This is a genomic window from Pseudomonas sp. DR208, from assembly GCF_019823005.1.
Lineage (GTDB): Bacteria > Pseudomonadota > Gammaproteobacteria > Pseudomonadales > Pseudomonadaceae > Aquipseudomonas > Aquipseudomonas extremorientalis.
Genome location: NZ_CP081944.1, coordinates 2,851,723 through 2,963,289, shown reverse-complemented (window position 1 = coordinate 2,963,289; position 111,567 = coordinate 2,851,723). Strand labels below are relative to the sequence as shown.

Below are 111,567 nucleotides of genomic sequence, written 5' to 3'. Positions count from 1 at the left end.
ATATCGCGCTCCCACTCGCTGGCATCGTTGCCGCTGGCAGTGAGAATGTGCTCGCCCTTCAAGTACATCACCGACGCCTTCAGGCCCGGCACGCCAAGCGAGGCGAAGTCATAGGCGTATTGGGCAAAGGCCGTGCGTTCGCCGGCCTGGATGAAGGTCTGCACGGTACGGTCGGTGTAGAGGTACAGGCTGGAACCGCCCTCCCCTTTGTTGACCAGGCCGCCCTGGTTGAGTTGGGCGAAGTTGCTGTCATCCGAGACTTGCTGGTAACCGGCGGTGATCGCGTGCGGGCCCAGGGAGTAGATGAACGCTGCGCTCCAGGTGTTGTTGTCGATTTCACCCGTGCCGTTCTTGGTATAGCCGCCGAGCTTGTAGCCTTCGGCACGGCCGGCGACGCTGCTGTTCTTGCCGTCGGAGGTGGTCTTGAAGTAGCGCAGGTCAGTTTTCAATGAGCCGTAGTCGCCCAGGGGCAATACATGGATCAAACCGGCGAAGTGCTGTTGGTAATAGTCTTCGAGATTGGCGTAGTAGTACTGGACCAACAGGTCCTTGGTCACCTGGTAATCGGCACCGGCGTAGTTGAATTTATTGCTTTCCTGGGTGCCACCGGCCGCCGCCAGGCCGCTGCGGTCGCTGGAACCACGGCCGGTGGTATGCTGCAGTTGGCCGCCGATCAGGGTCAGGTTATCGATGTCCTTGCTGGTGATCTGCCCGCCTTCGAACGACTGCGGCAACAGGCGCCCGTCGTTGCTCACCAGGATCGGCAGGTTCGGGCGCAGGTAGCCGTAGCGCAGTTCGCTCTTGGCGAAACGCGCCTTGGCCGTCGCGCCGCCACGGGCCCAGGTGTCGGCGGCCTTGCCGTCGTCGGTGGGGATCATCGAACTGCCCACATGACGGCCGGCGCCACTGTCGAGGGTGACGCCGAGCATGCCCACGGCATCCAGGCCGAAGCCGACAGTGCCGTCGGTAAAGCCCGACTGGTAGTTGAGGATAAATGCCTGGCCCCACTCTTCGGTCTTCGACGGTGCGGCGGCGCCGTCACGGTTGTCGTTGTTGAAGTAGAAGTTGCGCAGGCTCAAGTTGGCTTTGCTGTCACTCAGAAAATCAGCCGAGGCCAGGGGGCTCAGGGCAATGCCCAGGCCGCCGGTCAATACGCTTAACACATGCAAAGTGGCTTTCATCACAACCTCAGTCAATTAATCCATGGGCGTCATAGAACGGATACGGCCCCGGGTACTCCCCGAACACGCCGTTGTGGCTGATCAAACCCTGCTGCACGTCCCAGCGATGCAACAGATAGCCCGCCGGCTCCAGGTTGAAATGCGCGGGCGCCGCTTCTTGCAAATCCAGCACGATCTGGTGGGAGGTGCCGGGGCACACACAACTCAGGCTGCCACCGAAACGCCGCTGCATCGGCCGGTGCAGATGGCCGCACAGCAAGCGCTCCACTTGCGGATGGCGGGCAACGACTTGCTCCAGGGCGCTGGCATTGATGAAGGGTTCGCGGTCCATGTGGCCGATGCCACTGATGAACGGCGGGTGATGCAGGATCAGCAGCGTCGGTGCATCCGGGCGCAACGCCAGTTGCTCGTCCAGCCAGTGCAATTGGCTATCGAGCAACTGGCCGCCGTGGCCGCCAGGAATGGTCGAGTCAAGGCCGATCAGGCGCAGTGGATGGTCGTCGACCACCCAGTCCAGCGGGCCCTCGGCCGACAACGGCAGATACGCGTGATCACGAAATGCTTCCAGTAACGGCCCACGGCTGTCGTGATTGCCCGGCACCAGGTAGCACGGCATGTGCAGGCGCGCGAGTTCGGGGTGCAGCACGGCGTATTCATCGGCGCGGCCGAAGTCCACCAGGTCACCGCTGATGACCACAATGTCGGGCCGTGGGTGGCTGGCGTTCAAGTGGTCGACGGCGCGGCGCAGTGCGCCTAACGTATCGACAACCCCGTAAGTGAGACGCTGGCCGGCTTTAAGGTGCAGGTCGCTGATCTGCGCGACGAGAAACGGACGATTCACGATAGAGTCTCAAGCATTCAGGGTGAACAACATGTGCGGCGCGATCGCCAGGGCAATCGGTGCGCCGACGGCGTACAGCTGGTTGTCGCTGCTGTCGACCAGCAGCGGTTGCGGGCCGCCCACATCCACCAGCAGGCGGCTTTGCGCGCCTTGGAAGAACTGCGCCAGCAGGTGGCCGTGCAAGTGCCCTTCGCTCTCCATCACCCTCAGGTGTTCGGGGCGGCAATAGACGGTGCTGGGCAGGTTGACGTCATGCCACGGCAACTCGCCGCCACAGACTTTCAAACCATGGGCCGATGGCTCGAGCACGGCAAAGGCATTGAGGTTGCCGACAAAGCCCGCGACGAAGGCATTGGCCGGTTTCTGGTAGATGTCACGCGGACTGGCCAATTGCGCGACACGTCCGTGCTCCATCACCAGGATGCGGTCGCCCAGGGCCATGGCTTCGCCCTGGTCGTGGGTGACGAACACCGAGGTGATGCCCAGGCCGCGCAGCAACTCATTCAGCTCGCTGCGCAGGCGTTCGCGCAGTTGCGCATCCAGGGCGGCCAGCGGTTCGTCCAGCAGCAACACTTTCGGGCGCGGCGCCAACGCACGCGCCAAGGCCACGCGCTGGCGCTGGCCGCCGGAGAGCTCATGGATGCTGCGTTTGCCGTGGTGCTGCAAGCCCACCAGTTCCAGCAACTCGTCGCAGCGCTGGTTACGCTCCACCACCGACATACCGCGAATCTTCAAGCCATAAACGATATTCCCGGCCACATCCAGGTTGGGAAACAGCGCGTAATTCTGGAACACCATGCCCACATCGCGGCGTTCGATGGGCAGGCGCGTCACGTCCTGGTCGCCGAACCACACCTGGCCCACATCCGGGCGTTCGAGGCCGGCGATCAGGCGCAAGGTGGTGGTTTTGCCACAGCCGGACGGACCGAGAATGGCCAGGGTTTCGCCGCCTTCGACGGTCAGGTTCAAGTCATGCACGGCCACAGTGCCGTCGGCGAACGCCTTGCGACAGCCTTGCAGGCGGATAGTGATAGCGGTCATCGACGCTCTCCACGGGACAAACGGGCACTGATGGCCTGCAGCGCAATCAACAGCGGCACGATCATCAGCAAAAAGATAAGGGTGTAGGCGCTGGCGATTTCCAGGCGCGCCGAGGCGTAGCTGTCGGCCAGGCCCACGGGCAAGGTCTTGGTCATCGGCGTGTGGAGCATCCAGGTCAGGTTGAATTCACCCAGGGACAAGGTCACCACCATCAGCACACCGGCCAGGATCCCGGCCCGGCAGTTGGGCACCACCACGCTGAAAAAGCGCTTGATCGGACCGGCCCCCAGGCTGGCCGCCGCTTCCTCCAGCACCGGCAGTTGCTGGCGCTGCATCACCGCCATCACCGGGCGTACCAGGAACGGCAGGGTGAACAGCACATGGCCGACCAGGATGAACAGCCAACTGCTGCGAAAACCGCCGAATTGGCCGTAGGTCAACAGCAACGCCAACGCACTGGCCAACCCCGGCATGGCCACCGGCAGCACCATCAACTCTTCAAAGGCGCGGCTGAAGCGGTTGTTCATGCGCACCAAGGCGTAGGCCGCCGGCACGCCAATCACGCAGACGCACACCGCGCAGGCCAGCGCCAGTTGCAGCGACAACCACACGGTGGGCGAATATGCCTGCCACACCTGCACCAGCCAATCGAAGGTCAAGCCACTGGACAGGCCGACGAAGAAATTGCGGGTCAGCCCGGCCAGCAGCGACATCAGCACCGGCACCAGCATGAAGGCGCACACCACCAGGGTGAACAGCAGTTGCAACACAAACAGTGATGAGCGCTTCACAGCACAGTCCCCGAATTTTTCACCAGCCGTCGCGTGAGCAGCAGCACGGCCCAGGTCACCGCGCCAAGCACCACCGACAGTGCGGCCGCCACGGCGAAGTTGGCGTAGTTGGTGAACACGTTGTAGATCGCCACCGGGGTGACGTTCAGGCGCGTGCCCAAGGTAAAGGCGGTGCCGAAGGCGCCCATGGAGGTGGCGAAACAGATCGCCCCGCAGGAGGCCAGCGCCGGCGCCAGGCCTGGCACGATCACATCGCACACCACTCGCCAATGCCCGGCGCCCAGGGAATGGGCGGCTTCTTCCAGGCTGCGGTCGAGGCTCTCGCATGCCGCCATTACCGTGAGGATCACCCGTGGGATCGAGAAATACAGGTAGCCCACGAACAGCCCCGCCAGCGAGTAGGCGAAGATCCAGCGCTCACCGGCCAATTGCAGGCCCAGTGAGGCGAGCAGGCCTTGACGGCCAGCCAGCAGAATCACCAGGAAACCCACCACCACGCCGGGAAACGCCAGGGGAAACGTGAGCAATGCCACCAGCGCCGAACGCCCGAAAAACTGCTGCCGGGCGAGGAACACCCCGCTGATGCCGCCGATCAGCAGCGCCACCAGTGTCACCACCACCGCCAGCAGCAGGGTTTGCCCAAGGCTGCCCAGGTACTGCGCACTGCTGAGCACCTGCCAGTAGCCGCTGCCATGGCTGTCGCGGCTCTCGGCGCCGAGCACCATCAGGTGCGCCAGCGGCAGCAGCCAGAACGCGAGCAGCACCGCAAAGGCCGGGGCCAGTGCCCAGGCTGCGTGTCTTGCCGATGCGGCCACTTACTTGACCTCGTTCAGGTAACGGGCGGCGAAGGCTTCCTGCACAGCGGCCATTTTTTCGTAGTCCACCACGCCGGCGCGGGCGTAGTCGCTGTCGGGCAGGAACTGTGCGGCCACCTCCACCGGCATCTTCATCGGCCGTACCGGACGCAGGTAGGCTTTGGCCCAGAGCGCCTGGCCTTCGTCCGACAGCACGAAGTCGAGGACCTTTTCTGCGTTGGCGCGGTGCGGCGCGTTGGCCACCAGGCTCATCACGTAGGGCACGCTGATGCTGCCTTCCTGGGGAATCACGAAGGCGACGTTGGCCTTGTCTTTGTAGCGCGCGCGATAGGCGTTGAAGTCGTAGTCCACCAGGATCGGCAACTCGCCGGACAGCACCCGCGCATAGGCGGTCTGCTTGGGCACGATGGGCGCGTTTTTCGCCAGTTTCTGGAAGTAGTCGATGGCCGGCGCGAAGTTGTCCAGGTCGCCGCCCATGGCGCGGTTGATCGCCACCGCCGACACGTAGCCAACGAAGGCACTGGACGGGTCGAGGTAACCGACCATGCCTTTGTATTCAGGCTTGAGCAGGTCGGCCCAGCTTTGCGGCACCGGCAGACCACCGAGCGCATCGACGTTGACCATGATGCCCAAGGTGCCGGAGTGGATCGCGAACCAATGGCCGGCCGGGTCTTTCAGCCCGGCGGGAATCTGCTCCCAGGCCTTGGGTTTGTAGGTGCCGACCACCTCGGCCTTTTGCGCCTGCAGGCCGAAGGTCACGCCGTAGTAAACGACGTCGGCCACCGGTGCGGCTTTCTCTGCCACCAACTGCGCCAGGGATTGGCCGGAGTTCTTGTTGTCCAAGGGCACTTGCACGCCGGTGCTGGCGGCGATGGCCTTGAGCTGGGTGGCCCAGTCGGCCCAGTCCGGCGGGCAGTTGTAGCAGATCGCGGTTTCGGCGGCCTGGGCCAGGCTGGCCACACCGCACAGCAGCACGGCGGCCAGTGTTTTACGGAATGCGCGCATCAGGGGTTTCCTCGTGGGGTTGAGTGCTTTCGCCCGGCCGGATATGGCAAGGCAGGCAATGGGACGTCGGGGCATGGCCGGCGATCTGCGCCAGCAGTTGGTCAATCACGGTGCTGGCCAGCAGCGCAATCGGCTGCACCACGCTGCACAGGGTCGGGTGCATCTGGGTGCCGAGGCTGATGCCATCGAAGCCCATCACCGAGAGTTGTTCGGGCACGTTCCAGGCGTTGCGGCGCAGTTCGGCGATCAGGCTGATGGCCAGGAAGTCGTTGGAACACAGCAGTGCGGTGGGTGCCTCCTCGCCTTGGAGGAATGGCGCGATGGCGGCGAATTCCGCCTGGGTGTGTGCCGGCATTTCGATGACCGGATGCGCTGGCAAACCGTATTCGCGCATCGCCTCGCAATACCCGGCGTAGCGCAGGCGCGCACGGTCCGACTGCAAGGCGGGACCGGCGACCATGCTGATGCGGCGGTGCCCCGCTTGCAGCAAATAACGCGTGGCCAAGGCCATGCCCGCGCGGTTGTCCACCGACACAGCGCTGTAGCTGGGGTTGCTGGGTTGGTGGTAGGCCAGCACAAACGGGGTTTTCTCTGTATTCAGGCTGCTGAGCACGACGTTGCTTTCAGCATCCGTGACCGTCAGCACCAGGCCGTCCACGCGCTGGCGCAACAACTCTTCCACCACAATGCTTTCGCGCTCGCTGTTGTAGTCGGTAGTCGCCAACAGCAGGCTGTAGCCGCGTGCACGTGCCGCGCGCTCCATGGCCTGGAACTGTTCGGCGAACACCGGGTTGAGCAGGTTGGGCACCACCACGCCGATCAACCGGGTGGTTTGCAGGCGCAATTGGCGGCCCAGCAGATTGGGCCGGAACCCCAACTCACGGGCGGCGGCGAACACCTGCTCACGGGTGGTCGGGCGCACCTGGTCGGGGGAGGCAAAAGTGCGGGCGGCGGTGGCGCGGGATACGCCGGCCAGCCGCGCGACGTCTTTCAGGTCAGTCATTGTCACTCGCTTGAGATCGATCTCATTGGCGAGGACAGTAGCGGCGGAATGTGGCAATTCGGCGTTAGGGTGATGACAGTTTGATGTCGGTGGACCCGATATACAGGGGCCAAACTGTCGGAGGGGGCTTGCCCCCGATGGCAGTGGATCAGTACTGGATTGGGTGGCTGATACACTGCCATCGGGGGCAAGCCCCCTCCCACATTGGATCGGTGCCCATCCATAGATGGTCATACTCGGAGGGTAGGGTCACAAACCGGACGCAGCAAAATCCGCCCACTAACCTTTCGATTCGATCCAAGTGCGGGCACAATGCGTGTCCTTTTTTGGCAGGCACCGCCGCAGGCTCTCAAAAATGATCAAAACGCCGTACTACCTCATCGATAAACAGAAGCTTCTGGTCAACATGCAGAAGATTGCTTACGTGCGCGAACAGTCCGGCGCCAAGGCCCTGCTGGCGCTCAAGTGCTTTGCCACCTGGTCGGTGTTCGACCTGATGCAGCAATACATGGACGGCACCACCTCGTCGTCGCTGTACGAGTTGAAGCTCGGCCGCCAGAAGTTCGAAGGTGAAGCCCACGCCTACAGCGTGGCCTGGGCCGACGATGAAATCGAAGAGATGCTGGATAACTGCGACAAAATCATCTTCAACTCCATCAGCCAACTGCAGCGCTTTGCCGAACGCAGCGAAGGCAAGACCCGCGGCCTGCGCGTCAACCCGCAGGTGAGCAGCTCCGACTACCTGCTGGCCGACCCGGCGCGTCCGTTCAGCCGCCTGGGCGAATGGGACCCGGTGAAGATCGAAGGTGTGATCGAGCAGATCTCTGGCTTCATGTTCCACAACAACTGCGAGAACGGCGACTTCAGCCTGTTCGACAAGATGCTCGGCGTCATCGAAGAACGCTTCGGCGCGCTGCTGCACAAGGTTGAGTGGGTCAGCCTCGGCGGCGGCATCCACTTCACCGGTGAAGACTATGCCGTGGACGCGTTCTGCGCCCGCCTGAAGGCATTCTCCGAGAAGTACGGCGTGCAGGTGTACCTGGAACCCGGCGAAGCGGCGATCACCAACAGCGCCTCGTTGGAAGTGACCGTGCTCGACACCCTCTACAACGGCAAGCACCTCGCCGTGGTCGACAGCTCCATCGAAGCCCACCTGCTGGACCTGCTGATCTACCGCCTCAACGCCAAGCTGGCACCAAGCGACGGTGAACACACCTACATGGTGTGCGGCAAATCCTGCCTGGCCGGAGACATCTTCGGCGAGTATCAATTTGATCGTCCGCTGGCCATCGGCGATCGGCTGTCGTTCATCGACACCGCAGGCTACACCATGGTCAAGAAAAACTGGTTCAACGGCCTGAAAATGCCGTCCATCGTAGTGAAACAACTCGACGGTACAGTCGAGATGGTTCGTGAATTTGGTTACGACGACTACCTGTCCAGCCTTTCGTAAGCTGGCGGATAAAGGAGAGATAAAGCAATTGAAAAAGAACGTTCTTATCATTGGTGCAGGAGGTGTCGCCAAGGTGGTGGCCCACAAGTGCGCGCAGCACAACGACGAACTCGGTCGTATTGCTATCGCGTCGCGCAACATCTCCAAATGCCAGGCCATCATCGACAGCGTCAAGGCCAAGGGTAGCCTCAAGGTACCCGCCGATATCCAAGCCTTCGCGCTGAACGCCCTGGACGTGGAAGCGACCAAGGCCCTGATCCGCGAGACCGACTCGCAGATCGTCATCAACGTCGGTTCCGCGTTCCTCAACATGTCGGTTTTGCGGGCCTGCATCGACACCGGCGTTGCATACCTCGACACCGCCATCCACGAAGAGCCGGGCAAGGTCTGCGAGACCCCGCCGTGGTACGGCAACTACGAATGGAACCACCTGGAAGAGTGCAAACAGAAGAACATCACCGCCATCCTTGGCGTGGGCTTCGACCCGGGTGTCGTCAACGCGTATGCCGCGCTGGCGCAGCAACAGCATTTCGACCGCATTGATTCGATCGACATCCTCGACGTCAATGCCGGCTCCCATGGCAAATATTTCGCCACCAACTTCGACCCGGAAATCAACTTCCGCGAGTTCACCGGACAGGTGTGGAGCTGGCAGAACAGCCAGTGGACCAGCAACACCATGTTCGAAGTCAAACGCACCGATGATCTGCCGGTTGTCGGTTCGCAGAACCTCTACCTCACCGGCCACGATGAAGTGCACTCGCTGTCGAAAAACCTCGACGTGCCCAACGTGCGTTTCTGGATGAGCTTCGGCGAACACTACATCAACGTGTTCACCGTGCTGAAAAACCTCGGCCTGCTTTCCGAAAAACCGGTCACCACCGCCGAAGGCCTGGAAGTCGTGCCGCTGAAACTGGTCAAGGCCGTGCTGCCCGACCCGTCTTCGCTGGCCCCCGGCTACACCGGCAAGACCTGCATCGGCGACCTGGTCAAGGGCACCAAGAACGGCCAGCCCCACGAGATATTCATCTACAACGTGGCGTGCCATGAAGAAGCCTTTGCCGAGACTGACAGCCAGGGCATCTCCTACACCGCAGGCGTGCCACCAGTGGCCGCTGCACTGCTGGTGGCCCGTGGCGAGTGGGATGTGAAGCACATGGCCAACGTCGAGGAACTGCCGGCCGAGCCGTTCCTGAAGGCGCTGGATGTGATGGGGTTGCCGACTCGGATCAAAGACGAGAACGGTGATCGGGCTTGGGATGCGATTGCCTGAATAGGCAGCTGCAAGTGGGAGGGGGCTTGCTCCCGATAGCGGTAGACCAGTCACACCTGTGTTGACTGAGACACTGCAATCGGGGGCAAGCCCCCTCCTACATTGGGTTTCAGGGTGTCTGTTATTCCAGGTTACGGGCCGAGTTGCTCAGTGCCCTTGAGCATTGCAGAAGCGCCGGCGCCAACTGTTTCTCTGCATCCGCCCGAGTCCAGCGGCTGGTCGGCGCCACCACATGCACCGCCGCCACCGGTCGACCATTGGCACCCAGCACGGGGGCGCCGATGGTCATGTCGCCCAGGAACAGCTCCTGGCCATTGACCGCATAGCCCTGCTCACGCACCTGCTGCAACGACGCCATGATTTCGTCGACTTCAGTCAGCGTCTGGCTGGTGTGGGCAATACGCTGACTGTTCTCGATCAACACCAGCGCTTCCTCCTGCGGCAACGCGCTCAAATACGCCCGCCCCGACGCCGTGCAGTACATCGGCACCCGCGAGCCGATCGGCATGTGCACCGGCACAAAGCCCGCGCTGACGAACCGTGCGATGTAGGTCATGTCGTAGCCCGCAGGCTCGGTGAGGCACGAGGTCTCGCCGGTCAGCCGGGTCAACTCCGACAGAAACGGATTCGCCACCTCGATCAACGAATGCGCATCCAGGTAACTGAAGCCCAACTCCAGCACCCGGGGTGTGAGTTGGTAATGCCGGGTGCGGGAGTGTTTCCGAAGGTAACCCAGGCTTTCGAGGGTAAACACCATGCGCTGGGCCGAGCTTTTGGTCATGCCGGCGGCCTCGGCCACCTCTGCAAGGCTCATGCTGCGGCGCTGTGCACTGAATGCCTTGAGCACCGACAGGCCTTTTTCCAGGGATTGGTTGTGCAGACTGTTGCGTTCTTCGGACATGGCGGACTCGCGGTCAGGTCGATCAGGCGTGGTGATATTTCTACCTCAAATCACAGAAATAGACCACTTAATATCGCATATCGATACGAACAGTTCATTTTGTCGATTTTCTATAGCGATATTCGATTTTAATCAATCGAAATGGCACAGAGCTTGCGATTTCATCGGCAGCCGCTTGCGGTACTGACTATCCGTTTTCCTTCTGGAGTAACCCGATGAACAGTCTTTCGCCCTTGTTTCGCCGCCTCGCCTTCGGTCTTTGCGCCACGCTGTGCGTCAGCGCGGTGCACGCAGAAAGTGCGTCCTCGTACAAAGTCGGTGCAACGGCCAGTGGTTCGCCGTTTACCTTCCTCGACATCAAGAGCAACAGCATCCAGGGCGTGATGGTCGATGTGGCCGAGGCCGTGGGCAAGGCCGGCGGTTTTACCAGCCAGATCGAGCAGACCAACTTCGCTGCGCTGATCCCCTCTCTCACCTCCGGCAAGTTGGATTTTATTTCCGCCGGCATGCTCGAGACCGAAGAGCGCACCAAGGTCGTCGACTTCAGCGCCCCGGTGTATGCCTACGGTGAAGGCCTGATCATCAACGCCGACGACAATACCGCCTACCCTGACCTGATGCCGCTGAAGGATCAGGTGGTCGGCGTACAGGCCGGCACCGTCTTCTATGACCAGTTGAACAAGCTCGGCATCTTCAAGGAAATCCGCACCTACGACTCCATCGGCGAGATGGTCCGCGACCTGTCCCTGGGCCGCATCAAGGCCGCCGTGGGTGACCAGCCGGTGGTCGCCTACCAGATCCGCCAGAAGCTGTTCAAAGGCGTGAAACTGGCGCCGGACTACAAGCCCACCAACGTCGGCCAGGTGTGCCTGGTGGTGCGCAAGGGTGACGCGCAAACCCTGGAGCGCCTGAACACCGCCATTGCCAGGATCAAGGCAGACGGCACCCTCGACAGCATTCTCAAGAAGTGGGGCCTCGATACCCAGGTGCGCCCATGAACCCGGCGGAGTTCCTGCAAAACGCCCAGGACTTTTTGCCGATTCTGCTGCAAGGCGCGTGGGTGACGATCCAGATCACCGTGCTGTCGTTCCTGCTCAGCAGTGCCATCGGCCTGGTGCTGGCGTTGCTCAAGCTGTCGCCGATCCGTGCACTGTCGTGGGCGGCGAGCACCATCATCAATGTGATCCGTGGGCTGCCGATCATCGTGCAGTTGTTCTACATCTACTTCGTGCTACCGGACATGGGCGTGCACCTCACCGCGTTCTACGCGGGCGTGATCGGCATGGGCATCGCCTACTCGGCGTACCAGGCCGAGAACTTCCGCACGGGCATCATTGCCGTCGAACAGGGCCAGCGTGAAGCCGCCGAAGCACTGGGCATGCGCTCGGCGCTGATGATGCGCCGGGTGATCATGCCGCAAGCGTTTCGCATCGCCCTGCCGCCGTACGGCAACACGTTGGTAATGATGCTCAAGGACTCGTCGCTGGTGTCCACCATCACCGTCGCGGAGATGACCCGCCAGGGCCAACTGATCGCCTCGTCGACCTTCCAGAACATGACCGTCTACACCCTGGTCGCCCTGCTCTACCTGCTGATGAGCCTGCCGCTGGTGTACGGCCTGCGCCGCATGGAACAACACCTGGGCCGGAGGAAAAAAGCATGATCGAGATTCGCCAACTGCAAAAACATTACGGCAGCCACCGCGTGCTGCACGGCGTAGACCTCGACGTGGCCAAGGGCGAAGTGGTGTGCCTGATCGGGCCGTCGGGCTCGGGCAAATCCACTTTGCTGCGCTGCATCAACGCGCTGGAAGCCTATGACGGCGGGCACATCAACGTGTTCGGCGAAACCGTGCAGCGCGGCAGCAAGAGCGTGCACGCCCTGCGCAGCCGCATGGGCATGGTGTTCCAGCGCTTCAACCTGTTCCCCCATCGCACCGTGCTGGAGAACGTGATGGAAGGCCCGGTGTACGTCAAAGGCGAGCCGCCCAGGCAGGCTCGCGAAGAAGCCCTGGTGCTGCTGGAAAAAGTCGGCCTGAGCGCCAAGGCCGAGGCCTACCCGGAGCAGCTCTCCGGCGGCCAGCAACAACGCGTGGCCATCGCCCGTGCCCTGGCGATGAAACCCGAAGCCATGCTGTTCGATGAACCCACCTCGGCCCTCGACCCTGAACTGGTCGGTGATGTGCTGGCGGTGATGCGCACCCTCGCCGATGAGGGCATGACCATGATCGTCGTCACTCACGAAATGGGCTTTGCACGGGAAGTGGCCGACCGCGTGTGCTTCCTGCATGGCGGCTACATCGTCGAAAGCGGGCCGGCCGAACAGGTGCTGGGCAACCCGCAGCATGCGCGGACCCAGGACTTCCTGCGGCGCGTGCTGCACCCCACCGGCAACACGCGGAGCCTGTCATGAAGACTTTGTGGTCAGCCACGGCTCCATCTGTCGTGCCGACGCCGGCCTTGAGCGAGTCGGTGAAGGTGGACGTGGCGATTGTCGGCGCGGGGTATACCGGCTTGTCGACGGCGCTGCATTTGGCCGAGCGCGGCGTCAGCGTGTGCGTACTGGAGGCCAACGAGCCGGGCTGGGGTGCGTCCGGACGCAACGGCGGACAGGTCAACCCGACGCTCAAATACGATCCGCAGCAACTGGTGCGGATGTACGGAGCGGAGCGCGCCGAACCGTTGATCTCGACTGTATCGAACTCGGCCGACCTGGTGTTCAAGCTGATCGAAAAACACGGCATCGATTGCGCGCCGGTACGCAAGGGCTGGATGCAGGTGTCGTACAGCGAAAAAGGCGTGGCCGGGTTGCACGCACGGGCAGATCAATGGGCCAGGCGCGGTGTACCGGTGCAGCGCCTGGATGCCGCAGCGGTGGCTTCGCGCATGGGCAGTGAGGCGTTTGCCGGTGGCTGGCTGGACGGTCGCGCCGGGGCGATTCAGCCGTTGGCGTATGCCCGTGGCTTGGTGGGTGCGGCGTTGGCGGCGGGTGTGCGGATCCATGGGCAAAGCGCGGTGACCGGGTTGCAGCGCCAGGGTTGCGGCTGGCAATTGCAGACGGCTGGCGGTGCGCAGGTCACGGCCGATCAAGTGGTGTTGGCCACCAACGGCTACAGCGGCAACCTGTGGCCGGGCATGGCGCAGAGCATCCTGGCGGCGAACAGTTTTATCGTCGCCACCAAACCCTTGAGCGGGCGAGCGGCGGACAGCATCTTGCCGGGGCAGGAAACCGTCTCCACCGCACAACGGCTGCTGCTGTACTTTCGCAAAGACAGCCATGGCCGCTTGCTGATGGGCGGACGCGGGCTGTTCAACGACCCCACGTCACCCACGGATTTCGCCCACCTGGAACGCTCGCTGGCACTGCTGTTTCCGCAATTGGGGCCACTGGAATTCGAGTATCGCTGGGCGGGCCGTATTGCGATCACGCGGGACTTCATGCCCCATGTGCACCAGCCCGCACCGGGGTTGACGTTGGCACTGGGCTGCAATGGCCGTGGCATCGCGCTGTGTACCAGCCTGGGGCAGCAATTGGCGGGGCGGTTGTGCGACAGCACGGCGGAGTTCGCCTATCCGGTAACACCGTTGCAGCGCTTGCCGATGCATGGGTTGCAGCGGTTTTACATTGGGGCGGGGGTGGCGTGGTATAGCTTGCTGGATCGGCTCAATTGGAGCTGAACAGAGCCCTCACTCACACCACTCCCCATGTGGGAGTGGGCTTGCCCGCGATGGCGATGTGTCAGCCACTGGATGTGTTGGCTGATGTACCGCCATCGCAGGCAAGCCAGCTCCCACACTGGTTCTCCTTTTCCGGGAGACCCTATTACACCCGTAAAGCGATCAATACTCTCAATCGCCAACGGCGATCGCTCCCATGAACGGGGCGCGCCCTCAAAACACCGACCACCCAATCCGCTCACTCAACAATTCCAACGCCTTCATCCCCGCCAGCGAGTTCCCCGCCGTATTCAACTCCGGCGACCACACGCACACTGTAAATTGCCCCGGCACCACCGCGACAATCCCGCCGCCCACCCCGCTCTTGCCCGGCAAGCCCACGCGATAGGCAAAATTGCCCGCTTCGTCGTACAGCCCGCTGGTGGCCATGATCGAGTTGACCTGCTTGGTCTGACGCGCCGTTAAAATCTGTTCGCCGCTGTGGGCACTCGTGCCTTCGTTGGCCAGGAAGCTGAATGCCTTGGCCAAGTCCAGGCAGCTCATCTGCAAGGCGCAGTAGTTGAAATAGCTGTGCAGCACCGCGTCCACGTCGTTGTGGAAGTTGCCAAAGGATTTCATCAGGTAGGCCATGGCGGCGTTGCGGGCACCGTGCTGGGCCTCGGATTCGGCGACGACGCTGTTGACCAGGATCTGCGGGTTGCCCGACAGGCGCCGGACGAAATCGCGCATCGACAAGATCGGCACGGCGAAGCGCGATTGGTTGATGTCGCAGATCACCAGCGCACCGGCGTTGATGAACGGATTACGCGGGCGGCCACGTTCGAACTCCAGCTGCACCATGGAGTTGAACGGCTGCCCGGAAGGCTCATGGCCCAGGCGTTCCCAGATGGTTTCGCCACCATGGTCGATGGCCTGCACCAGGCTGAACACCTTGGAAATGCTCTGCACCGAGAACAGCGTGTCGGCGTCACCGGCGCAATAGGCCGAGCCGTCGTTGCCATACACGGCGATGCCCAATTGGTTGGCAGGCACATCGGCCAATGCCGGGATGTAATCGGCGACTTTGCCGAGGCCGATCAGGGGGCGCACTTCGTCGAGGATCGACTCCAGCAGCGCCTGCATGTCTTGTCCAGTCATCTGTCTTTGAATCGGTGGTAAGCGGGGCGCGGAGGATACCTGAAACACGCAGGTCAAGCTTGATCAGGGGCGCTTCGCACCCCAACGCGGGACAAGCCCGCTCGCCACAGAGGGAGTGGGGACTCCCTCGCCGCAGCTCAATGTTGCGTGCGCTCAAAAGTGCGCCACATCCGACACCCGCTCATCCAGCACATCCCGCGCCAGTGCCCAGGCCCGGTCACGGGATTCCACCACCAGCAACGGATAACCCCAGGCCTTGCCGAACATCGCGGCAAACGGCTTGAGCGCCAGGCGCTGCGCGGCACTGGGCTCGACCTGGATCATGCCTTTGACGTAGGTATGCAGCGCCTGTTTGTTTTTCTTCATCCAGATCGACGCTTGCTTGCGCTCCTCATGGGAGTGTTCGTGATTGTTCTCGTCCACGGATTTTTCGTGCAGCAGCAGGAAGGGTTGCTGGCGGGCCAGCAGGCTTTCGAACACGGCGAAGGCATCCTCCGGCCCGCCTTCATTGGGCGCATCAAAGACGATTTTCACCACCGGGAATGTTGAACTGTCGAGTCGCATGGCCGAGCTCCTTGTTGAGAATTGATCTCACTATAGGTCTCAAGCCGCTGGACGGCATTGCACAGAATAGCCAGACTGTTTCGCAATTCAGCCAACCTGCGATCCCTTGTCATGAAACACCATCGCCTGGAAATGCACGATCCGTCACTGTCCAGAGACGCCGACGTATTCCCCCGCGCCGTAGTGGCCGTAGGGGCCACCGCCACGTCGGATACCTGGGAACATACCCAGCATGCCCATCGCAAAGGCCAACTGATGTACACCTTGCGCGGGGTCATCCATTGCGAGATTGAGGCCGGTATCTGGATCGTGCCGCCGCAATGCGCGCTGTGGATTCCCGGCGGAACGCCCCACGCGGCACGGGGGGCTGGCGCTGCGGAAGTCTATTGCCTGCTGATCGACCCCGATGCCGCCTGCGCCCTGCCCCGGCAATGCTGCACGCTGGCGGTGTCGGCCCTGCTGCATGAGCTGATCAGCAAGGCGGTGAGTTTCCCGCAACTGTATGACGATCACGGCGCCCAGGGCCGTTTGATCAGTACCTTGCTGGATGAATTGGCCGTCGCGCCTGTTGAAGCCCTGCACCTGCCCATGCCACAAGATCCGCGCCTGCGTCGCCTGGCCGACAGCCTGCTGGCTGAACCGGCGGACAAGTCCACCCTCGGTCAATGGGCGGTGCGCATCGGCATGAGCGAACGCAGCATGACGCGTCTGCTGCTGGGGGAACTGGGCCTGAGTTTTGGCCGTTGGCGCCGGCAGTTGCATGTAATCCTGTCGCTGCAACGCCTGGCCAGGGGTGAGAGCGTGCAACGCGTGGCCCTGGACCTGGGCTATGAGAACGCCAGCGGTTTTATCACCATGTTCCGCAAGACGGTAGGCCAGCCGCCGGCGCGTTACCTGGCGGACCGCGCCGGGGCGTTGAGCTCGCTGGCCCCGGCGACGATTGCGCTGAACTGAAGGGGCGGCTACCCGGATCTGCAGGCCTGCTCGCCACACAGTCAACTGTCCAGATCAGCCAAGCCCAAATGCTCACGCAACGTCGCCCCTTCATACGCGGTGCGGAACAGCCCCTTGCGCTGCAAATGCGGAATCACGCTCTCGACAAACTCCGTGAACGAACCCGGCAAATACCCCGGAGAGATCACAAACCCGTCGCAACCGCCCTGCTCGAACAGCTCGGCCAGTTGATCGGCAATCTGCGCGCCGGTACCCACCAATTGCGGCACGCGCACGCTGCTGGCAAAGATGCGCCCGAGTTGTTCCAGGGTGGTTTGCGGGCCTTGCATCAACAGCTTTTCCGCCGCAGCCGGGTGGATCAGCGACGACTGGGCGATCTCGGCCAGTGTCGCCGAAAGCGGGAATGGCGACAGGTCCACATTCAACTGCGAGGCCAGTGTCACCAGCCCCAGTTCCGGACGGGCCAGCGCATTGTGCCGATCGCGCTTGGCGCGGGCCTCGGCCTCGCTGCCCCCCATGAACGGCATCACCGCCGTCAGCACTTTGCAGCTGTCGGCGTCGCGCCCCTGCTGCACCACCTGGGCACGCACGTCATCGCGGAATGCACGCATGGCCGCCAAGTGCGGATGGATAGTGAAGATCGCCTCGGCCCAACGCGCACCGAAGCGCCGACCACGCCCGGAAGAACCAGCCTGGATCAGTACCGGTCGGCCCTGGGGCGTGCGCGGGATATTCAGCGGGCCTTCGACCCTGAACCACTCGCCCTGGTGCTGCACCGAACGGATCAATCCAGGGTCTGCCAGCACGCCGCTTTCGCGGTTCAGTTTAAGCGCGTCCTTGCCCCAGCTGTTCCACAGTTTCAGCGCAACTTCAACAAACTCATCGGCGCGGTCGTAGCGCAGGTCGTGCTCCAGGTGCTTGTCCTTGCCGAACAGGCGACCCTCGCTGTCGTTCATCGAGGTGACGATGTTCCACGCCGCGCGGCCCCTGGACAGGTGGTCGAGGGTGGCGAATTCACGGGCGATGTGCGCCGGTTCGTAATAGGTGGTGGACCGCGTTGCGCCCAGGCCCAGCCTGCTGGTCTTGCCGACCAGGTAAGACAGGATCGGCAACGGGTCCAGACGCGTGGCGTCCTGGGCGCCGTAGCGCAAGGCCAACTCGCGCGAGCCGCCCATCTGGTCGCCCACGGCCAGGCGGTCGGCGAAGAACAGGAAGTCGAACAGCCCCTCTTCCACCACCTTGGCGACCCGCGCGTAGTACTCCGGGTCGAGGTAATTGCCGACGGTTTCAGGATGGCGCCACACCGCGTGGCTGTGCACCACCGGCCCACTCAACAGGAACGCGGATAAATGGATCTGGCGGCTCATGGCTTGGGCGTCCACACGGTAATGGCGCTGACCTGCAACGGCTTGGGAATCAGCTTGGCGGCGTAATAGGTGTCGGCGATGCGCTGTTGCTCGGCGAGGTTGTCCAGCTTGACCGGGATGATGTCGTAGCTGCGGCGGCTATTGGCGCGCTCGACCGTGGCCGGGGCGATATTGCCCCACAGCGGGCCAAGGATGGCGGCGGCTTCCTTGGGATGGGCCTTCACCCATTGGCCGGTCTCGCGCAGGGTGTCGAAGGTCACCTGCAACACGTCCGGGTGGGCCTTGGCGAACGTCGTCGTCGCCAGATAGAAACGGTTGTAGTCGGCCAGGCCGTCCTTGCCGTCGGCGATTACACGCACATGGTGATCCAACTGTTGGGTGGCGAAGAACGGGTCCCAGATCACCCACGCGTCGACACTGCCATTAGCGAAGGCCGCGCCGCCATCCGGGGCTTCCAGGTAACGCGGGGTGATATCGGCCAGGGTCAGCCCGGCCTTTTTCAACGCCGAGATCAGCAGGTAGTTGCTGCCCGAGCCCTTGGACACGGCAACGGTCTTGCCCTTGAGGTCGGCGATGCTGTGGATCGGCGACGGGTCCTGAACGATGATCGCCTGGGCGCCCGGCGATGCGTTTTCCTGGGCGTAATAGGTCAGCGGTGCATCGGCGGCCTGGGTAAACAGCGCGAATGCGTCAGCCACATCGGCGTGCAGGTCGACGCTGCCGGCATTCAGCGAACTGAGCAGGCCGGTGCTGAATTCATGCCAGTTCACCGTGAATCCCAGGGGCTTGAGGCGCTGTTCCAACTGGCCATTTTGCTTGAGCAGGATCCACAGGGTGGATGAGCGCTGGTAGCTGATATCCAGGGTTTGCTCGGCCTGGGCCGCCGTGGCGGCGAACAGCAGGCTGGCGGCGACGATTAGTTTTTTGAACGTCATGGGAGGCCTTGGCGAGGAAGAAATGAAGGGCGCTGCTTATGCCAAAAAACCGCGTCAGGCCTGGCAATAAAGCTTGTTCGATTATATTAACGATGAGCAATGATGAAAGAATCTTATAATTCTATGGTTATGCCCAATTCATAGGCGGCAGGGAAAAGCGTCCTAAGCTCAGATCGAAAGAGTATTTAACGAATAGTTTTTAGAACTTTAAGCTCAGGCCTATTTCGTCACAGATCGAGCTCGCCATGTCCCTACGTCACCCCTTCGCCGCACTCCTCGGCTTGCTGGCTCTGTCCGTCGCCATCAGCGCGCAGGCCCAGGAAACCGTACGCATCGGTTACCAGAAGTCCTCGACCCTGATCACCTTGCTGAAAACCCAGGGCACCCTGGAAAAAGCCCTCAAGGCCGACAACATCGACGTGAGCTGGCACGAGTTCCCCAGCGGCCTGCCGCTGCTCGAAGCACTGAACGTGGGCAATGTGGATATCAGCGCCGACGTGGCCGACACCGTGCCGATCTTCGCCCAGGCGGCCCAGGCCAAACTCACCTATTTCGCCCAGGAAGCGCCCTCGCCCGCGGCCCAGGCCATCGTGGTACGCAAGGACTCGCCGATCCAGAACCTGGCGGACCTCAAGGGCAAGAAGATCGCCGTGACCAAGGCCGCTGGCACCCACTACTTGCTGATCGCCGCACTGGCCAAGGCGGGGCTGGCCTTTTCAGATATCGAACCGGCCTACCTGTCACCCGCCGACGGTCGCGCGGCGTTCGAGAACAACAAGGTGGACGCCTGGGTTACCTGGGAACCCTTCCTGACCAGCGTGCAGCGCCAATTGCCCACACGCACCCTGGCGGACGGCGCAGGGCTGGCCAGCTACAAGCGTTACTACCTGACCGGTACACCGTACGCCAAGGCGCACCCGGAAGTATTGAGGGTGGTGTACGAGCAGTTGGAAAAAGCCGGGCAGTGGGTGAAAACCCACCCCCAGGATGCGGCCAAGGTGCTGGGGCCGTTGTGGGGCAACCTGGATGTAGCGACGGTTGAAGCAGCCAATGCGCACCGCAGCTACCTGGTGCAACCGGTGACGCTCGATCAGTTGGGCGAACAGCAAAAAATCGCCGATGCGTTCTTCAAGGCGGGGTTATTGCCCAAGGCGGTGGATGCCAAGGATGTACAGACCTGGAAGCCTTGAGGGCGTAACAGGGAGTACTGCAACTGTGGCGAGCGGGCTTGCCCCGCGTTGGGTTGCGAAGCGACCCTGGAAGGAGGAATGCGGTGAGTCAGGCACTCTTCGGCCGCTGGTGTGGGGGCTGCTTCGCAGCCCGACGCGGGGCAAGCCCGCTCGCCACAGATTTGGATCACGATGGTCACAACAGTGTGCGGGCCAGGGCCTTTTTCCATTCGCTGTAACGCCCCGCCATCGCGGGATCATCCTGCGGCTCAAACCGCTCCCGCTGCCGCTCCAGCGCGCCCAGCGCTGCATCACTCGCCCACACCCCCGACGCCCTCCCCGCCAGGTGCGCCGCGCCCAGTGCCGAGACTTCGGGTGACAGGCTGCGCACCACCGGGCGTTGCAGCAGGTTGGCCAGGAACTGCATCAGCCAACGGTTGCGCGTCGCACCGCCGTCCACCCACAGCTCTTTCAACGGGCTGCCGATGTCCTGCTGCATGGCCTCGAACACATCGCGGATCTGATAACCGATGGACTCCAGCGACGCCCGCAGGATATGCGCACCAGAGGTGGCCTCGGTCAGCCCACAGATCAGGCCCCGTGCATCGGCCTTCCAGTGGGGCGCGCCCAGCCCGGACAACGCCGGCACGAAATACACGCCGCCGTTATCCGACAGTTGCGCCGCCTGTTCGGTGAGGGCATCGAGGGATTCCCCCGCCACCAGGCGCGAGGCCCACTGCACGGCGGCGCCCGTATGGACGATGTTGCCTTCCATGCCGAACGTCGGTTGACCACCGTCGTGCCAGGCCAGGGTGGTGGACAAGCCGTGAGTCGAGGCAATCGGGCCGCCCATGGGCGTCATCAACGACGACCCGGTGCCCAGTGTCGCTTTCACCAGCCCCGGCGCAAAGCCGCCCTGCCCGTACAGCGCAGCGTGGGAGTCGCCAATCATCGACATTACCGGGATGCCGGCGGGCAACCCGCCCGCCGCAACGGTTTCGGCAAAAAAGCCTGCACTGGGCTGGATGGGGGCCAATGCGGCCAATGGAATCTTGAACAGCGCCAGCAGCGCCGGGTCCCAGGCACAGGTGTGCAGGTTGAACAGTTGCGTGCGGGCGGCATTCGAGTAGTCGGTGGCGAACACCTGGCCGCCGCTGAGTTTCCACAGCAACCAGCTGTCCACCGTGCCCAGGCAGATATCACCGGCAGCGGCGCGTGCGTGGCCATCCTCAAGGTGGTCGAGAATCCAGCGGAACTTGCCGGCCGAGAACATCGGGTCCAAGGCCAACCCGGTTTTTTCCAGGATCAGCGCTTCATGCCCCTGCTCATGCAACTGGGCACACAACGCGGTGGAGCGCCGGCATTGCCAACTGATGCACGGCGACAGCGCTTCGCCGGTATGCCGGTCCCAGGCCACCACCGATTCTCGCTGGTTGCTGATGGCCAGCGCGGTGATCGGCCGGTCCACCTGGGCCAGGCACTCCTCAATGGCGGCCAGGGTGCTGTGCCAGATCAGCAGCGGGTCCTGCTCGGAAAACCCCGGCTGCGGATGGGTAATGCTCAGCGGCCGCGAGCCCCGCGCAATCACCTGTCCGCGCTCGTTGACCAGCACCGCCTTGGCGTTGCTGGTGCCTTCATCTATCGCCAGGATCAGCGGCGTATTGTCTGTCATCGCATTCACCGCAACCGAGTGGCAGCCGCCACAATCCCAGCCGCGTCGATGTTATGCAAGGCGCGGGTCGGTTCGCGAGCGCCGGCGGCGGCATATTCACCATCGCCGATGCCCAGGCGCACCAGGGCAATCCCCAGCCCGGCTTCGGCCAGCACTTCGGCCACCAGGCTGCCCACGCCACCGTTGATGTTGTGCTCTTCAACCGTGATGACCGCCCGCGTGCCACGCAGGGCGCTGAGCAACACGTCACGCTGCAATGGCCGGATCGACGACAGGTTGATCACCTGCGCCTGGATGCCCTGCTCCGCCAGCACCCGTGCCGCATCCAGCGCTTCATGCACCACCGAGCCCAGGGCGACGATGCTCACGTCCGCGCCCTGGCGCAGGATATCCACCTGCCCTGGGGCAAATTGATAGTCGCCCGTGTGCAGGTCCGGCAACGCTTTGCCGTCGAGCCGGATATACACCGGGCCGTGGTAGCGCAGCGCGTAGTCGACGATCTGCCGGCATTCAAGCGCGTCGGCCGGAGCAAAGATCTGCACGTTGCCAAAGCCGCGCATTACCGAAATATCGTCGAGGCTGTGGTGCGTGCTGGCCAACGGGCCGTAACTGGCACCGGCATTCAGGCCGAACATCTTCACGTTGGCCTGGTTGTAGCAGACGTCGACTTTGATCTGCTCATTGGCCCGCGAAATCAGGAATGGCGCTGCGTTGCAGGTCGCAGCGATCTTGCCGCCCAGGGCCAGGCCCGCCGCGACGCTGACCAGCGACTGCTCGGCAATGCCCACATTGATCAGACGCTCGGGAAAGCGCTGCACAAACGGCCCGATCTTGGCCGTGGAGGTGGAATCGCTGACCACCGGCACCACGTCCAGCCCGGCATCGACGGCGGCAATAAAGGCTTCCACCATGACGCTCGCCAGATGTTCACTCGCCATGATTCAACTCCTCCAGTGCCGCGTTGATTTCATCACCCTTGGGCACGCGGTGGTGCCATTCGGGACGGGCTTCGATAAACGACACGCCCTTGCCTTTGATGGTGTGGGCGATCAGCACCTGGGGCGCGCCGGTCTTGGCCTGCATGCTTTCCAGGGCTTCGATCAACTGGTCCGTATCGTTGCCGTCGCACTCGCTGACACGAAAACCGAAGGCCGCCCATTTCACGTCCAGCGGGTCCAGCGGCATGATGTCCGCCGTCAGGCCCGCCAGTTGCAGCTTGTTCTTGTCGACGATCACGAACAGGTTATCCAGGCCGTATTTGGCCGCCGCCATCGCCGCTTCCCAGTTGGAGCCTTCAGCCAATTCACCGTCGCCGGTCAGCACATAGATGCGTTTTTTGCTGCCGGACATCTTCGCCGCCAGCGCCAGCCCCACCGCCACCGGCAGGCCGTGGCCGAGGGCGCCGGTGTTCAGTTCGATGCCAGGGGTTTTCTGCCGCACCGGGTGACCCGGCAGGTGGGAGTTGAAGTGCTGGTAGGTGGGCAGCCAGTCGACGGGGATGTAGCCCGCCTGCGCCAGGCAGCAATACAAACCACCGACACCGTGGCCCTTGCTCTGGATATAGATATCGCGCTCAGGGTCTTCAGTGCGTTCCGGCCCGGTATTGAGAATGCGGAAATACAGGGTGGCAAGAATATCGGTTTCCGAGAGATCGGCCCCGGTGTGGCCGCCGGCCGGTGAGTCGGCATTCAGGCGGATCACATGGCGCCGGATCAGGCGGGCCTGTTCTTTGATCTGGTGGGCGTCGTACTGGAAGGCATTCATGCAGCGGCTCCTTTGAGGCTGACCACGCGGGGTAAAAGTGTGCAAAGCTGTATTTGAATATTTATTCAGCAGTGACAATATATTTCTATTTAGACGCCGAACGCTCGACAGGTCAAGTGAATGACCGGTGGAAAAATGAAATAAAACCTGGAAATGTCCCTCGGACAAACGGCCGAAATCCCACACGCGCGTATCTATCCCGTGGCTTTGCGCTGGATGAAAGTCGCGATCCAGAGGCCTGTTGGAAAAATTAAGCGCTTGACATTGCCACGGTGGCACTGGAATCTGAATTAACAGTCAAGCACGCATAAATATTCAGCGCACTTGAAAGCACTCCAAAAAAAATAAATCAGGAGAACACTGTGGACGCCAAAGCTACTGTCCAGCACCCGGCCGAACTCAAGCCGCCCCACCGCCCCCGGTTGGTGAAACTGCTTCCCAGCAATATCGGCGGCCCGCTGATCGGCCTGGTGTTGCTGGTGCTGGTCTTCTCCTTCAGTTCCGAATTCTTCTTCTCGCTGCGCAATGGCCTGAACATTCTTGATCAGGTCACGGTGCTGGGCATCCTCGCAATTGGCATGACCGCCGTGATCGTGATCGGCGGCATCGACCTGTCGGTGGGGTCGGTGCTGGCCTTCTCGATGATGATGCTCGGCTGGCTGTACCAGGACCAGGCGGTGCCGCTGGGGTTTGCGATCCCGATCTCGATAGCCAGCGGCATGCTCGCCGGGCTGGTGTCCGGCGCCTTGATCACCTATGCCAAGCTGCCGCCGTTCATTGCCACGCTGACCATGATGTCGGTGGCCCGTGGCCTGGCGAACATCCTCACCGAAGGCCGGCAGATCGTCGGTTACCCGGACTGGTTCACCAGTCTGGCCACGGTGCGTCACTTCGGCTTTCTCTCGGCAACCGTAGGGCTGTTCCTGGTGATGCTGGTGGTGGCCTGGGTGTTCCTGCGCTTTCGCGCCGGCGGCCGTAACCTGTACGCCATGGGCGGCAGCCCGGAAGTGGCGCGCCTGTCCGGCATCAAGGTGCGGGCGATCACCCTGTGGGTATACGCCATCAGCGGTGCGCTGGCCGGCATCGCCGCCGTGACCCTGGCCGCGCGCCTAGACTCGTCCCAACCCAGCGCCGGCCTGAGCCTGGAACTGGACGCCATCGCCGCCGTAGTAATTGGCGGCGCCAGCCTCAGCGGTGGCGTCGGCAGCATCGGCGGCACCCTGGTCGGTGTGCTGATCATTGGCGTGCTGCGCAATGGTCTCAACCTGCTGGGCGTTTCGCCCTTCATTCAACAAGTGGTGATCGGCGTGGTCATCGCCCTCGCCGTGACCATCGACACCCTGCGACGCCGCTCCAGCACTGCCCGTTAAACCTGTTCGACAGTTGACACCCTCCAACAATAAAACCAGGAGTCACCGACATGTTCAGCCCCAAGAAACTGCTGTTGGCCACCGCCCTCGCGGCTGCCACCCTCACCGCTGCCGGCACCACCTGGGCCAAGGACCTGACCATCGGCCTGGCCGTGGCCAACCTGCAGGCCGACTTCTTCAACCAGATCAAGCAATCGGTGGAAGCCGAGGGCAAGGCCAAGGGCATCAAGGTGATCACCGTGGATGCCCAGGGCAACTCCTCCACCCAGGTCAGCCAGATTGAAGACCTGATCACCCGCCAGATCGATGTGCTGATCTATATCCCTGCTGGTGCCACTGCCGCCGGCGTCCCGGTAAAAGCCGCCAAGGCCGCCGGCATCCCGGTGATCGCCGTGGACCGCAACGCACCCGATGCACCGGGTGACACCTTTATCGCCAGCGACAGCGTGGCCGGGGCCAAGACCCTGGCCGAATACGTCGGCAAGATCACCGATGGCAAGGGCCGCATCGCGATCCTGCAAGGCCAGCTCGGCACCACCCCCGAGAACGATCGCGCCAAGGGCTTCGAAGAAGGCTTGAAAGCTTTCCCGGACCTCAAGGTCGTCGCCCAGCAACCCGCCGAGTGGGCCCAGGACAAAGGCTTCGCCGTGGCCCAGGACCTGCTCCAGCGTGACCCGAACATCACCGTGTTCTTCGGCCGTGCCGATGCCATGGCCTTGGGCGCTGCCCAGGCGGTGAAGGTCGGCAACCTCGACCACAAGGTCGTGGTGGTCGGTTTCGACGGTGACGTCGCCGGGCTCAAGGCCGTGGAAAGTGGCGTGCTGAATGCAACCATGACCCAGCAGACCCAGAAGATGGGCCGCCTGGCCGTGGCATCGGCCATCGACCTGAACGCCGGCAAGGCCGTGCCCAAGGAGCAACTGTTGCCCACTGTGCTGACCACCAAAGAAAACGTCGCGCCGTTCCTGCAACAGCACCCGTAAGCCTTGGAGGTCGTCATGCAAGCAGCAGCCCTGGACACCGCCCACGCCGACGCGGTGCTGTGCCTGCGCAATATCAGCAAGGCCTATGGGCCGGTGCAGGTACTGTCGCAGGTCAATGTGGACATCCGCCCCGGCGAAGTGCTGGCCCTGCTCGGTGAGAACGGTGCGGGCAAGTCGACCTTGTCGTCGATCATCGCCGGGCTGGTACAGCCTGAAGCCGGGGGCAGCATGACCTGGCGCGGCGCGCCTTACGCACCCGCGTCGCCCGGTGCGGCGCTGGGCGCCGGGATCGGTCTGATCCACCAGGAAATCCGCCTGCTGCCGCAATTGTCGATCGCCGAGAATATCTTCGTCGGTCGCCTGCCCATGCGTCATGGGCGGGTGGACCGCGCGTACATGGAGGCTCAGGCGCAGATCCAGCTGGAGCGCCTGGGGCTCAAAGTGCCGGCATCGCGCAAGGTCGAAGGCCTGAGCGTGGCGGCCCAGCAATTGGTGGAAATCGCCAAGGCGCTGACCCTGAAGGCCAGCCTGTTGATTCTGGATGAACCCACTGCGGCATTGGGCGGCGAAGAAACCGAGTTGCTGTTCAAACAGGTGGAACGGCTCAAGGCCGAGGGCGTGTCGTTTATCTATATCAGCCACCGCCTGGAAGAAATCGCACGCATCGCCGACCGTGTGCTGGTACTGCGCGACGGGCGCCAGATCGCCTTGCACGCCACCGCCCAGGTGCCGGTGCGCGAGCTGGTGGAACAGATGGTCGGGCGCAGCCTGGAGCGGATTTTCCCCGCCCTTCAAGCGCCACAGGATCGCGTGATGTTGCAGGTCAAGGACCTCAGCTGCCGCGAATTTGCCTTGCACGGCATCGATTTCAGCGTGCGCGCCGGCGAAGTGTTCGGCATTGCCGGCGTGGTCGGCGCCGGGCGGACCGAACTGGTGCGCACTATTGCCGGCGCAGCACAGGATGTCCAAGGCCACCTGATACTCGACGGTGAAGTACGCCAGCTTCGCTCGCCCTTCGAGGCGATCCAGGCCGGCGTGGTGCTGGTGCCCGAGGACCGCAAGCAACAAGGCGTGGTGGTGGAACACCGCATCGAAGATAACCTGATCTACGGCAACACCGACCTGCTGGACAAGCGCGGCTGGGTATTCCCTGCCCCGCTGCGCGAATTCGCCCGCACGGCGGTGGCCAGGCTGGGGGTCAAAGGTGCGCCGCAGTCGCGCATCTCCAGTTTGTCCGGCGGTAACCAGCAGAAGGTGATCATCGCCAAATGGCTGGCGCGCAACCCCAAGGTCTTCATCCTGGATGAACCGACCCGCGGCATCGACGTGGGTGCGCGGGCGGCCATCTATGAAGTGATCGCGGACCTGGCGGCCAAAGGCATGGCGGTGATGGTGGTGAGCTCGGATCTGGATGAGGTGCTTGGTTTGTCGCACCGCGTCCTGGTCATGAGTCGGGGCCGGCAGATGGGGATTCTGGAACGTGGCGAGGCCACCCCCGTTTCGGTGATGGAAATGGCGACTGCCTGACCCACAAACAATGAAGATCAAATGTGGGAGGGGGCTTGCCCCCGATAGCAGTGGTTCAATTGAAAAATTTATAACTGATACACCGCCATCGGGGGCAAGCCCCTCCCACAGGGGTCGGCTGTGATTTCAAATAACGGAGTTATCCATGCAGCTTTTTAGTCTTCAAGGCCAAGTGGCCTTTGTCACCGGCGCCGGCAGCGGCATTGGCCAGGCGATTGCCGTGGGGCTGGCCGAGGCCGGCGCGGATGTGGCCTGCTTCGATCTGCCGGGCAGCCCCGGCATCGCCAGCACCGTCGAACGCATCCAGGCCCTGGGCCGTCGTGCCCTGGCCTTGAGCGGTACGGTCACCGAGCGCGCCGCACTGGACGCGGCGGTGGCACGCACCGAAGCCGAACTGGGCCAACTGAGCGTCGCGGTCAACTGCGCCGGCATCGCCAATGCCCAGGCCGCCAAAGACCTGGACCTGCAACGCTGGCAGACCACCCTGGACATCAACCTCACCGGAATTTTCCTCAGTTGCCAGGCCCAGGCCGCCGTGATGTTGCCCCGTGGCAAAGGCGCCATCGTCAATATCGCCTCGATGTCCGGCAGCATCGTCAACCGTGGCTTGCTGCAAGCGCACTACAACACCTCCAAGGCCGGCGTGATTCACCTGAGCAAGAGCCTGGCGATGGAATGGGCCGACAAGGGCTTGCGGGTCAACTGCATCAGCCCCGGCTACACCGCCACGCCGATGAACTCGCGCCCGGAAGTCGCCGACCAGGTGAAGATCTTTGAACAGACCACGCCCATGGGCCGCATGGCCAGCGTGGAAGAAATGGTCGGCCCGGCGATTTTCCTCGTCAGCCAGGCCTCGTCTTTCTGCACCGGTGTCGACCTGTTGGTCGATGGCGGCTTTGTGTGCTGGTAGGAGTTCGTCATGTCCCAACGATTTAGCGGTAAAACTGTGGTCATCACCGGTGCCTGCCGGGGCATCGGCGCCGGCATTGCCGAGCGTTTCGCCCAGGAAGGCGCCAACCTGGTACTGGCTTCCAACGACCTGGAACGCGTGACCTTCACCGCCGACCAACTGGCCCGGGAATACCAGGTCGACACCCTGGCCCTGGCCATCGACGTCACCCGTGAAGACGATATCGAAAAGCTCTACCGCGAAGGCCACGCCCGTTTTGGCAGCATCGACGTGTCGGTGCAGAACGCCGGCATCATCACCATCGACCACTACGACAAGATGCCCCGTGCCGATTTCGACAAGGTGCTGCAGGTGAATACCACCGGCGTGTGGCTCGGCTGCCGGGAGGCCGCCAAGTACATGGTCAAGCAAGGCAGCGGCCGGCTGATCAATACCTCCTCCGGCCAGGGCCGCCAGGGGTTCATCTACACGCCCCACTATGCCGCGAGCAAAATGGGCGTGATCGGCATCACCCAGAGCCTGGCGCTGGAACTGGCGCGGCATGACATCACGGTGAATGCGTTCTGCCCCGGCATCATCGAAAGCGAGATGTGGGACTACAACGACCGGGTGTGGGGCGAGATCCTCAGCACCGACGAGAAGCGCTACGGCAAGGGTGAATTGATGGCCGAATGGGTCAAGAACATCCCCCTGCGCCGCGCCGGCAAACCCTCGGATGTGGCGGGCCTGGTGGCGTTTCTCGCCTCGGACGATGCCGCCTACCTGACCGGCCAGGCGATCAATATCGACGGCGGCCTGATCATGTCGTAAGGGTTTGGTATCCTCACGGCCATTGAGTCATGCCTTTTACTATAAAGAGCCCTGAGGCCTTCATGAGCCAGATCGAAGAACAGCGCCTGATCACCAAGATCGCGAGCCTCTATTACGAAGAAGGGCTCAAGCAGTCCGAGATTTCCGCGCAACTGGACCTGTCCCAATCGTTTATCAGCCGTGCCCTGCGCCGGGCGCTGCAGGAAGGCGTGGTGAAGATCACGGTGATGCGCTTGCAAGGCCTGCACCTGGAACTGGAAACCCAGTTGCAGCGCCGCTACGGCGTGCGCCGGGTGATCGTGGTGGAAGCCACCGAGCCCGGCAATGACGAGAGCATCAAGCAGGCCATCGGTTCGGCCGCCGCCCACTACCTGGAAACCAGCCTGTCGCCCCAGGACCGTATCGGTATCTCGTCGTGGAGCAGCACCATTCGCGCCATGGTCGGCCACTTGCACGCGCAGCCGGGCAAACAGGCCGCCCAGGAAGTGGTGCAACTGTTGGGCGGCGTCGGCCACAAGGGCGCGTTTGAAGCTACTTTGCTGACCCAGCGCCTGGCGACCCTGCTCAACTGCCCGGCGTTTTTGCTGCCCTCGCAAAGCATCGAGCAATCGGTGGAGAGCAAGCAGCGCATCGTGCAGATGGAAGAGGTCAAGGAAGTGCTGCAGCGCTTTGACAGCATCACCCTGGCGATTGTCGGCATCGGCGACCTGGAGCCCTCGCAACTGCTGCGCAACAGCGGCAACTACTACACCGAAGACATGCTGCGCCTGCTCGCCGAACGCGGCGCGGTGGGCGATATCTGCCTGCGTTACTTCGATGCCCAGGGCAAGCCGGTGCTGGAGGAAGATGAAGAATTCGTGGTCTCGGTGGCACTGCCCAAGCTGCGCGCCATCCACCGGGTGCTCGGCCTGGCCGGTGGGTTGAACAAGGTCCAGGCCATTCGTGGCGCGCTCCAGGGCGGCTACCTGGACATCCTGATCACCGACCTGGACACCGCACAGGCCCTCAACCAATAACCGTTTCTGGAGACTGCCGCTCATGACGTCCAAGCTCGAACAACTCAAGCAATTCACCACCGTGGTGTGCGACACCGGTGACCTGGAAGCCATCAGCCGCTTGCGCCCGGTGGACGCCACCACCAACCCGTCGCTGCTGCTCAAGGCCGCTGCCATCCCGGAATATGCCGAGTTGCTGCACAGCGCGGTGGGCCAGTCCAAGGGCGATGTGGACCTGGCGTGTGACCGCTTCGCGGTGGCGGTGGGCTGCGGCATTCTCAAGGTGATTCCGGGGCGCATCTCCACCGAAGTCGATGCGCGCCTGTCCTTCGACCAAGACGCGCTGTGGGCCAAGGCCAACCAGTTGATCGCGCTGTACGACCAGGCCGGCGTCGGTCGCGACCGAGTGCTGATCAAACTGGCCTCCACCTGGGAAGGCATCCGCACCGCCGAGCGCCTGGAAAAGGCCGGGATCCAGACCAACCTGACCCTGCTGTTTTCGTTCGTCCAGGCCGCCGCCTGCGCCGACGCCGGTGTGTTCCTGATTTCACCATTCGTAGGCCGCATCTATGACTGGTACCGCAAGAACACCGGCCTGGACTACACCGGCACCGAGGACCCAGGCGTGCAGTCCGTGACGCGGATCTACAACTACTACAAGGCCAACGCCATCAACACCGTGGTCATGGGCGCCAGCTTCCGCACCCTCAGCCAGATCGAGCAACTGGCGGGCTGCGACCGCCTGACCATCAGTCCCGAGCTGCTGCAAAAGCTTGATGAAGACCAGGGCCTGCTGGAGCGTCGATTGAATCCGGGGGCAGTTGGGGAGCCGCGCCAGACCCTCAACGAAGCGCAGTTCCGCTGGGGCTCCAACGAGGACGCGATGGCCACCGAGAAACTCGCTGAAGGCATTCGCCAGTTTGCCCGCGACCAGGAAAAACTCGAAGCGGTGCTCGCAACGCGCTGAGCCCTGGACCGTTATGCCGTGCACAACGTCGCCGCCGAGATGATCGGCATGGCGACGCTGGGGTTCAGGCGGGCACTTTTTTACGGCACTCGTCCATTGCTCGAGCCGCCACCGCGCCCATCACGCCGCCCACGATCGGCGCCAGCCAGAACAGCCAGAGCTGTGCCAGGTAATCAACTCCGGCAAACAATGCCGGCCCGGTGCTGCGCGCAGGATTGACCGAGGTGTTGGTGACGGGGATCAGGACCAGGTGAATCAAGGTCAGCGCCAAGCCAATGGCAATCGGGGCAAAGCCAGGCACCGCGCCGGGTGCGGTCACACGCAGGATGATGAAGACGAAGAAAAACGTGGCGATCAGTTCGGCCAGCAAGGCAGCCTTCATGTCGAAATGACCGGGACTGAGCGGGCCATAGCCGTTGGCAGCAAAACCGCCCACCGAGAAATCGGCCTGCCCGTTGGCAATCAGGAACAACGCGGCAGCAGCAGTAATCGCCCCCGCAACCTGCGCCAGGATGTACGGCAGCACATCAGCGCCCTCGATACGACGCCCCACCCACAGGCCGATGGTCACCGCCGGGTTGAAATGCCCGCCGGAAATACCGCCCAGCGCATAGGCCATGGTCAACACCGTCAGCCCGAACGCCAGGGAAACCCCCACAAAACCTATACCCAACCCGGGGAACGCAGCCGCCAGGATGGCGCTGCCGCAGCCGCCGAAGGTCAGCCAGAAAGTACCCATGAACTCTGCAGTCAAACGTTTTTGCACAATCAACTCCCATTGCCGCTCAAGTGCCGTCGCCACGGGAGGTGGGCGGCCCGAGGCGACGGTAGCAATGGGTATCAATATGTCGTGTAGGACTTGTCTGGTCTTAGCGGCTTACAACGCCCTGCCCAAACTTCTTGATCGCCAGGCAATACCCGATCAGGGCTACCGCCGCCAGCAACCCACCGGCCGCACCGATCCAGGCGAAGCCGAACTGGCTGCCGACCCAACTGCCCATCAGCGCGCCGCCGCCAATGCCGATGTTGTAGATGCCGGAGAACATCGCCATGGCCACGTCAGTGGCGTCGGGCGCCAACACCAGCACCTTGGATTGCATGGCCAGGCCGAAGCCCATGATCGCCATGCCCCAGAAAATGCTCAGCACCACCAGGTAAGATTCGGCTCCGCTCAAGGGCAGCAGCAACGCCAGGCAGGCGCTCAGGATAAACACCGCGCCCACCACGAACAGGTGCGGGTTGAAACGGTGCACCAGGCTGAACAGCAGCGAGCCGATGATGCCCGCGCCGCCGAACACCAGCAGGATCAGGGTCACCGCGCTGCCGCTCATGCCGGCCACGCCTTCGACAAAGGGCTCGATGTAGCTGTAGGCGGTGAACTGCGCAGTCACCGTCATCGCGGTGAGCACATACAGCGCCACCAGCGCCGGGCGCTTGAACAGCAGTGGCAGGCTGCGCAGCGAGCCGGAGTTCTGGCTCGGTAACAACGGCAACGTACGCGCCAGCCAGAACACCAGCGCAGCGGCGAACGCGCCGATCACCAGGAACGTGGTGCGCCAGCCCATGGCCTCGCCCAGCAGACGGCCCAACGGAATACCCAGCACCATCGCCAGGGAAGTGCCAGTAGCCAGCAGACCGAGGGCTTGCACCTGCTTGCCTTCCGGCGCCAGGCGCACCGCCAGCGAGGCGGTGATCGACCAGAACAGCGCATGGGACAAAGCAATGCCGACTCGGCTGAGCATCAGGATGCCAAAGCTGGTGGCCACACTGGACAGGACATGGCTGGCGATGAACAGGCCGAATAGCACGATCAGCAGCTTGCGCCGCTCCACGTTGCGGGTCAGCAGCATCACCGGCAGCGAGGTCAGGGAGACGATCCAGGCGTAGATGGTGAGCATCAGCCCGACGCTGGACACTGGCATGTCGAAGCTGGCGCCGATGGCACTGAGCAGCCCGACGGGCACGAATTCGGTGGTGTTGAACACAAACGCGGCCAACGCGAGGGCGAAGACCGGTTGCCAATTGGCTTGGGGCGTTGCGGCTGAAATGCTCATTGAAGGGCGCGGTACTCGGACGATGATCAGACGGCCACCCAGGACAAGCGCCGCCGCCGGGCATTCTATAGGTTTCCGGCCCGGCTGTTGACGCTCATCCCGCTCAAAATCACCTCAACCGGGTCAGGGTGCGGTCATGATGAGCACGTAGACCCCGATTGAATGGGCTTGCCGAGGGCATCCGCTCGTATATACCGCTGGTCGTAACAGCGACAAGGCCTTCGGCGTAGATCAAGGGTCAACCTGCCCCATCAATTCCGGAATCGACTCCGGCCGATTCGCATAACGCTGTGCCAACGCCGCGCACACCATCAACTGGATCTGGTGGAACAGCATCAGCGGCAGGATCAGCACGCCCATGCTCGCCCCGGCGAACAGTACCTGGGCCATCGGCACACCGGTGGCCAGGCTCTTTTTCGAACCGCAGAACAGGATGGTGATACGGTCTTCCTGGTTGAAACCGAACGCCTTGCCCAGCACCGTGGAGGCCACCAGCACCAGGCCCAGCAACACGCAGCACGCGACCACCAGGCCGCCCAGTTCCCACAGTGGGATCTGGTGCCAGATGCCTTCATTCACCGCTTCGCTGAACGCGCCGTAGACCACCAGCAGGATCGAGCCCTGGTCGACGAATTTCAGCCAGGACTTGTTGCGGCCGACCCACGCGCCGATCCAGCGGCGGGCGATCTGCCCGGCGATAAACGGCAGCAGCAATTGCACGCTGATTTTCAGGATCGCGTCGACCGTCGAGCCGCCCTCGCCGTGCACATTGAGCAGCAGCGTCACCAGCAACGGTGTCAGGAAGATGCCGAACAGGCTGGACGCCGCCGCGCTGCAGATCGCCGCCGGGATATTGCCCCGCGCCAGCGATGTAAAGGCAATCGCCGATTGCACCGTGGCCGGCAAGGCGCACAGGTAGAGCATGCCCATGTACAGGTCTTTACCGATCAGCGGCGACAGCACCGGCTTGAGCGCCAGGCCCAGCAACGGGAACAGCACGAAGGTCAGGCTGAACACCAACAGATGCAGGCGCCAGTGCCCGGCACCGGCGACGATAGCCTGGCGCGACAGCTTGGCGCCGTGCAGGAAGAACAGCAACGCGATGGCCAGGTTGGTGACCCAGCCGAAGGCCACGGCGGTCTGGCCGCTGGCGGGCAGCAGGGAAGCGAGAATCACCGTGGCGATCAGGGTCAGGGTGAAGTTGTCAGGCAGGAAACGGGGGCGAGTCATAAGCAGGATCTTCCGGGGGTTGCCAAGAGCGTCATCGCGACTCTAACGTAACGGCTTGTTACCGACTAACGCCAATGAGCCAACAAATGCCGCCTAAAGGACATGCCAACACGGTGCGCCGTAGCGTGCCAGGGCTTTCCAGCCTGCCAAGGCCGGTGTATGGGCGCACCGAATCGCTGCCCAACCGCGCCCTGACCCGCCGGCACAGTCACCCGTGGGTGCAATTGTCCTACGCGATTTCCGGGGTGCTGGAGATCCAGACCAGCGTCGGCCGCTTCGTCGCACCGCCCCAGCGCGCGGTGTGGATTCCAGCCGGTGTACCGCACCGCGTGTTCAGCTCGCCCCACACCGAAATGCGCAGCCTGTACCTGGATTGCAGCGTCACCACCTGGGCGGCGGAGCGCTGTCATGTGCTGGCGGTGAGCAGCCTGCTGCGCGAGCTGATCCGCAGCTTCAGCGAACTGCCGGTGGAGTATGCCGAGGATGGGCCGGACGGGCGCCTGGCCCAGGTGGTGCTGGATCAGTTGGCGGCGGCGCCGCACGTCGATCTGATGCTGCCATTGCCATCGGATCCGCGCTTGCGGTCGATCTATCGCAGCCTGAGTGCGCACCCGGAACAGCAAACTACCTTGGGCCAGTGGAGCCAGAAACTGGGGGTGAGCGAGAAGACACTCAGTCGGTTGTTCTTGAGCGACACCGGGCTGACGTTCCGCGCCTGGCGCCAGCGCCTGCGGTTATTGAGCGCCCTGCCCGCCCTGGAGCAAGGCGAGCGGGTCACGGATGTGGCGCTGGGGTGTGGCTATGAGTCGACGTCGGCGTTTATCAATGCGTTTCGGCAGCAATTCGAGGCCACGCCCGGTGAGTTTTTCCGCTGATCATTCCGTTACAGGGCGTTGGCTGCGGTCACCGCATTGGATATCAAAAACGCTGGCCAAACGCCTGCGCCCTTTGGTAGTCACCGTCAGCGCGCGCGAATCAAGCGTTCGCGCCAGCCACCCGCCTAGCAGCATATGATCCAGCAGTAACGCCCCCAGCGCTCCTCCCACATGGGCACAGCGTTGGCTCCAGTCCAGGCATGGGTAGGCGAAGCGCCGGCGCGCCTGGACTCGAGCGGTAAGATCCAGGCCCAGTTCTGCCATGCCTTCCATGCCCGTTGGCGTCAATTGGTACATCCCCTGCTGCAGCGCCATCCATTCGCGCTCCAACAAGGCGTCATGCACCTTTACCCCCAACTCACCGGCCAAATGATCGTAGCAACTACGGGCATGGCGCAGATGGCACGGAGTGGACGGCTTGAACGCCGGCAGCTCAAATGAACTGATCGCCAGCAGCGCCTCCAGCGCATGGGCGACATCGCTGTTTGCCAATTGAAAATAGCGATGCTTGCCTTGGCTGATCATCGTCACCAGCCCTTGCTCCAGCAGTTTTTGAAAATGGCTGGACGCCGTCGACGAGCTCTTCTGCGCGACCACTGCCAGTTCTGTGGCCGTGCGCGCACGCCCATCGAGCAGGCAACAGAGCATGCGCGCCCTGGCCGGGTCGGCAATCGCAGCCGCTACATGGGCCAGGCGCAATTCGGAAGGTTCAACATCCATAGTTCGATGCTCCTCGAAGTGAAAGCCATATCGGCAGAGTACTTTACAAGCCAATCCAGGAGAGATGCCGATGAATCACACGCGTTTTTTTGGCCAGACCGTACTCAGGTGTACGTTCGTTATGGCAATCATTGGCTGGGGAGTCGGGTTCTACGGCCCGCCGATTTATATGCAGGCCGTCATGGATCGCACCGGGTGGCCGATTGACGAGGTGTCTGCGGCGGTGACCCTGCACTTTCTCAGCGGCACCCTGGTCATCGCCAATCTGCCGCGACTGTACAAACGCTGGGGTATACCCGCAGTAACTTGGGTGGGCAGCCTGATCCTGGGCATCGGGGTTAATATCTGGGCTCAAGCGGACGCGCTGTGGGTGCTATATTTCGGCGCCATGTGCTCGGGTATCGGCTGGGTCACATTGGGCGCCGCGGCCGTCAACACGCTGATTGCGCCCTGGTACATCAAAGGGAGGCCAACCGCACTGGGCAAGGCCTATAACGGTGCAAGCCTGGGTGGGGTGATCTTCTCGCCGCTGTGGGTACTCTTGATCGAGCGATTCGGCTTTGCCATCGCGGCCTTGGCAATAACCCTGGGCACCATTACGCTGACTGCCGGGTTTGCTGTGTGGGTGTTCGGCAAAACACCGCAGAGCGTGGGCCAGCAACCTGACAATCTCGCCACGCCGTCCGCATCACCGCTCCATGCCCCTGTCATCCCCTGGACGACCGTGCAGACATTCCGATCGGCACAATTTCGCACGCTGGCCGCCGGCATGTCCCTTGGTCTGTTTGCACAGATTGGGTTGATCGCCCATCTGTATTCGATCCTGGTCGTACACCTGGGCTCCCGCCCTGCCTCATTCGCCATGGGCTTGGCCACCGCCAGCGCCATGGGCGGGCGATACATCGCCGCGCACTGGATGAGCCAAGGCATTAATCGTCGCCATTTGGCTTGCCTGGCTTATGGGGTTCAACTGCTGGGCACCTTGATGTTGCTTTGCCTGCAATTGGACCCTGCGGTCGCCTGGATAGCAGTCGTGCTGATCGGCTCCGGGATCGGCAACGCCACATCGCTGCCACCGTTGATCGCGCAAACCGAGTTCAGCCACGAGAATACCGCGAAGGTCATCGCTCTGATGGTTGCCCTCAGCCAGGCCATCTACGCTTTCGCACCCGCCGGCTTCGGCCTTATACGCGCGGCATTTGTCGATCCGCAAGAGGCGATTGTTGCCGTGGTGGTGGTGGCCGTCACCGTTCAACTGCTGGCAATTCTGTCCTTCTATCGCGGCGCAGCCCTGCCCACCTGCAGAACGACCGCTTACTGAGCTCGCCCTTGAACTTGGGCCTCTCAACTGCCATTGCCGCCATGGGCCTCTTCGAAGAAGTAGTCCTTCCAACTGGCGGCCTTGTTTTTCAGCACGCCCAGTGCCTGCAATTTCTCGGCGTAGATATAGGTACGCTGCGGCACGATGGTGAAGTCGATTTCCGGGTCCTGGACGATTTTTTCCACCAGGTCCAACGGCAACTTCGACTGCTCTACGCGGATATACGCCTTGGCTGCCGCTGGCTTGTCAGCCTTGATGATCGTCTCGGCTTCGGCCAATGCGTCATAGAACGCCTTGTAGGTCTTGGGGTTTTCGTCGTGGAATTTCTGCGTGGTGTAGAGCACGTTGAACGTGGCCGGCCCACCGAGGATGTCGTAGGAACTGAGCACCTTGTGCACGTTAGGGTTCAGCAGTTCCTGATACTGGAACGGCGGGCTGGAAAAGTGCGCGTTGATCTCCGATCCCCCGGCAATCAACGCGGCGGTCGCATCGGGATGGGCCAGGCTGATGGAGATGTCGTCGAACTTCTTGAAGTTGGCATCGCCGAACTGCTTGGCGGTCTCGATCTGCAAGGTGCGCGACTGGAAACCCACACCGGCGGCGGGCACGGCGATGCGGTCTTTTTCGCTGAAGTCCTTGAGGGTCTTCACGTTGGGGTTGTTGGTCAACAGGTAGTTGGGCATCGAGCCCAGGGAGGCGATGGCCTTGACGTTCTGCTTGCCCTTGGTGCGGTCCCACAGGGTCAGCATCGGCGGCACGCCAGCGGAAACCACATCGAGCGCACCGGCCAGCAGCGATTCGTTCATCGCGGTGGCGCCGGAAATGCTGTTCCAGTCCACCTGGATATCCAGGCCCTGTTCCTTGCCGTGTTTTTCGATCAGATGCTGGTCGCGCACCACATCGAGGATCAGGTAGCCGATGCCGAATTGCTGGGCGATGCTGATCTTGCCTTCGGCCTGGGCGCCGATACTGATCAGGGCTGTCGCAGCCGCCAAGAGGGTCAGGGAGGAGCGCTTGAAAGTCATGGGAGTCTGCCGCGTTTTTAAGAAGGTGATGGAGCCTAGCGACGATTTTTAAGAGTGGAAAAGAATATCGGGATCTATTGTTATGCAAATGGCCCACAAACCAGCCCCCGGCTGCTATTGTGCGGCGCTTTGAAAAACTGCCGAACCAGCGAGGAAATGGACGTTGAACACTGACGAAAAAATGACCGGGGACCTGTTCGAGGTGGATAAGCGCCTGTCACTCAAACCCGTGGTGGACTTCAACGCCTACCTGCGCAGCGCGTTCGGCGACGGCCCGTGCAGCTGCATCCGCTGCACCGATGGTAACGGCGATGAAAACGGCTATGCGTTCCAGCACAGCTTCACCTTCGACGGCAAACCCACCCAGCGCCGCTTCGCCACCACGGCGGGCAGCGATGTGTTGCAGGTGTTGAAGAAAGCCTGGTTGTCGTACACCAAGGCCGAATTGCCCCTGAGTGGTGTGCTGGCGCTGGATACGGTGAAGGAGTTTGTCGAGCCGCAGTTGCACAAGCGGTTGGTACCGCTGTTTTTGGCCAGTGGGTTGGTCAAGGATGTCGACGGTGCACTGCATCTGCAGCCACAAGCGGCCTGATTGCTCGCGCAGTAGGTCAATGGGCAGCGCGACTCTGGGCCAGCAGGCGGTCGACCACTTGCTGCAGACACACGTGCTCATCGGCGCCCGAGGCCCGGGCGTCGGCATGGCAGCGCAATTGATCGACGGCGCTGTTGCCTGACGCCAGCAACCTATGCAGGTCATCAAACAACTGAGGCTCGCCCATGGCCCCGGCGGTGGCCGCGAAGATGCGTTGCGCCTCTAGCAGCCACTGTTCAGCAGTGCCCATCGTCCCCTGGTCATCCAGCGCAAAGCTGCCCGCAGCACCGTAGCGCTTGGCCTGCCAGCGATTCTCCTTGAGCAGCCAGCGCGCCTCGGCGGTGAACCCGGCGCCGGGATGTTCCAGGGCACAGGCATGAGTGACCATTACCCGAAACAAGGTGGCGAGCACCAACGCATCCGCCAGCCTGGGGCAGGCATCGGTCATGCGCAGTTCCAGGGTGGGATAACGCGCCGCAGGCCGAATGCCCCACCACCCGTTGCCATCGGCCTTGATCGCACCGACGCGCTGCAATAATGCCAAATAGCGCAAGTACGCCGACCAATCGGTGAAGTGCTCGGGAACGCCCATGCGTGGCCACTCATCGCACGCGGCCTGGCGATAGCTCATGAACCCTGTGGGTGCGCCCTCCCAGAACGGTGACGAGCAACTGAGGAGCAGCAATAACGGCAACCAGGGCGAGACCTGATTCATCACCGCGATGCGGTCGATTCCGGCCGGCACCTCGACATGCACGTGCAACCCACAGAGCACACTGCGACGCGCGACGTACTGGATGTCTTCGAACAATTGCTGGAAATGCACGCGGTCGGTGGCCGTTTGCTCGCGCCATGCCGCCAAGGGATGGCTGCCGGCACAGACCACACCGAGACCGAATGCCCCCAAGGATCGGGCGAGGTTGTGGCGCACGGTGGCCAGGTAATCCGCCGCCTCACTGCTGGCCTTGAACACCGGGGATGCCACCTCAATCTGGCCCTGGAACATCTCGAGGGCGAAGCCCGGGCCAATCGCCTGCCGGCAGGCCGCCAGCACCGCCGCCGACGGTTCGCCGACCATGTGCCGCGTGTGCAGGTCGGTGATGAAGTATTCCTCTTCGATACCGAAAGTGAGCATGACCTTCAGCGCAGACGGGTGACGGTGAGCGCGACCACCGCAATCCGCTCTACCCGCTCGTAGCCCGGCTTATCCAACTCTTCGCCAAACACGTCAGGGTCCAGCTCACGGTAGGTCCAGCCGAACGCATCGCTGCCGAGCAATGGCTTGACCGCCGCCAGGAACGGGTCCTCGCCCGCGACTATCGCCACGCCGGTATACAGCACCAGGCTGCCGCCAAGGGCCAGGCGCCCCAGGGATTCGCCGGCGATGCGCACCGACAACTGCTCACCCAATGCACCGCCACCGTGGCGATAGGCGCGTTGACGGTCATCATTCATGTACGGCGGGTTGGCCACGATCAAATCGAACTCGCCCTCCACGCTTGCCAGCACATCGCTGTGGTAGGCGCTGACATTGCTCAGCCCGGCCAGCTCGGCATTCACGGCGGTCATGCGCAGGGCGCGCGGGTTGATATCCACCGCCAACACCTGCGCGTCATGTCGAGCGCGGCCGATCACCAGTGCCCCCACACCCGCGCCGCAGCCGATATCCACGGCGCGCTTGAGCGGTTCGAAGCGCTGTTGCAGATGGGCTTCGATCACCTGGGCGAAGCGGTAGCTGTCGGGGCCGAAGAACACGGCATCCGGTTCAGTGGTGGGGTATGCGGAATGCGCAAACAGAAGATCGTCCAGGCTGGACCAACGCACCGCGCTGCGCCACAGCGCGCCATGCGGTTCGACGAGATCGGCTTGTTGCAGGTCCTCGCGGAAGGTGTCGGGCACCAGGTCGCGGTCAAACGGCATCGACCAGCCGAATACGTCGCGAAGGTCCGATGCCTGGGAGGCAGCCCGACGTTGATAGACGCGTTCGTGGGTCAAGGGCGTCGGGGTGATGAAACGGTAGCCGCGCTGCTTCAACCCGCGGCCCAGGTTCAACAGGGCGCGATCGGCCAGGTGTTGTGCAAACATGGGAAGTTCCTTAGCGCAATCGCGCGCGCAATTGAATAAAGCGCCGGGTCGCGTACAACCCGGCGGGCGTGCAATGGCGTCGCGCCGACATCCACGGGATCAGTGCGTTGAGCTGCTGTTCATCGGACAGGTTGCACAATGAATCAACCAGCGCCTGGGTGTCCGGGTCCGTCGGGCGTTGCTGCTCGCGGGAAAACCGGCTGCCGCGCCCGGGCCGCACGGGCGGCACACGTTTGTCACTGATCCAGTCGCCGGCGATCCAATCGTGCAGCACCTGTTTTTCATAGCCGCTGAACACGCCGAACATCGCCGCGCCCGCGCCCTCGATCAGTTGCCAGAATCGACTTTCGGCCGGGTCCTGGTTGCGCTTGATCCAGCCCTTGTCTTCCAGTGCCTGGAGAAAGGCGCCGATCTGCCCCGGCTGACCCAGCCACTGGTTGACGGTCTTGCCTTCGAAGCGGCAATAGTCCGAGTGCATGTGTTGGCCGAAGCTGCGCTTGCGCTCGAGCATCGCGACCACTTCGTCCTGCAGGTTGAAACCGCTGATAATCGCGGTGGTCCCCGGGCCCAGGTCGTTGAGGCGGTACCCCTCGGCCACCCGGCGGTAGAAATCCGCCCTGCCCTCGCCCAGCGGCAGCAGGCTCAGTACCGACTGCGCTGCCTTGCAGGCGTGGCCGCTGCTGGCGTTGTCAATGGTCACGTGCAGGGTGAAGTAATACGGATCGATGCCCAGTTCGCTCAACTCGTAGGCGGTGATCAACAGGTGCAGGGGCAACTGTTCGTAGCCCAGGTTGAAGCCGATGATCTCCGGCAGGAAGTCCTCGGCACACAATCCCAGTGCCAGTTGCAGGGCACCTTGCAGGTAGTGCACATCTTCGAGGCCGGCGTCGCTGTCAGCATCGTGTTCGTTGAGCAATTTGCGGTAGATCACCACATGGTTCTGTGCCGCTTCACCATCACCCAACTCTTCAAGGTAGGTGGTGAGCAGGCCGTCGAAACTCGGCTCGTGCCAATAGCGCAGCAGGCCGTTCAGCCAAGCGCCGTCGACCTGTTTGGTGGGGGCGACGTGCTGCAGGAAATACAGCGCATGGGCCTTGTTCTGAAAATAGCGACGTGGTCGACCTTGTTGGCGTTGTTCAAGGTAATCGGCATAGGCTTGGGCCACCTGCGCGCAGCGCTGCTCGACCCAGGCAGGCAGTTGCTCGGCCATCTCGGGCAGATCGCTGGCGGCGTCTCGCATTTGCGTCAACTGCGCCAGCAGGAAATCCCGCGCGATCTCTTCGGCCCCCTGGGCTTCACCGTAGAGCTGTTGGTACAGCCGCTGGTATTGGCCGGGCGCCGAGTGGGTGATAGAGGCCGGTTGGCCTGACAGCGCTGTAAGAAGCGTCATGATGGCAGTTTCCGCAAAGTCCGATACAACCAGGCCTCCCCGACAAGGAGGCCCCGCAAGAGCGCTCAGTACCACACGCTTCTAAAGTGAAGAGCATCGGGGTGTGCGGAAAATTCAATTGGGGTTTGAAAGCTGCGGATCGGCGGTCCGCGCTCGGTTTTTCGCCGGCGCGGATATGTTGAGAGAACACATGTGGTGAGCGGGCTTGCCCCGCTCACCACACTTAGCAGTTACAGGGGTGTTTACTTGCGCGCCGCCTCCCACTGTTTGAGCAGATCGTTGTAGCCCACGGTCTCGCCTTTCGGCTTTTCGTCGGCCAGTTTCGGTTTCGGCGCGCCCGGCTGGTCGAACCAGTATTGCGCGTCACGCTCAGGGTTCATTTTCGGGCCACACACCGGTTGCACCTTGGAGCGTTCCAGGCGCGTCATGATCGCGTCCTGTTCCTTGGCCAGGTTGTCCAGCGCCTGTTGCGGAGTTTTCTCGCCGCTGGCAGCGGCGGCGATGTTGCTCCACCACAGTTGCGCCAGGCGTGGGTAGTCCGGCACGTTGGTGCCGGTCGGGGTCCACTCGACGCGGGCCGGGCTGCGGTAGAACTCCACCAGGCCACCGAGTTTCGGCGCCATGTCGGTCATGGCCTGGGAGTTGATGTCGGACTCACGGATCGGCGTCAGGCCGACGATGGTTTTCTTCAGCGAAACGGTTTTCGAGGTCACGAACTGCGCGTAAAGCCAGGCCGCGAGTTTCTGTTTCTCAGGCGTCGACTTGAGGAAGGTCCAGGAGCCTACGTCCTGATAGCCCTTCTTCATGCCCTTTTCCCAGTAAGGTCCCACCGGCGACGGCGCCATACGCCATTTCGGCGTGCCGTCGGCATTCACCACTGGCAAGCCCGGTTTGGTCATGTCGGCGGTAAACGCGGTGTACCAGAAGATCTGCTGGGCAATGTTGCCCTGGGACGGCACCGGGCCGGATTCGGAGAACGTCATGCCCGCCGCTTCCGGCGGCGCGTAGGCTTTCATCCAGTCCACGTATTTCTGCGTGGCAAACACTGCGGCCGGGCCGTTGGTGTCGCCGCCACGGGTGACGCTGGAGCCCACCGGATGGCAGTCCTCCACGCGAATGCCCCACTCGTCCACCGGCAGGCCGTTAGGCAGGCCCTTGTCGCCGCCACCGGCCATGGAGAACCAGGCATCGGTGAAGCGCCAGCCCAGGGACGGATCTTTCTTGCCGTAGTCCATGTGCCCATACACGCGCTTGCCGTCGATTTCCTTGACGTCTTCGCTGAAGAACTTGGCGATGTCTTCATAGGCCGACCAGTTCACCGGTACGCCGAGGTCGTAGCCGTATTTTTCCTTGAACTTGGCTTTCAGCTCCGGACGCTCGAACCAGTCGGCGCGGAACCAGTAGAGGTTGGCAAACTGCTGGTCGGGCAACTGATAGATCTTGCCGTCCGGCGCGGTGGTAAAGGAAATGCCGATAAAGTCCTTGATATCCAGGGTCGGCGAGGTGAAATCCTTGCCTTCGTTGGCCATCAGGTCGGTGATGGATTCGGTCTTGCCGTAGCGAAAGTGCGTACCGATCAGGTCCGAGTCGTTGACCCAGCCGTCGTAGATGTTCTTGTCGGACTGCATCTGGGTCTGCAGCTTCTCCACCACGTCGCCTTCCTGCAACAGGTCGTGGGTCAGCTTGATCCCGGTGATTTCAGTGAAGGCCTTGGCCAGCACCTTGGACTCGTACTCGTGGGTGGTGAGGGTTTCCGACACCACGTTGATCTTCATCCCACGGAACGGTTCGGCGGCCTTGATAAACCACTTCAATTCCGCCAACTGCTGTTCGGCCGTGAGGGTGGACGGTTTGAACTCGCTGCCGATCCATTTTTTCGCGGCATCTTCGTACGCATCGGCCCAGGCCGAAGCGCTCAAACCGCTCATAGCCAGTACGGCGGCCAATGAAATGCTATGTCGCAGCTTATTGTTCTTATTCAACATAGAGACCTCCTGGTTGTTTATTCATAAGGGCATCAGCCCCAACGCATCACACTCAACAGCCATACCAGGGAGAGCGCGGACGCTACCCAGATGCTCCAGTCGGTAACGCCGATCACCAGCAAATGCAGGTAGGCGCTGCCGAGAAGACCGATAAACAAACGATCACCACGGGTGGTGCTGATCGGCAAAAAGCCCCGCCGGGGGATACTCGGCGAACGCAGCTCCCAGGTGGTCATGCCCGCGAGGATCAGGGCTATGCCGCCAAAGAACAGCGCGGTGGGGGTGGTCCAGGCCATCCATTCCATCATCGACTCCTCAGACCCGGCCCAGGGCAAAGCCCTTGGCCACGTGGTTGCGAACAAACCAGATCACCAGCATGCCGGGCAGGATAGTCAACACCCCCGCCGCCGCCAGCACGCCCCAATCGATACCCGATGCCGACACCGTGCGCGTCATCACCGCCGCAATGGGCTTGGCGTTGACCGAGGTCAGGGTGCGCGCCAGCAGCAGCTCGACCCAGGAAAACATGAAGCAGAAAAACGCCGTCACACCGATGCCGGAGCCAATCAACGGGATAAAAATCTTCACGAAAAACTTGGGAAACGAGTAGCCGTCGATGTAGGCGGTTTCGTCGATTTCCTTGGGCACCCCGGACATGAAGCCTTCCAGGATCCACACCGCCAACGGCACGTTGAACAGGCAGTGCGCCAGGGCCACGGCGATGTGCGTGTCGAACAGGCCGATAGACGAATACAGCTGGAAAAACGGCAGCAGAAACACCGCCGGTGGCGCCATGCGGTTGGTCAGCAGCCAGAAAAACAGGTGCTTGTCACCGAGGAAGCGGTAGCGCGAAAACGCGTAGGCCGCCGGCAGTGCCACACTCAGGGAGATCACCGTGTTCAGGCTCACGTAGTACAGCGAGTTGAGGTAACCGGTGTACCAGCTCGGGTCAGTGAAGATCACCTTGTAGTTGGCCAGGGTGAAGTCCTGCGGAAACAGCGTCAGCCCGCCGAGGATTTCGGTGTTGCTCTTGAAGGACATGTTCAGCAGCCAGTAGATCGGCACCAGCAGGAACAGGATGTAGATCAGTAGCGGTATCAGCTTTCTCTTGTTCATGTTGGCGGCCTCAGCGGTTGGCGTCGGAGTGGGTCATGGCGGTGTAGAACAGCCAGGACACCAACAGGATGATCAGGAAGTACACCAGCGAAAACGCCGCAGCCGGGCCAAGATCGAATTGGCCTACGGCCATCTGGGTCAGGGTCTGACTCAAGAACGTGGTGGCGTTACCCGGCCCGCCGCCCGTGAGGACGAAAGGTTCGGTGTAGATCATGAAGCTGTCCATGAACCGCAGCATCACCGCGATCAGCAGCACGCTCTTCATCTTCGGCAACTGGATATGTCGGAACACCGCCCAGGGCGATGCACGATCAATCCGTGCAGCCTGGTAGTACACGTCCGGAATCGCCCGCAACCCCGAATAGCAGAGCAGCGCCACCAGTGAGGTCCAGTGCCATACGTCCATGACCAACACCGTGACCCAGGCGTCCATGGTGTTGGCGGCGTAGTTGTAACTAATGCCCAGGGCATTGAGGCTGTAACCCAACAGGCCGATGTCGGCGCGACCGAAAATCTGCCAGATGGTGCCCACCACGTTCCACGGAATCAGCAACGGAATGGCGAGGATGATCAGCACCAGCGACGACCAGCGGCCCTTGGTCGGCATGGTCAGGGCAATGGCGATGCCCAGCGGGATTTCGATCAGCAGCACACAGGCCGAGTAGATGAACTGACGCAGCAACGAGTCATGCAGGCGCGGGTCGAGCAGCACCTGCTTGTACCAGTCGGCACCGACGAAGTAGCGGCTGGACTGGTCGAAGATGTCCTGCACCGAGTAATTGACCACGGTCATCATCGGGATCACCGCACTGAACGCCACCAGCAGGAACACCGGTAACACCAGCCACCAGGCCTTGTTGTTCTGCACCTTGTTCATGGCTGCACCTCCAGCAGGTAGTCGTCGGCATACACCATCAGCCATTGCGCCGGAAAGCTGATGGACGCCTTGCCTTCCGGCACGGGCTTGTCTTCGGCCAGGCGCACCTTGAGCAGCGCGCCGTCGAGGTTGAGGGTGACGATCTTGTAGGTGCCAAGGTCTTCAAGATGTGTGACATCGGCCTGCAGGGCGTCAGGGTTGTACTCGTCCCATACGTGGATGAATTCCGGGCGGATGCCGACCTGCAGCTTCTTGTAGTCGGTGTTGGCAATACGTTGCTGCAACGCCTCGGACAAGGGCAAATGAGTCTCGGCAAAGCGCACCCCGCCCGCCTGGGCCTGCACCTCGATCAGATTCATCCCGGGGCTGCCGATGAAATAGCCGACAAAGGTGTGGCTCGGCCGTTCGAACAGGTCACGCGGCGTGCCGAACTGCACGATCTGCCCGCCGTACATCACTGCGATCTTGTCGGCGAAGGTCGAGGCCTCCAGTTGATCGTGGGTCACATAGACCATGGTGATGTTGAATTGCTCGTGGATCTGCTTGAGTTTGCGCCGCAGTTTCCACTTGAGGTGCGGGTCGATCACCGTCAGCGGTTCATCGAACAGGATCGCCGATACGTCGTCGCGCACCAGGCCACGGCCCATGGAGACTTTCTGTTTTTCGTCGGCGGTGAGGTTGCGCGCCTTTTTGGTCAGCAGGTTTTGCAGGTCGAGGACTTCGGCAATTTCCTGCACCTTGCTGTGAATTTTCGCCTCGGCCATGCCCTGGTTGCGCAGCGGGAACGCCAGGTTGTCGAACACCGTCATGGTGTCGTACACCACCGGGAACTGGAACACCTGGGCGATGTTGCGTTTTTCCGGGGTGAGGTCGTTGACCACTTGAGTGTCGAACAGCACCTGGCCTTCGGACGGGCTGAGCAGGCCGGAGATGATGTTGAGCAACGTCGACTTGCCGCAGCCCGACGGCCCGAGCAAGGCGTAGGCCCCGCCCTGCTCCCACACGTGGTTCATTGCTCGGATAGCGTAGTCTTCAGGCCCTTTCGGCGCAGGGCTGTAGCTGTGCGCCAGGTTCTGCAAATGGATCTCGGCCATCAGGCAACCCTCGCGACACGGCGTCCGGGAGCCTGGACCAAACGGCCCTGGCCATCGAACACAAACAGTTTATGGGTGGGGATATACACGCGGATCGGCGCATCGACGTCGTACTCGTGCACCCCCGGCAGGTGCAGCACCAGCAGGAAATGTTCGCTGCGCACATGCAGGAAAGTTTCCGAACCGCTGATCTCGGCGACTTCCACGGTGACCGCCAGCTCCAGGTCGTCATCGTTGCTCGGCACCAGGCTGATGTGGCTGGGGCGTACGCCGAACCGGAACTCGCCTTCGCCGATGGGACGCAGGTCGACGTTGAGTGGGAAGTGCACGAAATTGGCGAAGCTCACTTCATTGCCACTGATGCGCCCCGGCATCAGGTTGATCGGCGGCTCGGAAAACAACTCCGCGGCCAGCACAGTCTGCGGCTGGTGATACACCTCGGCCGCCTTGCCGCTCTGGATCACCCGGCCTTCGTGGAGGATGGTCGTGGTGCCGCCCAGGGCCAGGGCTTCGTTGGGCTCGGTGGTGGCGTAGATCGCGATGGTGTGGCGTGCGGCGAACAGTTCGCGCATTTCCTGACGCAGCTCTTCGCGAAGTTTGTAGTCCAGGTTCACCAGCGGCTCATCGAACAGGATCAGTTCGGCATCCTTGACCAGTGCGCGGGCCATGGCCGTGCGCTGCTGCTGGCCGCCGGAGAGTTCCAGGGGGTGACGCTGGAGGAATTTTTCGATGCGCAGCATCCTGGCGGTTTCCAGCACCTTGCTCTGGATCAGCTCGCTGGACACACCGGCCTGGCGCAACGGCGAGGCGATGTTTTCGAACACGGTCATGGTCGGGTAATTGATGAACTGCTGATACACCATCGACACGTTGCGCAAGCGCACCGGTTTTTGCGTGACGTCCACGCCGTTCATCAGGATGCGGCCGCTGTCGGGTTTGTCCAGACCGGCCATCAGGCGCATCAGGCTGGTCTTGCCGGACAGCGTGCGACCGAGCAAGACGTTGAAGGAACCGGCTTCGAAACGCAGGTTGGCGTCGTCGATCCAGGTCTGGCCTTCGACAACGCGGGAGACATGTTCCAGGGTCAATGACATGACACGACCTTTTTATTATTGGAATGAATCTGGCCAGGTGACAGAGCGAGTTTCGTGCCAAAACGACAAGTGGTTGATGTGCAAGGAAATCAGCTGAAAGTGATGTTCAGGAGTGAACAATTTGGCTGAACAACTGAACAGTCAGGGCCTTGACAATGAACAGTTCTGAACAACACTCTGACGACCAATACAGTGGAATGATTTCCAGCAGTCCGTTGCGCAAGACCCCATAACAATAAAAACGAAGGTCACCCCATGGCCGAACCACTGGCTCACGACACCCTTATCCAGGAATCCTGGCGCCGTTGCCGCGCCTTTGGCCTGGACCACCAGAGCACGCCCAGCTTCGACCAGCTCCCCGCCGAGGGCATCAACCAATTGCTGGAGAGCCAGCATTCGCTGGTGCAGACCACCCACCAGGAAGTGCTGCCCTACTACGAGAACATCCTGAGCAATTCCAACTGCCTGATCATGCTGGCCGACAATCAGGGCCAGGTGCTGACCAGTTGGGGCACCCAGCGCTTTATCGAGCCCAAGCTGGCCCGTGGTTTCAACCCCGGCGCCAGCTGGATGGAGCGTTCCAGCGGCACCAATGCCATCGGCACCGCGTTGGCCTGCGCCCAGGCGGTGCATATCGAACACGATGAACACTTTCTCAAGGCCAACCGCTTCATGACCGGCTCGGCGGCGCCGATCTTCGACGCCCAGCGCGAGATCATCGCGGTGCTGGATGTGTCCAGCGACAGCTACCTGCCGCCCTCCCACACCCTGGGCATGGTCAAGATGATGAGCCAGACCGTGGAGAACCGGCTGATCCTCAACCTGTTTCGCGGCGAACATTTCCAGCTGACCTTCAACACCGGGCTGAGCAACCTCGACAGCCAGTGGGCCGGCCTGCTGATCTTTGATGAAAGCGGCCAGGTGCTGTCGGCCAATCGACGTGCCGACAACCTGCTGGGCATCAGCCTGTCGCGGGTGATGATCGACAGCCTGTTCAAGGTATCGTTGCTGGAACTGTTGAACCAACCGGAAGGCCTGCCCTTCTCCCTGCAAGCGGCGGGACGCAATCGCTTCCAGTGCTTGTTGAAGCGCCCCAGGCAGATGCCGGTGCAGGCGCGCGTGTTCACCGAGCCGGCGCCATCGAAGCCTGCGCCGATTGGCCTCAAGACTTTGCATTTCGGCGACGCGCGCGTGGAGAAAGCCGTGCGCCAGGCCGAGCGCCTGCTGGAGAAAGACATCCCGCTGCTGATTCACGGCGAAACCGGCGTGGGCAAGGAGGTGTTCGTCAAAGCCCTGCACCACGCCAGCTCGCGCAGCCAGAAGGCATTTATCGCGGTGAACTGCGCGGCGATTCCCGCCGAATTGGTGGAATCGGAGCTGTTCGGCTATGAAAAGGGCGCGTTCACCGGCGCCAACCAGAAAGGCAGCATCGGCCTGATCCGCAAGGCCGACAAGGGCACGCTGTTTCTCGACGAGATCGGTGATATGCCGCTGCCCACCCAGGCCCGCTTGCTACGGGTGTTGCAGGAGCGTTGCGTGCAACCGGTAGGCAGCAGCGAGTTGTTCCCGGTGGATTTGCGCATCATCTCGGCCACCAACCGTGCACTGCGGGATCTGGTACATGCTGGGCGTTTCCGTGAGGATTTGTACTACCGCATCGGTGGCCTGACCCTGGAACTGCCGCCGTTACGCGAGCGCACCGACAAACAGGCGCTGTTCCAGCAACTGTGGCAGCAACACCGCGAGCCGACTCAATGGGCGGGCCTGAGCGCCGAAGTATTGGCGCTGTTCGAGCGGCACCCGTGGCCGGGAAATTTGCGCCAGGTGAGCAGTGTGTTGCAGGTGGCGCTGGCCATGGCCGAGGAACAGCCGATCCGTGCAGAGCACCTGCCGGACGATTTCTTCGTGGATTTGAACGTCGCGGCGCCGCCGCCCGCCAGTGAGTACCTGGATGACAGCATCGACCTGAACCAGCGCTTGAAAGCCGCCGGCGGCAATATTTCCCATCTGGCGCGAGAGCTGGGGGTGAGCCGCAATACCCTGTACAAACGCCTGCGCCAGAACGAAGGCTAGCGTGGCTTGACCACCACCAGCAGGTCGGTGAAGTACTCCACCTGGATCGGCAGGTTATCGGCCAGTGACGACAACGCCGCCGCCGTGTCGTCCAGCTTGAACACCCCGGACACCCGCAGGTTTTGCAGGGCCTGGGGGTCGAAACGCAACAAGCCGTGGCGGTAGCTGGCGAGGGTTTGCAAGACCTCGCTCAAGGGTTGGTCGTTGACCTTGAGCAGGCCGCGGGTCCAGGCGTCGGGATCGCTGTCACCGATGGCTTGCGGTGGCTGGGCGCGGCCGTGGTCGAGCACCGAACGCTGGCCGGCCGTGACCTTGACCCCATCGCCGGCATCGCCTTTGATCGCGACCGTGGACTCGATCACCGTGACCACCGTGGTGCCGTCTGCCGCGCGCTTGACCAGATAACGCGTGCCCAGCGCAGTGGCCGTGCCCTGGTCGGTGCGAACCACGAACGGCCGTTGCGCATCCTTCGCCACCTCGACCCAGAGCTCGCCTTGCAGCAGTTCGATCACCCGTTGATGACCATCGAACTGCACATCCACCGCCGAGTTACTGTTGAGCTGCAACTGGCTGCCATCTTCGAGGGCGATCTGCCGACGCTCACCGACACCGGTACGTTGGTCGGCCATCCACACCGGCAAGTGTTGCAGGCCCAGCCAGCCGCACAGAACCAGGCCGAGCACACCCACCACCTGCGCGCCACGTGGGCGTCGCGGGGTGAAGGCGCGGTTCAGGGCAATGCGCGCTGGCTTGGCGGGCAAGGCATCGAGGCTGCCCCATAACGCACTCATGCGCTCGATGGCCACGGCGTGGCGCGGGTCGGCCTGGCGCCAGGTGTTGAACGCCTGGCGGTCGGCGTCGGTCACGCCTTCGTCGTGCAGGCGAGTCAGCCACTGTGCGGCTTGCTGGATGATCTGCTCGGAACTCATGCCAGCGGGTCTGCCGGGTGCAGGCTGTGGTAGCAATGCACCAGGGCGCTGGAAATGTAGTTTTTGACGGTGCTGGAGGAAACGTCCAGGCGCAGGGCGATTTCGCTGTAGGTCAGCCCGTCGAGGCGGCTCAACAGGAATGCTTCGCGGGCTTTGAAAGGCAAGCCGGCGAGCATCTCTGCGATACGCTCCAGGGCTTGCAAGGCCACATGAATCGCAGCCGGGTCGGGCATGTCGGCGTCTTCGCACTGGATCACCAGGGCTTCCATGTAGGCTTTTTCGATACGACGGCGACGGGCACTGTCGATCAACAACCGACCAGCCGTGGTGGCCAGGAAAGCGCGAGGCTCCTTGATACTCTGCGGCTCGGCCAGCATCAGGACGCGGATAAACGCGTCATGGGCCAGGTCGGCGGCCTGCTGGGAACACCCGAGTTTCTTGCGCAGCCAGCCGTGCAACCAGCCGTGGTGCTCGCTGTACATCGCCGTGAGGGTCTGCTGGCGCACGGAGTCGCCCAGCGCGGCCGGAATGTCATGCATGCGCAAAAAGATCTCAAATGGGAAGAGTTACCAATTGCGCGAACAATGCCAGTAAAACCCGCTTGGGGCAAGGGCCTGTCTTTAACGCCAACTCCAGGACACGCCGGTGTAGATGCCACGGCCATCCGCCGGCGTAGAACGCGCTACATCCAACCCCTTGTCGTCATAACCCGGCGTCACGGTATTGGCGTAACGACGGTTGGTCAGGTTGCGCAGGTCGACCCAGGCTTGCCAGTCCTGCTTGGGCGCGTCGTAGCCGAGCGTGGCGCCGAGCAGGGTGTAGGACGCGGCGTAGTAGGAATTGGCGTAGTCCACCGCCACCCGTGAGGAATACTCGGTGTTGAGGCTGGTGTAGAAACCCGTCGGATGGCTGTAGCGCACTTGCGCCTGGTAGTAGTGCCTGGGGATGCCGGGCAAGGTGTTGTCGCCGAAGCGGTCATCGTCGCGGTAATGGAAGTCGCTGAAGGTGTAGGCCTGGCGCAGCGCAAGCCGGCCGTTGCGGCCGCCGTCCCATAACGGGCTGAGCAGGCTCAGTTCCACACCCTGATGTACGGTGGGGCTGGCGTTGGACTCGGCGACGATGGCATTGCTGGTAGAGGTTTGCGCCTGGGTTTCCACGCTGAGCAATTCGTGGCGCACTTCGGAGCGGTACAGGGCCAGGTCCCACTGGCCGAGCCAGGCCTCACCGCGCCCGCCGATCTCCAGGGTGGTGGCGGTCTGGTTTTTCAGGCTCACGCCCTCCCGTGCCAGGCCTTTGGCCGGACCACCGGTAAAGTATTTGTTGGAACCCCAGATCATCGACCACGCATGCGGCGGCTCGACCGAGCGGCTCAGGTTGCCGTACACCTGCAATTGTGGGGTGAAGTCGTAGCGCAGGCCGATGCGTGGTGCGTAGTCCCAGTCGTGCTGGCTGAGCGGCGCCTGGCCTTCAGGGTAGGTGACCTGGGTTTCGCGGCGGGTATAGATCGCCGCCAGGCCAGTGGTCAGCCACAGGTCAGGCACCAGTTCCAGGTCGTTGCCGATATGCAACACGGTGTCGGAGCCCAGGTAGCTGTAGTCGCGGGTCTTGGTGCCGGGGGCGTAGGTTGCGGTATTGCCGGCGGGTGTGCGCACGTATTCCGAAGCGCCGTTATTGGGCATCGCCTGGGTGGTGCGCAGGCCGACAGTGGTTTTACTGTCATGGCCGAACAGCGTGTCCTGGCGGATGTAATTGAGGGTGCTGCTGATATCGGTGTAGGCGACTTTCAGGCGGTTGGTGCCTTCGCGCAAGTCCATCGGGTAGTCGTGGTAGGCCAGCCCGACTTCGACCCGCGCGTTGTCGTCCAATTGCAGGGAGGTCTTGTTGGCGATCCAAGTGGAGCCCGGTTGCAGGCGCTTGGAATCACGGGCGGCGTTGAGGCTGTTGGCCGCACGCGGGTCGTGGCTGATCTGGCTGCGCGTGAGTTTGCCTGGGGTGTCGTTGGTGGTTTCGCGGTAACGGAAGTAGAAGCGGGTTTCCAGGTCCGGGTTGAAGCGGTAGCCGAAGTTGGCGGCCACGCCTTTGCCGGTGGCAGCGCTCTGGTGCTGGTAGCCGTCGGATTCGGAATCGGTGAGGCTGATGTAGTAGTCGGCATCCCCCAGTACCTGGCCCGAGCTGATCTCGCGCTGGGCGTAGCCTTTGCTGCCCGCTTCGTAACGTAGTTGCAGCTTGGGTGCGTCGTGGCCCGTGCGGGTCACATAGTTGACCGCGCCGCCCAAGGCCAGCGCGCCCTGATCAAAACCGTTGGCGCCGCGCAGCACTTCGACCCGGCTTTGCCACAAGGGATTTTTCAGCTCATAAGGCGTGCCGCCGGGGCCGGTGAGTGGCAGGCCATCGAACATTTCATACAAGCCGGAGGCATGGGCACCGGGGCTGCGGTTCAGGCCCGAACCACGAATCGAGAGTTTCACCCCTTCGTTGTTGGCCGCCTTGGCATACACTCCGGCCTGGTACTTGAACACGTCTTCGTTGGTGCTCACCCTTCCCTGCTGCACGCTGTTCATGTCGATATAGTTGGTGCCGCCGGGCACGCTCTTGAGCTGCGCCTGGGCCACTTCACCGTCGCTGGCTTGGCTGCCGGTGACTTCGACCGGGGCCAATTGCAGGTCTTCGGCGTGCACCAGTGAGCTTAAGGTCAGGGCGGCAAACAAGAGCGGAGGTTGGCGCAGCAGCATCGGGCAGGTCCTTGGAATTCGGGGGGCACCTGGTGGGAAGACAGGGGCACCCGCCAGGTCACTCCTTATTAACGGACCAGCCCCTTCCCACACCAACGTCGGACCAAGACTATTCGCTGCACGAGGGTGGCAGAGCAGCAGGAAGTGGCGAGCGGGCTTGTCCCGCTCGCCACAGTTGCAGTGTCAATCCTCAATGGGGGGGTATCAGCCGGCTTTGCATCAGTTCATCTGCTTCTGATCCCGGAGCAAACCGGAATCCATACATTTCATCCGCACTGAGGATTTTGTCGAGCGCTTCCAATAATTGCGCCTCGGTCGGCGAGTCCCGCAATAACTTGTGCGCTGGCAGCAACACCTCGGCAGAAACGCCTTGGACACTCGCCGCATCGATCACGGCAAAAAGGATAAAACGCAAACGTATTTCGCGATCAGTGGGCCAAACCGTCTTTTGCTTACCCATGGTAGAGGCCTCAAGCTTTCGGAAAAATCCGAGGCTATTGATGAGTACTGGGTGTTTCAACCATCGAGATGCAAGATAGGCCTCTTCCTACAAGGGAAAACGAAACACCGTACCAATCACCAGAGCATGCCGAGCTTTATTGCACCGGCAGAAAATTCATCAGCAACAAGCTCTGCGCGTAATTGAGACCGATGCGCCGGTAGCGCTCGTCGAGCATCTGGGTCAGCAGGTCGAGGCGCGCAACGATCTTGCCGAACTCCACCGCGAAGCTGAGGTTGCTGCCCTCCTCCGATATTTCGTTGGAGAACAACAGCAGCACGCCATTGGCATCCTGGCGCTTGCTCAGCAGCCAGGTGGCCTTCTCGATATTGCGCGCGGCGTTGCTGACAAACTGCGGGTTGATCGAATCGGTGATGTAGAACTCAGTACGCCCACCGTGGGCCGTCACGATCATGCTGCCGATGGCGTAGATAAACGCGCCGACACGATCGCCTTTGAACTCCGGACTCAGGGAATAACTCAGCGCCGCCAAGTCGCGGCGATCATCCAGGGCCGGCAGCGATCGACGTTGCTCGATGGCCTGGCGGATCTCTCGCGCAGCGCTGACCGCATCCGGATAACCCGACTGACGCCACTGGCTGGGGTTGCGCAAATAGAGCTTGTTCATCAGCAGATACAGGCTTTGCAGGTTGTCGCGCATGCCCAGCGTGGCCATGCGGTCGACACTGGTCTGGAAGAACTCATCGGGTTTGCCGTTGCTGAACTGCTTGGCGATATCCCGCCCCTGTTGCTGGCTGCAACCGCTGGCGCAGAGCATCAACACAGCGGCCAGCATCAAGGGCTGGCAACCGCGTTGAAGGTTGAAACGAGGAAATGTGCGATCCATCGGCACCCGATCTGATTCATCTGCCCACGCGGGAAATCGGCAGGGCTGGGACAAGGATAGAGCGGAGAAATCCAAAAAAGTGCAGTGGATCCAGGCAGATAGTTGTAAGCAGAGACCACCGGGCAGGTGAATCGGCGCAATCGTGAAGGATTCGTTTCAGGGCCTATACTGAGAGCAACAGCTGCGTGTATTTTTTGCGCATTTGCTCATAAGCAGCTGTATAGGAGGTGACGGCAATGAAACATCCAATTCGGGCGCAAATGGTTGTTCAGATGATTTGCCTGCTTTCGGTAGCTCAGCTTTTTTGCTGAACAACGTGTCACCGGCTTCAAATTCAGCCGCGGCTGCGGCGCAGGAAGGTATTGCCTGCAACTCCCTCAGCATCTGGCCCGACACCCATTGGCCGGGCCAGAATGTGCAACTACAGCAAGACCGTGGCCAGCATGCCCAGAGCCCCCAGGCAAAACCCGATCAGCGCACCCCGCCCGGGCATTTCCTGGAACAGCGCCCAGATCACCACAGGCTCCAGCAGCAATAACGAGGTGATGGAAACGACTGTCACCACCCAGATATCACCGACCGCCCGGTACCCCAGCCAGTAAGCTCCCAGCAGGCAAAGCCCGGCAAAACACATCAACACCACCGGCATGACGAACGCCTGCCATGAACCGTCGCCCGCCTGAGCCAGCCGGGCGGTGATTACCTCGCTGTAGATTGCACAAAACTCACCAAGGACCATCAACCCTAGAGCAGAAACTCCGAGTAGTTCTTTGGACATATCAAAAACTCCTTCGTATTCAACGCACTGTTGTTCAACTCCCAGCGGGCGATGCCGTTGCCGAGGGTTTTGTTGCAACGATACGAAGCAGCCTTGAACAGGCCTGAATTACCGAAGTGCTTTTGCATGCTCGTGTCCTTGAAAAGGGGGTGAGTCCCAGCGACCGTAGAGGACGCCCAGCCTGATCATACGTTTGGGCAGGCGCCTTGGACAACCGACTGCAGTATCGTCGTGGTCTTTTTTCCGGGGAGGATGAGCTGGATGCCGATGCCCTGTTGAGTCATGCGGGTGGGGAGATGTACCGGGTGAGAAGGCAGCGGTTTGCGACTGATCAACACCGCGCGCGCCGATTAAAAGCCAATGCCCCGACGTGTCGGGGCATTGGCTTTTGTAGTCCTGGGCAAATCAACCAGAAATGAACATCTTTTTCAGCGTTTCAACTGGCAAAAGACTCACCCTGACGTGGAACGATTATTTGGCTTGGCGAAGCACAAGCTCCGTCAAACGGGTCTTGACCCGGAAGCAAAACTCACGAATTTGAAATTGATAGGCCGGCATCACCATGTAGTTCAAATCAGGACCCAACGAGTCTTTGACTTCCATGTACTTGGCCGTCTTGGCAGCAATGGCCTGGTATTGCGCCTCGTATTTATCGTAAGACGCCTTGTTGTACACCCTTAGAACATCGAGCTCTTTACGGCATTGCTCGGCGCGATTCTGGTTCAAGTTTGTTTCAGACTCTTCCTGAGCAGCCTCCTGGGAGACATTGATTGGGGCTACAGGACGTGGGTTCGCAGGTGCAGCCTCATATCGCACAGTGAAATTTTCTGGTGGTGTCGAAGGCGCGGCTTCAGCGGGTGCTTCATGAACGACGGCTGGAGGGGGAGTCTCTTTAGGTTTTTCTGGGGTTTTCGTAGCGCATCCCGAGAGAGCAAGACCTACCACTACAACGATGCCACACATTTTATTCATCGGTTTCACCAAGAGGTATTTGGGGTTGGCTGAGTCGTTAGGTTCTGGGTAAAAGTCATCACTCAATCCATGATCGAGCGTACATTTTCTACCAGACTCAAGGCGCTCAGCCGCTCTTCCTTGAGTGCGCAGGTGAACAATAGTAGTAAAAAATCAAAGAGATGACGAGGAAAAGCTTGGCAGGAATGGCACAAATCCAATGGGCTAATGACTGTGGGATCAAGCTGCGCAGTCGAGATCCACATGAGGATGGGTCGCCTTCAAAAAGGCTGCATCGGAGTGTGAACTGGATACCGCCACCCAGCGCGAGAGCAAAGCCGGGCAAACGTCACGCAGTTCACCCCCAATGCGATTCATACATCAATCAGCGCTGTAGAAAATTTGAATTAGTCAGTTGTCCGTTCGGTCAGGAATTATGAACGCAGTAAATCTGATGAGGTGACAGCAATGACTATCCAAGCAGAGACACTCGTACAACTGACCCAAGCGCTTCAGGGACGCGGGATGAAGATGGTTTCAGACGTCCATTTCATCCGTGCGCCATATCGGCACAATCATCGCTGGATCTGTTCTGTAGAGGAGTAGTCATTGAAAGCCAGCCGGAAACGACTGGCTCGAATGGATATAGCCAAAAGGACCTTAGGTTGAGCGACCCTCGCTACGATTTTGTTGTTTTTTAACGCCCTTCCCATTTTTACGTTCGTATTGATGATGAATAAACCAAGCGACGAGCAGTACGCCAGCCAGACCAAAAACGAACAACAACAGCTCTATTGCGGGACCCTCGTGTGAAAACATGTTTCGTTCCTCGTCCTGAAGTATCGCGCCTCAAAAACTGGCGCCTCCGAAATTATTCGTAACAATCCATACATTTTCAGGGTAGACGCCGAAGCTCGAGGTGACAACCCCAATACTCACGGAACCATTGATCTAGACACGTCACTCGTCGAAAAAACGTTCGCGAGCGCGCTAGCGTCAGCGATACGAGCACAAGAAGGAGGTCGTGACTACTGCACCTGCCCCAATCGCAAACCGCTTGAAATGATGCGGAAACGATCAGGCTTGAAGCGGGGTAGCCGCCCCAAACCCCAGAAACACAAAAGCCCCGCATTCGCGGGGCTTTCGTTTGAATCTTGGCGGGAAACCAGGGATTCGAACCCTGGGAACGCTATTAACGTTCGCCGGTTTTCAAGACCGGTGCATTCAACCACTCTGCCAATTTCCCTTGTGCATCACAGGATTATAGTAGCCTATCCCGTCTCAGCGGGCGCCATAATACCCGAATGAAACACACTGTCAAACTCTCGCCATAGCTTGTTACAGAGCGTCTGTTATGATCTTTGCGACTGAACGTTTCAAAACTGAAGGAGTGTCGCCATGCGCGAACAGAATTACGCAGTGAATGGTAACGCGCAGGCTGAGCAGCTTGAAGTCAGCCGCGTGTTGCGCAACACCTATGGCTTGCTCGCCCTGACCCTCGCATTCAGCGGCGTGATGGCGTTCGTGGCCCAGCAGATGCGCGTTGGCTACCCGAATATCTTTGTGGTGCTGATCGGCTTCTATGGCCTGTTCTTCCTCACCAACAAACTGCGCGACTCTGCGTGGGGCCTGGTGTCGGCATTTGCCCTGACCGGCTTCATGGGCTTTATCCTCGGCCCGATCCTCAACCGTTACCTCGGCATGGCCGGCGGTGCGGAAGTGGTCAGCTCGGCGTTTGCCATGACGGCGCTGGTGTTTGGTGGTCTGTCGGCCTATGTGCTGATCACCCGCAAGGACATGAGCTTCCTGGGTGGTTTCATCACCGTTGGTTTCTTCGTGTTGCTGGCGGCAGTGGTTGCGGGCATGTTCTTCCAGATCAGCGGGCTGCAACTGGCGATCAGCGCAGGTTTCGTGCTGTTCTCCTCGGTGTGCATCCTGTTCCAGACCAGCGCGATCATCCACGGTGGTGAACGTAACTACATCATGGCGACCATCAGCCTATATGTATCGATCTACAACCTGTTCATCAGCCTGTTGCAGATCTTCGGCATCATGAGCCGCGATGACTGATTACTTGCCTCAATAAAAATGCCCCGCATCGAAAGATGCGGGGCATTTTTGTTTTCAGAAGATCAGTACTGGTTGGGTTCCATTTCCAGATCGACCTTGAAGCGCTCCAGAATGTCTCGCTGAATGCGGCGGGCCAGGTTGGCAATGTCATGCCCCGAGGCGGCGCCATAGTTGACCAGCACCAGCGCCTGCAGTTTGTGCACGCCGGCGTCCCCCTCACGGAAGCCCTTCCAGCCGGCCTTGTCGATCAGCCAGCCGGCGGCGAGCTTCATCTGCCCGTCAGGTTGCGGGTAGGCCACCAGGTCCGGATACAGCGCCTGCAGCTCAGCCGCCAGCACCTGGGAGACCAACGGGTTCTTGAAGAAGCTGCCGGCATTGCCAAGCTCCGCCGGATCCGGCAGTTTTTCACGGCGAATGCTGCAGATGGCACGGCTGACGTCGCTCGGCGTCGCCTCGGTGATCCCCTGCGCCGCCAGGCGCTGCTGCACCGGGCCGTAGTCGAGTTTCAGGTGGCTGGCGCGGCTGAGGGCGAAGCGCACGCGCAGGATCAGCCAGCGCCCGGTCTCGTGCTTGAACAGGCTGTCACGGTAGGCAAAGTTGCACTCCTCAAGGCTGAAGTCGCGCAGTTCGCCGGTGCGACGGTCCAGGGCGGTCAGGCCAGCGAATACATCCTTGATCTCGACACCGTAGGCTCCGATGTTCTGCATGGGCGCGGCGCCGACGGTGCCGGGGATCAGGCTGAGGTTTTCCAGGCCACAGAAACCTTGGTCCAGGGTCCACAGCACGAAGGGGTGCCAGGCTTCGCCCGCCTCGGCCTCGACCACCACGTGCAGGCCGTCGTCGTGCAGCACACGAATGCCCTGGGTGGCCATGCGCAGCACCAGCGCCGGAATGTCCTGGGTCAGCAACAGGTTGCTACCGCCGCCGATCACCAGCAACGGCACATTGTGTGCGGTGGAATAGGTGAGGGCCTCACGCACATCGCTGTCGCTGTGGGCCTCGGCGAACAGCTGGGCATGCACATCAATGCCAAAACTGTTGAATGGCTTGAGCGATACCTGCGCAAGCACCTGCAAGGTCATAACCGCCCCTTCAATTCGATCACCAATAAATCACAGGCCTGTTCGATCAGGTCCAGGACCCGTTCGAAGCCTTGTTCACCTTCGTAGTACGGATCTGGCACTTCGTCCACTTCGGCATCGTAACGGCGCAGGAACAGGTCCAGCTCCGCCTTGCCCTGCCCCGGCTGCATCGCCTTGAGGTTGCGCAGGTTGCTGTGATCCATGGCCAGGATCAGGTCATAGCGCGCAAAATCGGCGCGGGAGACCTGCCGGGCACGCTGGGCCGACAGATCGTAGCCGCGGGCCAACGCCGCACGTTGGCTGCGCTGGTCCGGCGGGTTGCCGACATGCCACTCACCGGTGCCGGCGGACGCGACATCGACCTGCCCAGTCAGCCCCGCTTCGCGCAGTTTGTGGCGCAGCACGCCTTCTGCGGTGGGCGAGCGGCAGATATTGCCCAGGCAGACAAACAAAACCTCCATCAGGCCCCCAGCAGGCGACGGACGCGCTCAAGGTCTTCGGGCGTGTCGACACCAGCCGGCGGCGCTTCCAGTGCATCGCCCACGTGGATGCGCACGCCGTGCCACAGCGCCCGCAGTTGCTCCAGGGATTCGGTGTTTTCCAGCCAGCACGGGCCCCAACTGACGAAGTCATGAAGGAAACCGGCGCGGTAGGCATAAATGCCGATGTGACGGCGATACGGCACGCCTTCCGGCAGTACATCCGGTTGCTTGGCAAACGCATCGCGTGCCCACGGCAGGGTAGAACGGCTGAACGTCAGCGCCAGGCCGTTGATGTCGCTGACCACCTTGACCACATTCGGATTGAACAGGGTCTCGACGTCTTCGATCGGCTCAGCCAGGGTCGCCATGCGCGCTTCGCCATGGGCGGCCAGGTTGGCGGCCACCTGGTCGATAACGCCGGGCGGGATCAACGGTTCGTCACCTTGCACGTTGACCACGATGGCGTCGGGCGCCAGGCCGAGCTTTGTGGCCACTTCAGCCAGGCGGTCGGTGCCGGAGTTGTGGTCTTCACGCGTCAGCACCGCCTCGGCGCCGAAGCCTTCGCAGGCCTCGATGATGCGTGGGTCATCGGTGGCCACCACTACGCGCTCGGCGCTGCTTTTGCAGGCCTGTTCCCACACCAGCTGGATCATCGGCTTGTTGCCGATCAGTTGCAGCGGTTTGCCCGGCAGGCGAGTCGACGCATAGCGGGAGGGAATGACAACGGTAAAGGCGGTGGTCATTTATCCAGGCGCTCATCGGTGGTCAGGGTACGGGCTTCGCTTTCCAGCATCACCGGGATGCCATCACGGATCGGGTACGCCAGGCCGGCGCCTTTGCTGATCAGCTCGGTTTTGTCGGCGCTGAGCTTGAGCGGGCCTTTGCAGATCGGGCAAGCGAGGATGTCGAGCAGTTTGGTGTCCATGAGTGTTTCCTGGAAAAAAGCGGTTTAAGGCAAAAGACGGGCAGGCAACAGACGCATCAGCTGCGTGTCGAACCAGGCGACGAACGCCGGCGACGGCAGCGCATCCACCGCAAGGTACCACCAGTCGGGCTGGGCGAAGGCGCGGCACTTCACCGCGTCCTTCTCGGTCATGACCAGCGGCAATGACGGCGTAAAATTCAGGACCTCGGCACTGTAAGTCGCGTGGTCGGCAAACCCATGGGGTATCGGCTGCCAGTGTAGCGTTTCAAGGGTGTTGAAGAAACGTTGCGGGTTGCCAATGCCGGCGACCGCATGCACCTGCTGGCCCGCCGCAAAATGATCCACTGGCCGGCGCTCGCCGGTTTGCAGGTTGACCAGTGCAGTAGGCTGCAAACGAAAGGCAAAGCCGTCTTCGCGGTCGTCGGCGGCGCCGTTGTACAGCAACGCATCCACACTCTGCAAACGCTCCACCGGTTCGCGCAGCGGCCCCGCCGGCAGGCAGCGACGGTTGCCCAGGCCACGGGCGGCATCGATCAGCACCAGTTCAAGGTCGCGGGCCAGGCGGTAATGCTGCAGGCCGTCGTCGGAGAGGATCAGGTCCAGAGTGTCGCTGGCCAGCAGCGCCTTGACCGCACGGCTGCGATCAGGATCGATCATCAAAGGTACGCCGCAGCGCTGCACGATCAATAACGGTTCGTCACCCGCCACCTCGGCGCTGTGACTGGCTTCGACCCGCCACGGCAACTGTGGTGGCTTGGCGCCATAACCGCGACTGACCACACCCACACGCAAGCCGCTGTGCCGACAGTGTTCGATCAACCACAGGATCAAAGGCGTCTTGCCGGTGCCGCCCACGGTAATATTACCGACCACCACCACCGGCACCGGCGCTTGGTAAATATCACCCTCACCCGCCAGGAACCGTGCGCGCTTGCGCTGCACCACCCGGCGATACAGGGACTCCAGCGGCCGCAGTAGCGAAAGTGCCGGATGGCCCTCGTACCAGGCCTTGAGCAAACGATCGGACATGGCCATCAGGGTTGGCTCGCCGCCTCGACGGTACTCATGCGCAAATGGCTGAAACCGAGCTTGCCGGCAGCGTCCATCGCGGTGATCACAGCCTGGTGCTGGGTCTTGCCATCAGCGCTGATGGACAGCGGCAACTGCGTGTCGCCGCCGGACTCTTTCTGCAAGGCTTCCATCAAGCTGGCAAGGTCGTTTTTCTCCAGCAATTGGTTATTCACCGAAAACACCCCGTCGGCGCTGATGGCGATGTCGAGTTGCTTGACTTGCTGGTCTTCGGCCGGCGAACCGCTCACGGCTTCCGGCAGGTCGACGCGCAGTTCGGTTTGCCGGGTGAAAGTCGTGGTGACGACAAAAAACAGCAGCAGGATAAACACCACGTCGATCAGCGACGCGAGGTTGATATCGACATTTTCCCGTTGCTTACGGCGAAATTTCACGCTTTGCCCCCAACCAGGTCCACGTCGCGGTCGCCCTGCACCACTTCCACCAGCTTGATGGCCTCCTGCTCCATGCCCACCACCAGCTCATCGATGCGGCGTTGCAGGAAACGGTGGAAGAACACCGAAGGAATACCCACCATCAGGCCGGCCGCCGTAGTGATCAGCGCCTTGGAGATACCACCGGCCAGCACGGCCGCGTTGGTGGTCATGCCGGAGCCCATGAACGAACTGAAAATGTCGATCATGCCCAACACCGTGCCGAGCAAGCCGAGCAATGGCGCCATGGCGGCGATGGTGCCGAGGGCGTTGATGTAGCGCTCCAGTTCATGAATGACGCGGGCGGCGGCCTCTTCGATGCACTCCTTCATGATCTCGCGACCATGCTTGGAATTGGCCAGGCCTGCGGCAAGGATCTCACCCAACGGGGAGTTGGCGCGCAGTTCCTTGAGCTTTTCCTTGTCCAGTTGCTTGTTCTTGATCCAGCCCCAGACCTGCCCCAGCAGATGCTCGGGGGTCACGCGGCTGGCGCGCAGGGTCCACAGGCGTTCGGCGACGATGCCGAGTGCGGCGATGGAGCTCATGATGATCGGCAACATCATCCAGCCGCCGGATTTGACCAATTCCCACACAGTGAATGTCCCCTCGAAAAAGTGCGCCACTTTACCATATAGGTGCGTCGGCCACAGACCCCATCCGCCGAGGCCTTGAACCCCTAGGGTAAGCGCTCGCGCCAGAACCTTCGTTGACTGCGCGCAACGACCGGTGGCGCGAATGCTCCCAGCTGCACACGCACGGCCCCCTGTTCGGCGCTGTCATACACTTGGCTGCCCAGCCGCTGGTAACGTTCCAGCACCTGCGGATGGGGATGGCCGAACGCATTGCCGCGCCCCCGCGAGATCAGCACATTACGGGGGGAGAGCCGCTCGACAAACGCCCAGGACGAAGAGCTGCGACTGCCATGGTGGGGCGCCTGCAGCCACTCGGTGGGCACCGCCAGAGGCGACGCGAGCATGGCCTGTTCGGCTTCGCGGTCGATGTCGCCGGTCAGCAACAGGCGCTCGCCATTGGCCTGCACCTGCAACACGCAGGACTTTGCGTTACCACTGATAGCACCTGGCCACTGCCAGAGTTCGAACGTTACCCCGTCCCAGGTCCATCGCTCGCCGCTGACGCAAGGTTGCGTACCGATAAATGCCGGCAACCCATCGGTTTCCCCGCCCACCACGCGCTTGATCGGTATGCCCTTGGCAATCGCCGCCGCGCCGCCGGCATGATCCGCATCGGCGTGACTGAGCAGCATCAGATCCAATGCCCTCACCCCGAGTTTTCGCAACGACGGGAGCACCACCCGCGCGCCCAGATCAAAGGTTCCGGTGCGCGGTCCGGCGTCGTAAAGCAATGCATGGTGGCGCGTGCGCAGAATCAGCGACTGCCCCTGCCCCACGTCCAACTGCACCACCTCCATCTGCCCGTGGGGCACCAGTTCTCGCGCAGGGAACACTGCCAACAACAGCATTGGCCAGCCTAATACGCGAAACGGCACGCCGTTGGGCAGCAGTAGCAACACGGCACCCAGCAGACTCACCAGCCAGTAAACCAATGGTACTTGCGCCGGGATCCACGCCGGCATGTGTCCGGCGAGCCACGCCAGCCCTCTGAACAAACCATCCAGAGCGCCGCCCGCCAGCCACAGAAGACCTTCGCCAATAAATGGCAATGGCAGCAATGCGGTCCCCGATAGCGCCAGCGGCAACACCACCAGGCTGATCCACGGCACAGCCACCAGGTTGGCCAGCGGTGCGCTCAGGCTGATGGGCAGTCCCAACACCAACAACACCGGAAACAGCCCAATGGCAATCAGCCACTGCGGTCGGGTCCATGCCTGCCACAGGCTCCACGGCCCCAACCGCCCACCAAACGCCAGAATCAGCACCGCCACCGCCGCAAACGACAACCAGAACCCGGGCTGCAAGCTGGCCAACGGCTCCAGCACCAGCACCCCATTGAGCGCCAGCAGCAACGGCCACCACAGCCCCAGATGCCGGAAGCGCAGCCGCCACAACAACACCAACCCGACCATCACACAAGCCCGTTGCACCGGCACGCCAAACCCTGCGAGCCAGCCGTAGCCCAACGCAGCGCTGAACGCCAGGCCACACGCCCAGGGCAACCACGGCCAGGTTCGCGGCCAGCAACCGTAGCGGGCCAACCCGGCGATCAGCCCATAGATCAAACCCGCCAGCAAACCGATGTGCTGGCCGGAAATGACCAGCAGATGCACGGTGCCCGTGTCCTGCAACACGTGCCAGTCGGCAGCGGCCAACCCTGAGCCGTCGCCCAGTACCAGGGCAACCAGGCCTGCTTCCCGGCCTTGGGCATCCACCGCCAGCAGGCGCTGACGCACGCTGTCGCGCCAGGCATTGCGGGCCGGCGCCAGGCGCTCGCCATCCTTGACCGAGCCCGTGGCGCCGATGCGTTGGGCCAACAGCCAGGCTTCCTGATCAAACCCGTGGAAATTCAGCAACCCGGTCGGACGCTTGAGGGTAACCGCCAGGCGCCAACGTTCACCGCTGCGCACCGGCGGCCCGCCACGCCAGGACACGCGGATGCGTTTGGGTAAGCGGGCATTGCGCGACCGGCTATCGGCCAGTTCGAAGCGCACACCTTCGCCCGTCTGTCGCGGCAACCCGATCACCCGGCCCTCCAGCCAGCGCGTCTGGCCATCCAGGGCAGGCATCAGACGATCATCCAGCGCCCACTGTGCGCTGAGGCATGCCCAACTCAGCCCCAGCAGGAAAAACGCCAGTGGGTAGGTACGAAACGGCAACAACATCAACGCCAGCACCGGCCAGGCAACCAGCCAGCCCATAGGCGGCAACGCCGGCAAAAAACGCAGGGCCAGCAACCCCAGCGCAAACGCGCACATCCCTGTCTTCATGAATCATCCTTTTCAAGTGATCCACTCAGTCTTAGCCGGATGCCCAGGGCGGCCTATGATGTTTTGTCACAAAGTCTGAATTTTCTGTTTATAGAATGCGGGCATACTTGCCCCTCGAACTGACCTGGATCCCTTATGCCCCGGCGCTTATTCAAACGGTACATGCCCGATCCCACGAGTATCAGGGAACATAAGTCATTACAGTTTCTCGGCACGTTGCTGCATGACCCGAACCTCTGGCACCTGAACCGACACTCGGTCGCACGCGCAATGGCCGTGGGTTTGTTCGCCGCGTTTATCCCAATCCCCTTGCAGATGCTGTTAGCCGCGGTCCTGGCGATCACCGTGCGCGGCAACATGCCCATCGCCGTCAGCCTGGTGTGGCTGACCAACCCGATCACCATGCCGGTGGTCTTTATCTGCACCTACATGACCGGCGCCTGGCTGATGAACGTGCCACCGCGCAGGCTGCCCGACGATCTGACCTGGGAATGGATCAGTGGCCAACTGAGCACCTTGTGGCAGCCGTTCCTGCTGGGTTCAGTGGTGTTGGGGCTGGTGCTGGGCGCCCTCGCCTATTGCCTGACCATGGGCTACTGGCGCTGGTGGGTGGCCCACCAGTGGAAAAAGCGCAAACAGCGTCGCGCTTAGCAGGCCCGCAAGCGCAGGTGCACGCGCAGGCCTTGCCCGGTATTTTCCGCCCACAGGCTGCCGTCCTGGCGCTGCACGGCGTTGCGGGCGATGCTCAGGCCCAGTCCGAAGCCGCCATCGCCGGGGCGTGAACCGTCCAGGCGAGTAAAAGGCGCGAAGATCCGTTCCAGATCCCCTTCATCGATCCCGCCGCCCTGATCCTCCAGCCAGACATGCCAACAATCACCTTCGCGACGCCCGTCCAGGCTGACCACACCGCCCGACGGTGAATGGCGGATAGCGTTGCGCAAGATGTTTTCCAGAGCCTGGGCCAACGCATTCAGGTTACCTCGCACCCAGCAGTCCACCCCCAGCAGGCATGGCAGCCGCGACGCTGGCCAGTCGCTCTCATAGCAAGCGTTTTCGCGCAACATGTCCCACAGCGCTTGAAGCTGGATAGCTTCCAGGGGCAGCGGCGCCCGTTCGGTGTCGAGCCAGGCCAGTTGCAGGCTGTCTTCCACCAGGCGTTGCATCGCGTCGATTTCACGGCCGAGCCGCTCGCGCAGCTGCGTCAGGTCTCGCTCACTGTCACAGGCCACTCGCAGTCGACTCAGCGGGGTGCGCAGCTCATGGGACATGTCTCGCAGCAACTGTTGCTGCAACACCACGGTGCCCTGCAAACGCTCGGACATATGGTCGAACGCTCGCCCCAGTTCGCCCAACTCGTCCTGGCGACTGGTCGCGTCGTGGGACAACCGCGTATTCAACTGATCGGCGCGCCAGGCATTGGCCTGCTCGCGCAGTTGATTGAGGGGCATGATCAGCAGCCGATACAGGCCGATGCACAGCAACAGGGTAAACAGTCCGGGAATCACCCCGTTGGTCACCACTCGCCAGAACAGTTGGTAGCGCCCCGGCATAAAGCGCTGGGGTAACTCGATCACCAGCGACCCCGCATGGGGGTCGGTCGGAAACGGGATCTTCAGCCATGGCAGGCCTTTGACATGCCGGCTCACCGGCCAATCCAACCCACGCAGAAAGGTCAGTCGCTGGCTTTCGTTGTCGCTCAGCGGGATGCTGCTCAACGATTGCAGGTCATTGCCGATCACGCCTATCCAGGTACTTTCACGCTTGCCCATCGCCTGCAGCCAAGCGTCGACGCCGGCACTGCCATCGCGACTCCACGCCTGCTCAGCCGCGACCGCATAACCACTCAAGGTGCCTCGCGCCTCATCGGACAGGTAGGCGTTCTTCTGTTCCATGTAGCGGCCCCAGGACCAACTGAGCCAGATCATCAGCAAGCAAAAGGCGATCAGCAGGCAGGCCAGCTTCCAGAATAACGAGTGCCGGCCCGGCAGCCGTTTCAAGGGGCGTTCAAAGCCCGTCATCGTGACCGCTCAGCACATAGCCCTTGCCCCACACCGTGCGCACTTCGCGCTCGGTGTAGTTGATCGCCTTGAGCTTGCGGCGGATCTGGCTGATATGCATGTCGAGGCTGCGGTCATGGGGCGCATAACCGCGTTGCAGCACATGCTGGTACAGGAAAGGTTTGCTGAGGACTTCTTCGCTGTTGCGATGCAGGGTTTCCAGCAGGCGGTATTCGCTGCGGGTCAAGCCGGCCCAGTGGTCAAGATGGAAGACATCACACCGTTCATCATCGAAACGCAGGGTGCGGGCATCGTCGTGCACCGGCGCAGAGATCGGCAGCGGACGGCGGTCGAGGGCCACCCGGCGCAGGATGGCTTCGATGCGTACGCGCAGCTCGATCATGCTGAACGGCTTGGGCAGGTAGTCGTCGGCCCCCAGGCGAAAACCACTGATGCGATCGGCTTCGGCGCCCAGTGCAGACATCAGGATCACCGGGATCGAATGGCTCTGGCGCAGATGAGTGAGGATCGACAGGCCGTCCATCCCCGGCAACAGGATATCCATCAGCACCACGTCAAAGGCCTGCTCGCGCGCCATCTGCAGGCCCTGCTGGCCATTCTGGCACCAGGTCACGTGGAAACCACAGCGGCCCAGGTGCTCATGGACATAAGCGCCCAGCACAGGGTCATCTTCAATAGTCAGGATACTGGGTAGGCCAATTGCTGCGGGATTCATTAGTATCTGCAAGTCATTCTCAATGGCTGATTATTCAAGATTACCCCGCTACAGGCAATCGCCCCCGGGCGCCGAATGGCGCGAAGATTGCCATATGTCATTAATTTGCAAGATTCCGCGCTGCGCAAATGGCTACACTGCGCAGGTGGCGCGGGCCGGATGCCCGTGTGAATCATCGATATCAATGTGGTAGCAGGAGAGTGGCGTGCTGACAAGAATGGGGATAAAAGGCCGCGTACTGTTGCTGACCTTATTACCGACCAGCCTGATGGCTTCGTTGCTGGGCGGCTATTTCACCTGGATGCAGTTGTCGGAACTGCAGACCCAGTTGCTGCAACGTGGCGAAATGATCGCCGAGCAGTTGGCGCCACTGGTGGCGCCCGCCTTGAGTGCACGCAACACCGACCTGCTGGAGCGCATCGCCACCCAGTCCCTGGAGCAGCCGGACGTGCGCACCGTGTCGTTCCTCAGCCCGGACCGTGCGACCCTCGCCCACGCCGGCCCGACCATGCTCAACCAGGCCCCCATCGGCAACAGCTCACACCTGTTGCAACGCACCGGCAATGACGCCACGCGCTACCTGCTGCCGGTGTTTGGCCGCCATCGCAACCTCGCCGGCGACCTGATCCCGGATGAAGCCGACCGCCTGCTGGGCTGGGTCGAGGTGGAACTGTCCCACAATGGCATGTTGCTGCGTGGCTACCGCAGCCTGTTCGCCAGCCTGCTGCTGATCGCCATCGGCCTGATCTGCACCGCGGCACTGGCCCTGCGTATCAGCCGCACCATCAACGCGCCGATTGGCCAGATCAAGCAAGCCGTGGCCCAGCTCAAGGACGGCAACCTGGAAACCCGCCTGCCGCCCCTGGGCAGCCAGGAACTGGACCAACTCGCCTCTGGCATCAACCGCATGGCCGAGACCCTGCAGAACGCCCAGGAAGAACTGCAACACAGCATCGACCAGGCCACCGAAGACGTACGCCAGAATCTGGAAACCATCGAGATCCAGAACATCGAGCTGGACCTGGCGCGCAAGGAGGCGCTGGAGGCCAGTCGCATCAAGTCGGAGTTCCTGGCCAACATGAGCCATGAGATCCGCACGCCGCTCAACGGCATCCTGGGGTTTACCCACTTGCTGCAAAAGAGCGAGCTGACCCCGCGTCAACTCGACTACCTGGGCACCATCGAAAAATCCGCCGACAACCTGCTGGGGATCATCAACGAGATCCTCGACTTCTCGAAAATCGAAGCCGGCAAGCTGGTCCTCGACAGCATTCCGTTCAACCTGCGGGACTTGCTGCAAGACACCCTGACCATCCTCGCCCCCGCCGCCCATGCCAAACAGCTCGAACTGGTCAGCCTGGTCTACCGCGACACGCCGCTGGCATTGGTCGGCGACCCGCTGCGCCTCAAGCAGATCCTCACCAACCTGATCAGCAACGCGATCAAGTTCACCCGCGAAGGCACCATCGTGGCGCGAGCGATGATCGAGGACGAGCAGGAAGACAGCGTGCAATTGCGCATCAGCGTGCAGGACACCGGCATCGGCCTGTCCAACCAGGACGTGCGTGCCCTGTTCCAGGCCTTCAGCCAGGCTGACAACTCACTGTCGCGCCAACCCGGCGGTACGGGCTTGGGCCTGGTGATTTCCAAGCGCCTGATCGAACAGATGGGCGGCGAAATCGGCGTCGACAGCACGCCGGGCGAAGGCTCGGAGTTCTGGATCAGCCTCAACCTGCCCAAGACCCGCGACGACGTGGAAGACCTGCCGTCGGCGCCCCTGCTGGGCCATCGTGTTGCCTTGCTGGAAAACCACGAACTGGCACGCCAGGCGCTGCAGCACCAATTGGAAGACTGCGGCCTGGAAGTCACGCCGTTCACCAGCCTGGAAAGCCTGACCAACGGCATTACCAGTGCCCACCAGACCGAGCAAGCCATTGACCTTGCCGTCCTTGGTGTTACTGCCAACGACATCCCGCCCGAGCGCCTCAACCAGCACCTGTGGGACCTCGAACACCTGGGCTGCAAAGTGCTGGTGCTGTGCCCCACCACCGAACAGATGCTGTTCAATCAGTCGGTGCCCAACCCCAACAGTCAATTGCAGGCCAAGCCGGCCTGTACACGCAAATTGCGGCGTGCCTTGTCCGACCTGATCAGCCCGCGCCCCACGCGCAGCGAACCCGGCGAACCCTTGTCCAGTAGGGCACCGCGTGTACTGTGTGTGGATGACAACCCGGCGAACCTGTTGCTGGTCCAAACCCTGCTGGAAGACATGGGCGCCCGGGTACGCGCCGTGGAAAGCGGTTATGCGGCCATCGACGCGGTGAAGCAGGACACCTTCGACCTGGTGCTGATGGATGTGCAAATGCCGGGCATGGACGGCCGCCAAAGCACCGAGGCGATCCGCCAGTGGGAAAGCGAACGCAGCGGCACGCCATTGCCGGTAGTCGCCCTCACCGCCCACGCCATGGCCAACGAAAAACGCGCCTTGCTGCAAAGCGGCATGGACGACTACCTGACCAAACCCATCAGCGAACGCCAACTGGCCCAGGTGGTGTTGAAATGGACCGGCCTGGCCCTGCGCAATCAGGGGCCGGAGCGCGCGACCGACAACCTCGGCCCTGGCGTGCAATTTCCGGTGCTCGATCACGAGGAAGGCCTGCGCCTGGCGGCCGGCAAGGCTGATTTGGCAGCAGACATGCTCGCCATGTTGCTTGCCTCCCTGGAAGCCGACCGACTCGCCATCACCATTGCCCGTGACGCCAACGACAACAACGCCCTGATTGAACGGGTGCATCGTCTGCACGGCGCCACCCGTTACTGTGGCGTACCGCAACTGCGCGCCGCCTGCCACCGTGCCGAAACCCTGCTCAAGCAGGATGACGCCAAGGCCATGCATGCGCTGGACGAACTCGACATGGCGATTGCACGGCTGGCCAGTGAGGCGCGGGTCAGCGCCTGAAGAGACTTTGACGCCGATCAGCTGTGGGATGGGGCTTGCCCCCGATAGCGTCGTATCAGTCGAAGCATCTGTAGCTGACACACCCTAATCGGGGGCAAGCCCCCTCCCACAGTTGTCCAGCGTTTCCAACTGATTAATTGCGGGGAGCCTTTTGATGCGCGTGATTCTTTTCAGCAGCCAAACCTACGACCGCGACAGCTTTCTCGGCGAACCGTTGCCCGTAGGCCTGGAGCTGCAATTCCAGCCCGCCCGGCTCAACCTCGACACCGTGGCCCTGGCCGAACATCACGAAGTAGTCTGCGCCTTTATCAACGATGACCTCAGCGCCCCGGTGCTGGAGCAGTTGGCCAAGGGCGGCACGCGGTTGATCGCCCTGCGCTCGGCGGGCTACAACCATGTGGACCTGGCCGCCGCCAAGCGCCTGGGCCTGACCATCGTGCGCGTACCGGCCTACTCGCCCCATGCGGTGGCCGAACACGCCGTCGCGCTGATCCTCGCCCTCAACCGCCGCCTGCCCCGCGCCTGCAACCGTACCCGCGACGGCGATTTCAGCCTGCATGGCCTCACCGGTTTCGACCTGGTGGGCAAGACCGTCGGCGTGGTCGGCACCGGACAGATCGGCGCCACCTTCGCCAACATCATGGCCGGCTTCGGCTGCCGGTTGCTGGCCTACGACCCCTTCCCCAACCCGCAGGTCCAGGCCCTGGGCGCGCAGTACGTGAGCCTGCCCGAACTGCTGGCCCAGGCGCAGATCATCAGCCTGCACTGCCCGCTCACCGCCGACAGCAAACACCTGATCAACGCCCGGTCCCTGGCGCAGATGCAACCGGGTGCGATGCTGATCAACACCGGTCGCGGTGGGCTGGTCGACACCCCGGCGCTGATCAAGGCGCTCAAGGACGGCCAGCTCGGCTACCTCGGTCTGGATGTCTATGAGGAAGAAGCGCAGTTGTTTTTCGAAGACCGCTCTGATCTGCCCTTGCAGGACGACGTGCTCGCACGCCTGCTGACCTTCCCTAACGTGATCATCACTGCCCACCAGGCGTTTCTGACCCGCGAGGCCCTAGCCGCCATCGCCGGCACGACTTTGGCCAACATTGCCGCCTGGGCCGATGGCCGGGCACAGAACCTCGTCGAAGGATGATCAGCGGTTACATACCAGGCTCATGATGAGCCAGCACCCGTGATAGGATGCCGCGCCTATTTGGAGGATCCATGGCCGAACACGATTTCCGCTTCAGTTTACTGAGCCCGCAACACACCCTGATCGAATGCCGCGCCCTGGTGCCGGGCCGTTACCAGGTCACCGGCAACGGTGGCTCGATCAAGCATGGCGACGTTCTGATCGTCTCCCTGCGCGGCAGTAAAACCCTGTCGATGCGCCTCACCGTCGAAGGTGACGCGCGCTACTCCATCCGCCCGGCGGGCCAGTGGGTCGCCATGGCCCAGGGGCCGAAGTTCGGGGAGTTGGAGATTCACACCTGGAAGGTCAACTGCGACAGCTGCGACGCCGTGTTGGACTTCGAGTTTGCGGTGGAAACCAAGCTGACCAAAGAACCGCTGCAACCGGCCGCCAATGCGCGGATCGCCGAGTTGGGCTGGACCAGCGAGGGCGACAAGCACCGCTGCCCGAAATGCCAGAAGGCTGCGCAATGAGAGGCCTGTTTCTGCTCGCCGCCCTCGGGGCGGGCCTGACCGGCTGTGCCGGCGACGCGGTCAAGCTCAAACAGGATCACAGCTACGTGGTGGAATGGATTGGCGAGCGGCCGCTGATGGATTACGCGCACCTGACCGTCACCCTCGGCGCCGATGGTCGCGCCTATGGCAACGGCGGCTGCAACCATTGGTTCGCGCCCTACACCGTCGACGGTGAAAAGCTCAGCTTCGGCCAGATCGGCAGCACCCGCAAACTCTGCGCCGAAGCGTTGATGGAACAGGAACACCGCTTCTTCCAGGCCCTGCAAGGCGTGCAGCGCTGGGATATCTCGCCGATCGAGCAGACCCGGTTCTGGCCGGCCGAGGGCAAGCCGATACGATTGTGGCTCGAAGAAGGCTGATTTTCCCAATCCATGGATTGATGGAAGCTAAATGTGGGAGGGGGCAAGCCCCCTCCCACATTTGATTCCGGGTAGCCCCTAGCCGCGCAAGGCCTTGAGCCTGGCCAGCACGCCTTCCGCCGTCTGCTCGCCCATCAACGTCTCGCGCACCTTGCCCTTGTCATCGATGATGTAGGTCACCGGCAACGCTTCGCTGCGTGGAATATCGAAAATCTCTTCCGGGTTCTGCGCCAGTACCGTGAACTTGATGCCCAGCTTGTCGCTGGCGGCTTTCAGCTCTTCGCCCTGGACATTGTCGAAGTTGACCCCGAACACGCCCACGTTCTGCGCCTTCAACTGTTCGGCCAAGGCATTGAGCTCGGGGATTTCCGTGCGGCACGGACCACACCATTCGGCCCAGTAATTGACCACCAGCCACTGCTTGTCCAAGCGTTCGGACGCCACCTTCTTGCCAAATTGGTCAACGCCGTAATCGTTACCGCAGCCGCTGAGCAGCAGGGTTGTGATGATCGCCAATGCACCGATCAGTCGCCTTGTCATGGGGTAATCCTTCGCAAAAATGAACGTTGGCTGCGGCCTATCGCCTCTTACGGTTTAAGGACAGGTCGCTGCACGGGTAGAATACCCGCCACCTTACGCAAGATGCGACCCGCACATGACCGATCTGACGCTTTATCACAACCCGCGCTGCTCGAAATCCCGCGGTGCGCTGGAGCTGCTGGAGGCCCGTGGCCTCACCCCCACCGTCGTACGCTACCTGGAAACCCCGCTGGACGCCGCGCAACTCAAGGCGCTGCTCGGCAAGCTGGGTATCAGCGCGCGCCAACTGCTGCGCACCGGCGAAGATGAATACAAAACCCTGAACCTGGCCGACGCCAGCCTCAGCGAAGTCCAGTTGATCGCCGCCATTGCCGATCACCCGAAATTGATGGAGCGCCCGATCCTGGAAACCGCCGACAAAGCCGTCATCGGCCGGCCGCCGGAAAACGTACTGGAGATCCTGCCGTGACGTCGCCGTATGTGCTGGTGCTGTATTACAGCCGCAATGGCTCGGTGAGCGAAATGGCCCGGCAGATTGCCCGGGGTATCGAGCAAGGCGGGATGGAGGCACGCTTGCGCACCGTGCCGGCGATCTCAACCGAGTGCGAAGCCGTGGCACCGAGCATTCCGGAGGAAGGCGCGCTGTATGCCAGCCTCGACGACCTGAAACACTGCTCCGGCCTGGCCCTGGGCAGCCCGACCCGCTTCGGCAACATGGCCGCGCCGCTCAAGTACTTCATCGACGGTACCAGCAACCTGTGGCTCACCGGCGCCCTCGTCGGCAAGCCGGCCGGGGTGTTTACCTCCACAGCCAGCCTGCACGGCGGCCAGGAAACCACGCTGATGTCGATGCTGCTACCGTTGCTGCACCACGGCATGCTGATCACCGGCCTGCCCTACAGCGAACAGGCCTTGCTTGATACCCAGGGCGGCGGCACGCCCTATGGTGCCAGCCATCACGCCGGGCCGGACGGCAAGCGCATGCTCGACCAGCATGAGATCGCCCTGTGCCGCGCCCTGGGGCTACGCCTGGCGAACACCGCCACCCTGCTGGAGGGCGGTCGTGGCCAGGAAGCCTAAGGTCCTGCGGCCCCAGGCGTGGTTGGAGCCACGGGTCAGAATTGCTCGCGCGCTGAGCCTGCTGGCGTTTTTTGGCCTGGTGGGGTTGCTGTGCGTGTACTACCTGTTCGTTGCTGATCTGCACGGCGCACGGCCGTGGGTGATCCTGCTGATCGAACTGGTGCCCTTGCTGGTGCTGGCGCCAGGCATGCTGCTGGGCAGCGCGCGCGGGCACTCATGGATGTGCTTTGTGGTGAACCTGTATTTCATCAAGGGCGCGCTGGCGGCGTATGACCCGAACCGGCAGTGGTTCGGGGTGCTGGAGATGCTGGCGAGCCTGGCGGTGTTTTGCACGGCACTGTTGTATGTGCGCTGGCGGCATCAGTTGAACCGGCGGTTGGCAGCGGCCTGAAATACGTCATCGGGGGCAAGCCCCCTCCCACACTGTTACCGCGCCGCCTATCCAATGTGGGAGGGGGCTTGCCCCCGATGGCATCACCCCGGCCTCAATGGTTGACGGTGTACGCCAACATCATCGACAACTGGCACATCGGCCGTCCACTCTCGGCGTGCCACTGGTTGAACGCGCCCTGCACCGTCGCCAGGTCGCGCAGGCTGGTCGGCGCCTTGTCGACGATCTTCTGCGCGTTCAACGCCGCCACCACGTCATAACTCGGCACAAAGGTATCCTTGCCGACCATGCGTAAAAAGCGCGGCGCGGACAACCCGCCGAGCTGGTGGCCGTGTTTGCTCAGGTACTTCCACAGGCCGACAATGTCGGTCACCGGCCAATCGGCGATAAACGCGCCGAAGCTGCCCTTCTCCTGCTCGATATCCAGGATCATCTGCGCATTGCGCGGCACGCTCTTGAGCTTGCCCAGATGGCGGATGATGCTGGTGTCCTGCATCAGCCGCTCCAGGTGCTCGGCGCCCATCAGTACGACTTTTTCCGGGTCGAAGCCGAAAAACACCTTTTCGAACGCCGGCCACTTGGCGTCCACCACGCTGTGCTTCAAGCCTGCACGAAACACGCGCAACGCCAGGGTCGACAGGTAGCGATCATCACTGATCTTGCGTAATTGCGCCGCAGTCTTGGGCACAGGCAGGTGGGCTTCCAGCTCGGCCGCCGAACCGAAGCGGTTCAGACAATATTCGTGCAGCCACTTGTAATCGCGCATGCCCTCTCCTGGCAATTGAATGGAAAACGGCGCCCGCGAGCGCCGTGTGTCAGAGCCTTGAATGGGCTCAGAGGTTCACAACATTGACGAAGCGCGACGCGGCGGTCTCATCGATTTTCAGGCTGGTGAAGTCGAACAGGTTGCGGTCGGCCAACTGTGAGGGAATCACGTTCTGCAGGCTGCGGAAGATGCTTTCGGTGCGGCCCGGGGTCTTGCGCTCCCAGTCCAGCAGCATTTCCTTGACCACCTGGCGCTGCAGGTTCTCCTGGGAGCCACACAGGTTGCACGGGATGATCGGGAATTGCTTGAAGTCGGAGTAAGCCTGGATGTCTTTCTCGTTGCAATACGCCAGCGGGCGGATCACCACGTTGCGCCCGTCATCGGCACGCAGCTTGGGCGGCATGGCCTTGAGCGAGCCGTTGAAGAACATATTGAGGAAGAAGGTCTCGACGATATCGTCGCGATGATGCCCCAGGGCCATCTTGGTCGCGCCAATCTCATCGGCGAAGGTGTACAGCGTGCCACGGCGCAGGCGCGAACACAGGGAGCAGGTGGTCTTGCCTTCCGGAATCAGCTCCTTGACCACCGAGTAGGTGTCTTTCTCGACGATGTGGTACTCGATGCCCAGTTCCTTGAGGTAGGCCGGCAGCACATGCTCAGGGAAGCCCGGTTGTTTCTGGTCCATGTTGACGGCGACGATCTCGAACTTGATCGGCGCGACCTTTTGCAGGTGCAACAGCACGTCGAGCATGGTGTAGCTGTCTTTGCCGCCGGAGAGGCAGACCATGACCTTGTCGCCGTCCTCGATCATATTGAAATCGGCGACCGCTTCACCGGCCAGGCGACGCAGGCGTTTTTGCAGTTTGTTCTGGTTGACCGTAAGAGTGCCCATGGCGCTTGGATCCGCTGGAGGTGTGTGACGAAAAGCCCAGCATTTTACCGGTAAGAATCACCGAGTTCCAATGTGGGAGGGGGCTGCATTCCAATCTGCGATTAACCCCAACGTTTACAGCGCAATTCGCTCTAAAGGCCCTACAGTTATTCCGGTCATCCCTTCCTATACTGCGACAAGAGGTCGCACAGCTATCCAGGACCTTTGAGGCCATTTGGCCCGTGGGCGCTCCGATGGGGGGCGATGGCAATAACGACAGGAGTGACTGGCATGATCCATCACGTCGTGGGGCTTTTTACCCATCCCGACCAGGAATGGCGGGAAATCCGTGGCGATAAAGAAGAAAGCATCGGCCACATGTACCTCACTCACACCCTGATTCTCGCGGCGATTCCCGCCGTTTCCGCGTTTATCGGTACCACCCAGGTCGGCTGGGTCATCGGCAACCGCGCGCCAGTGATGCTGACCCAGGAAAGCGCACTGTGGATGACCATCATGTCCTACGCCGCGATGCTCGCCGGCGTGGCGGTGATGGGTGCATTCATTCACTGGATGGCGCGTACCTATGACGCAAACCCGAGCATGGCCCGCTGCGTGGCGTTTGCCACCTACACCGCCACGCCACTGTTCATCGGCGGGCTGGCGGCGCTCTATCCACATATGTGGCTGGGCATGGTGGTAGGCACGGCGGCCATCTGCTACACGGTGTACCTGCTTTATGTAGGTGTGCCGACCTTCATGAACATTGATCCGGATGAAGGCTTCCTGTTTTCCAGTTCCATACTGGCCGTGGGGCTGGTGGTGCTGGTGGCGATCATGGCCTTTACCGTGATTGTCTGGGGCTTGGGCGTAGGCCCGATCTATACCAACTGAGCAGATGAACCGTGGGCAAAGCCACCGCAAGGTGGCTTTGTGCATCATGCATGACCATTCGGCGCCTGACAGATTCGGAAACACCCGGCTTTGCGGCATACTGGGCGTCTCTGGAGATATGTACAGCATGCCCGAGCAACTCAATACCCGCGTCGAAGATTGTTTCCTGCTAGCCGAATCCTTTTTCAAACGAAGCTTCAAACGTCCCCAGGTCAGCCTCAAGCTGCGGGGCCAGAAGGCCGGTGTCGCGCATTTGCACGAGAACCTGCTGCGCTTCAACCCACAGTTGTACCGAGAAAACAGCCAACATTTCCTCAAGCAGACCGTAGCCCATGAAGTGGCGCACCTGATTGCCCACCAATTGTTTGGTGAACGCATCCAGCCCCATGGTGAGGAATGGCAATTGATCATGCGCGGGGTCTACGAACTGCCGCCGGACCGTTGCCACACCTATGCCGTGAAGCGCCGCCAGGTGACCCGCTATATCTACAAGTGCCCGTGCGCGGACAGTGACTTTCCGTTCTCGCCCCAGCGCCATGGCATGGTGGCTCAGGGCCGAAGGTATTTGTGCAGGCGGTGCCGGCAGACGCTGGTATTTACCGGTGAAACCCGAGTGGAATGAGGGCCTCATCGGGGCAAGCCCCCTCCCACCTGTTGACCGCGCCGCCTATCGAGTGTGGGAGGGAGCTTGCTCCCGATGGCGTCGATCCAGTCACCCTACTACCTTGGTCCGCCGCAGATCCTGTATGCGCTGAACACTGAACCCCAACTCCGCCAGCACCTCATCACTGTGCGCCCCCACAGCAGCGCCTATATGCCTGGGCGCTGGCAACCCCTCCGAGAACTTCAACGGGCAGGCAATCTGCGCCTGGCTCGAGCCATCCCCCCTGGGCACCTGACTGACCAACGCCCGAGCCCTTAACTGCGGATGTTGCACCGCTTCACTCAGGCTCAACACCGGCTCCACACACGCATCCACCCCGGCAAACAACTCACACAACTCATCAAAGCTACGTTTCTCGAATTCAACCTGCAGCGCCTGCTTGAGTGTGGGCGACAGGCCCAGCGCCGCCAACTCCGGCCGTCCCAGCGCGTCACAGAGTTGCTGCATAAACCCAGGCTCCAGACTGCCGACCGACATCCAACGCCCATCCCGCGAGCGGTAATAATCGTAAAAACTGCCACCGTTCAGCACATGGCTTTCGCGTTCAGGCTCGACATCGCACGCCAGGAAGCCCGCACCCGCCATGGCGTTCAGGCTGAACGAGCAGTCGGTCATGCTCACATCCAGGTACTGGCCTACCCCGCTCTGCTGCCGGGCGATGACCGCCGCGAGCAGCCCCACTACCGCATGCAGCGACCCGCCGCTCACATCCGCCAGTTGTACGCCCAGTGGCAACGGGCCGCTGTCCCGGCGCCCGGTGTAGCTGGCCACCCCGGCCAGCGCCAGGTAATTGATGTCGTGCCCGGCGCGGTCCCTGTACGGGCCAGTCTGGCCATAACCGGTGATCGATACATATATCAGCCGGGGGTTGATCGCCTTCAATGCCTCATACCCCAACCCCAGTCGCTCCATCACCCCAGGGCGGAATTGTTCAAGCAGGATGTCGTATTCCTTGACCAGCGCCCGTACGATCTCCAGCGCCTCGGCCTGCTTGAGGTCCAGCGCCAGGCTGCGCTTGTTGCGGTTTAGGTAGGCGTGGCTGGCCGACGTGCCCTGGTCGTGGGGTGGCAGTACGCGCAACAGGTCCATGCGCGTGGGTGACTCGATACGCAGCACCTCGGCGCCCATGTCTGCCAGCATCAGCGACGCAAACGGGCCAGGCAGCAAGGTGGAAAAATCCAGCACTTTGAGGGACGCCAAGGGACCTGACATGGGCACTCCATTTCGGTTTTGAATGCCCACAGACTAGGCAGCCTTGCGCCGGTCGGCAATCGCCGGAACGGTCACCGACAGTGACCGTTTTGATCACGGCGGGCTTTTTCGCGGCGGCGGCTTTATCATTGGCCCACGTTTGCTTGCAGAGTGTTCCATGAAGTTTGCGATTGCAGTGTTTTGTGCCGCCCACGCGCCCTCCTCGCGCCGCGCCCTGCTGTTTGCCCGGGCGGCACTGGCCGGCGGGCATGAGATTGTGCGGCTGTTTTTCTACCAGGACGGCGTGTACAGCGCGTCCAATTCGGTTGTTGTGCCCCAGGATGAGCAGGACATCGCTCGCCAATGGCGTGAGTTTGTCAGCGCGCACCAACTCGACAGCGTGGTGTGCATCGCCGCCGCCTTGCGTCGTGGCGTGCTCAACGAGGAGGAAGCCACCCGTTATCAACGCAGTGCGGTCAACCTCGATGCGCCGTGGGAGCTGTCGGGCCTGGGGCAATTGCACGACGCCGCCCAGGCCGCCGATCGCCTGATCTGTTTTGGAGGGCCGTGACATGTCCAAATCCCTATTGGTGATCAGCCGCCAGGCACCTTGGTCTGGCCCGGGCGCACGCGAAGCACTGGACATCGTGCTGGCTGGCGGTGCCTTCGATCTGCCCATCGGCCTGCTGTTCCTCGACGACGGTGTGTTCCAACTGGCACCACATCAGGACGCCAAGGCCGTGCAGCAGAAGGACCTCGGCGCCAACCTGCAGGCGCTGGGCCTGTTCGGTATCGACGAGGTATTCGCCTGCCACCATAGCCTGGCCGAACGCGGCCTCACGACACCCGCCAGCGCACAGCCGCTGGACAGCGCTGCGATCTCCCAGTTGATTGACCGTTACGACCAGGTGATAACCCTCTGATGTCGACTCTACATGTGGTTTCCCACTCCCCGTTTACCGATAGCCGCCTGGACAGCTGCCTGCGTATCTGTGGCGTTAATGACGCCATCCTGCTCTGCGGCGACGGCGCCTATGGGCTGCACAACGCGGCGCTGCAAACCAAAGGCGTGAAGGTGTTTGTGCTGGCCGAAGACATGCAGGCGCGCAACCTGCCCTTGCCGGACTGGGCCGACAGCGTCGATTACCCAGGTTTCGTGCAGTTGTCGCTCGACTACGACAAGGTCAACAGCTGGCTATGAACACCCTGACCGTAGGCACACGCACCCTGGAACTGGACAAGGACGGCTACCTGGTCGACCTGAACGCCTGGTCCGAGGAAGTCGCCAACGCCCTGGCCGCCGCCGAACCCCTGGCGTTGACCGCGGACCATTGGGAAATCCTCACGCTCTTGCGCCAGTTCTACAGCGAATTCCAGCTGTCCCCGGCCACGCGCCCGCTGATCAAGTACACCGCCTTGAAGCTGGGCCCGGAAAAAGGCAACAGCCTGCACCTCAACAAACTGTTCAACGGCACTCCCGCCAAACTCGCCGCCAAGCTGGCGGGCCTGCCCAGGCCGACGAATTGCTTATGACCGACTTTGCCCCGCTGACTCTTCAACCCCCTGCCGAGCACCCGTTTGCACCATTCGTGCGCATCCTGGGCAAAGGCAAGCGCGGTGCGCGCAACCTCACCCGTAAGGAGGCCCGCGAAGCCATGGGCATGCTGCTCGACGAAAAAGTCGAGGACACCCAGCTCGGCGCCTTCCTGATGCTGCTGCGCCACAAGGAAGAAAGCCCGGAAGAACTGGCCGGTTTCACCGAAGCCGTGCGCGAACGCCTGGATGCCCCGGCACTGAACGTGGATGTCGACTGGCCGACCTACGCCGGCAAGAAACGCCACCTGCCGTGGTACCTGCTGGCGGCCAAGTGCCTGGCGCAAAACGGCGTGCGCATCCTCATGCACGGCGGCGGCGCCCACACGGCGGGACGGCTGTACACCGAGCAATTGCTGGAGGGTTTGCAGATTCCCTTGTGCCGCAACTGGCAGCAGGTCGAGGCTGCCTATGCAAAAGGCAACCTGGCCTTTATCCCGCTGGGTGACTGGGCACCGCAATTGCAACGCATGATCGACCTGCGCAATACCCTGGGCTTGCGCTCGCCCATCCATTCCCTGGCGCGCCTGCTCAATCCGCTGAATGCGCGACTGGGGCTGCAAAGCATTTTCCATCCCGGTTACCAAGGCGTGCACCGCGATGCCAGCGGCCTGCTCGGCGACAATGTGATTGTGGTCAAGGGCGATGGCGGCGAGGTCGAGATCAACCCCGACACCCTCAGCCATCTGTACGGCACCACCGGCGGCGAAAGCTGGGACGAAGAATGGCCCGCCCTCTCCGCCCAACGCCACGTCAAGCCGGCCACCCTCGACCCCGAACACTTTAAAGCCGTGTGGCGCGGCGACATCGAGGACAGCTACCCGCAATTGGCAATGGTCGCCACCATGGCCCTGGCCCTGCGTGGCCTGGGTCACCCACGGGAGCAGGCCTTTGAACTGGCCCGGCAATACTGGATCGCACGGGACAAATCGATTTAATCGATGATTAACCCCCGGTCTTTGCGCTTTTAGTTCGAACTCATCCCTTTAGACTGGGCTCCAACGCTTATTAGCCAAGGAGCCAGTCATGGGTTTGCTGATCGAAGGGCACTGGAAAGACCAGTGGTACGAAAGTAGCGCGGACGGCGCGTTCCAGCGCGAACAGGCGCAACGCCGCCACTGGGTCACCGCCGACGGCGCGCCAGGCCCGAGTGGCGAAGGCGGCTTCACAGCCGAGGCCGGCCGCTACCACCTCTATGTCTCCCTGGCCTGCCCCTGGGCTCACCGCACGCTGATCCTGCGCAAGCTCAAGGGCCTGGAAAGCCTGATCGACGTGTCCGTGGTCAGTTGGTTGATGCTGGAAAATGGCTGGACCTTCGACAAGGCCCATGGCTCGACCGGCGACAAACTCGACGACTTAGCCTTCATGCACCAGCGTTATACCGCCGACACCGCCGATTACACCGGGCGCGTCACCGTGCCGGTGCTGTGGGACAAAAAGCTGCAGCGCATCGTGAGCAATGAGTCGGCGGAGATCATCCGCATGTTCAACAGCGCCTTCAATGAATTGACCGGCAACACCCTGGATTTCTACCCTGAGCCGCTGCGCGCAACCATCGACGCCTTGAACGAGCGCATTTACCCGGCGGTGAACAACGGCGTGTACCGCGCAGGCTTCGCCACCTCACAGCAGGCGTATGAACGCGCGTTTGATGATGTATTTGCCGAGCTGGATCATCTGGAACAGCACTTGGGCGACCATCGTTACCTGGCCGGCGATTACCTGACAGAGGCGGATGTACGGCTCTTCACCACACTGATTCGCTTTGATGCGGTGTATTACAGCCACTTCAAATGCAATTTGCGCAGGATTGCGGATTACCCGAGCCTGTCGAATTGGTTGAGGGAGATGTATCAGTGGCCGGGGGTGGCCGAGACGGTCGATTTCGAACACATCAAGGGGCATTACTATGCCAGCCATCGCACGATCAACCCGACGGGGATTGTGCCGAAGGGGCCGTCGCAGGGGTTTGATGAACCGCACGATCGGAAGCAATTGATTGGCAAAGGCGTGTGGAACTGATCCGACGTATTGGCTGGCTTTTAGGGCCTCATCGGGGGCAAGCCCCCTCCCACACTGGAATGCAGTCCAATGTGGGAGGGGGCTTGCCCCCGATGCTTTCAAGGTTCAGACCTGGGACTGTGCGCCCTCAAACCACTTCAGCTTCTCGCGCAACACCACCACTTCGCCGACGATCACCAGTGTCGGCGCATGCACTTCATGCTCCGCCACCATGCGTGGCAAGTCGGCCAGGGTGCCGGTGAACACGCGCTGGTTGGACGTGGTGCCCTGCTGGATCAAGGCCGCCGGGGTATCCGCCGCACGCCCGTGCTTGATCAACTGATCACAGATGATCGGCAAGCCGATCAAGCCCATGTAGAACACCAGGGTCTGTGAGGGGCCCACCAGGTCATGCCAGGGCAGGTCCGAGGTCCCGTCCTTCAAATGCCCGGTGATAAAGCGTACCGACTGCGCATAGTCGCGATGGGTCAGCGGAATTCCGGCATATGCCGCGCAACCGCTGGCTGCCGTGATTCCCGGCACCACCTGGAACGGAATGCCATGGGCGGCCAGTTCCTCGATCTCTTCGCCACCACGACCAAAGATGAACGGATCGCCCCCCTTGAGGCGCAACACCCGCTTGCCCTGCTTGGCCAGGTCCACCAGTTGCTGGTTGATCTGGTCTTGTGGCACGGCGTGGTCGGCGCGACGCTTGCCGACGTAGATACGCTCGGCATCCCGGCGACACAGTTCGAGGATCGCGGGCGCGACCAGACGGTCGTACAACACCACATCGGCTTGCTGCATCAGGCGCAGGGCACGGAAGGTCAGCAGGTCGGGATCACCCGGACCCGCACCCACCAGATAAACCTCGCCCGGCGCATAAGGCGGCGCGCCGTTGACCTTTTCGATCAGCAAGCGCTCGGCCTCATCGCCCTGCCCGGCCAACTGGCGGTCGGCAATCGGGCCCTGGAACACTTCTTCCCAGAACGCACGCCGCTGCTGCACATCCGGATACAAGCCTTTGACCTGGGCACGAAAACGCGCCGCCAGCCCGGCCAGCTGCCCGTAAGTGGATGGAATCCAGGTTTCCAGCTTGGCGCGGATCAAGCGCGCCAGCACCGGCGCGTCGCCACCGCTGGACACGGCGATCACCAAGGGCGAACGGTCGACGATCGCCGGGAAGATCACGCTGCACAAGGCAGGCGCATCGACCACATTGACCGGTACGCAACGGCGCTTCGCATCGCTGGACACTTGCGCGTTCAGCGGCTCGTCGTCGGTTGCCGCAATGATCAGGGTGCAACCGTCGAGGTCAGCCTCCTGATAACCGCGCAGAATCAGTTCCCCGCCACTGCCCAGTACCAGTTCACGCAACTGGTCTTCGATCTGGGGAGCAACCACCCGCAGCACCGCCCCGGCGTCGGCCAGCAGCCGGGATTTGCGCAAGGCAATCTCCCCGCCACCGACGACCAGCACACGACTGCCGCGCAGGTTATGAAACAGCGGCAGAAATTCCATTTAGCAAATGACCTCAACGCCCGCCATGTAAGGCTTGAGCACTTCCGGTACGCGGATCGAACCGTCAGCCTGCTGGTAGTTTTCCAGCACCGCCACCAGGGTACGGCCTACGGCCAGGCCGGAACCGTTGAGGGTGTGCACCAGCTCCGGCTTGCCGGTTTCCGGGTTGCGGAAACGCGCCTGCATGCGACGGGCCTGGAAATCACCGCAGTTGGAGCACGACGAAATCTCGCGGTACTTGTCCTGGCTCGGCACCCACACTTCGAGGTCGTAGGTCTTCACGGCGCTGAAACCCATGTCACCGGTGCACAGGGCCAGCACGCGGTACGGCAGTTCCAGCAGTTGCAGGACGCGCTCAGCGTTGGCGGTCAGGCCTTCCAGGGCGTCCATCGAGGTCGACGGCTCGACGATCTGCACCATCTCGACCTTGTCGAACTGGTGCTGGCGGATCATGCCGCGAGTGTCGCGGCCCGATGCGCCGGCTTCACTGCGAAAGCACGGGCTGTGGGCGACGAACTTGATCGGCAGTTGCCTGGCGTCGAGGATCTCGCCGGAGACGATATTGGTCAGCGACACTTCGGCGGTCGGAATCAGGTACAGGTCGGCTTCGCCGTCGCGGCTGATCTTGAACAGGTCTTCTTCGAATTTCGGCAGCTGGCTGGTGCCCATCAGCGCCGGCGCCTGCACCAGGTACGGGGTGTAGGCCTCTTCGTAACCGTGCTCGCCGGTGTGCAGGTTGATCATGAACTGCGCCAGGGCGCGGTGCAGGCGTGCAACCGAGCCGCGCAACAGAGAGAAGCGCGCGCCGGACATCTTGGCGGCAGTTTCGAAATCCAGGCCACCACTCAGTTCGCCCAGGGCGACGTGGTCCTTGATCTCGAAATCAAAGGCCTTCGGCGTGCCCCAGCGACGCACTTCGACGTTGCCGTCTTCGTCTGCGCCGATCGGCACCGATTCGTGGGGGATGTTGGGGATGCCCAGCAGGATCGAATCCAGCTCGGACTGGATTTTTTCCAGCTCGACTTTACCCTCGGACAGCTCGGTGCCCATGCGCTCGACATCCGCCATCAACGGTGCGATGTCTTCGCCGCGCTGCTTGGCCTGACCGATGGATTTGGAACGCGCATTACGCTCAGCCTGCAGTGCTTCGGTGCGGGTCTGGACGGTCTTGCGCTGTTCTTCCAGCGCTTCGATGCGCGCAACATCCAAGGCAAAGCCACGGGATGCCAGGCGGTCCGCTACGTCCTGAAGGTTGCTACGTAACAGTTTGGAATCGAGCATGTCGGTCTCTCGTTTATCAAAGTTTGGTCAAGGACAGGCCGGCCCAGGTAGCGAGCAGCCCGCCGAATACGCTGATGCCCAGGTACCCGAAGGCTATCAGGGCCTGCCCGCTTTCCAGCAGGCGCAGCGTATCCAGTGAAAAGGATGAAAAGGTCGTCAGACCGCCTACAAAGCCGACAATCAAGCCGGCGCGAATTTCAATCGGTACTTCCGGGCGCAACAGGAACCAGCCGTACAACAGCCCGATGATCAGGCAGCCCACCAGGTTGACCGCCAGGGTCGCCGCGTAAAAATGCCTGGGCCAGTTGGCGCTGACCCAGGTGCCGGTGGCGAAACGCAATAATGTACCAGCGATGCCGGCTGCGGACACGGCAAGAATCGTCTTGAACACTACTTTCTCCGCTGTCTGGGGCTGAGTCGATCGAGTTGCGCGAGGTGATTGAGCTTTTCGCCGATCTTCAGCTCCAGGCCACGGGGCACCGGCTGATAGAGCGGCAACGGTTCAAGCTCATCGGGAAAATAGTCTTCACCGGCCGCGTAAGCATCCGGCTCATCGTGGGCGTAACGGTATTCATCGCCATAACCCAGCTGCTTCATCAGCTTGGTCGGCGCGTTGCGCAGGTGCATCGGCACTTCGAGCGAGCCATATTCGGCGGCGGCGCGCAATGCGGACTTGAAGCCCATGTACACCGCGTTGCTTTTTGGCGCGCAGGCCAGGTAGGTGATGGCCTGGGCCACCGCCAACTCGCCTTCCGGGCTGCCGAGGCGTTCCTGTACGTCCCATGCCGCCAGGCACAGGCTCAGTGCACGCGGGTCGGCGTTGCCGATGTCTTCGCTGGCCATGCGCACCACGCGGCGGGCGAGGTACAGCGGGTCGCAACCGCCATCGATCATGCGTGCAAACCAGTACAGCGCACCGTCGGGGTTGGAGCCGCGCACGGATTTGTGCAGTGCCGAGATCTGGTCGTAGAAGGCCTCGCCGCCCTTGTCGAAGCGGCGGCGCGTGTCGCCGAGCAGGCTTTGCAAGAGGTCGACGCCAATCTCACCGCCGTCTTCGGCCAGGTCGGAAGCGTTTTCCAACAGGTTGAGGAAACGACGACCATCGCCATCGGCAGCCGTCAGCAGGATCTTGAAGCCCTCTTCGCTCACGCTCAGTTGGCGCTTGCCCAAGCCCTTGTCTTCGTTCAAGGCGCGCTGCAGCAGCTTCTGCATCGCCGCCTCGTCCAGGCTTTTGAGCACATAGACCCGCGCCCGCGACAGCAAGGCGTTGTTGAGCTCGAACGAAGGGTTTTCGGTGGTGGCGCCGATGAAGATCAGCGTGCCGTCTTCCACATAGGGCAGGAACGCATCCTGCTGCGACTTGTTGAAACGGTGCACTTCGTCGACGAACAGGATGGTGCGCTTGCCGTACTGCCCCGCCTGCTGCTTGGCGACTTCCACCGCCTGGCGGATCTCCTTGACCCCGGCGAGTACCGCCGAGACCGTTTCGAAGTGTGCATCGGAGACTTTTGCCAAGAGCCGCGCCAGGGTGGTCTTGCCCACCCCAGGCGGCCCCCAGAAAATCATCGAGTGCAGCGCACCCTGCTCCAGGGCTTCACGCAGGGGCTTGCCGCGAGCGAGCAGGTGTTCCTGACCGACGTACTCATCCAGGTTGGTCGAACGCAGGCGTGCGGCCAGTGGCTGGGCAATCGGGTCACTTCGAAACAGGTCCATGGGCAGCGTTTGAAACCTCTGGGGAATTTATTCCTGGATCACGTCGGCACCCTTGGGGATGTCGAACTTGAACTTGGACGCCGGTACCGGCTGGTTGGCCTTGACCCCGGAGAACAGGATATCGGTGCGCTGGCCGACGCTGTCGATCAGGCGCATGTTGTTGATCACGCCGTTACCGAACGACAAGGACAGGGTGTCAAACAGCGTGTCCTTGGATTTCGGCTTGAGGGTGAATTCGATCACGTTGCTGGTCTGCTTGGACGTGATGTCGAAGCTGTCGTTGATCTTCGACACGTCACCTGAGAGCAACAGCGCCGGGGTCTGGTTCAGGCGCGGGTCGAGCTTCTTGATGGTCGCCTGTTCCAGGTCAGGGTCCCACAGGGTGACCTTTTGGCCATCGGACACGATGGTCTGCTCGGCCTTGCCCTCGGTGTGCCAGTAGAACAGGCCAGGACGCTGCACGGCCATTTCGCCGGCGGTTTCCTGCAACTGGGTACCGCCGGCATCCAGGGTCAACTGGGAGAAGCGCGCGGTCAGGGTCTGGGATTTGTCGAGCAGATTCTTCAGGCTGGCGACGGAGGCCGGGTCAGCGTGCGCCGAAACAGCAGTCAGGGCCAGTGCCGGCAACAACAGCATGCGGATAAAGCGCATGGGAGTCCTCATTGAGTAGTCAGGACGCGCCGCGTGCTGTCACGCGGCGCGGGATCAGTCGCGCATCTGCCCGGGGGCAATGACTTCACGCGAGCCGTTGGTGTTCATTGCGGTCACGACGCCAGCGTTTTCCATGGCTTCGATCATACGAGCGGCACGGTTGTAGCCGATTTTCAGCTTGCGTTGCACCGCGGAAATCGAGGCTCGACGGCTTTCGAGCACGAACGCCACGGCTTCATCGTACAGCGCATCGGTCTCGGCATCATCGTCGCCACCGCCGCTGCCGCCATCGAAGCCGCTGCCGGCTTCTTCCACACCGGCGAGGATGTCATCGTTGTACTCCGGTGCGCCGCGCAGTTTCCAGGCTTCCACCACACGATGCACTTCATCGTCGGAAACAAAGGCGCCGTGCACCCGGATCGGCAGGCTGGTGCCCGGCGGCATGTAGAGCATGTCGCCGTGGCCGAGCAGTTGTTCGGCGCCGCCCTGGTCGATGATGGTCCGCGAGTCGATCTTGCTCGACACCTGGAACGCCATGCGCGTCGGGATGTTGGCCTTGATCAGGCCGGTGATCACGTCCACCGACGGCCGCTGGGTGGCAAGGATCAAGTGAATACCGGCGGCACGGGCCTTCTGGGCGATACGCGCGATCAGCTCTTCAACCTTCTTGCCGACAATCATCATCATGTCGGCGAATTCGTCGACCACCACCACAATGGTCGGCAGCTTGGTCAGCTTTGGCGCTTCGTCGTGAATGCTTTCGCGCCGGTACAACGGATCGTCGATGGTCTCGCCGCGTTCCTGGGCTTCCTTGATCTTGGCGTTGAAGCCCGACAGGTTACGCACGCCCATCTTCGCCATCAGCTTGTAGCGGCGCTCCATCTCGGCAACGCTCCAGCGCAGGGCGTTGGCGGCGTCCTTCATGTCGGTGACCACCGGGCACAGCAGGTGTGGAATGCCTTCGTAGATCGACAGTTCCAACATCTTCGGGTCGATCATGATCAGTTTGGCGTCTTCCGGGCCGGACTTGAACAGGATCGACAGGATCATCGCGTTCACCCCCACCGACTTACCGGAACCGGTGGTACCGGCGACCAGCAGGTGGGGCATCTTCGCCAGGTCGGTGATCACCGGCTTGCCACCGATGTCATGGCCCAGGGCCAGGGTGACCGGCGACTTGAAGTTGTCGTACTCGGGCGTCGACAGCACTTCGGAGAAGCGCACGATCTGGCGGTCTTCGTTGGGAATCTCGATACCCACGGTGGTCTTGCCGGGAATGACTTCCACCACGCGCACGCTGGTCACGGCCAGGGAGCGGGCCAGGTCTTTCGCCAGGTTGGCGATGCGGCTGACCTTCACACCGGCGGCCGGCTGGATTTCGTAACGGGTGATCACCGGGCCGGGATGGATGGAGTCCACCGAGACTTCGACGCCGAATTCCTTGAGCTTGATTTCCAGCAGGTGGCCGACGGCCGCCAGGGACTCCGGCGAATAGTTGAGTTGTTTCTTTTCGGCCGGGTCGAGGATCGAGATCGGCGGCAAGGTGCCTTCGACGGCGCTGTCGATGAACAACGGCGCCTGTTTCTCTTTCTGTACGCGATGGCTTGGTTCGGCCGGCTTGGGCGGCGCGGGAGCAATCACTGGCGGCACCTGCTTCTCGCGGTCCGACATGTGCTTGCTCAAGGCCTGTTCGCGTTCGATCAGGCGTTCCTTGACCTTGGCCTGCTCACGCCGGTCCGGTGTACTCGGGGCCACCACTTCGTTGACACGGGTGTCGACCTCACGCAGTTGGGCGACCATGCGCTTGCGGTCGACACGGGCCGCCCACCAGCGATTGGCGGCGCCCTGGAACAGCTCCAGCAGGTCGAGGGTGATCTTGCCGGTCACGTCCATCACCTTGAACCAGGACAGGTCGGTGAACACGGTGAGGCCAAAGAGGAACAGTGCGATGAACATCAGGGTGCTGCCCTGGATATTCAGGGTCCTGCGCGCCAGGTCGCCAAGGCTCTCGCCCAGCGCACCGCCCGCACCGGCAGGCAGGCCGGTGGGTGCATGGAAATGGATATGCGCCAGCGCCGCGCCGGACAACACCAGGAACACCAGGCCGATCAGGCGCCAGGAGAACAGCCAGCCGCTCCACTGCCACGGCTCATGGCGCTGGCGGAAGATCTGCCAGGTCTTGATCGCCAGCAGCAACGGGAAGATATAGGCGAAGTAACCCAGCACCATGAACAGGATATCGGCGCTGTAGGAACCGGCAGGGCCACCGAAGTTCTGCACGTCTTCGATCTTGCTGTTGTGGCTCCAGCCCGGATCGTCCTTGCCATAGGTCAGCAAGGCCATCATCAGGAACAGGCACAGCGCGCCGATCGCGATCAGCGCACCTTCCTTGAGGCGATAATGCAGGTGCTGGCGCCAGGCCGGCACGACTGCTGCTTTAGGTGTTGCGGCGGATTTCTTCAAAACGGGTCTTTTCCTGCGCCTTTAGCGCGTCCATCTGTTGAATGACTGCAAATACTGCCCAATCCGAGCAGCTGAAAAATGAACGAGCGTCGTTGAATCTACTGTTTAACACCGGACTATTGCTGGATGAAATGACGATAACGCCACAATGGCCGCATTGTACGGGTTTGTGTCCCTGATGCCACGCCGCTTGGCGCTCTTCCAGCAGCATAGCCAATTGTGTGTCACAAGATGTTCAATTTGAGCATGCATTGTCTTTGCTGACAAAGGCTTATGAGCTGTTTTTACCAATCAAGGCAAGCTTGGCAAATGGCCTGCATGGAACAGACCCGATTACGACCACGCCCCCGGCATAGAGTTGCAGAAACACCTGCTCACGCTAATCCACCTTAATGCCCGATTCGGGCTGGTCCGATGGCGCCAGGTCGACAATAATCAGCACTGCCGCCGCAGGTGTCATTCCTGCCACTCCCCTCCCCTTCCGTAAAGCCTGGATGCCATGCTGACCTGGTTACAACGCGATTCACTGACTTTCCCCCCACTGGCCAAGGCCATGCGCGAACCCAATGGCTTGCTCGCCGCCGGCGGTGATCTCAGCGCCGAACGGCTGATCCAAGCCTACCGTCACGGCTGCTTCCCCTGGTTTTCAGAGGGCCAACCGATCCTCTGGTGGTCGCCCGACCCACGCACCGTGATATTCCCCGACGAACTGCATGTATCGCGCAGCCTGGGCAAACTGTTGCGCCAACAGCGCTACAGCGTGACCTTCGACCAGGACTTCGCCGCCGTTATCCAGGCCTGCGCGGCGCCACGCGCCTATGCCGATGGCACCTGGATCACCGAAGGCATCCAGAGCGCCTACCTGGAACTGCACCAGCGCGGCTACGCGCATTCGGTGGAGGTCTGGGACAAGGGTGAACTGGTAGGCGGCCTCTACGGCCTCGCAATGGGCCAGCTGTTTTTTGGTGAGTCCATGTTCAGCCGCGCCGACAACGCTTCGAAATTCGGCTTTGCCACGCTGACCCATCAATTGCAGGCCTGGGGCTTTGTGCTGATCGACTGCCAGATGCCCAACGATCACCTGCACAGCCTGGGTGCCCGCGCCATATCCCGCAGCGACTTCGCAGGGTTCCTGCACGACCATCTGGACCAGCCCAACGCCGGACCGTGGGTTTCCTAGGCGACATCCGCGCTCCTGGCTTACACTTATTTCAAAGCTTATCCGAGGGTTGATCATGACCGAGTTGGCGCGTTTGAAGTTTTATGCCACTCAACCCCACTCTTGCAGCTATCTGCCCGACGAGCAGGCCACCACGCTGTTCCTCGACCCCAGCCAGCCTATGGACGTGCATGTGTATGCCGACCTGTCGGAGATGGGGTTTCGGCGCAGTGGCGATCATCTGTACCGGCCGCATTGCCAGAACTGTAATGCCTGCGTGCCCGCACGCATCCCCGTTGCGCAGTTTCTACCGGACCGCAACCAGAAACGCATCCTCAAACGCAACGCCGACCTGACGGTGACGTCGGCCAAGCCGCGCTTCACCGAAGAATATTTCGACCTTTACCAGCGCTACATCGAGCAACGCCACGCTGACGGCGATATGTTCCCGCCCAGCCGCGATCAGTTTTCCACATTCCTGGTCCGCGACCTGCCCTTCTCGCGCTTCTACGAATTTCGTGCGGACGGTCGGCTGGTGGCTGTCGCGGTGACCGATCTGTTGCCTAACGGCCTGTCGGCGGTCTACACCTTCTATGAACCCGCCGAAGAACGCCGCAGCCTGGGACGCTTTGCGATCCTCTGGCAAATTGGCGAAGCCTTGCGCCAGGAACTGGAGGCGGTGTACCTCGGCTACTGGATCAAGAACTGCAAAAAGATGAACTACAAGACCCAATATCGGCCCATTGAACTGCTGATTAATCAAAGATGGGTCGTGCTTAACTAGAACCCCTTGGCTTGAACACCCTTTTTCGGGCACAATGCACGCCGCTTTTGCCTGGCGCAGTTGCACCGGGCCATTCACTGGATACCGAGGGCTTTACTGCATGTCGAAAGAAGACAGCTTCGAAATGGAAGGCACTGTCGTCGACACCCTGCCCAACACCATGTTTCGTGTGGAGTTGGAAAATGGGCACGTCGTAACCGCGCATATCTCCGGCAAGATGCGCAAGAACTACATTCGTATTCTTACCGGTGACAAAGTGCGCGTCGAGCTGACGCCCTATGACTTGAGCAAAGGGCGCATCACTTACCGCGCTCGCTAAGCAAGTCAATACAAAACGCCCGGTTATGCCGGGCGTTTTTGTGTGTGCGCCATTTAACAGTCGCCACTTGACCCTGCAGGGGGCGGCTTGCCTGCGATAGCGGTCTGTCAGTGACTGCATGCTTGGCTGGTCCACCGCTATCGCAGGCAAGCCAGCTCCCACAGTTGATCTTCACCGGTCGACAGATAGCGACCCACCCGTTTATCCAGGTAGCAAAAAGGCGCCTTTCGGCGCCTTTTGCTTTGTTGCGGTCAGCTATCAGGCCATTTCAGCCGTGGTTTCGAACTCGAAGGTCAGCTCGCCATCCTTCAGGTCGATGTGTACCACGCCACCATGGTCGGAAAGCTCGCCAAACAGGATCTCTTCGGCCAGCGGCCGCTTGATCTTGTCCTGGATCAGACGCGCCATTGGGCGTGCGCCCATTGCCGCATCGTAGCCGCCTTCGGCCAGCCAGCTGCGCGCCGCGTCCGTGACCTCCAGCTGCACGCGCTTGTCTTCCAACTGCGCCTGGAGCTCGGTGAGGAACTTGTCCACCACGCTCTTGATGACCTCATGGCTGAGGCGACCAAACTGGATAATGGTGTCCAGGCGGTTGCGGAACTCCGGCGTGAAGCTCTTCTTGATGACCTCCATCGCATCGGACGAGTGATCCTGGTGCGCGAAGCCAATGGAAGCCCGCGCGGCCGTTTCGGCACCGGCGTTGGTGGTCATGATCACGATCACGTTGCGGAAATCCGCCTTGCGCCCGTTGTTGTCGGTCAGGGTCCCGTGATCCATCACCTGCAGCAGCAGGTTGAAGACTTCAGGGTGGGCCTTCTCGATTTCATCGAGCAGCAGCACGCAATGCGGTTGCTTGGTGATCGCCTCGGTCAACAGGCCGCCCTGGTCGAAACCGACATAACCCGGAGGCGCGCCGATCAGGCGCGACACGGTGTGACGCTCCATGTATTCGGACATGTCGAACCGCACCAGCTCGATACCCATGGCCTTGGCCAGTTGCCGGGCCGCTTCGGTCTTGCCGACACCGGTCGGGCCGGCAAACAGGAACGAACCAACCGGCTTGTCCGGCGACTTGAGGCCTGCACGCGACAGCTTGATCGCGGTGGACAGCGAGTCGATGGCCGCATCCTGACCGAACACGGTCAGCTTGAGGTCGCGCTCCAGGTTACGCAGCAGCTCCTTGTCGGAACTGGTGACGTGTTTTGGCGGAATCCGCGCGATCTTCGCCACAATATCCTCGACCTGCGGCACGTCGATGCGTTTTACACGCTTCTCGACCGGCTGCAGACGCTGGTAGGCACCGGCCTCGTCGATTACGTCGATGGCCTTGTCCGGCATGTGCCGGTCATTGATGTAGCGCGACGCCAGCTCAGCGGCTGAACGCAGTGCTTCATCGGTGTACTCGATGCCATGGTGCGCCTCGAAGCGCCCCTTGAGCCCGCGCAGGATGCCGATGGTGTCCTCTACCGAAGGTTCGGACACGTCGACCTTCTGGAAGCGACGTGCCAGGGCACGGTCTTTCTCGAAGATGCCACGGAATTCCTGGAACGTGGTCGAGCCGATGCAGCGTATATCACCCGACGACAGCAGCGGCTTGAGCAGGTTGGAGGCATCCATCACCCCACCGGAGGCCGCACCGGCACCAATGATGGTGTGGATTTCGTCGATGAACAGGATCGCCTGCGGGCGTTTTTTCAGCTCACCGAGCAGCGCCTTGAAGCGCTTCTCGAAGTCGCCACGGTACTTGGTCCCGGCGAGCAAGGCGCCCAGGTCAAGGGAGTAGACGACGCTGTTGGCCAGCAGGTCCGGCACCTGGTTATCCACGATGCGCTTGGCCAGGCCTTCGGCAATCGCGGTTTTACCCACGCCTGCCTCGCCCACCAGCAACGGGTTGTTCTTGCGACGACGCGCGAGGATTTGCGCGACACGCTCAACCTCGAGCTCACGCCCCACCAGCGGATCGATCCGCCCCTGGCGCGCCAGTTCGTTGAGGTTACTGGCATAGGCATCCAGTGGATTGCCCGAAGAAGAAGACTCACCGCCCTCGTCGTCCTGCATATCCTGCTCACCCTCGGAATGATCGCCGTGCCCGGGCACCTTGGAGATACCGTGGGCGATGTAGTTGACGACATCGATACGGGCAACGCTCTGCTGTTTGAGCAGGAACACTGCCTGGCTTTCCTGTTCGCTGAAAATCGCCACCAGCACATTGGCGCCCGTGACTTCACGCTTACCGGAGCTCTGAACATGGAACACGGCACGCTGAAGCACCCGCTGGAAGCCCAGGGTTGGCTGGGTCTCACGGTCTTCATCGTGGACTGGAATAAGTGGCGTTGTGGAGTCGATAAACTCCTGCAGGTCATGCTTGAGTTTGTCGAGGTTGGCGCCGCACGCACGTAGAACGGTGGCGGCAGCTTCGTTATCCAAAAGTGCCAGCAGCAGGTGTTCGACGGTCATGAACTCATGACGCTTCGAACGAGCCTCCTTGAAGGCAAGATTGAGGGTGACTTCGAGCTCGCGGTTTAACATAGCTTCACCTCATACCCAAGTGGTCGGCGTTAACCGTCCTTCTCGATTTCACAGAGTAGCGGATGCTGGCTTTCCCTGGCGTACTGGTTGACCTGCATGGCCTTTGTCTCGGCGATGTCGCGGGTAAACACTCCACATACTGCCCGTCCTTCTGTGTGAACGGCCAGCATTACCTTGGTCGCCAACTCGCGGTTCAGGTTAAAAAACACCTCGAGCACTTCGACCACGAAATCCATCGGTGTGTAGTCATCATTGAACAAAACCACCTTGTACATCGGCGGCGCCTGTAGAGCAGGCTTGGCCTCCTGAACAGCAATGCCTGCAGAACCGTCGTCATCATGTTGCTGATCCGGTCGATCCTGATTGAATGTTAGTCGAATCTGGCTGTTTGCATGCATGGAAAGAAAGGTTCGTCAGTGGTTCAAATACAGTGGTGGGGGCGACCTGTCAGAATTTCAACTCTGACCGACTGGTCGCCTTGACTATCGGCGAAACGGTGTTACAACCAATAGAACCCACAGTGGGTAAAAAAGGTCCGCGCAGTCAACCTTATTTATTCGGGTTAGGACGGATAAACTGGATGATACTCCAGTGATGGAGTCTGGTGCAGAGGGATATGGGCATGGCAAGCGGTAAGGTCAAGTGGTTCAACAATGCCAAAGGGTACGGCTTCATTATTGAAGACGGCAAGGATGAAGACCTTTTTGCGCATTACTCAGCGATCAAAATGGACGGTTATAAAACGCTGAAAGCTGGGCAGCCGGTCTCCTTTGACATTATTCAGGGGCCCAAAGGCAAGCACGCGGTCGAAATCAGTGCGCCAGTCACCATCGGCACAGCCAGAGAGGGCGTCGCTCAAAAATCAAAAGAGCAATTAGCCTGATCAGCCACCGAGCAGGCGCCCAATAAAAAACCGGCCATCCCGTTTACGGTGTGGCCGGTTTTCTTACCCCTGTCGCTTACATGTGCGAGATCAGCGCATCACCGAAGCCAGACGAAGACACCAGCGTGGCGCCGTCCATCAGACGCTCGAAGTCATAAGTCACAGTCTTGGCAGAAATCGCGCCATTAGTGCCCTTGATGATCAAATCCGCCGCCTCGGTCCAGCCCATGTGGCGCAGCATCATCTCTGCCGACAGAATCAGCGAACCCGGGTTGACCTGATCCTTGCCCGCATACTTCGGCGCAGTACCGTGGGTCGCCTCGAACATCGCCACGGTATCCGAAAGGTTGGCACCCGGCGCAATACCGATCCCCCCCACCTCCGCCGCCAGGGCATCAGACAGGTAGTCGCCGTTCAGGTTGAGGGTGGCGATCACATCATACTCAGCCGGACGCAACAGGATCTGCTGGAGCATGGCGTCGGCGATAGCATCCTTGACCACCACATTCTTGCCAGTCTTGGGGTTCTTGAACTGCATCCATGGACCGCCATCCAGCAGCGTCGCACCAAATTCTTCAGCCGCCACCTCATAGGCCCATTCCTTGAAGGCACCTTCGGTGAACTTCATGATGTTGCCTTTGTGCACGATGGTCAGCGAGTCGCGGTCGTTATCCACTACATATTGCAGGGCTTTGCGCGCCAGGCGCTTGGTACCCTCCTTCGAGACCGGCTTCACGCCAATTCCGCAATCCTGGTCGAAACGGATCTTGGTCACGCCCATTTCTTCCTTGAGGAACTTGATCACCTTGATCGCTTCAGGCGAACCTGCCTTCCACTCGATACCGGCGTAAATATCTTCGGAGTTTTCCCGGAAGATCGTCATGTCCACGTCGCCAGGCTTCTTGACCGGGCTGGGCACGCCTTCGAACCAGCGCACTGGGCGCAGGCACACATACAGGTCGAGTTGCTGGCGCAGGGCCACGTTCAGCGAACGGATGCCGCCACCCACCGGGGTGGTCAGCGGGCCCTTGATGGAGACCACGTAATCCTTGACCGCATCCAGGGTTTCCTGGGGCAGCCAGGTGTCCTGGTCGTAGACTTGAGTTGCTTTCTCGCCAGCATAAACCTCCATCCAGGAGATCTTGCGCTTGCCGCCGTAGGCCTTTTCAACAGCGGCGTCGACTACCTTGATCATCACCGGGCTGATGTCGACACCGATACCGTCACCTTCAATGTAAGGGATGATCGGTTGGTCAGGAACATTGAGAGAATGGTCTGCATTGACGGTGATTTTGTCGCCGACTGCCGGAACCTGAATCTTCTTGTATCCCATGCTGAACTCCATCTATGGATTGAACATCTGGCTGCGTTCGAGCCTACTCCAGATAAATGGCGACTGAAACCTCGCGCCATGCTCATTTGCATCGAAAACAGCATAATTTGTCGCCTACAAGCCTGAAAGCAAAGGCAAAATCGCCAATCTTGAGCACATCGTGCGACTTTCGTCGCAATCAGGTACCTGCGACCTTTAGACCAATGGACGACACACCTTTTGTATGAAGGCTCGGCGTAAGCATAGCGACCTATGTATAATGCCGCCGCTGACCAAAGAGTCACGACGGCGGACCGCTCTAGAACACAGCCTTCCGCTACAAAGCAGGACTATTACAATAGTCCACCCGCTTGACGCTCGACTGATGCAACCCAACATCACCGCGAAGAAACCTCGACATTTCGCTCATGGATGACTTTGAACGAACGCGCTCCACCCGGCGCATCTCGAGTTTCTGCGCACGCTTTCAGCAAAGAAGAGAGTTAATCCGAATATGCCCACCCGCTCGAAGATCATCTACACCTTCACCGACGAAGCCCCGGCCCTCGCCACCTATTCACTGCTGCCTATCGTAGAGGCCTTCACCGCCTCCGCTGATATTGCCGTGGAAACCCGCGACATCTCCCTCGCCGCGCGCATCCTCGCAAGCTTCCCCGAGCAACTGGGTGCCAAGGCTATCCCGGACCACCTCGCCGAACTGGGCGACCTGGCCGTTACGCCTGAAGCCAACATCATCAAACTGCCTAACATCAGCGCCTCGACCCCGCAGCTGCAAGCCGCGATCAAGGAACTGCAGGCCCAGGGCTACGCCCTGCCGGACTACCCGGAGACCGTAACCACCGACGCGGAAAAAGAAACCCGCGCACGTTACGACAAGGTCAAGGGCAGCGCCGTGAACCCGGTACTGCGCGAAGGCAACTCCGACCGCCGCGCACCGCTGTCAGTCAAGAACTACGCACGCAAGCACCCGCACAAAATGGGCGCCTGGGCTGCCGACTCCAAGTCGCACGTCGCCCACATGAGCAATGGCGACTTCTACGGCAGCGAAAAAGCCGTACAGATCGAAGGCGCTGATGCTGTCAAAATCGAGCTGATCGCCCAGGACGGCACCGCCACCGTCCTGAAGGAAAAGACCTCGGTACAGGCCGGCGAAATCATCGACACCGCCGTGCTGAGCAAGAAAGCCCTGCGTGCGTTCATCGCCGCTGAAATCGAAGACGCCAAGAAACAAGGCGTGCTGCTGTCGGTTCACCTGAAAGCCACCATGATGAAGGTCTCCGACCCGATCATGTTCGGCCAGATCGTTGCCGAGTTCTATAAAGACGCCCTGGCCAAGCACGCCACCGTGCTGGAGCAGATCGGTTTCAACCTGAACAACGGCATCGGCGACCTGTACGCGCGCATCAAGGCCCTGCCGGCCGAGCAGCAAGCGCAGATCGAAGCTGACATCCAGGCCGTCTACGCGGCTCGCCCTGCCCTGGCGATGGTCAACTCCGACAAAGGCATCACCAACCTGCACGTGCCGAGCGACGTGATCGTCGACGCCTCGATGCCGGCCATGATCCGTGACTCCGGCAAGATGTGGGGCACCGACGGCCAGTTGCACGACACCAAGGCGGTGATCCCGGATCGCTGCTACGCCACCATCTACCAGGCGGTCATCGAAGACTGCAAGGCCAATGGCGCCTTCGACCCAACCACCATGGGCAGCGTGCCGAACGTCGGCCTGATGGCGAAGAAAGCCGAAGAGTACGGCTCCCACGACAAGACTTTCCAGATCAAGGCTGACGGCGTAGTCCGCGTCACCGACAGCAAGGGCAACCTGCTGATGGAACAGAAAGTCGAAGCCGGCGACATCTTCCGCATGTGCCAGACCAAAGACGCGCCGATCCAGGACTGGGTCAAACTGGCCGTCAACCGTGCCCGCGCCAGCAACACCCCGGCCATCTTCTGGCTGGACCCTCAGCGTGCACACGACGGCGTCGTGGTCGAGAAGGTTCAGGCTTACCTGAAAGACCACAACACCGAAGGCCTGGACATCCGCATCATGTCGCCGGTCGACGCGATGAAGTTCACCCTGGAGCGCACCCGCAAGGGCCTGGACACCATCTCGGTGACCGGCAACGTTCTGCGCGACTACCTGACCGACCTGTTCCCGATCATGGAACTGGGCACCAGCGCGAAGATGCTGTCCATCGTGCCACTGATGAACGGCGGTGGCCTGTTCGAAACCGGTGCCGGGGGTTCGGCGCCGAAGCACGTACAACAACTGGTGGAAGAGAACTTCCTGCGCTGGGATTCCCTGGGTGAGTTCCTGGCCCTGGCTGCGTCCCTCGAGCATTTGGGTGTGACGTACAACAACCCGAAAGCCCTGGTCCTGTCCAAGACCCTGGACCAGGCCACCGGCCAGTTCCTCGACAACAACAAGTCGCCATCGCGTAAAGTCGGCAACATCGACAACCGCGGCAGCCACTTCTACCTGGCGCTGTACTGGGCTCAAGCCCTGGCCGCCCAGACCGAAGACACTGCACTGCAAGCGCAGTTCGGCGAACTGGCCAAGACCCTGACCGAGAACGAGGCAACCATCGTTGCCGAGCTCAACGCCGTCCAGGGCAAGCCAGTGGACATCGGCGGCTACTACGCGCCGAACCCGGAGCTGACCAGCAAGGCCATGCGCCCAAGCAACACCCTCAATGCGGCGATTGCCAAGTTGAAGTAAGGTTGTAAGGATGCAAACAAGCCCCGGCCCTGTGCCGGGGTTTCTGTTTATGTGCTTTTTTGCTGAAAAAACCCAATCAAAATGTGGGAGGGGGCTTGCCCCCCCGATAGCGGTGGGTCAGGCACAGATAGATCAACTGACACGCCCTCATCGGGGGCAAGCCCCCTCCCACACTGACTGTTATCCTGTTCCAGGACAGCACCGCATCTTAAATCCAGAGGCAACCATGACCTGGCAACCCCATATCACCGTCGCCACCCTCGTCGAAGACAACGGCCGCTTCCTGATGGTCGAAGAGCTCAAGGGCGGCCGCGCCGTGCTCAACCAGCCCGCCGGCCACCTCGACCCGCATGAAACCCTCACCGAAGCCGCCGTACGCGAGACCCTCGAAGAAACCGGCTGGGACGTCGAGGCCACCGGTATCGTCGGCATCTACCTGTACACCGCCCCCAGCAACGGCGTGACCTACCAACGGGTGTGCTTCATCGCCAAGGCCCTGAAACACCACCCCGACTATCAACTCGACGAAGGTATCCTGCGTGCCCGCTGGCTGACCCGCGACGAACTGATGGACCTGCGCGACGACTGGCGCAGCGAGCTGATCATCCGCTGTATCGATGATTATCTGGCCGGCCACTGCCACAGTCTCGAATTGATCCGCCCTTCTCTTTAGCCTTGAAGGCCTGAGCCTGATAGAATCGCGTCCTTTTTCAAGACACCCGTTGAAACCCTATGCGTGATCCAGCCCCTTCTGACACACAAAAGAAGCGCGTCATCGTCGGCATGTCCGGCGGCGTGGACTCTTCCGTTTCCGCCGTTCTGCTCATGGAGCAGGGTTATGAGGTGGAAGGCCTGTTCATGAAGAACTGGGAAGAAGACGATGGAACGGAATATTGCACCGCCATGGACGACCTGGCGGACGCCCAGGCCGTGTGCGACAAGATTGGCATCAAGCTGCACACCGCCAACTTTGCCGCCGAGTACTGGGACAATGTGTTCGAGCACTTCCTGGCCGAATACAAGGCCGGTCGCACGCCCAACCCAGACATCCTGTGCAACCGCGAGATCAAGTTCAAGGCGTTCCTCGACTACGCCATGATGCTTGGCGCCGACCTGATCGCCACTGGCCATTACGTGCGCCGCCGCGACATCGATGGCCGCACCGAACTGCTCAAGGGCCTGGACCCGAACAAGGACCAGAGCTACTTCCTGCACGCCGTCGGCGGCGAACAGATCGCCAAGACCCTGTTCCCGGTAGGCGAGCTGGAAAAACCCGAAGTGCGCAGGATCGCCGAGAAACACGGCCTGGCTACCGCCAAGAAGAAGGATTCCACCGGCATCTGCTTTATCGGCGAGCGCCGCTTCAGCGACTTCCTCAAGCAATACCTGCCGGCACAACCGGGCGAGATCCGCACCACCGAAGGCGACGTCATCGGCCGTCACCATGGCCTGATGTACCACACCATCGGCCAGCGCCAGGGCCTGGGCATCGGCGGCTTGAAAGACGCCGGTGAAGAGCCGTGGTACGTGCTGGTCAAGGACCTGGAAAACAACGTGCTGATCGTCGGCCAGGGCAACGAGCACCCGCTGTTGTTCTCCGGCGCTCTGCTCGCTTCGGAAATCTATTGGGTCAACCCGATCGACCTGAGCACGCCACGTCGCCTGACCGCCAAAGTGCGCTATCGCCAGAGTGACCAGCCGTGCACCCTGGAAAAAACCGCCACCGGCTACCGCGCTACCTTCGATGACCCGCAACGCGCGGTCACCCCTGGCCAGTCCGTGGTGTTCTACGACGGCGAAATCTGCCTGGGCGGCGGCGTGATTGAAATCGCCGAAGCCTGGAGCCAGAAGGCATGAGCCCGACCCAGGAGCAATTGACGGCACTGGGCGGGGTGTTCCTCGCCGCGGTATTGGTGGACAAGATTGCCAAGACCGGCCAGGTCACCGAGGCCGGCCTGACCTGCATGCTCGGCAGCCTGCTGATCCGCGACCCCAAGGACACCCTGGAGGTCTACGGCGGCGACGACCTGGCGCTGCGCGAAGGTTATCGCGCACTGATCGGCGCATTGGAGCGCGACCCCAGCACCCTGCAACGCGAGCCGTTGCGCTACGCCCTGTCGATGCTCGGCCTGGAGCGTCAACTGGCCAAGCGCGAAGACATGCTGGAAACCATCGGCAAACGCCTGCCGCAGATCCAGTCCCAGGTGGAACACTTCGGCCCGGCCCACGAAAACGTGATCGCGGCCTGTGGCGCGCTGTACCAGGACACCTTGAGCACCTTGCGCCAGCGGATCCAGGTCCACGGCGACATGCGCAACCTGCAGCAACCGAACAACGCTTCGAAAATCCGCGCCCTGCTGCTGGCCGGTATTCGCTCGGCGCGGTTGTGGCGCCAGTTGGGTGGTCATCGTTGGCAGCTGGTGATCAGCCGTCGCAAATTGCTCAAAGAGCTTTACCCGTTGATGCGCAACGAATAAGTCGCAGCAGCAGGCCATTTTCAAGCCGTTACGCGTAATACGCCGGTCAGTTGGCAACGGACCGGCGGATTTTTTCATGTATGATACGCGCCCCATTTCGTTGCCCGACTGTCCGAGAACACCCCATGCAGCTCTCTTCGCTCACTGCGGTTTCCCCTGTAGACGGCCGCTACGCCGGCAAAACCCAGGCCCTGCGCCCTATTTTCAGCGAATACGGCCTGATCCGTGCTCGCGTACTGGTTGAAGTGCGCTGGCTTCAGCGCCTGGCCGCTCACCCCGCCATCAGCGAAGTGCCGGCGTTTTCCGCGCAAGCCAACGCTGTGCTCGACGCTCTGGCGGAAAACTTCTCCCTGGAGCACGCCGAGCGTGTGAAGGAGATCGAGCGCACCACCAACCACGACGTAAAAGCCATCGAATACCTGCTCAAAGAGCAAGCGGCCAAGCTGCCGGAACTGGCCCAGGTCAGCGAATTCATCCACTTTGCCTGCACCAGCGAGGACATCAACAACCTGTCCCACGCCCTGATGCTGCGCGAAGGCCGTGATGACGTGATGCTGCCGCTGATGCGCCAGACCGCCAATGCCATCCGCGAACTGGCCATCCGTTTTGCCGACGTGCCGATGCTGTCGCGCACCCACGGCCAGCCGGCGTCGCCGACCACCCTGGGCAAAGAACTGGCCAACGTGGTGTACCGCCTGGAGCGCCAGATCGCTCAAGTCGCCGCCGTACCGCTGCTGGGCAAGATCAACGGCGCCGTAGGCAACTACAACGCCCACCTGTCGGCCTACCCGGAGATCGACTGGGAAGCCAACGCCCGCGCCTTCATCGAAGACGAGCTGGGCCTGGGCTTCAACCCCTACACCACGCAGATCGAACCGCACGACTACATTGCCGAACTGTTCGACGCCATTGCGCGCTTCAACACCATCCTGATCGACTTCGATCGCGATATCTGGGGCTACATCTCCCTGGGCTACTTCAAGCAGCGCACCATTGCCGGTGAAATCGGTTCGTCGACCATGCCGCACAAGGTCAACCCGATCGACTTCGAAAACTCCGAAGGCAACCTCGGCATCGCCAACGCCCTGTTCCAGCACCTGGCCAGCAAGTTGCCGATCTCCCGCTGGCAGCGCGACCTGACCGACTCCACCGTGCTGCGCAACCTCGGCGTGGGCTTCGCTCACAGCGTGATCGCATACGAAGCCAGTCTGAAGGGCATCAGCAAGCTTGAGCTCAATGAGCAGAAGATCGCCGCTGACCTGGACGCATGCTGGGAAGTCCTGGCCGAACCAATCCAGACCGTGATGCGCCGCTACAACATCGAAAACCCGTACGAGAAGCTCAAAGAGTTGACGCGCGGCAAGGGCATCAGCCCTGAAGCACTGCAAACTTTCATCGACGGCCTGGACATGCCAGCCGCCGCCAAGGCCGAGCTGAAACTGCTCACCCCGGCCAACTACATTGGCAACGCTGTAGAGCAAGCCAAGCGCATCTGATCATCGCAAGACCCTTTGAGACGCCCGGCCGCGCCGGGCGTTTTTATTCCAGTCTGAAAAGTGCTTTTTTTCAATAGGTTACACATGAATCCTGATATCCCTCTTCAACTTCTGGGCGGCATCACGGCACGGGAATTCCTGCGCGACTACTGGCAGAAAAAACCGCTGCTGATCCGCCAGGCCATCCCTGATTTCGAAAGCCCGATCGACGCCGACGAACTGGCCGGCCTGGCGCTGGAAGAAGAAGTCGAGTCGCGCCTGGTGATCGAGCATGGCGAGCGCCCGTGGGAGCTGCGTCGCGGCCCGTTCGCCGAAGATGCCTTCAGCACCCTGCCCGAGCGCGAGTGGACCCTGCTGGTACAGGCGGTCGACCAGTTCGTGCCGGAAGTGGCCGAGTTGCTGGAGCAGTTCCGCTTCCTGCCGAGCTGGCGCATCGACGATGTGATGATCAGCTTCGCCGCACCGGGCGGCAGCGTTGGCCCGCACTTCGACAACTACGACGTGTTCCTGCTGCAGGCCCAAGGCAAGCGCAACTGGAAGATCGGCCAGATGTGCAGCTCCGAAAGCCCGCTGCTGCAGCACGCCGACCTGCGTATCCTCGCCGAATTCGAAGAAAGCGCCGACTGGGTCCTGGAACCGGGCGACATGCTTTACCTGCCGCCGCGCCTGGCGCACTTCGGCATTGCCGAAGACGACTGCATGACCTATTCCGTGGGCTTCCGTGCACCGAGCGCGGCCGAAGTGCTGACCCACTTCACCGACTTCCTCAGCCAGTACCTGACCGACGAAGAGCGCTATACCGACGCTGACGCCCAGCCGGTCAGCGACCCGCACCAGATCCAGAGCGACGCCCTGGACCGCCTCAAGAGCCTGCTGGCCGAGCACATGAGCGACGAGCGCATGCTGCTGACCTGGTTCGGCCAATTCATGACCGAACCGCGCTATCCTGAACTGGTGGCCGGCGAAGAGTTGGGCGAAGACGACTTCCTCAACAGCCTGCAGGACGGTGCGATCCTGGTGCGCAACCCGAGTGCGCGCCTGGCCTGGTCCGAAGTGGACGACGATGTATTGCTGTTTGCCAGTGGCCAGAGCCGTTACCTGCCGGGCAAGCTGCGTGAACTGCTGAAGCTGGTGTGTTCGGCCGATGCGCTGCATAGCGAGAACCTGGGCGAATGGCTGGCAGACGAAGACGGTCGCGACCTGCTGTGTGAATTGGTCAAGCAAGGAAGCCTGGGATTTGCCGATGAATAGGATTCACGTAAGTGTCGCGGACTGGCAAAAGGATATCGCCGAGATTCGGCGCATTCGTGAAGCGGTGTTTATCGCTGAACAATCGGTTCCACCGGAGCTGGAGTGGGACGCGGACGACGCCGGCGCAGTGCATTTCCTTGCATTCGAAGGTGATTTTCCGATCGGTACCGCCCGCCTGCTACCCAGCGGCGAGATTGGCCGCGTGTCGGTCCTCAAGGACTGGCGCGGGCTGAAGGTCGGCGACAAGCTGATGGAAACGGTGATTGGCGTGGCCGAACAGCGTGGCCAGACCAGGCAGTTCCTGAGTGCGCAGGTGTATGCAGCACCGTTTTATGAGCGGCTGGGCTTCAAGATCGTCAGTGACGAATTTCTTGAGGTCGGGATTCCGCATGTGGATATGGTGCGAGGGGACTGATCCGACACCGCGTCGCCTGCATCGCAGGCAAGCCAGCTCCCACACTTGACCGAGTACACTCCTTGGAATGCGGTCAAATGTGGGAGCTGGCTTGCCTGCGAAAGCGATATCCGCAGCACCATAAATGCCCTGCACTGCCAGGGCATTTTGCCGTCTACGATTCAATTTGCGACCTGCCATGCCGACAAACTGGCACTATCCAGCCTTTGACTCGCAGAGATAACGGACATGTCCCTACGCACCCTGCTCACCGCCCTCCTCCTGACCGCCAGCGCCGCGGCCATGGCCGATACCGAAGTCGTCAACCTGAGCAACCGTACCAGCGCCGACCTGCTGCCGGTGGCACAGAACTTCATCGGCAAGGACGGCACCGTCAGCGCCTACGGCAACCAACTGATCGTCAAGGCCGACCCCGGCAAGATCCAGGACCTGCGTGCCCTGCTTTCCCAGCTGGATACGCCGGCCAAACGCCTGCTGATCACCGTCGACACCAACGAAAACAACCAGCAGAACACCGGTGACAGCCAGACCCGTATCATCAGCTACGGCACCACCAGCCGCGACGGCGGCGTCCAGCAGATCCAGGCCAGCGAAGGCGTGCCCGCGCTGATCCAGGTCGGCCAGAGCGTGCCGCTGACCACCACCCAGCAGGACAGCTATGGCCGCCTGCAGAACCAGACCCAGTATCGCAACGTGACCCAGGGCTTCTACGTGACCGCCAGCGTCACCGGCGACACCGTACACCTGGCGATCAGTACCAACCGTGACCGCATGAGCCAGGAGCGTCCCGATGTAGTGAACGTACAGAGTACCGACACAACCGTCAGCGGGCGCCTGGGTGAATGGATCACCCTGGCCGGCATCAATCGCGAGACCCAGGCCGACAAATCCTCTGCAACCCGCAGCTACTCTACTCAGGGCCGCGATGACCTGACAGTACGGGTCAAGGTCGACACCCTGAACTGAAGCACCAAAAACTGACTGACGAGTCGTACTAGACTAAAGATGTAGTGCTTGAAAAAAAGCACTACAAAACATTTGACGATCCAAAAAAGCATGGGCATGATGGCCTCGCTCCCGCTAATCAGGGGCCCTGGCAAGGGCCTTCGGATCGTCGCTCCAAGCTACCCACCCGAGCCGATTCGTGTCTGTACCGCCCACAAGGCGTGTTTGACGAGGTTGCGACTGGAACGAAGTTGTCCCGAGGGACGGAAGCTAACCAGGTAACCCGGCTACACGCTGTTGAGCACCCGAGGGCCCACGACGCCCGGAGACTGTTCTCGGTCCGCCTGTACCTACTCCACCCTCCCGCCACTCGTTCATCCCGTCGCATTCCCCGCCAGACCCGACATGACCGCCTAAGCTTCTGGTCAGCGAGCAGCCCTGCCCACGCATTTGAATGCAGGGCTGGCAAATGGATTTTTTCCACCACAAGAACACGCGACGAGGTTTACTTCCATGGCACTGACACGCGAACAGCAAATTGCAGCCCTTGAGAAAGACTGGGCTGAAAACCCACGCTGGAAAGGCGTGACCCGCGCTTATTCCGCTGCTGACGTCGTCCGCCTGCGTGGCTCGGTTCAACCTGAGCACACCTTTGCAAAACTCGGCGCCGAGAAGCTGTGGAACCTGGTGACACAAGGTGCCAAGCCTTCCTTCCGTCCCGACAAAGATTTCGTCAACTGCATGGGCGCCCTCACTGGCGGCCAGGCAGTCCAGCAGGTGAAAGCCGGTATCCAGGCGATCTACCTGTCCGGCTGGCAAGTGGCGGCGGACAACAACTCCGCTGAATCCATGTACCCCGACCAATCGCTGTACCCGGTGGACTCGGTGCCGACCGTGGTCAAGCGCATCAACAACTCGTTCCGTCGTGCCGACCAGATCCAGTGGAAAGCCGGCAAGAACCCGGGCGATGAAGGCTACATCGACTACTTCGCACCGATCGTGGCCGACGCCGAAGCCGGTTTCGGCGGCGTACTCAACGCCTACGAACTGATGAAGAGCATGATCGAGGCTGGCGCTGCCGGCGTGCACTTCGAAGACCAGCTGGCGTCCGTGAAGAAATGCGGCCACATGGGCGGCAAGGTACTGGTTCCGACCCAGGAAGCCGTACAGAAACTGACCGCTGCCCGCCTGGCCGCTGACGTTGCCGGCACGCCGACCATCATCCTGGCGCGTACCGATGCCAACGCGGCTGACCTGCTGACATCGGACTGCGACCCGTACGACCAGCCATTCGTGACTGGCGAGCGCACCCAGGAAGGTTTCTATAAGGTACGTGCCGGTCTCGACCAGGCCATCGCCCGCGGGCTGGCCTACGCGCCGTACGCCGATCTGATCTGGTGCGAAACCGCCAAGCCGGACCTGGACGAAGCCCGTCGCTTTGCCGAAGCGATCAAGAAGGAATACCCGGACCAACTGCTGTCCTACAACTGCTCGCCTTCCTTCAACTGGAAGAAGAACCTGGACGACGCGACCATCGCCAAGTTCCAGCGCGAACTGTCCGCCATGGGCTACAAGCACCAGTTCATCACCCTGGCCGGCATTCACAACATGTGGCACAGCATGTTCAACCTGGCGCACGACTACGCCCGCAACGACATGACCGCCTACGTGAAGCTGCAGGAGCAGGAGTTCGCTGACGCCGCCAAGGGCTACACCTTCGTGGCCCACCAGCAGGAAGTGGGCACCGGCTACTTCGACGACATGACCACCGTGATCCAGGGCGGCACCTCGTCCGTGACCGCGCTGACCGGTTCGACCGAAGAAGAGCAGTTCCACTGATTGACTGAGTACACGGCCACTGCGGCCCCAGGGAAGACCTAACCGCAGTGCCGCACAAAGATCACGCCCCGACCTGTTCGGGGCGTTTTTTTGGCAAAACATTGATCCAGAGCGGTATTTGCAGGGATCAAATCGGTTAAAAGATCCCCGTCGGCAACTAAGCGGTATTCAACCAAGTAACAGCAACTTCCCCCGCCCCACCACACACACCCGCTTAAAACCCGCGCAAACAATATTCATTATCATTTAGCTCGTGAAAACTTCGTTACCGGTTAAACAAAACACATTTGATTAAATGCCCGCTAATGCCCGCCACACAAGGGCTGCAGCCCCAAGAAGGTGCACTATGTGCTTATTCCATCGAATAATTTCGCTATCGGAATTTTACTTGCCCGGTGTTTAGCCATAAAATCACCGCGATTGATTGCAGTGCGACATATCGTCACTGCATCGTTACTTTTTCGAGCTCAGAGACCTTTGCTCTCTGTTAAGGACTTCCAGCATGACCGAAGCGACAGGACTCATGGCCCACAACTGGGGCTTTGCCATTTTCCTCCTCGGTGTTGTCGGCCTCTGCGCCTTCATGCTCGGTGTTTCCAGCCTCCTCGGGTCAAAAGCCTGGGGCCGCAGCAAAAATGAACCGTTCGAGTCCGGCATGCTGCCTACAGGTGGCGCCCGCTTGCGGCTCTCAGCCAAATTCTATCTGGTCGCGATGCTGTTCGTGATCTTCGATATCGAAGCCCTCTTTCTCTTTGCCTGGTCTGTGTCCGTCCGCGAAAGCGGCTGGACCGGATTCGTCGAAGCCCTCGTTTTCATAGCAATTCTGTTGGCAGGTCTTGTCTACCTATTCCGAGTGGGCGCCCTTGACTGGGCTCCGGAAGCTCGTCGTAAGCGGCAAGCGAAGCTGAAACAATGAGGCTTTGGCGATGCAATACAATCTCACCAGGATCGACCCGGATGCTCCTAACGAGCAGTACCCCATCGGCGAGCGGGAAACCGTTTCCGACCCGTTAGAAGACCAAGTCCACAAAAACATCTACATGGGCAAGCTGGAAGACGTGCTGAGTGGCGCGGTCAACTGGGGGCGTAAAAACTCCCTGTGGCCGTACAACTTCGGTCTTTCGTGCTGCTACGTGGAAATGACCACCGCCTTCACGGCGCCCCACGACATCGCGCGCTTTGGCGCCGAAGTTATCCGGGCCTCGCCGCGCCAGGCGGATTTCATGGTTATCGCCGGCACCTGCTTCATCAAGATGGCGCCGATCATCCAGCGTCTCTACGAGCAAATGCTCGAACCGAAGTGGGTTATCTCCATGGGTTCGTGCGCCAACTCCGGTGGCATGTACGACATCTATTCCGTCGTTCAAGGGGTGGACAAGTTCCTGCCCGTGGACGTCTACGTGCCTGGCTGCCCGCCTCGCCCTGAAGCGTTCCTGCAAGGCTTGATGCTGTTGCAGGAATCGATTGGCAAGGAGCGTCGCCCGCTTTCCTGGGTCGTCGGCGATCAAGGCGTGTACCGCGCCGAGATGCCCTCGCAAAAGGAACAGCGCCGCGAACAGCGTATCGCAGTCACCAACCTGCGCAGCCCCGACGAAGTCTGATCCAGCGCCGCTTCTTTAATAGAACGAACACCTGGTTTCATTCTTTACGTTGACCGAAAGCGATAAAAAACCATGACTACAGGCAGTGCTCTGTACATCCCGCCTTATAAGGC

General features: G+C 61.5%; 112 protein-coding genes and 1 tRNA gene (2 of these 113 cut by a window edge). 52 read left to right on the top strand and 61 right to left on the bottom strand.

The window, feature by feature from the left end; all coding sequences use genetic code 11:
- The 7 genes in view from K5K89_RS13525 to K5K89_RS13495 are tightly spaced (at most 9 nt apart) and all read right to left on the bottom strand, a layout consistent with a single transcriptional unit that may run on beyond the window.
- Positions 1-1,181, bottom strand: the 5' portion of a protein-coding gene (locus K5K89_RS13525; RefSeq protein WP_071493311.1) for an OprD family porin. Its footprint begins 139 nt before the window's first position; the window shows 1,181 of its 1,320 coding nt (coding positions 1-1,181); it begins with the start codon at positions 1,179-1,181; its stop codon lies off the left edge, out of view.
- Positions 1,182-1,188: 7 nt separating this feature from the next.
- A complete protein-coding gene (locus K5K89_RS13520; protein WP_071491749.1) occupies positions 1,189-2,022 on the bottom strand; it encodes a phosphodiesterase in 834 nt (277 codons plus the stop codon).
- Between the two features lie 9 nt (positions 2,023-2,031).
- On the bottom strand, positions 2,032-3,063 hold the full coding sequence (locus K5K89_RS13515; protein WP_093512698.1) for an ABC transporter ATP-binding protein: 1,032 nt from the start codon (positions 3,061-3,063) through the stop codon (positions 2,032-2,034).
- Positions 3,060-3,854, bottom strand: a complete 795-nt coding sequence (locus K5K89_RS13510) for an ABC transporter permease (RefSeq protein WP_222541595.1) — start codon at positions 3,852-3,854, stop codon at positions 3,060-3,062. The genes K5K89_RS13515 and K5K89_RS13510 overlap by 4 nt, the downstream gene beginning before the upstream one ends.
- The gene (locus tag K5K89_RS13505; RefSeq protein WP_071491752.1) at positions 3,851-4,669 is read right to left on the bottom strand and encodes an ABC transporter permease; all 819 of its coding nucleotides are present in this window, start codon (positions 4,667-4,669) and stop codon (positions 3,851-3,853) included. The genes K5K89_RS13510 and K5K89_RS13505 overlap by 4 nt, the downstream gene beginning before the upstream one ends.
- The gene (locus K5K89_RS13500) at positions 4,670-5,674 is read right to left on the bottom strand and encodes an ABC transporter substrate-binding protein (protein WP_222541594.1); all 1,005 of its coding nucleotides are present in this window, start codon (positions 5,672-5,674) and stop codon (positions 4,670-4,672) included. It abuts the gene before it with no gap.
- The gene (locus K5K89_RS13495; RefSeq protein ID WP_222541593.1) at positions 5,658-6,677 is read right to left on the bottom strand and encodes a LacI family DNA-binding transcriptional regulator; all 1,020 of its coding nucleotides are present in this window, start codon (positions 6,675-6,677) and stop codon (positions 5,658-5,660) included. Before K5K89_RS13495 ends, K5K89_RS13500 begins: the two co-directional genes overlap by 17 nt.
- A 355-nt stretch (positions 6,678-7,032) precedes the next feature.
- Here K5K89_RS13495 and K5K89_RS13490 point away from each other — a divergent pair, with 355 nt between their 5' ends.
- Both K5K89_RS13490 and K5K89_RS13485 read left to right on the top strand, forming a co-directional pair.
- Positions 7,033-8,130 carry a carboxynorspermidine decarboxylase gene (locus K5K89_RS13490; protein WP_071491755.1) on the top strand — a complete coding sequence of 366 codons (1,098 nt, stop codon included), beginning with the start codon at positions 7,033-7,035 and terminating at the stop codon, positions 8,128-8,130.
- 28 nt (positions 8,131-8,158) lie between these two features.
- The gene (locus K5K89_RS13485; RefSeq protein ID WP_222541592.1) at positions 8,159-9,403 is read left to right on the top strand and encodes a saccharopine dehydrogenase family protein; all 1,245 of its coding nucleotides are present in this window, start codon (positions 8,159-8,161) and stop codon (positions 9,401-9,403) included.
- Between the two features lie 121 nt (positions 9,404-9,524).
- Here K5K89_RS13485 and K5K89_RS13480 read toward each other — a convergent pair whose 3' ends face one another.
- Positions 9,525-10,304 carry an IclR family transcriptional regulator gene (locus K5K89_RS13480; RefSeq protein ID WP_093512708.1) on the bottom strand — a complete coding sequence of 260 codons (780 nt, stop codon included), beginning with the start codon at positions 10,302-10,304 and terminating at the stop codon, positions 9,525-9,527.
- A 215-nt stretch (positions 10,305-10,519) separates the two neighbouring features.
- Here K5K89_RS13480 and K5K89_RS13475 point away from each other — a divergent pair, with 215 nt between their 5' ends.
- The 4 genes from K5K89_RS13475 to K5K89_RS13460 are packed head-to-tail and all read left to right on the top strand — an operon-like array spanning position 10,520 to position 13,981.
- The gene (locus K5K89_RS13475) at positions 10,520-11,302 is read left to right on the top strand and encodes an ABC transporter substrate-binding protein (RefSeq protein ID WP_222541591.1); all 783 of its coding nucleotides are present in this window, start codon (positions 10,520-10,522) and stop codon (positions 11,300-11,302) included.
- Entirely contained in the window at positions 11,299-11,967 is a 669-nt protein-coding gene (locus K5K89_RS13470; protein WP_222541590.1) for an amino acid ABC transporter permease, read from the top strand. Before K5K89_RS13475 ends, K5K89_RS13470 begins: the two co-directional genes overlap by 4 nt.
- Complete coding sequence (locus K5K89_RS13465) at positions 11,964-12,716, top strand: amino acid ABC transporter ATP-binding protein (RefSeq protein ID WP_071491759.1); 753 nt, start codon at positions 11,964-11,966, stop codon at positions 12,714-12,716. The genes K5K89_RS13470 and K5K89_RS13465 overlap by 4 nt, the downstream gene beginning before the upstream one ends.
- The gene (locus K5K89_RS13460; RefSeq protein ID WP_222541589.1) at positions 12,713-13,981 is read left to right on the top strand and encodes an NAD(P)/FAD-dependent oxidoreductase; all 1,269 of its coding nucleotides are present in this window, start codon (positions 12,713-12,715) and stop codon (positions 13,979-13,981) included. The genes K5K89_RS13465 and K5K89_RS13460 overlap by 4 nt, the downstream gene beginning before the upstream one ends.
- A gap of 213 nt (positions 13,982-14,194) precedes the next feature.
- On the opposite strand, the gene glsB is transcribed toward K5K89_RS13460, so the two are convergent.
- The gene (gene glsB / locus K5K89_RS13455; protein ID WP_071491761.1) at positions 14,195-15,103 is read right to left on the bottom strand and encodes a glutaminase B; all 909 of its coding nucleotides are present in this window, start codon (positions 15,101-15,103) and stop codon (positions 14,195-14,197) included.
- A gap of 168 nt (positions 15,104-15,271) precedes the next feature.
- On the bottom strand, positions 15,272-15,682 hold the full coding sequence (locus tag K5K89_RS13450; protein ID WP_071491762.1) for a hypothetical protein: 411 nt from the start codon (positions 15,680-15,682) through the stop codon (positions 15,272-15,274).
- A gap of 111 nt (positions 15,683-15,793) precedes the next feature.
- Here K5K89_RS13450 and K5K89_RS13445 point away from each other — a divergent pair, with 111 nt between their 5' ends.
- Complete coding sequence (locus K5K89_RS13445; protein WP_222541588.1) at positions 15,794-16,636, top strand: AraC family transcriptional regulator; 843 nt, start codon at positions 15,794-15,796, stop codon at positions 16,634-16,636.
- A 41-nt stretch (positions 16,637-16,677) separates the two neighbouring features.
- Here K5K89_RS13445 and K5K89_RS13440 read toward each other — a convergent pair whose 3' ends face one another.
- Complete coding sequence (locus K5K89_RS13440) at positions 16,678-18,003, bottom strand: LLM class flavin-dependent oxidoreductase (RefSeq protein WP_222541587.1); 1,326 nt, start codon at positions 18,001-18,003, stop codon at positions 16,678-16,680.
- The gene (locus tag K5K89_RS13435; protein WP_222541586.1) at positions 18,000-18,938 is read right to left on the bottom strand and encodes an aliphatic sulfonate ABC transporter substrate-binding protein; all 939 of its coding nucleotides are present in this window, start codon (positions 18,936-18,938) and stop codon (positions 18,000-18,002) included. Before K5K89_RS13435 ends, K5K89_RS13440 begins: the two co-directional genes overlap by 4 nt.
- Before the next feature lie 245 nt (positions 18,939-19,183).
- Between K5K89_RS13435 and K5K89_RS13430 the strand changes: the two genes are divergently transcribed.
- Positions 19,184-20,128 (top strand): aliphatic sulfonate ABC transporter substrate-binding protein, encoded by a 945-nt coding sequence (locus K5K89_RS13430; protein ID WP_071491766.1) that lies wholly within the window; start codon positions 19,184-19,186, stop codon positions 20,126-20,128.
- A 175-nt stretch (positions 20,129-20,303) separates the two neighbouring features.
- Here the strand turns inward: K5K89_RS13430 and K5K89_RS13425 are convergent, their stop codons facing one another.
- Genes K5K89_RS13425 through K5K89_RS13415 form a run of 3 tightly spaced genes read right to left on the bottom strand, consistent with a single transcriptional unit; the run spans position 20,304 to position 23,543 of the window.
- Complete coding sequence (locus tag K5K89_RS13425; RefSeq protein ID WP_222541585.1) at positions 20,304-21,779, bottom strand: FGGY family carbohydrate kinase; 1,476 nt, start codon at positions 21,777-21,779, stop codon at positions 20,304-20,306.
- 5 nt (positions 21,780-21,784) lie between these two features.
- A complete protein-coding gene (locus tag K5K89_RS13420; protein WP_092245224.1) occupies positions 21,785-22,717 on the bottom strand; it encodes a transketolase family protein in 933 nt (310 codons plus the stop codon).
- Positions 22,707-23,543: a transketolase gene (locus K5K89_RS13415; RefSeq protein ID WP_222541584.1), complete on the bottom strand. Its 837-nt coding sequence runs from the start codon at positions 23,541-23,543 to the stop codon at positions 22,707-22,709. The genes K5K89_RS13420 and K5K89_RS13415 overlap by 11 nt, the downstream gene beginning before the upstream one ends.
- A 362-nt stretch (positions 23,544-23,905) precedes the next feature.
- Here K5K89_RS13415 and K5K89_RS13410 point away from each other — a divergent pair, with 362 nt between their 5' ends.
- The 7 genes from K5K89_RS13410 (at position 23,906) to tal (ending at position 31,105) form a co-directional block, all read left to right on the top strand.
- Positions 23,906-24,913, top strand: a complete 1,008-nt coding sequence (locus K5K89_RS13410) for an ABC transporter permease (protein WP_071491770.1) — start codon at positions 23,906-23,908, stop codon at positions 24,911-24,913.
- A gap of 50 nt (positions 24,914-24,963) precedes the next feature.
- Positions 24,964-25,896 carry a sugar ABC transporter substrate-binding protein gene (locus tag K5K89_RS13405; protein ID WP_092245215.1) on the top strand — a complete coding sequence of 311 codons (933 nt, stop codon included), beginning with the start codon at positions 24,964-24,966 and terminating at the stop codon, positions 25,894-25,896.
- A 15-nt stretch (positions 25,897-25,911) separates the two neighbouring features.
- Positions 25,912-27,423, top strand: a complete 1,512-nt coding sequence (locus K5K89_RS13400; RefSeq protein ID WP_071491772.1) for a sugar ABC transporter ATP-binding protein — start codon at positions 25,912-25,914, stop codon at positions 27,421-27,423.
- Between the two features lie 130 nt (positions 27,424-27,553).
- Positions 27,554-28,333: an SDR family oxidoreductase gene (locus K5K89_RS13395; RefSeq protein ID WP_261401112.1), complete on the top strand. Its 780-nt coding sequence runs from the start codon at positions 27,554-27,556 to the stop codon at positions 28,331-28,333.
- 9 nt (positions 28,334-28,342) lie between these two features.
- Positions 28,343-29,143 carry an SDR family oxidoreductase gene (locus tag K5K89_RS13390; protein ID WP_071491774.1) on the top strand — a complete coding sequence of 267 codons (801 nt, stop codon included), beginning with the start codon at positions 28,343-28,345 and terminating at the stop codon, positions 29,141-29,143.
- A 62-nt stretch (positions 29,144-29,205) separates the two neighbouring features.
- On the top strand, positions 29,206-30,159 hold the full coding sequence (locus tag K5K89_RS13385; RefSeq protein ID WP_071491775.1) for a sugar-binding transcriptional regulator: 954 nt from the start codon (positions 29,206-29,208) through the stop codon (positions 30,157-30,159).
- A gap of 22 nt (positions 30,160-30,181) precedes the next feature.
- Positions 30,182-31,105, top strand: a complete 924-nt coding sequence (tal, locus tag K5K89_RS13380; protein WP_222541582.1) for a transaldolase — start codon at positions 30,182-30,184, stop codon at positions 31,103-31,105.
- 64 nt (positions 31,106-31,169) lie between these two features.
- On the opposite strand, the gene aqpZ is transcribed toward tal, so the two are convergent.
- The 3 genes from aqpZ to K5K89_RS13365 form a co-directional block, all read right to left on the bottom strand.
- Positions 31,170-31,871 (bottom strand): aquaporin Z, encoded by a 702-nt coding sequence (gene aqpZ, locus K5K89_RS13375; protein ID WP_071492033.1) that lies wholly within the window; start codon positions 31,869-31,871, stop codon positions 31,170-31,172.
- A gap of 103 nt (positions 31,872-31,974) precedes the next feature.
- Entirely contained in the window at positions 31,975-33,159 is a 1,185-nt protein-coding gene (locus K5K89_RS13370) for a sugar transporter (protein WP_222541581.1), read from the bottom strand.
- A 231-nt stretch (positions 33,160-33,390) separates the two neighbouring features.
- The gene (locus K5K89_RS13365) at positions 33,391-34,389 is read right to left on the bottom strand and encodes a bile acid:sodium symporter family protein (RefSeq protein ID WP_071491778.1); all 999 of its coding nucleotides are present in this window, start codon (positions 34,387-34,389) and stop codon (positions 33,391-33,393) included.
- Between the two features lie 86 nt (positions 34,390-34,475).
- Between K5K89_RS13365 and K5K89_RS13360 the strand changes: the two genes are divergently transcribed.
- Positions 34,476-35,264: an AraC family transcriptional regulator gene (locus K5K89_RS13360; protein WP_092245197.1), complete on the top strand. Its 789-nt coding sequence runs from the start codon at positions 34,476-34,478 to the stop codon at positions 35,262-35,264.
- On the opposite strand, the gene K5K89_RS13355 is transcribed toward K5K89_RS13360, so the two are convergent.
- Positions 35,265-35,984: an ArsR/SmtB family transcription factor gene (locus tag K5K89_RS13355; RefSeq protein ID WP_222541580.1), complete on the bottom strand. Its 720-nt coding sequence runs from the start codon at positions 35,982-35,984 to the stop codon at positions 35,265-35,267.
- Positions 35,985-36,054: 70 nt separating this feature from the next.
- Here K5K89_RS13355 and K5K89_RS13350 point away from each other — a divergent pair, with 70 nt between their 5' ends.
- The gene (locus tag K5K89_RS13350) at positions 36,055-37,305 is read left to right on the top strand and encodes an MFS transporter (RefSeq protein ID WP_093123709.1); all 1,251 of its coding nucleotides are present in this window, start codon (positions 36,055-36,057) and stop codon (positions 37,303-37,305) included.
- A 23-nt stretch (positions 37,306-37,328) separates the two neighbouring features.
- Here K5K89_RS13350 and K5K89_RS13345 read toward each other — a convergent pair whose 3' ends face one another.
- On the bottom strand, positions 37,329-38,330 hold the full coding sequence (locus tag K5K89_RS13345) for an ABC transporter substrate-binding protein (RefSeq protein ID WP_071491782.1): 1,002 nt from the start codon (positions 38,328-38,330) through the stop codon (positions 37,329-37,331).
- A gap of 163 nt (positions 38,331-38,493) precedes the next feature.
- Here K5K89_RS13345 and K5K89_RS13340 point away from each other — a divergent pair, with 163 nt between their 5' ends.
- A complete protein-coding gene (locus tag K5K89_RS13340; protein WP_093123719.1) occupies positions 38,494-38,922 on the top strand; it encodes a hypothetical protein in 429 nt (142 codons plus the stop codon).
- Between the two features lie 16 nt (positions 38,923-38,938).
- Here K5K89_RS13340 and K5K89_RS13335 read toward each other — a convergent pair whose 3' ends face one another.
- The 9 genes from K5K89_RS13335 to K5K89_RS13295 all read right to left on the bottom strand — a co-directional run bounded on the left by K5K89_RS13335 (position 38,939) and on the right by K5K89_RS13295 (position 48,563).
- Positions 38,939-40,057 (bottom strand): carboxylate-amine ligase, encoded by a 1,119-nt coding sequence (locus K5K89_RS13335; protein ID WP_222541579.1) that lies wholly within the window; start codon positions 40,055-40,057, stop codon positions 38,939-38,941.
- Between the two features lie 5 nt (positions 40,058-40,062).
- Positions 40,063-41,007, bottom strand: a complete 945-nt coding sequence (locus K5K89_RS13330; RefSeq protein ID WP_092245182.1) for a methyltransferase — start codon at positions 41,005-41,007, stop codon at positions 40,063-40,065.
- A 10-nt stretch (positions 41,008-41,017) separates the two neighbouring features.
- Positions 41,018-42,397: an iron-containing redox enzyme family protein gene (locus K5K89_RS13325; RefSeq protein WP_222541578.1), complete on the bottom strand. Its 1,380-nt coding sequence runs from the start codon at positions 42,395-42,397 to the stop codon at positions 41,018-41,020.
- 242 nt (positions 42,398-42,639) lie between these two features.
- On the bottom strand, positions 42,640-44,382 hold the full coding sequence (locus K5K89_RS13320) for an ABC transporter substrate-binding protein (protein ID WP_222541577.1): 1,743 nt from the start codon (positions 44,380-44,382) through the stop codon (positions 42,640-42,642).
- Between the two features lie 32 nt (positions 44,383-44,414).
- Positions 44,415-44,687: a DUF2160 domain-containing protein gene (locus K5K89_RS13315; protein WP_003232363.1), complete on the bottom strand. Its 273-nt coding sequence runs from the start codon at positions 44,685-44,687 to the stop codon at positions 44,415-44,417.
- 10 nt (positions 44,688-44,697) lie between these two features.
- The gene (locus tag K5K89_RS13310) at positions 44,698-45,498 is read right to left on the bottom strand and encodes a carbohydrate ABC transporter permease (protein ID WP_071491788.1); all 801 of its coding nucleotides are present in this window, start codon (positions 45,496-45,498) and stop codon (positions 44,698-44,700) included.
- A 10-nt stretch (positions 45,499-45,508) separates the two neighbouring features.
- Positions 45,509-46,375 carry a carbohydrate ABC transporter permease gene (locus K5K89_RS13305; RefSeq protein WP_010209674.1) on the bottom strand — a complete coding sequence of 289 codons (867 nt, stop codon included), beginning with the start codon at positions 46,373-46,375 and terminating at the stop codon, positions 45,509-45,511.
- Positions 46,372-47,469 carry an ABC transporter ATP-binding protein gene (locus tag K5K89_RS13300; protein WP_071491789.1) on the bottom strand — a complete coding sequence of 366 codons (1,098 nt, stop codon included), beginning with the start codon at positions 47,467-47,469 and terminating at the stop codon, positions 46,372-46,374. Before K5K89_RS13300 ends, K5K89_RS13305 begins: the two co-directional genes overlap by 4 nt.
- Complete coding sequence (locus tag K5K89_RS13295) at positions 47,469-48,563, bottom strand: ABC transporter ATP-binding protein (protein WP_071491790.1); 1,095 nt, start codon at positions 48,561-48,563, stop codon at positions 47,469-47,471. Before K5K89_RS13295 ends, K5K89_RS13300 begins: the two co-directional genes overlap by 1 nt.
- 255 nt (positions 48,564-48,818) lie before the next feature.
- On the opposite strand from K5K89_RS13295, the gene K5K89_RS13290 reads away from it, so the two are divergent.
- Positions 48,819-50,636, top strand: coding sequence for a sigma-54-dependent Fis family transcriptional regulator (locus tag K5K89_RS13290; RefSeq protein ID WP_222541576.1), 1,818 nt, complete (start codon positions 48,819-48,821; stop codon positions 50,634-50,636).
- Here the strand turns inward: K5K89_RS13290 and K5K89_RS13285 are convergent.
- The 8 genes from K5K89_RS13285 to K5K89_RS13250 all read right to left on the bottom strand — a co-directional run bounded on the left by K5K89_RS13285 (position 50,633) and on the right by K5K89_RS13250 (position 58,618).
- Positions 50,633-51,565, bottom strand: coding sequence for a FecR family protein (locus K5K89_RS13285; protein ID WP_093123747.1), 933 nt, complete (start codon positions 51,563-51,565; stop codon positions 50,633-50,635). The two genes, K5K89_RS13290 and K5K89_RS13285, sit on opposite strands and share 4 nt — an antisense overlap.
- On the bottom strand, positions 51,562-52,104 hold the full coding sequence (locus K5K89_RS13280) for a sigma-70 family RNA polymerase sigma factor (RefSeq protein WP_071491793.1): 543 nt from the start codon (positions 52,102-52,104) through the stop codon (positions 51,562-51,564). Before K5K89_RS13280 ends, K5K89_RS13285 begins: the two co-directional genes overlap by 4 nt.
- A gap of 81 nt (positions 52,105-52,185) precedes the next feature.
- The gene (locus K5K89_RS13275) at positions 52,186-54,297 is read right to left on the bottom strand and encodes a TonB-dependent receptor family protein (protein ID WP_222541575.1); all 2,112 of its coding nucleotides are present in this window, start codon (positions 54,295-54,297) and stop codon (positions 52,186-52,188) included.
- 190 nt (positions 54,298-54,487) lie between these two features.
- Entirely contained in the window at positions 54,488-54,757 is a 270-nt protein-coding gene (locus K5K89_RS13270; RefSeq protein ID WP_222541574.1) for a hypothetical protein, read from the bottom strand.
- Between the two features lie 136 nt (positions 54,758-54,893).
- Positions 54,894-55,643 (bottom strand): hypothetical protein, encoded by a 750-nt coding sequence (locus tag K5K89_RS13265; protein WP_261401105.1) that lies wholly within the window; start codon positions 55,641-55,643, stop codon positions 54,894-54,896.
- A 421-nt stretch (positions 55,644-56,064) separates the two neighbouring features.
- A complete protein-coding gene (locus K5K89_RS13260) occupies positions 56,065-56,382 on the bottom strand; it encodes a hypothetical protein (RefSeq protein ID WP_071491797.1) in 318 nt (105 codons plus the stop codon).
- A gap of 510 nt (positions 56,383-56,892) precedes the next feature.
- Positions 56,893-57,459 (bottom strand): hypothetical protein, encoded by a 567-nt coding sequence (locus K5K89_RS28645; protein WP_256572972.1) that lies wholly within the window; start codon positions 57,457-57,459, stop codon positions 56,893-56,895.
- A 1,068-nt stretch (positions 57,460-58,527) separates the two neighbouring features.
- Positions 58,528-58,618: transfer RNA gene (locus K5K89_RS13250), tRNA-Ser, on the bottom strand.
- Positions 58,619-58,770: 152 nt separating this feature from the next.
- Here K5K89_RS13250 and K5K89_RS13245 point away from each other — a divergent pair.
- The gene (locus K5K89_RS13245; RefSeq protein WP_071491861.1) at positions 58,771-59,442 is read left to right on the top strand and encodes a Bax inhibitor-1/YccA family protein; all 672 of its coding nucleotides are present in this window, start codon (positions 58,771-58,773) and stop codon (positions 59,440-59,442) included.
- Between the two features lie 62 nt (positions 59,443-59,504).
- Here the strand turns inward: K5K89_RS13245 and murB are convergent, their stop codons facing one another.
- The 8 genes from murB to K5K89_RS13205 all read right to left on the bottom strand — a co-directional run bounded on the left by murB (position 59,505) and on the right by K5K89_RS13205 (position 66,335).
- Positions 59,505-60,524 (bottom strand): UDP-N-acetylmuramate dehydrogenase, encoded by a 1,020-nt coding sequence (gene murB / locus K5K89_RS13240; protein ID WP_092245147.1) that lies wholly within the window; start codon positions 60,522-60,524, stop codon positions 59,505-59,507.
- A complete protein-coding gene (locus K5K89_RS13235) occupies positions 60,521-60,985 on the bottom strand; it encodes a low molecular weight protein-tyrosine-phosphatase (RefSeq protein ID WP_071491863.1) in 465 nt (154 codons plus the stop codon). Before K5K89_RS13235 ends, murB begins: the two co-directional genes overlap by 4 nt.
- On the bottom strand, positions 60,985-61,749 hold the full coding sequence (gene kdsB, locus K5K89_RS13230; protein ID WP_222541573.1) for a 3-deoxy-manno-octulosonate cytidylyltransferase: 765 nt from the start codon (positions 61,747-61,749) through the stop codon (positions 60,985-60,987). Before kdsB ends, K5K89_RS13235 begins: the two co-directional genes overlap by 1 nt.
- On the bottom strand, positions 61,746-61,931 hold the full coding sequence (locus K5K89_RS13225; protein ID WP_003174668.1) for a Trm112 family protein: 186 nt from the start codon (positions 61,929-61,931) through the stop codon (positions 61,746-61,748). The genes kdsB and K5K89_RS13225 overlap by 4 nt, the downstream gene beginning before the upstream one ends.
- Positions 61,932-61,955: 24 nt before the next feature.
- Positions 61,956-62,966 (bottom strand): tetraacyldisaccharide 4'-kinase, encoded by a 1,011-nt coding sequence (gene lpxK, locus K5K89_RS13220; protein ID WP_222541572.1) that lies wholly within the window; start codon positions 62,964-62,966, stop codon positions 61,956-61,958.
- Positions 62,966-63,394: an ExbD/TolR family protein gene (locus tag K5K89_RS13215; protein WP_058425436.1), complete on the bottom strand. Its 429-nt coding sequence runs from the start codon at positions 63,392-63,394 to the stop codon at positions 62,966-62,968. The genes lpxK and K5K89_RS13215 overlap by 1 nt, the downstream gene beginning before the upstream one ends.
- Entirely contained in the window at positions 63,391-64,026 is a 636-nt protein-coding gene (locus tag K5K89_RS13210) for a MotA/TolQ/ExbB proton channel family protein (protein WP_058425437.1), read from the bottom strand. Before K5K89_RS13210 ends, K5K89_RS13215 begins: the two co-directional genes overlap by 4 nt.
- 83 nt (positions 64,027-64,109) lie before the next feature.
- Positions 64,110-66,335, bottom strand: a complete 2,226-nt coding sequence (locus K5K89_RS13205; protein WP_261401104.1) for a DNA internalization-related competence protein ComEC/Rec2 — start codon at positions 66,333-66,335, stop codon at positions 64,110-64,112.
- Between the two features lie 135 nt (positions 66,336-66,470).
- On the opposite strand from K5K89_RS13205, the gene K5K89_RS13200 reads away from it, so the two are divergent.
- Positions 66,471-66,986 (top strand): DUF2062 domain-containing protein, encoded by a 516-nt coding sequence (locus K5K89_RS13200; protein ID WP_222541571.1) that lies wholly within the window; start codon positions 66,471-66,473, stop codon positions 66,984-66,986.
- On the opposite strand, the gene K5K89_RS13195 is transcribed toward K5K89_RS13200, so the two are convergent.
- Both K5K89_RS13195 and K5K89_RS13190 read right to left on the bottom strand, forming a co-directional pair.
- On the bottom strand, positions 66,983-68,353 hold the full coding sequence (locus tag K5K89_RS13195) for a sensor histidine kinase (RefSeq protein ID WP_222541570.1): 1,371 nt from the start codon (positions 68,351-68,353) through the stop codon (positions 66,983-66,985). The genes K5K89_RS13200 and K5K89_RS13195 overlap by 4 nt on opposite strands.
- A complete protein-coding gene (locus K5K89_RS13190; protein ID WP_222541569.1) occupies positions 68,340-69,068 on the bottom strand; it encodes a response regulator transcription factor in 729 nt (242 codons plus the stop codon). Before K5K89_RS13190 ends, K5K89_RS13195 begins: the two co-directional genes overlap by 14 nt.
- Positions 69,069-69,273: 205 nt before the next feature.
- Between K5K89_RS13190 and K5K89_RS13185 the strand changes: the two genes are divergently transcribed.
- From K5K89_RS13185 to K5K89_RS13170, 4 genes are all read left to right on the top strand, one after another.
- Positions 69,274-72,027, top strand: a complete 2,754-nt coding sequence (locus K5K89_RS13185) for a response regulator (protein WP_093527823.1) — start codon at positions 69,274-69,276, stop codon at positions 72,025-72,027.
- Between the two features lie 154 nt (positions 72,028-72,181).
- Positions 72,182-73,171, top strand: a complete 990-nt coding sequence (locus tag K5K89_RS13180) for a 2-hydroxyacid dehydrogenase (RefSeq protein ID WP_092245123.1) — start codon at positions 72,182-72,184, stop codon at positions 73,169-73,171.
- Positions 73,172-73,242: 71 nt separating this feature from the next.
- Positions 73,243-73,683, top strand: coding sequence for a hypothetical protein (locus K5K89_RS13175; protein ID WP_071491872.1), 441 nt, complete (start codon positions 73,243-73,245; stop codon positions 73,681-73,683).
- Positions 73,680-74,084: an META domain-containing protein gene (locus K5K89_RS13170; protein ID WP_071491873.1), complete on the top strand. Its 405-nt coding sequence runs from the start codon at positions 73,680-73,682 to the stop codon at positions 74,082-74,084. The genes K5K89_RS13175 and K5K89_RS13170 overlap by 4 nt, the downstream gene beginning before the upstream one ends.
- Positions 74,085-74,162: 78 nt before the next feature.
- Here K5K89_RS13170 and K5K89_RS13165 read toward each other — a convergent pair whose 3' ends face one another.
- Entirely contained in the window at positions 74,163-74,624 is a 462-nt protein-coding gene (locus tag K5K89_RS13165; RefSeq protein ID WP_071491874.1) for a TlpA disulfide reductase family protein, read from the bottom strand.
- A gap of 115 nt (positions 74,625-74,739) precedes the next feature.
- Between K5K89_RS13165 and arsC the strand changes: the two genes are divergently transcribed.
- The 3 genes from arsC to K5K89_RS13150 are packed head-to-tail and all read left to right on the top strand — an operon-like array spanning position 74,740 to position 76,095.
- Positions 74,740-75,093 (top strand): arsenate reductase (glutaredoxin), encoded by a 354-nt coding sequence (gene arsC, locus K5K89_RS13160; RefSeq protein ID WP_071491875.1) that lies wholly within the window; start codon positions 74,740-74,742, stop codon positions 75,091-75,093.
- Positions 75,090-75,704, top strand: a complete 615-nt coding sequence (gene wrbA / locus K5K89_RS13155; RefSeq protein WP_071491876.1) for an NAD(P)H:quinone oxidoreductase — start codon at positions 75,090-75,092, stop codon at positions 75,702-75,704. Before arsC ends, wrbA begins: the two co-directional genes overlap by 4 nt.
- The gene (locus tag K5K89_RS13150; RefSeq protein ID WP_222541568.1) at positions 75,688-76,095 is read left to right on the top strand and encodes a DUF2069 domain-containing protein; all 408 of its coding nucleotides are present in this window, start codon (positions 75,688-75,690) and stop codon (positions 76,093-76,095) included. Before wrbA ends, K5K89_RS13150 begins: the two co-directional genes overlap by 17 nt.
- Before the next feature lie 94 nt (positions 76,096-76,189).
- Here the strand turns inward: K5K89_RS13150 and K5K89_RS13145 are convergent, their stop codons facing one another.
- Both K5K89_RS13145 and ttcA read right to left on the bottom strand, forming a co-directional pair.
- Positions 76,190-76,861 (bottom strand): DNA-3-methyladenine glycosylase I, encoded by a 672-nt coding sequence (locus K5K89_RS13145; protein WP_071491878.1) that lies wholly within the window; start codon positions 76,859-76,861, stop codon positions 76,190-76,192.
- Positions 76,862-76,928: 67 nt separating this feature from the next.
- Positions 76,929-77,753: a tRNA 2-thiocytidine(32) synthetase TtcA gene (gene ttcA / locus K5K89_RS13140; RefSeq protein ID WP_058425451.1), complete on the bottom strand. Its 825-nt coding sequence runs from the start codon at positions 77,751-77,753 to the stop codon at positions 76,929-76,931.
- Between the two features lie 270 nt (positions 77,754-78,023).
- Here ttcA and K5K89_RS13135 point away from each other — a divergent pair, with 270 nt between their 5' ends.
- Together K5K89_RS13135 and K5K89_RS13130 are read left to right on the top strand one after the other, a co-directional pair.
- Positions 78,024-78,626, top strand: coding sequence for a Yip1 family protein (locus K5K89_RS13135; RefSeq protein ID WP_058425452.1), 603 nt, complete (start codon positions 78,024-78,026; stop codon positions 78,624-78,626).
- A 127-nt stretch (positions 78,627-78,753) separates the two neighbouring features.
- Positions 78,754-79,248 (top strand): SprT family zinc-dependent metalloprotease, encoded by a 495-nt coding sequence (locus K5K89_RS13130; RefSeq protein WP_071492040.1) that lies wholly within the window; start codon positions 78,754-78,756, stop codon positions 79,246-79,248.
- A gap of 90 nt (positions 79,249-79,338) precedes the next feature.
- Here the strand turns inward: K5K89_RS13130 and K5K89_RS13125 are convergent, their stop codons facing one another.
- Positions 79,339-80,502: a CaiB/BaiF CoA transferase family protein gene (locus K5K89_RS13125; protein WP_222541567.1), complete on the bottom strand. Its 1,164-nt coding sequence runs from the start codon at positions 80,500-80,502 to the stop codon at positions 79,339-79,341.
- A 157-nt stretch (positions 80,503-80,659) separates the two neighbouring features.
- On the opposite strand from K5K89_RS13125, the gene tusD reads away from it, so the two are divergent.
- The 6 genes from tusD (at position 80,660) to K5K89_RS13095 (ending at position 84,096) form a co-directional block, all read left to right on the top strand.
- A complete protein-coding gene (tusD, locus tag K5K89_RS13120) occupies positions 80,660-81,052 on the top strand; it encodes a sulfurtransferase complex subunit TusD (RefSeq protein ID WP_092245110.1) in 393 nt (130 codons plus the stop codon).
- A 1-nt stretch (position 81,053) separates the two neighbouring features.
- Positions 81,054-81,404: a sulfurtransferase complex subunit TusC gene (tusC, locus tag K5K89_RS13115; protein ID WP_071491881.1), complete on the top strand. Its 351-nt coding sequence runs from the start codon at positions 81,054-81,056 to the stop codon at positions 81,402-81,404.
- Positions 81,404-81,682: a sulfurtransferase complex subunit TusB gene (gene tusB / locus K5K89_RS13110; RefSeq protein WP_071491882.1), complete on the top strand. Its 279-nt coding sequence runs from the start codon at positions 81,404-81,406 to the stop codon at positions 81,680-81,682. Before tusC ends, tusB begins: the two co-directional genes overlap by 1 nt.
- On the top strand, positions 81,679-82,014 hold the full coding sequence (locus K5K89_RS13105) for a TusE/DsrC/DsvC family sulfur relay protein (protein WP_093123803.1): 336 nt from the start codon (positions 81,679-81,681) through the stop codon (positions 82,012-82,014). The genes tusB and K5K89_RS13105 overlap by 4 nt, the downstream gene beginning before the upstream one ends.
- Positions 82,011-83,012: a glycosyl transferase family protein gene (locus K5K89_RS13100; RefSeq protein WP_222541566.1), complete on the top strand. Its 1,002-nt coding sequence runs from the start codon at positions 82,011-82,013 to the stop codon at positions 83,010-83,012. Before K5K89_RS13105 ends, K5K89_RS13100 begins: the two co-directional genes overlap by 4 nt.
- Positions 83,013-83,100: 88 nt before the next feature.
- Positions 83,101-84,096, top strand: a complete 996-nt coding sequence (locus K5K89_RS13095; RefSeq protein ID WP_222541565.1) for a glutathione S-transferase family protein — start codon at positions 83,101-83,103, stop codon at positions 84,094-84,096.
- A gap of 105 nt (positions 84,097-84,201) precedes the next feature.
- Here the strand turns inward: K5K89_RS13095 and cysG are convergent, their stop codons facing one another.
- Genes cysG through K5K89_RS13060 form a run of 7 tightly spaced genes read right to left on the bottom strand, consistent with a single transcriptional unit; the run spans position 84,202 to position 91,921 of the window.
- Positions 84,202-85,596 carry a siroheme synthase CysG gene (gene cysG / locus K5K89_RS13090; protein WP_222541564.1) on the bottom strand — a complete coding sequence of 465 codons (1,395 nt, stop codon included), beginning with the start codon at positions 85,594-85,596 and terminating at the stop codon, positions 84,202-84,204.
- Complete coding sequence (gene serS / locus K5K89_RS13085) at positions 85,597-86,877, bottom strand: serine--tRNA ligase (protein ID WP_222541563.1); 1,281 nt, start codon at positions 86,875-86,877, stop codon at positions 85,597-85,599. It lies immediately after the preceding gene.
- 16 nt (positions 86,878-86,893) lie between these two features.
- On the bottom strand, positions 86,894-87,268 hold the full coding sequence (gene crcB, locus K5K89_RS13080; protein WP_071491888.1) for a fluoride efflux transporter CrcB: 375 nt from the start codon (positions 87,266-87,268) through the stop codon (positions 86,894-86,896).
- Positions 87,268-88,590: a replication-associated recombination protein A gene (locus K5K89_RS13075; protein ID WP_071491889.1), complete on the bottom strand. Its 1,323-nt coding sequence runs from the start codon at positions 88,588-88,590 to the stop codon at positions 87,268-87,270. The genes crcB and K5K89_RS13075 overlap by 1 nt, the downstream gene beginning before the upstream one ends.
- Before the next feature lie 27 nt (positions 88,591-88,617).
- Positions 88,618-89,241 (bottom strand): outer membrane lipoprotein chaperone LolA, encoded by a 624-nt coding sequence (lolA, locus tag K5K89_RS13070; protein ID WP_071491890.1) that lies wholly within the window; start codon positions 89,239-89,241, stop codon positions 88,618-88,620.
- A gap of 54 nt (positions 89,242-89,295) precedes the next feature.
- The gene (locus K5K89_RS13065) at positions 89,296-91,704 is read right to left on the bottom strand and encodes a DNA translocase FtsK (RefSeq protein WP_071491891.1); all 2,409 of its coding nucleotides are present in this window, start codon (positions 91,702-91,704) and stop codon (positions 89,296-89,298) included.
- Positions 91,679-91,921: a hypothetical protein gene (locus tag K5K89_RS13060; RefSeq protein WP_139212897.1), complete on the bottom strand. Its 243-nt coding sequence runs from the start codon at positions 91,919-91,921 to the stop codon at positions 91,679-91,681. Before K5K89_RS13060 ends, K5K89_RS13065 begins: the two co-directional genes overlap by 26 nt.
- 282 nt (positions 91,922-92,203) lie before the next feature.
- Between K5K89_RS13060 and aat the strand changes: the two genes are divergently transcribed.
- The 3 genes from aat (at position 92,204) to infA (ending at position 93,966) form a co-directional block, all read left to right on the top strand.
- Entirely contained in the window at positions 92,204-92,884 is a 681-nt protein-coding gene (gene aat / locus K5K89_RS13055) for a leucyl/phenylalanyl-tRNA--protein transferase (RefSeq protein ID WP_071491892.1), read from the top strand.
- A 55-nt stretch (positions 92,885-92,939) separates the two neighbouring features.
- Positions 92,940-93,647, top strand: coding sequence for an arginyltransferase (locus K5K89_RS13050; protein WP_071491893.1), 708 nt, complete (start codon positions 92,940-92,942; stop codon positions 93,645-93,647).
- Between the two features lie 100 nt (positions 93,648-93,747).
- A complete protein-coding gene (gene infA / locus K5K89_RS13045) occupies positions 93,748-93,966 on the top strand; it encodes a translation initiation factor IF-1 (protein WP_002553999.1) in 219 nt (72 codons plus the stop codon).
- A 258-nt stretch (positions 93,967-94,224) separates the two neighbouring features.
- Here the strand turns inward: infA and clpA are convergent, their stop codons facing one another.
- Positions 94,225-96,495 carry an ATP-dependent Clp protease ATP-binding subunit ClpA gene (gene clpA / locus K5K89_RS13040; RefSeq protein ID WP_071491894.1) on the bottom strand — a complete coding sequence of 757 codons (2,271 nt, stop codon included), beginning with the start codon at positions 96,493-96,495 and terminating at the stop codon, positions 94,225-94,227.
- Positions 96,496-96,524: 29 nt separating this feature from the next.
- Entirely contained in the window at positions 96,525-96,893 is a 369-nt protein-coding gene (clpS, locus tag K5K89_RS13035; protein ID WP_071491895.1) for an ATP-dependent Clp protease adapter ClpS, read from the bottom strand.
- A gap of 218 nt (positions 96,894-97,111) precedes the next feature.
- Here clpS and cspD point away from each other — a divergent pair, with 218 nt between their 5' ends.
- Positions 97,112-97,378: a cold shock domain-containing protein CspD gene (cspD, locus tag K5K89_RS13030; RefSeq protein WP_222541562.1), complete on the top strand. Its 267-nt coding sequence runs from the start codon at positions 97,112-97,114 to the stop codon at positions 97,376-97,378.
- A 76-nt stretch (positions 97,379-97,454) separates the two neighbouring features.
- On the opposite strand, the gene icd is transcribed toward cspD, so the two are convergent.
- Complete coding sequence (gene icd / locus K5K89_RS13025) at positions 97,455-98,711, bottom strand: NADP-dependent isocitrate dehydrogenase (protein ID WP_028616796.1); 1,257 nt, start codon at positions 98,709-98,711, stop codon at positions 97,455-97,457.
- 493 nt (positions 98,712-99,204) lie between these two features.
- Here icd and K5K89_RS13020 point away from each other — a divergent pair, with 493 nt between their 5' ends.
- The 12 genes from K5K89_RS13020 to nuoC form a co-directional block, all read left to right on the top strand.
- Positions 99,205-101,430 (top strand): NADP-dependent isocitrate dehydrogenase, encoded by a 2,226-nt coding sequence (locus K5K89_RS13020; RefSeq protein WP_222541561.1) that lies wholly within the window; start codon positions 99,205-99,207, stop codon positions 101,428-101,430.
- Positions 101,431-101,656: 226 nt separating this feature from the next.
- The gene (locus K5K89_RS13015) at positions 101,657-102,103 is read left to right on the top strand and encodes an NUDIX hydrolase (protein WP_071491898.1); all 447 of its coding nucleotides are present in this window, start codon (positions 101,657-101,659) and stop codon (positions 102,101-102,103) included.
- 59 nt (positions 102,104-102,162) lie between these two features.
- Positions 102,163-103,287: a tRNA 2-thiouridine(34) synthase MnmA gene (mnmA, locus tag K5K89_RS13010; protein ID WP_222541560.1), complete on the top strand. Its 1,125-nt coding sequence runs from the start codon at positions 102,163-102,165 to the stop codon at positions 103,285-103,287.
- Entirely contained in the window at positions 103,284-103,907 is a 624-nt protein-coding gene (gene hflD / locus K5K89_RS13005) for a high frequency lysogenization protein HflD (protein ID WP_016969254.1), read from the top strand. Before mnmA ends, hflD begins: the two co-directional genes overlap by 4 nt.
- A 125-nt stretch (positions 103,908-104,032) precedes the next feature.
- A complete protein-coding gene (gene purB, locus K5K89_RS13000) occupies positions 104,033-105,403 on the top strand; it encodes an adenylosuccinate lyase (RefSeq protein ID WP_071491900.1) in 1,371 nt (456 codons plus the stop codon).
- Between the two features lie 84 nt (positions 105,404-105,487).
- The gene (locus K5K89_RS12995; protein WP_222541559.1) at positions 105,488-106,654 is read left to right on the top strand and encodes a cupin domain-containing protein; all 1,167 of its coding nucleotides are present in this window, start codon (positions 105,488-105,490) and stop codon (positions 106,652-106,654) included.
- Positions 106,647-107,069 carry a GNAT family N-acetyltransferase gene (locus tag K5K89_RS12990; RefSeq protein WP_071491902.1) on the top strand — a complete coding sequence of 141 codons (423 nt, stop codon included), beginning with the start codon at positions 106,647-106,649 and terminating at the stop codon, positions 107,067-107,069. The genes K5K89_RS12995 and K5K89_RS12990 overlap by 8 nt, the downstream gene beginning before the upstream one ends.
- Positions 107,070-107,297: 228 nt before the next feature.
- Entirely contained in the window at positions 107,298-108,035 is a 738-nt protein-coding gene (locus K5K89_RS12985) for a secretin N-terminal domain-containing protein (RefSeq protein WP_222541558.1), read from the top strand.
- A gap of 492 nt (positions 108,036-108,527) precedes the next feature.
- Positions 108,528-109,853 (top strand): isocitrate lyase, encoded by a 1,326-nt coding sequence (aceA, locus tag K5K89_RS12980; RefSeq protein WP_003174717.1) that lies wholly within the window; start codon positions 108,528-108,530, stop codon positions 109,851-109,853.
- 502 nt (positions 109,854-110,355) lie between these two features.
- Positions 110,356-110,769, top strand: coding sequence for an NADH-quinone oxidoreductase subunit A (locus tag K5K89_RS12975; protein ID WP_003219575.1), 414 nt, complete (start codon positions 110,356-110,358; stop codon positions 110,767-110,769).
- A 10-nt stretch (positions 110,770-110,779) separates the two neighbouring features.
- Positions 110,780-111,454 carry a NuoB/complex I 20 kDa subunit family protein gene (locus K5K89_RS12970; RefSeq protein WP_003174719.1) on the top strand — a complete coding sequence of 225 codons (675 nt, stop codon included), beginning with the start codon at positions 110,780-110,782 and terminating at the stop codon, positions 111,452-111,454.
- A 72-nt stretch (positions 111,455-111,526) separates the two neighbouring features.
- Positions 111,527-111,567, top strand: the 5' portion of a protein-coding gene (gene nuoC / locus K5K89_RS12965) for an NADH-quinone oxidoreductase subunit C/D (protein WP_025858969.1). The gene runs 1,744 nt beyond the window's last position; the window shows 41 of its 1,785 coding nt (coding positions 1-41); the start codon lies at positions 111,527-111,529; the stop codon falls past the right edge of the window.

What these genes read in the sequence shown, in the direction of transcription:
- K5K89_RS13305 (WP_010209674.1), bottom strand. Translation starts at nt 46,375, where the DNA reads ATGAACAAGGTGCAGAACAACAAGGCCTGGTGGCTGGTGTTACCGGTG.
- K5K89_RS13135 (WP_058425452.1), top strand. Translation starts at nt 78,024, where the DNA reads ATGATCCATCACGTCGTGGGGCTTTTTACCCATCCCGACCAGGAATGG.
- K5K89_RS12985 (WP_222541558.1), top strand. Translation starts at nt 107,298, where the DNA reads ATGTCCCTACGCACCCTGCTCACCGCCCTCCTCCTGACCGCCAGCGCC.
- K5K89_RS13050 (WP_071491893.1), top strand. Translation starts at nt 92,940, where the DNA reads ATGACCGAGTTGGCGCGTTTGAAGTTTTATGCCACTCAACCCCACTCT.
- K5K89_RS13235 (WP_071491863.1), bottom strand. Translation starts at nt 60,985, where the DNA reads ATGGAGGTTTTGTTTGTCTGCCTGGGCAATATCTGCCGCTCGCCCACC.
- K5K89_RS13500 (WP_222541594.1), bottom strand. Translation starts at nt 5,674, where the DNA reads ATGCGCGCATTCCGTAAAACACTGGCCGCCGTGCTGCTGTGCGGTGTG.
- K5K89_RS13145 (WP_071491878.1), bottom strand. Translation starts at nt 76,861, where the DNA reads ATGCGCGATTACAAGTGGCTGCACGAATATTGTCTGAACCGCTTCGGT.
- serS (WP_222541563.1), bottom strand. Translation starts at nt 86,877, where the DNA reads ATGCTCGATTCCAAACTGTTACGTAGCAACCTTCAGGACGTAGCGGAC.
- K5K89_RS13355 (WP_222541580.1), bottom strand. Translation starts at nt 35,984, where the DNA reads ATGGATGTTGAACCTTCCGAATTGCGCCTGGCCCATGTAGCGGCTGCG.
- K5K89_RS12990 (WP_071491902.1), top strand. Translation starts at nt 106,647, where the DNA reads ATGAATAGGATTCACGTAAGTGTCGCGGACTGGCAAAAGGATATCGCC.
- K5K89_RS13265 (WP_261401105.1), bottom strand. Translation starts at nt 55,643, where the DNA reads ATGGATCGCACATTTCCTCGTTTCAACCTTCAACGCGGTTGCCAGCCC.
- lolA (WP_071491890.1), bottom strand. Translation starts at nt 89,241, where the DNA reads ATGCGCTTTATCCGCATGCTGTTGTTGCCGGCACTGGCCCTGACTGCT.
- K5K89_RS13325 (WP_222541578.1), bottom strand. Translation starts at nt 42,397, where the DNA reads ATGACGCTTCTTACAGCGCTGTCAGGCCAACCGGCCTCTATCACCCAC.
- K5K89_RS13465 (WP_071491759.1), top strand. Translation starts at nt 11,964, where the DNA reads ATGATCGAGATTCGCCAACTGCAAAAACATTACGGCAGCCACCGCGTG.
- K5K89_RS13290 (WP_222541576.1), top strand. Translation starts at nt 48,819, where the DNA reads ATGGCCGAACCACTGGCTCACGACACCCTTATCCAGGAATCCTGGCGC.
- purB (WP_071491900.1), top strand. Translation starts at nt 104,033, where the DNA reads ATGCAGCTCTCTTCGCTCACTGCGGTTTCCCCTGTAGACGGCCGCTAC.
- K5K89_RS13345 (WP_071491782.1), bottom strand. Translation starts at nt 38,330, where the DNA reads ATGACTTTCAAGCGCTCCTCCCTGACCCTCTTGGCGGCTGCGACAGCC.
- K5K89_RS13365 (WP_071491778.1), bottom strand. Translation starts at nt 34,389, where the DNA reads ATGACTCGCCCCCGTTTCCTGCCTGACAACTTCACCCTGACCCTGATC.
- cspD (WP_222541562.1), top strand. Translation starts at nt 97,112, where the DNA reads ATGGGCATGGCAAGCGGTAAGGTCAAGTGGTTCAACAATGCCAAAGGG.
- K5K89_RS13270 (WP_222541574.1), bottom strand. Translation starts at nt 54,757, where the DNA reads ATGGGTAAGCAAAAGACGGTTTGGCCCACTGATCGCGAAATACGTTTG.
- K5K89_RS13425 (WP_222541585.1), bottom strand. Translation starts at nt 21,779, where the DNA reads ATGACAGACAATACGCCGCTGATCCTGGCGATAGATGAAGGCACCAGC.
- K5K89_RS13445 (WP_222541588.1), top strand. Translation starts at nt 15,794, where the DNA reads ATGAAACACCATCGCCTGGAAATGCACGATCCGTCACTGTCCAGAGAC.
- K5K89_RS13435 (WP_222541586.1), bottom strand. Translation starts at nt 18,938, where the DNA reads ATGACGTTCAAAAAACTAATCGTCGCCGCCAGCCTGCTGTTCGCCGCC.
- K5K89_RS13075 (WP_071491889.1), bottom strand. Translation starts at nt 88,590, where the DNA reads ATGGACCTGTTTCGAAGTGACCCGATTGCCCAGCCACTGGCCGCACGC.
- K5K89_RS13405 (WP_092245215.1), top strand. Translation starts at nt 24,964, where the DNA reads ATGTTCAGCCCCAAGAAACTGCTGTTGGCCACCGCCCTCGCGGCTGCC.
- K5K89_RS13180 (WP_092245123.1), top strand. Translation starts at nt 72,182, where the DNA reads ATGCGCGTGATTCTTTTCAGCAGCCAAACCTACGACCGCGACAGCTTT.
- K5K89_RS13470 (WP_222541590.1), top strand. Translation starts at nt 11,299, where the DNA reads ATGAACCCGGCGGAGTTCCTGCAAAACGCCCAGGACTTTTTGCCGATT.
- K5K89_RS13480 (WP_093512708.1), bottom strand. Translation starts at nt 10,304, where the DNA reads ATGTCCGAAGAACGCAACAGTCTGCACAACCAATCCCTGGAAAAAGGC.
- K5K89_RS13370 (WP_222541581.1), bottom strand. Translation starts at nt 33,159, where the DNA reads ATGAGCATTTCAGCCGCAACGCCCCAAGCCAATTGGCAACCGGTCTTC.
- murB (WP_092245147.1), bottom strand. Translation starts at nt 60,524, where the DNA reads ATGACCTTGCAGGTGCTTGCGCAGGTATCGCTCAAGCCATTCAACAGT.
- K5K89_RS13020 (WP_222541561.1), top strand. Translation starts at nt 99,205, where the DNA reads ATGCCCACCCGCTCGAAGATCATCTACACCTTCACCGACGAAGCCCCG.
- K5K89_RS13310 (WP_071491788.1), bottom strand. Translation starts at nt 45,498, where the DNA reads ATGAACAAGAGAAAGCTGATACCGCTACTGATCTACATCCTGTTCCTG.
- K5K89_RS13130 (WP_071492040.1), top strand. Translation starts at nt 78,754, where the DNA reads ATGCCCGAGCAACTCAATACCCGCGTCGAAGATTGTTTCCTGCTAGCC.
- arsC (WP_071491875.1), top strand. Translation starts at nt 74,740, where the DNA reads ATGACCGATCTGACGCTTTATCACAACCCGCGCTGCTCGAAATCCCGC.
- K5K89_RS13205 (WP_261401104.1), bottom strand. Translation starts at nt 66,335, where the DNA reads ATGAAGACAGGGATGTGCGCGTTTGCGCTGGGGTTGCTGGCCCTGCGT.
- K5K89_RS13420 (WP_092245224.1), bottom strand. Translation starts at nt 22,717, where the DNA reads ATGGCGAGTGAACATCTGGCGAGCGTCATGGTGGAAGCCTTTATTGCC.
- clpA (WP_071491894.1), bottom strand. Translation starts at nt 96,495, where the DNA reads ATGTTAAACCGCGAGCTCGAAGTCACCCTCAATCTTGCCTTCAAGGAG.
- K5K89_RS13415 (WP_222541584.1), bottom strand. Translation starts at nt 23,543, where the DNA reads ATGAATGCCTTCCAGTACGACGCCCACCAGATCAAAGAACAGGCCCGC.
- K5K89_RS13335 (WP_222541579.1), bottom strand. Translation starts at nt 40,057, where the DNA reads ATGCTCACTTTCGGTATCGAAGAGGAATACTTCATCACCGACCTGCAC.
- K5K89_RS13170 (WP_071491873.1), top strand. Translation starts at nt 73,680, where the DNA reads ATGAGAGGCCTGTTTCTGCTCGCCGCCCTCGGGGCGGGCCTGACCGGC.
- K5K89_RS12995 (WP_222541559.1), top strand. Translation starts at nt 105,488, where the DNA reads ATGAATCCTGATATCCCTCTTCAACTTCTGGGCGGCATCACGGCACGG.
- K5K89_RS13460 (WP_222541589.1), top strand. Translation starts at nt 12,713, where the DNA reads ATGAAGACTTTGTGGTCAGCCACGGCTCCATCTGTCGTGCCGACGCCG.
- K5K89_RS13175 (WP_071491872.1), top strand. Translation starts at nt 73,243, where the DNA reads ATGGCCGAACACGATTTCCGCTTCAGTTTACTGAGCCCGCAACACACC.
- K5K89_RS13095 (WP_222541565.1), top strand. Translation starts at nt 83,101, where the DNA reads ATGGGTTTGCTGATCGAAGGGCACTGGAAAGACCAGTGGTACGAAAGT.
- K5K89_RS13315 (WP_003232363.1), bottom strand. Translation starts at nt 44,687, where the DNA reads ATGGAATGGATGGCCTGGACCACCCCCACCGCGCTGTTCTTTGGCGGC.
- K5K89_RS13295 (WP_071491790.1), bottom strand. Translation starts at nt 48,563, where the DNA reads ATGTCATTGACCCTGGAACATGTCTCCCGCGTTGTCGAAGGCCAGACC.
- ttcA (WP_058425451.1), bottom strand. Translation starts at nt 77,753, where the DNA reads ATGGGCACTCTTACGGTCAACCAGAACAAACTGCAAAAACGCCTGCGT.
- K5K89_RS13440 (WP_222541587.1), bottom strand. Translation starts at nt 18,003, where the DNA reads ATGAGCCGCCAGATCCATTTATCCGCGTTCCTGTTGAGTGGGCCGGTG.
- K5K89_RS13190 (WP_222541569.1), bottom strand. Translation starts at nt 69,068, where the DNA reads ATGAATCCCGCAGCAATTGGCCTACCCAGTATCCTGACTATTGAAGAT.
- K5K89_RS13195 (WP_222541570.1), bottom strand. Translation starts at nt 68,353, where the DNA reads ATGACGGGCTTTGAACGCCCCTTGAAACGGCTGCCGGGCCGGCACTCG.
- K5K89_RS13200 (WP_222541571.1), top strand. Translation starts at nt 66,471, where the DNA reads ATGCCCCGGCGCTTATTCAAACGGTACATGCCCGATCCCACGAGTATC.
- cysG (WP_222541564.1), bottom strand. Translation starts at nt 85,596, where the DNA reads ATGGAATTTCTGCCGCTGTTTCATAACCTGCGCGGCAGTCGTGTGCTG.
- kdsB (WP_222541573.1), bottom strand. Translation starts at nt 61,749, where the DNA reads ATGACCACCGCCTTTACCGTTGTCATTCCCTCCCGCTATGCGTCGACT.
- K5K89_RS13490 (WP_071491755.1), top strand. Translation starts at nt 7,033, where the DNA reads ATGATCAAAACGCCGTACTACCTCATCGATAAACAGAAGCTTCTGGTC.
- K5K89_RS13515 (WP_093512698.1), bottom strand. Translation starts at nt 3,063, where the DNA reads ATGACCGCTATCACTATCCGCCTGCAAGGCTGTCGCAAGGCGTTCGCC.
- K5K89_RS13105 (WP_093123803.1), top strand. Translation starts at nt 81,679, where the DNA reads ATGAACACCCTGACCGTAGGCACACGCACCCTGGAACTGGACAAGGAC.
- K5K89_RS13400 (WP_071491772.1), top strand. Translation starts at nt 25,912, where the DNA reads ATGCAAGCAGCAGCCCTGGACACCGCCCACGCCGACGCGGTGCTGTGC.
- tusB (WP_071491882.1), top strand. Translation starts at nt 81,404, where the DNA reads ATGTCGACTCTACATGTGGTTTCCCACTCCCCGTTTACCGATAGCCGC.
- K5K89_RS13475 (WP_222541591.1), top strand. Translation starts at nt 10,520, where the DNA reads ATGAACAGTCTTTCGCCCTTGTTTCGCCGCCTCGCCTTCGGTCTTTGC.
- K5K89_RS13125 (WP_222541567.1), bottom strand. Translation starts at nt 80,502, where the DNA reads ATGTCAGGTCCCTTGGCGTCCCTCAAAGTGCTGGATTTTTCCACCTTG.
- infA (WP_002553999.1), top strand. Translation starts at nt 93,748, where the DNA reads ATGTCGAAAGAAGACAGCTTCGAAATGGAAGGCACTGTCGTCGACACC.
- K5K89_RS13300 (WP_071491789.1), bottom strand. Translation starts at nt 47,469, where the DNA reads ATGGCCGAGATCCATTTGCAGAACCTGGCGCACAGCTACAGCCCTGCG.
- lpxK (WP_222541572.1), bottom strand. Translation starts at nt 62,966, where the DNA reads ATGGCCATGTCCGATCGTTTGCTCAAGGCCTGGTACGAGGGCCATCCG.
- icd (WP_028616796.1), bottom strand. Translation starts at nt 98,711, where the DNA reads ATGGGATACAAGAAGATTCAGGTTCCGGCAGTCGGCGACAAAATCACC.
- tusC (WP_071491881.1), top strand. Translation starts at nt 81,054, where the DNA reads ATGTCCAAATCCCTATTGGTGATCAGCCGCCAGGCACCTTGGTCTGGC.
- aat (WP_071491892.1), top strand. Translation starts at nt 92,204, where the DNA reads ATGCTGACCTGGTTACAACGCGATTCACTGACTTTCCCCCCACTGGCC.
- K5K89_RS13385 (WP_071491775.1), top strand. Translation starts at nt 29,206, where the DNA reads ATGAGCCAGATCGAAGAACAGCGCCTGATCACCAAGATCGCGAGCCTC.
- K5K89_RS13330 (WP_092245182.1), bottom strand. Translation starts at nt 41,007, where the DNA reads ATGTTTGCACAACACCTGGCCGATCGCGCCCTGTTGAACCTGGGCCGC.
- tusD (WP_092245110.1), top strand. Translation starts at nt 80,660, where the DNA reads ATGAAGTTTGCGATTGCAGTGTTTTGTGCCGCCCACGCGCCCTCCTCG.
- K5K89_RS13260 (WP_071491797.1), bottom strand. Translation starts at nt 56,382, where the DNA reads ATGGTCCTTGGTGAGTTTTGTGCAATCTACAGCGAGGTAATCACCGCC.
- K5K89_RS12975 (WP_003219575.1), top strand. Translation starts at nt 110,356, where the DNA reads ATGACCGAAGCGACAGGACTCATGGCCCACAACTGGGGCTTTGCCATT.
- mnmA (WP_222541560.1), top strand. Translation starts at nt 102,163, where the DNA reads ATGCGTGATCCAGCCCCTTCTGACACACAAAAGAAGCGCGTCATCGTC.
- tal (WP_222541582.1), top strand. Translation starts at nt 30,182, where the DNA reads ATGACGTCCAAGCTCGAACAACTCAAGCAATTCACCACCGTGGTGTGC.
- K5K89_RS13100 (WP_222541566.1), top strand. Translation starts at nt 82,011, where the DNA reads ATGACCGACTTTGCCCCGCTGACTCTTCAACCCCCTGCCGAGCACCCG.
- glsB (WP_071491761.1), bottom strand. Translation starts at nt 15,103, where the DNA reads ATGCAGGCGCTGCTGGAGTCGATCCTCGACGAAGTGCGCCCCCTGATC.
- aceA (WP_003174717.1), top strand. Translation starts at nt 108,528, where the DNA reads ATGGCACTGACACGCGAACAGCAAATTGCAGCCCTTGAGAAAGACTGG.
- K5K89_RS13360 (WP_092245197.1), top strand. Translation starts at nt 34,476, where the DNA reads ATGCCGCCTAAAGGACATGCCAACACGGTGCGCCGTAGCGTGCCAGGG.
- K5K89_RS13495 (WP_222541593.1), bottom strand. Translation starts at nt 6,677, where the DNA reads ATGACTGACCTGAAAGACGTCGCGCGGCTGGCCGGCGTATCCCGCGCC.
- clpS (WP_071491895.1), bottom strand. Translation starts at nt 96,893, where the DNA reads ATGCATGCAAACAGCCAGATTCGACTAACATTCAATCAGGATCGACCG.
- K5K89_RS13165 (WP_071491874.1), bottom strand. Translation starts at nt 74,624, where the DNA reads ATGACAAGGCGACTGATCGGTGCATTGGCGATCATCACAACCCTGCTG.
- K5K89_RS13390 (WP_071491774.1), top strand. Translation starts at nt 28,343, where the DNA reads ATGTCCCAACGATTTAGCGGTAAAACTGTGGTCATCACCGGTGCCTGC.
- K5K89_RS13225 (WP_003174668.1), bottom strand. Translation starts at nt 61,931, where the DNA reads ATGGACACCAAACTGCTCGACATCCTCGCTTGCCCGATCTGCAAAGGC.
- K5K89_RS13320 (WP_222541577.1), bottom strand. Translation starts at nt 44,382, where the DNA reads ATGTTGAATAAGAACAATAAGCTGCGACATAGCATTTCATTGGCCGCC.
- K5K89_RS13015 (WP_071491898.1), top strand. Translation starts at nt 101,657, where the DNA reads ATGACCTGGCAACCCCATATCACCGTCGCCACCCTCGTCGAAGACAAC.
- K5K89_RS13280 (WP_071491793.1), bottom strand. Translation starts at nt 52,104, where the DNA reads ATGCATGACATTCCGGCCGCGCTGGGCGACTCCGTGCGCCAGCAGACC.
- K5K89_RS13350 (WP_093123709.1), top strand. Translation starts at nt 36,055, where the DNA reads ATGAATCACACGCGTTTTTTTGGCCAGACCGTACTCAGGTGTACGTTC.
- K5K89_RS13245 (WP_071491861.1), top strand. Translation starts at nt 58,771, where the DNA reads ATGCGCGAACAGAATTACGCAGTGAATGGTAACGCGCAGGCTGAGCAG.
- K5K89_RS12970 (WP_003174719.1), top strand. Translation starts at nt 110,780, where the DNA reads ATGCAATACAATCTCACCAGGATCGACCCGGATGCTCCTAACGAGCAG.
- K5K89_RS13430 (WP_071491766.1), top strand. Translation starts at nt 19,184, where the DNA reads ATGTCCCTACGTCACCCCTTCGCCGCACTCCTCGGCTTGCTGGCTCTG.
- K5K89_RS13275 (WP_222541575.1), bottom strand. Translation starts at nt 54,297, where the DNA reads ATGCTGCTGCGCCAACCTCCGCTCTTGTTTGCCGCCCTGACCTTAAGC.
- K5K89_RS13285 (WP_093123747.1), bottom strand. Translation starts at nt 51,565, where the DNA reads ATGAGTTCCGAGCAGATCATCCAGCAAGCCGCACAGTGGCTGACTCGC.
- K5K89_RS13450 (WP_071491762.1), bottom strand. Translation starts at nt 15,682, where the DNA reads ATGCGACTCGACAGTTCAACATTCCCGGTGGTGAAAATCGTCTTTGAT.
- hflD (WP_016969254.1), top strand. Translation starts at nt 103,284, where the DNA reads ATGAGCCCGACCCAGGAGCAATTGACGGCACTGGGCGGGGTGTTCCTC.